This window comes from Sphingobacterium sp. Ag1 (assembly GCF_000988325.1).
GTDB lineage: Bacteria > Bacteroidota > Bacteroidia > Sphingobacteriales > Sphingobacteriaceae > Sphingobacterium.
Genome location: NZ_LBGU01000043.1, coordinates 230,687 through 346,029, shown reverse-complemented (window position 1 = coordinate 346,029; position 115,343 = coordinate 230,687). Strand labels below are relative to the sequence as shown.

91 protein-coding genes, 2 pseudogenes and 1 riboswitch (2 of these 94 running past the window's edge) are annotated in these 115,343 nt (G+C 39.7%); of the genes and pseudogenes, 31 read left to right on the top strand and 62 right to left on the bottom strand.

Features of this window, described 5'->3' with window-relative positions; translation table 11 throughout:
* A protein-coding gene (locus AAW12_RS19055) for a hypothetical protein (RefSeq protein WP_046675209.1) crosses the window boundary here: on the top strand, window positions 1-233 show its 3' portion. The gene continues 109 nt to the left of window position 1, outside the view; 233 of the gene's 342 nt are visible here — the last part of the coding sequence; the start codon falls outside the window, past its left edge; the stop codon is at window positions 231-233.
* 68 nt (window positions 234-301) lie between these two features.
* Here AAW12_RS19055 and AAW12_RS19050 read toward each other — a convergent pair whose 3' ends face one another.
* The 4 genes from AAW12_RS19050 to AAW12_RS19035 all read right to left on the bottom strand — a co-directional run bounded on the left by AAW12_RS19050 (window position 302) and on the right by AAW12_RS19035 (window position 6,767).
* A complete protein-coding gene (locus AAW12_RS19050; protein WP_046675208.1) occupies window positions 302-1,660 on the bottom strand; it encodes a RagB/SusD family nutrient uptake outer membrane protein in 1,359 nt (452 codons plus the stop codon).
* Between the two features lie 3 nt (window positions 1,661-1,663).
* Window positions 1,664-4,840, bottom strand: a complete 3,177-nt coding sequence (locus tag AAW12_RS19045; RefSeq protein ID WP_046675207.1) for a SusC/RagA family TonB-linked outer membrane protein — start codon at window positions 4,838-4,840, stop codon at window positions 1,664-1,666.
* Window positions 4,841-4,852: 12 nt separating this feature from the next.
* Window positions 4,853-6,223, bottom strand: a complete 1,371-nt coding sequence (locus tag AAW12_RS19040; protein ID WP_046675206.1) for a TlpA family protein disulfide reductase — start codon at window positions 6,221-6,223, stop codon at window positions 4,853-4,855.
* Window positions 6,224-6,398: 175 nt separating this feature from the next.
* Window positions 6,399-6,767 carry a hypothetical protein gene (locus tag AAW12_RS19035; protein ID WP_046675205.1) on the bottom strand — a complete coding sequence of 123 codons (369 nt, stop codon included), beginning with the start codon at window positions 6,765-6,767 and terminating at the stop codon, window positions 6,399-6,401.
* Window positions 6,768-7,380: 613 nt separating this feature from the next.
* Here AAW12_RS19035 and AAW12_RS19030 point away from each other — a divergent pair.
* From AAW12_RS19030 to AAW12_RS19000, 7 genes are all read left to right on the top strand, one after another.
* Window positions 7,381-7,896 carry a hypothetical protein gene (locus AAW12_RS19030; protein ID WP_046675204.1) on the top strand — a complete coding sequence of 172 codons (516 nt, stop codon included), beginning with the start codon at window positions 7,381-7,383 and terminating at the stop codon, window positions 7,894-7,896.
* Window positions 7,897-8,278: 382 nt separating this feature from the next.
* The gene (locus tag AAW12_RS19025) at window positions 8,279-8,881 is read left to right on the top strand and encodes a hypothetical protein (protein ID WP_046675203.1); all 603 of its coding nucleotides are present in this window, start codon (window positions 8,279-8,281) and stop codon (window positions 8,879-8,881) included.
* Between the two features lies 1 nt (window position 8,882).
* Window positions 8,883-9,563, top strand: coding sequence for a hypothetical protein (locus AAW12_RS19020; protein ID WP_046675202.1), 681 nt, complete (start codon window positions 8,883-8,885; stop codon window positions 9,561-9,563).
* Window positions 9,564-9,724: 161 nt separating this feature from the next.
* Entirely contained in the window at window positions 9,725-10,255 is a 531-nt protein-coding gene (locus AAW12_RS25705; RefSeq protein WP_053003822.1) for a hypothetical protein, read from the top strand.
* A 2-nt stretch (window positions 10,256-10,257) separates the two neighbouring features.
* Window positions 10,258-12,102 (top strand): hypothetical protein, encoded by a 1,845-nt coding sequence (locus AAW12_RS19010; RefSeq protein WP_046675201.1) that lies wholly within the window; start codon window positions 10,258-10,260, stop codon window positions 12,100-12,102.
* Window positions 12,103-12,452: 350 nt separating this feature from the next.
* Window positions 12,453-13,433 carry an AAA family ATPase gene (locus AAW12_RS19005; RefSeq protein ID WP_046675200.1) on the top strand — a complete coding sequence of 327 codons (981 nt, stop codon included), beginning with the start codon at window positions 12,453-12,455 and terminating at the stop codon, window positions 13,431-13,433.
* Between the two features lie 21 nt (window positions 13,434-13,454).
* Complete coding sequence (locus tag AAW12_RS19000) at window positions 13,455-15,956, top strand: S8 family peptidase (protein WP_053003821.1); 2,502 nt, start codon at window positions 13,455-13,457, stop codon at window positions 15,954-15,956.
* A 248-nt stretch (window positions 15,957-16,204) separates the two neighbouring features.
* On the opposite strand, the pseudogene AAW12_RS18995 reads toward AAW12_RS19000, so the two are convergent.
* The 6 genes and pseudogenes from AAW12_RS18995 to AAW12_RS18970 all read right to left on the bottom strand — a co-directional run bounded on the left by AAW12_RS18995 (window position 16,205) and on the right by AAW12_RS18970 (window position 29,023).
* Window positions 16,205-17,376: pseudogene (locus tag AAW12_RS18995) on the bottom strand (IS256 family transposase).
* A 237-nt stretch (window positions 17,377-17,613) separates the two neighbouring features.
* Window positions 17,614-18,012 (bottom strand): hypothetical protein, encoded by a 399-nt coding sequence (locus tag AAW12_RS18990; protein WP_046675199.1) that lies wholly within the window; start codon window positions 18,010-18,012, stop codon window positions 17,614-17,616.
* A 10-nt stretch (window positions 18,013-18,022) separates the two neighbouring features.
* Window positions 18,023-21,622 carry a DUF6443 domain-containing protein gene (locus tag AAW12_RS18985; protein ID WP_046675198.1) on the bottom strand — a complete coding sequence of 1,200 codons (3,600 nt, stop codon included), beginning with the start codon at window positions 21,620-21,622 and terminating at the stop codon, window positions 18,023-18,025.
* Between the two features lie 38 nt (window positions 21,623-21,660).
* Window positions 21,661-25,755, bottom strand: coding sequence for a DUF5977 domain-containing protein (locus AAW12_RS18980; protein WP_156167703.1), 4,095 nt, complete (start codon window positions 25,753-25,755; stop codon window positions 21,661-21,663).
* Window positions 25,756-25,826: 71 nt separating this feature from the next.
* A complete protein-coding gene (locus tag AAW12_RS25700) occupies window positions 25,827-26,876 on the bottom strand; it encodes a tail fiber protein (RefSeq protein WP_053003820.1) in 1,050 nt (349 codons plus the stop codon).
* 275 nt (window positions 26,877-27,151) lie between these two features.
* The gene (locus AAW12_RS18970; protein WP_046675196.1) at window positions 27,152-29,023 is read right to left on the bottom strand and encodes a hypothetical protein; all 1,872 of its coding nucleotides are present in this window, start codon (window positions 29,021-29,023) and stop codon (window positions 27,152-27,154) included.
* Window positions 29,024-29,432: 409 nt separating this feature from the next.
* Between AAW12_RS18970 and AAW12_RS18965 the strand changes: the two genes are divergently transcribed.
* On the top strand, window positions 29,433-30,230 hold the full coding sequence (locus AAW12_RS18965; protein ID WP_046675195.1) for a hypothetical protein: 798 nt from the start codon (window positions 29,433-29,435) through the stop codon (window positions 30,228-30,230).
* A 102-nt stretch (window positions 30,231-30,332) separates the two neighbouring features.
* Here the strand turns inward: AAW12_RS18965 and AAW12_RS18960 are convergent, their stop codons facing one another.
* The 5 genes from AAW12_RS18960 to AAW12_RS18940 all read right to left on the bottom strand — a co-directional run bounded on the left by AAW12_RS18960 (window position 30,333) and on the right by AAW12_RS18940 (window position 33,763).
* Complete coding sequence (locus AAW12_RS18960) at window positions 30,333-30,692, bottom strand: putative quinol monooxygenase (protein WP_084823237.1); 360 nt, start codon at window positions 30,690-30,692, stop codon at window positions 30,333-30,335.
* A gap of 104 nt (window positions 30,693-30,796) precedes the next feature.
* A complete protein-coding gene (locus AAW12_RS18955; RefSeq protein ID WP_197084095.1) occupies window positions 30,797-31,450 on the bottom strand; it encodes a carboxymuconolactone decarboxylase family protein in 654 nt (217 codons plus the stop codon).
* Window positions 31,451-31,534: 84 nt separating this feature from the next.
* Window positions 31,535-31,951, bottom strand: a complete 417-nt coding sequence (locus tag AAW12_RS18950; RefSeq protein ID WP_197084094.1) for a cupin domain-containing protein — start codon at window positions 31,949-31,951, stop codon at window positions 31,535-31,537.
* 187 nt (window positions 31,952-32,138) lie between these two features.
* Window positions 32,139-33,191 carry an alpha/beta hydrolase gene (locus AAW12_RS18945; protein ID WP_046675193.1) on the bottom strand — a complete coding sequence of 351 codons (1,053 nt, stop codon included), beginning with the start codon at window positions 33,189-33,191 and terminating at the stop codon, window positions 32,139-32,141.
* Window positions 33,188-33,763 (bottom strand): sugar O-acetyltransferase, encoded by a 576-nt coding sequence (locus AAW12_RS18940; RefSeq protein ID WP_046675541.1) that lies wholly within the window; start codon window positions 33,761-33,763, stop codon window positions 33,188-33,190. The genes AAW12_RS18945 and AAW12_RS18940 overlap by 4 nt, the downstream gene beginning before the upstream one ends.
* A 193-nt stretch (window positions 33,764-33,956) precedes the next feature.
* Here AAW12_RS18940 and AAW12_RS18935 point away from each other — a divergent pair, with 193 nt between their 5' ends.
* The 3 genes from AAW12_RS18935 to AAW12_RS18925 all read left to right on the top strand — a co-directional run bounded on the left by AAW12_RS18935 (window position 33,957) and on the right by AAW12_RS18925 (window position 36,356).
* On the top strand, window positions 33,957-34,853 hold the full coding sequence (locus tag AAW12_RS18935) for a helix-turn-helix domain-containing protein (protein ID WP_046675192.1): 897 nt from the start codon (window positions 33,957-33,959) through the stop codon (window positions 34,851-34,853).
* A gap of 477 nt (window positions 34,854-35,330) precedes the next feature.
* A complete protein-coding gene (locus AAW12_RS18930; RefSeq protein ID WP_046675191.1) occupies window positions 35,331-35,840 on the top strand; it encodes a GtrA family protein in 510 nt (169 codons plus the stop codon).
* Between the two features lie 219 nt (window positions 35,841-36,059).
* Entirely contained in the window at window positions 36,060-36,356 is a 297-nt protein-coding gene (locus tag AAW12_RS18925; RefSeq protein ID WP_046675190.1) for a hypothetical protein, read from the top strand.
* Window positions 36,357-36,457: 101 nt separating this feature from the next.
* Here AAW12_RS18925 and AAW12_RS18920 read toward each other — a convergent pair whose 3' ends face one another.
* Window positions 36,458-36,841 (bottom strand): hypothetical protein, encoded by a 384-nt coding sequence (locus AAW12_RS18920; RefSeq protein WP_046675189.1) that lies wholly within the window; start codon window positions 36,839-36,841, stop codon window positions 36,458-36,460.
* Window positions 36,842-36,904: 63 nt separating this feature from the next.
* Window positions 36,905-37,270 (bottom strand): hypothetical protein, encoded by a 366-nt coding sequence (locus tag AAW12_RS18915; RefSeq protein WP_046675188.1) that lies wholly within the window; start codon window positions 37,268-37,270, stop codon window positions 36,905-36,907.
* 444 nt (window positions 37,271-37,714) lie between these two features.
* Between AAW12_RS18915 and AAW12_RS18910 the strand changes: the two genes are divergently transcribed.
* Window positions 37,715-38,374: a hypothetical protein gene (locus tag AAW12_RS18910; protein WP_046675187.1), complete on the top strand. Its 660-nt coding sequence runs from the start codon at window positions 37,715-37,717 to the stop codon at window positions 38,372-38,374.
* 204 nt (window positions 38,375-38,578) lie between these two features.
* Here the strand turns inward: AAW12_RS18910 and AAW12_RS18905 are convergent, their stop codons facing one another.
* From AAW12_RS18905 to AAW12_RS18895, 3 genes are all read right to left on the bottom strand, one after another.
* Window positions 38,579-38,974, bottom strand: a complete 396-nt coding sequence (locus AAW12_RS18905) for a response regulator transcription factor (protein WP_053003818.1) — start codon at window positions 38,972-38,974, stop codon at window positions 38,579-38,581.
* Between the two features lie 28 nt (window positions 38,975-39,002).
* Complete coding sequence (locus AAW12_RS25695; protein WP_053003817.1) at window positions 39,003-44,198, bottom strand: CheR family methyltransferase; 5,196 nt, start codon at window positions 44,196-44,198, stop codon at window positions 39,003-39,005.
* Window positions 44,199-44,317: 119 nt separating this feature from the next.
* The gene (locus AAW12_RS18895) at window positions 44,318-45,346 is read right to left on the bottom strand and encodes a chemotaxis protein CheB (RefSeq protein WP_046675186.1); all 1,029 of its coding nucleotides are present in this window, start codon (window positions 45,344-45,346) and stop codon (window positions 44,318-44,320) included.
* Window positions 45,347-45,611: 265 nt separating this feature from the next.
* On the opposite strand from AAW12_RS18895, the gene AAW12_RS18890 reads away from it, so the two are divergent.
* Window positions 45,612-46,373 carry an OBAP family protein gene (locus tag AAW12_RS18890; RefSeq protein WP_046675538.1) on the top strand — a complete coding sequence of 254 codons (762 nt, stop codon included), beginning with the start codon at window positions 45,612-45,614 and terminating at the stop codon, window positions 46,371-46,373.
* Between the two features lie 62 nt (window positions 46,374-46,435).
* On the opposite strand, the gene AAW12_RS26525 is transcribed toward AAW12_RS18890, so the two are convergent.
* The 8 genes from AAW12_RS26525 to AAW12_RS18855 form a co-directional block, all read right to left on the bottom strand.
* Window positions 46,436-46,612, bottom strand: a complete 177-nt coding sequence (locus AAW12_RS26525; RefSeq protein ID WP_197084093.1) for a hypothetical protein — start codon at window positions 46,610-46,612, stop codon at window positions 46,436-46,438.
* Between the two features lie 117 nt (window positions 46,613-46,729).
* On the bottom strand, window positions 46,730-47,092 hold the full coding sequence (locus AAW12_RS18885; RefSeq protein WP_046675185.1) for a hypothetical protein: 363 nt from the start codon (window positions 47,090-47,092) through the stop codon (window positions 46,730-46,732).
* Between the two features lie 105 nt (window positions 47,093-47,197).
* Window positions 47,198-48,100, bottom strand: a complete 903-nt coding sequence (locus tag AAW12_RS18880) for an isoaspartyl peptidase/L-asparaginase family protein (protein ID WP_046675184.1) — start codon at window positions 48,098-48,100, stop codon at window positions 47,198-47,200.
* 10 nt (window positions 48,101-48,110) lie between these two features.
* Window positions 48,111-48,956: a cyanophycinase gene (locus AAW12_RS18875; RefSeq protein ID WP_046675183.1), complete on the bottom strand. Its 846-nt coding sequence runs from the start codon at window positions 48,954-48,956 to the stop codon at window positions 48,111-48,113.
* Window positions 48,946-51,579 (bottom strand): cyanophycin synthetase, encoded by a 2,634-nt coding sequence (cphA, locus tag AAW12_RS18870; RefSeq protein ID WP_046675537.1) that lies wholly within the window; start codon window positions 51,577-51,579, stop codon window positions 48,946-48,948. The genes AAW12_RS18875 and cphA overlap by 11 nt, the downstream gene beginning before the upstream one ends.
* Window positions 51,580-52,078: 499 nt before the next feature.
* On the bottom strand, window positions 52,079-52,576 hold the full coding sequence (locus AAW12_RS18865; protein ID WP_046675182.1) for an RNA polymerase sigma factor: 498 nt from the start codon (window positions 52,574-52,576) through the stop codon (window positions 52,079-52,081).
* 353 nt (window positions 52,577-52,929) lie between these two features.
* Window positions 52,930-53,247: a hypothetical protein gene (locus AAW12_RS18860; RefSeq protein WP_156167701.1), complete on the bottom strand. Its 318-nt coding sequence runs from the start codon at window positions 53,245-53,247 to the stop codon at window positions 52,930-52,932.
* A 340-nt stretch (window positions 53,248-53,587) separates the two neighbouring features.
* A complete protein-coding gene (locus tag AAW12_RS18855; RefSeq protein WP_053003816.1) occupies window positions 53,588-53,881 on the bottom strand; it encodes a hypothetical protein in 294 nt (97 codons plus the stop codon).
* A gap of 161 nt (window positions 53,882-54,042) precedes the next feature.
* Between AAW12_RS18855 and AAW12_RS18850 the strand changes: the two genes are divergently transcribed.
* A complete protein-coding gene (locus tag AAW12_RS18850; RefSeq protein ID WP_046675179.1) occupies window positions 54,043-54,762 on the top strand; it encodes a hypothetical protein in 720 nt (239 codons plus the stop codon).
* A gap of 209 nt (window positions 54,763-54,971) precedes the next feature.
* Here the strand turns inward: AAW12_RS18850 and AAW12_RS18845 are convergent, their stop codons facing one another.
* The 3 genes from AAW12_RS18845 to AAW12_RS18835 all read right to left on the bottom strand — a co-directional run bounded on the left by AAW12_RS18845 (window position 54,972) and on the right by AAW12_RS18835 (window position 56,784).
* On the bottom strand, window positions 54,972-55,400 hold the full coding sequence (locus AAW12_RS18845; RefSeq protein WP_046675178.1) for a hypothetical protein: 429 nt from the start codon (window positions 55,398-55,400) through the stop codon (window positions 54,972-54,974).
* 218 nt (window positions 55,401-55,618) lie between these two features.
* On the bottom strand, window positions 55,619-56,134 hold the full coding sequence (locus tag AAW12_RS18840; RefSeq protein WP_053003815.1) for a YegJ family protein: 516 nt from the start codon (window positions 56,132-56,134) through the stop codon (window positions 55,619-55,621).
* Window positions 56,135-56,343: 209 nt separating this feature from the next.
* On the bottom strand, window positions 56,344-56,784 hold the full coding sequence (locus AAW12_RS18835) for a lipoprotein (protein ID WP_046675177.1): 441 nt from the start codon (window positions 56,782-56,784) through the stop codon (window positions 56,344-56,346).
* Window positions 56,785-57,776: 992 nt separating this feature from the next.
* Between AAW12_RS18835 and AAW12_RS18825 the strand changes: the two genes are divergently transcribed.
* The 3 genes from AAW12_RS18825 (at window position 57,777) to AAW12_RS18815 (ending at window position 60,273) form a co-directional block, all read left to right on the top strand.
* Window positions 57,777-58,826 carry a hypothetical protein gene (locus tag AAW12_RS18825; RefSeq protein WP_053003814.1) on the top strand — a complete coding sequence of 350 codons (1,050 nt, stop codon included), beginning with the start codon at window positions 57,777-57,779 and terminating at the stop codon, window positions 58,824-58,826.
* A 142-nt stretch (window positions 58,827-58,968) separates the two neighbouring features.
* Window positions 58,969-59,790: a DUF6896 domain-containing protein gene (locus tag AAW12_RS18820; protein WP_046675175.1), complete on the top strand. Its 822-nt coding sequence runs from the start codon at window positions 58,969-58,971 to the stop codon at window positions 59,788-59,790.
* A gap of 78 nt (window positions 59,791-59,868) precedes the next feature.
* Window positions 59,869-60,273, top strand: coding sequence for a hypothetical protein (locus tag AAW12_RS18815; RefSeq protein WP_046675174.1), 405 nt, complete (start codon window positions 59,869-59,871; stop codon window positions 60,271-60,273).
* Window positions 60,274-60,320: 47 nt separating this feature from the next.
* On the opposite strand, the gene AAW12_RS18810 is transcribed toward AAW12_RS18815, so the two are convergent.
* From AAW12_RS18810 to AAW12_RS18710, 20 genes are all read right to left on the bottom strand, one after another.
* Window positions 60,321-61,727, bottom strand: coding sequence for a sialate O-acetylesterase (locus AAW12_RS18810; RefSeq protein WP_046675173.1), 1,407 nt, complete (start codon window positions 61,725-61,727; stop codon window positions 60,321-60,323).
* Window positions 61,728-62,016: 289 nt separating this feature from the next.
* A complete protein-coding gene (gene epsC / locus AAW12_RS18805; RefSeq protein WP_046675172.1) occupies window positions 62,017-62,826 on the bottom strand; it encodes a serine O-acetyltransferase EpsC in 810 nt (269 codons plus the stop codon).
* 79 nt (window positions 62,827-62,905) lie between these two features.
* Window positions 62,906-64,624, bottom strand: coding sequence for a family 2A encapsulin nanocompartment cargo protein cysteine desulfurase (locus AAW12_RS18800; RefSeq protein WP_046675171.1), 1,719 nt, complete (start codon window positions 64,622-64,624; stop codon window positions 62,906-62,908).
* A 23-nt stretch (window positions 64,625-64,647) separates the two neighbouring features.
* Window positions 64,648-65,571, bottom strand: coding sequence for a family 2A encapsulin nanocompartment shell protein (locus AAW12_RS18795; protein WP_046675170.1), 924 nt, complete (start codon window positions 65,569-65,571; stop codon window positions 64,648-64,650).
* Between the two features lie 186 nt (window positions 65,572-65,757).
* Entirely contained in the window at window positions 65,758-66,021 is a 264-nt protein-coding gene (locus AAW12_RS18790; protein WP_046675169.1) for a hypothetical protein, read from the bottom strand.
* Window positions 66,022-66,055: 34 nt separating this feature from the next.
* A riboswitch (SAM-I-IV-variant riboswitch) is annotated at window positions 66,056-66,149 on the bottom strand.
* A gap of 155 nt (window positions 66,150-66,304) precedes the next feature.
* Window positions 66,305-67,213 (bottom strand): epimerase, encoded by a 909-nt coding sequence (locus AAW12_RS18785; protein ID WP_046675168.1) that lies wholly within the window; start codon window positions 67,211-67,213, stop codon window positions 66,305-66,307.
* A 45-nt stretch (window positions 67,214-67,258) separates the two neighbouring features.
* The gene (gene soxC / locus AAW12_RS18780) at window positions 67,259-68,515 is read right to left on the bottom strand and encodes a sulfite dehydrogenase (protein ID WP_053003813.1); all 1,257 of its coding nucleotides are present in this window, start codon (window positions 68,513-68,515) and stop codon (window positions 67,259-67,261) included.
* 6 nt (window positions 68,516-68,521) lie between these two features.
* On the bottom strand, window positions 68,522-69,133 hold the full coding sequence (locus AAW12_RS18775; RefSeq protein WP_084823236.1) for a c-type cytochrome: 612 nt from the start codon (window positions 69,131-69,133) through the stop codon (window positions 68,522-68,524).
* Window positions 69,126-70,733 (bottom strand): hypothetical protein, encoded by a 1,608-nt coding sequence (locus AAW12_RS18770; protein WP_046675167.1) that lies wholly within the window; start codon window positions 70,731-70,733, stop codon window positions 69,126-69,128. Before AAW12_RS18770 ends, AAW12_RS18775 begins: the two co-directional genes overlap by 8 nt.
* Window positions 70,734-70,753: 20 nt before the next feature.
* Window positions 70,754-72,091, bottom strand: a complete 1,338-nt coding sequence (locus AAW12_RS18765) for a hypothetical protein (protein ID WP_053003812.1) — start codon at window positions 72,089-72,091, stop codon at window positions 70,754-70,756.
* A gap of 13 nt (window positions 72,092-72,104) precedes the next feature.
* Window positions 72,105-73,442, bottom strand: a complete 1,338-nt coding sequence (locus AAW12_RS18760; protein WP_046675166.1) for a RagB/SusD family nutrient uptake outer membrane protein — start codon at window positions 73,440-73,442, stop codon at window positions 72,105-72,107.
* A gap of 5 nt (window positions 73,443-73,447) precedes the next feature.
* A complete protein-coding gene (locus AAW12_RS18755; RefSeq protein WP_046675165.1) occupies window positions 73,448-76,477 on the bottom strand; it encodes a SusC/RagA family TonB-linked outer membrane protein in 3,030 nt (1,009 codons plus the stop codon).
* Between the two features lie 476 nt (window positions 76,478-76,953).
* Window positions 76,954-77,292: a hypothetical protein gene (locus AAW12_RS18750; protein WP_046675164.1), complete on the bottom strand. Its 339-nt coding sequence runs from the start codon at window positions 77,290-77,292 to the stop codon at window positions 76,954-76,956.
* Between the two features lie 142 nt (window positions 77,293-77,434).
* Complete coding sequence (locus AAW12_RS25690) at window positions 77,435-77,986, bottom strand: putative glycolipid-binding domain-containing protein (protein WP_053003811.1); 552 nt, start codon at window positions 77,984-77,986, stop codon at window positions 77,435-77,437.
* A gap of 446 nt (window positions 77,987-78,432) precedes the next feature.
* Window positions 78,433-82,014, bottom strand: coding sequence for a glycoside hydrolase family 2 TIM barrel-domain containing protein (locus AAW12_RS18735; RefSeq protein WP_084823235.1), 3,582 nt, complete (start codon window positions 82,012-82,014; stop codon window positions 78,433-78,435).
* Between the two features lie 86 nt (window positions 82,015-82,100).
* A complete protein-coding gene (locus AAW12_RS18730) occupies window positions 82,101-83,549 on the bottom strand; it encodes an alpha-L-fucosidase (RefSeq protein WP_053003810.1) in 1,449 nt (482 codons plus the stop codon).
* A gap of 18 nt (window positions 83,550-83,567) precedes the next feature.
* A complete protein-coding gene (locus tag AAW12_RS18725; RefSeq protein ID WP_053003809.1) occupies window positions 83,568-84,512 on the bottom strand; it encodes a BT_3987 domain-containing protein in 945 nt (314 codons plus the stop codon).
* A gap of 16 nt (window positions 84,513-84,528) precedes the next feature.
* On the bottom strand, window positions 84,529-86,199 hold the full coding sequence (locus AAW12_RS18720) for a RagB/SusD family nutrient uptake outer membrane protein (RefSeq protein ID WP_046675163.1): 1,671 nt from the start codon (window positions 86,197-86,199) through the stop codon (window positions 84,529-84,531).
* 11 nt (window positions 86,200-86,210) lie between these two features.
* Complete coding sequence (locus AAW12_RS18715; protein WP_084823264.1) at window positions 86,211-89,324, bottom strand: SusC/RagA family TonB-linked outer membrane protein; 3,114 nt, start codon at window positions 89,322-89,324, stop codon at window positions 86,211-86,213.
* 248 nt (window positions 89,325-89,572) lie between these two features.
* Window positions 89,573-92,071, bottom strand: coding sequence for a hypothetical protein (locus AAW12_RS18710; RefSeq protein WP_046675162.1), 2,499 nt, complete (start codon window positions 92,069-92,071; stop codon window positions 89,573-89,575).
* A 305-nt stretch (window positions 92,072-92,376) separates the two neighbouring features.
* Here AAW12_RS18710 and AAW12_RS18705 point away from each other — a divergent pair, with 305 nt between their 5' ends.
* Both AAW12_RS18705 and AAW12_RS18700 read left to right on the top strand, forming a co-directional pair.
* Complete coding sequence (locus AAW12_RS18705) at window positions 92,377-92,895, top strand: ferritin-like domain-containing protein (RefSeq protein ID WP_112375903.1); 519 nt, start codon at window positions 92,377-92,379, stop codon at window positions 92,893-92,895.
* 263 nt (window positions 92,896-93,158) lie between these two features.
* Window positions 93,159-95,357 carry a hypothetical protein gene (locus AAW12_RS18700; protein WP_156167700.1) on the top strand — a complete coding sequence of 733 codons (2,199 nt, stop codon included), beginning with the start codon at window positions 93,159-93,161 and terminating at the stop codon, window positions 95,355-95,357.
* A 94-nt stretch (window positions 95,358-95,451) separates the two neighbouring features.
* Here AAW12_RS18700 and AAW12_RS18695 read toward each other — a convergent pair whose 3' ends face one another.
* The 4 genes from AAW12_RS18695 to AAW12_RS18680 form a co-directional block, all read right to left on the bottom strand.
* The gene (locus AAW12_RS18695; protein WP_046675161.1) at window positions 95,452-96,033 is read right to left on the bottom strand and encodes an NAD(P)H-dependent oxidoreductase; all 582 of its coding nucleotides are present in this window, start codon (window positions 96,031-96,033) and stop codon (window positions 95,452-95,454) included.
* Window positions 96,034-96,109: 76 nt separating this feature from the next.
* The gene (locus AAW12_RS18690) at window positions 96,110-96,949 is read right to left on the bottom strand and encodes a helix-turn-helix domain-containing protein (RefSeq protein WP_231585303.1); all 840 of its coding nucleotides are present in this window, start codon (window positions 96,947-96,949) and stop codon (window positions 96,110-96,112) included.
* Between the two features lie 104 nt (window positions 96,950-97,053).
* Window positions 97,054-98,127, bottom strand: coding sequence for an ATP-binding protein (locus AAW12_RS18685; protein ID WP_046675160.1), 1,074 nt, complete (start codon window positions 98,125-98,127; stop codon window positions 97,054-97,056).
* A gap of 168 nt (window positions 98,128-98,295) precedes the next feature.
* Entirely contained in the window at window positions 98,296-99,327 is a 1,032-nt protein-coding gene (locus tag AAW12_RS18680; RefSeq protein ID WP_156167699.1) for a hypothetical protein, read from the bottom strand.
* A 397-nt stretch (window positions 99,328-99,724) separates the two neighbouring features.
* On the opposite strand from AAW12_RS18680, the gene AAW12_RS18675 reads away from it, so the two are divergent.
* Window positions 99,725-100,972: a hypothetical protein gene (locus tag AAW12_RS18675; RefSeq protein WP_046675158.1), complete on the top strand. Its 1,248-nt coding sequence runs from the start codon at window positions 99,725-99,727 to the stop codon at window positions 100,970-100,972.
* Window positions 100,973-101,049: 77 nt separating this feature from the next.
* Here AAW12_RS18675 and AAW12_RS18670 read toward each other — a convergent pair whose 3' ends face one another.
* Both AAW12_RS18670 and AAW12_RS26840 read right to left on the bottom strand, forming a co-directional pair.
* Window positions 101,050-101,517, bottom strand: a complete 468-nt coding sequence (locus AAW12_RS18670) for an SMI1/KNR4 family protein (protein ID WP_046675157.1) — start codon at window positions 101,515-101,517, stop codon at window positions 101,050-101,052.
* A gap of 69 nt (window positions 101,518-101,586) precedes the next feature.
* Window positions 101,587-101,816: pseudogene (locus tag AAW12_RS26840) on the bottom strand (DUF6984 family protein).
* Window positions 101,817-101,953: 137 nt separating this feature from the next.
* On the opposite strand from AAW12_RS26840, the gene AAW12_RS18665 reads away from it, so the two are divergent.
* The 7 genes from AAW12_RS18665 (at window position 101,954) to AAW12_RS18635 (ending at window position 109,674) form a co-directional block, all read left to right on the top strand.
* The gene (locus AAW12_RS18665; RefSeq protein ID WP_197084092.1) at window positions 101,954-102,478 is read left to right on the top strand and encodes a Crp/Fnr family transcriptional regulator; all 525 of its coding nucleotides are present in this window, start codon (window positions 101,954-101,956) and stop codon (window positions 102,476-102,478) included.
* 343 nt (window positions 102,479-102,821) lie between these two features.
* Window positions 102,822-103,577 (top strand): glycosyltransferase, encoded by a 756-nt coding sequence (locus tag AAW12_RS18660; protein WP_046675155.1) that lies wholly within the window; start codon window positions 102,822-102,824, stop codon window positions 103,575-103,577.
* 26 nt (window positions 103,578-103,603) lie between these two features.
* Complete coding sequence (locus tag AAW12_RS18655) at window positions 103,604-106,624, top strand: integral membrane protein (RefSeq protein ID WP_046675154.1); 3,021 nt, start codon at window positions 103,604-103,606, stop codon at window positions 106,622-106,624.
* Window positions 106,621-107,445 carry a hypothetical protein gene (locus tag AAW12_RS18650; protein WP_046675153.1) on the top strand — a complete coding sequence of 275 codons (825 nt, stop codon included), beginning with the start codon at window positions 106,621-106,623 and terminating at the stop codon, window positions 107,443-107,445. Before AAW12_RS18655 ends, AAW12_RS18650 begins: the two co-directional genes overlap by 4 nt.
* The gene (locus AAW12_RS18645; RefSeq protein WP_046675152.1) at window positions 107,442-108,008 is read left to right on the top strand and encodes a hypothetical protein; all 567 of its coding nucleotides are present in this window, start codon (window positions 107,442-107,444) and stop codon (window positions 108,006-108,008) included. Before AAW12_RS18650 ends, AAW12_RS18645 begins: the two co-directional genes overlap by 4 nt.
* Complete coding sequence (locus AAW12_RS18640) at window positions 108,005-109,189, top strand: glycosyltransferase (protein WP_046675151.1); 1,185 nt, start codon at window positions 108,005-108,007, stop codon at window positions 109,187-109,189. Before AAW12_RS18645 ends, AAW12_RS18640 begins: the two co-directional genes overlap by 4 nt.
* A 2-nt stretch (window positions 109,190-109,191) precedes the next feature.
* Window positions 109,192-109,674 (top strand): GtrA family protein, encoded by a 483-nt coding sequence (locus AAW12_RS18635; protein WP_046675522.1) that lies wholly within the window; start codon window positions 109,192-109,194, stop codon window positions 109,672-109,674.
* A 1-nt stretch (window position 109,675) separates the two neighbouring features.
* Here the strand turns inward: AAW12_RS18635 and AAW12_RS18630 are convergent, their stop codons facing one another.
* Window positions 109,676-111,292: a tetratricopeptide repeat protein gene (locus tag AAW12_RS18630; protein WP_046675150.1), complete on the bottom strand. Its 1,617-nt coding sequence runs from the start codon at window positions 111,290-111,292 to the stop codon at window positions 109,676-109,678.
* 32 nt (window positions 111,293-111,324) lie between these two features.
* Here AAW12_RS18630 and AAW12_RS26325 point away from each other — a divergent pair, with 32 nt between their 5' ends.
* Complete coding sequence (locus AAW12_RS26325; protein ID WP_156167698.1) at window positions 111,325-111,651, top strand: hypothetical protein; 327 nt, start codon at window positions 111,325-111,327, stop codon at window positions 111,649-111,651.
* Here AAW12_RS26325 and AAW12_RS18620 read toward each other — a convergent pair.
* Complete coding sequence (locus tag AAW12_RS18620) at window positions 111,619-112,374, bottom strand: DUF4184 family protein (protein WP_046675148.1); 756 nt, start codon at window positions 112,372-112,374, stop codon at window positions 111,619-111,621. The two genes, AAW12_RS26325 and AAW12_RS18620, sit on opposite strands and share 33 nt — an antisense overlap.
* Window positions 112,375-112,389: 15 nt before the next feature.
* Complete coding sequence (locus tag AAW12_RS18615; RefSeq protein ID WP_046675147.1) at window positions 112,390-112,746, bottom strand: response regulator; 357 nt, start codon at window positions 112,744-112,746, stop codon at window positions 112,390-112,392.
* 444 nt (window positions 112,747-113,190) lie between these two features.
* Between AAW12_RS18615 and AAW12_RS18610 the strand changes: the two genes are divergently transcribed.
* Both AAW12_RS18610 and AAW12_RS18605 read left to right on the top strand, forming a co-directional pair.
* Window positions 113,191-113,523 carry a hypothetical protein gene (locus AAW12_RS18610; protein ID WP_046675146.1) on the top strand — a complete coding sequence of 111 codons (333 nt, stop codon included), beginning with the start codon at window positions 113,191-113,193 and terminating at the stop codon, window positions 113,521-113,523.
* A gap of 50 nt (window positions 113,524-113,573) precedes the next feature.
* Entirely contained in the window at window positions 113,574-114,512 is a 939-nt protein-coding gene (locus tag AAW12_RS18605) for a proline dehydrogenase family protein (protein ID WP_046675145.1), read from the top strand.
* A gap of 68 nt (window positions 114,513-114,580) precedes the next feature.
* On the opposite strand, the gene AAW12_RS18600 is transcribed toward AAW12_RS18605, so the two are convergent.
* Together AAW12_RS18600 and AAW12_RS18595 are read right to left on the bottom strand one after the other, a co-directional pair.
* Complete coding sequence (locus AAW12_RS18600) at window positions 114,581-115,282, bottom strand: lycopene cyclase domain-containing protein (protein ID WP_046675144.1); 702 nt, start codon at window positions 115,280-115,282, stop codon at window positions 114,581-114,583.
* Window positions 115,279-115,343 carry the final stretch of a sterol desaturase family protein gene (locus AAW12_RS18595; protein WP_046675143.1) on the bottom strand. 394 nt of this gene lie beyond the right edge of the window, so 65 of the gene's 459 nt are visible here — the last part of the coding sequence; its start codon lies beyond the right edge, outside the window; the stop codon is at window positions 115,279-115,281. Before AAW12_RS18595 ends, AAW12_RS18600 begins: the two co-directional genes overlap by 4 nt.

Here is a 115,343-nt window from a genome sequence, read left to right as displayed (position 1 = left end):
CTTGGTATCAGATTACAACAAATGCATCCAATCCAAGTGATGATGTATTAGGAAGTGCCATTACAGATCCAACCTTGTCGGGTCAATGTAATACAACTCCCGATGACATGCGCTGTGCACGCTTTATTGAAAACCCCGATAATCACGATCTATCAGGGTTAACTGTAGATGAGGCATCACAATTGTCGAACGTTCAGATCACAAGTGATCTGACCTACAAACCAGAACAATAGATAGATCATAATTTTGTTTATCATGTTTTGATTATTGGCTCCTTCAAATTTATGATGGAGCCTATTTTTTACCGTTCAAACTGCAATACATCAGATTTGATAACGACTTCATCAGGAACAGGAAAAGTGTATCTCCTATCCCTTGCCGGAAGAAGGTATTCTATCCCATTCACCGTCCGCTTTAGATCCGTCTTAAGATGATCTTCCCGATTGAGCCTTCTTAGATCGTACCAGCGATGTCCTCTTAGATACAATTCTTTCCGCCGTTCCAACAGCACGAGTTCCAAAGCCTTCTCCTGCGTCATATCTTTATATTCGGGTGCTGTACCTGGTTTATATCGGTATTTAAGCAACTCACCAAGGGCCTTTAATCCATCATTGACTTTCCCCAAACGCACTAAGCACTCTGCCTTGATCAGATAAGCTTCGTCGAGCGCTATTCCTGTAAAGAGTGAAGCAGAACCAAGATACGATCCCTTATATTGATACAGGTTTCCAACCTTAGTAAAGAAATAGCTTTTGCGCAGATCATTACCATCGAACATATCCACAAAAGAGGTCGGAACGGTCAATTTTGTTTTGGAAAAATATTCAACTTGATTAGCATTTTCAAAAAGTAAAAACTCCTTATTACCTATTCCACTTGCCGGGAAAGTATAGCTGGCGCCAGGTTTAATACTATTATAGTCCAATAATGAATACCCTTCGTTTAACGCCATGCCCGCATAGGTCAAGGCTTTCTCAAAATCACTTTTGACCAGATATAGGCGAGCAAGCATGATCATTGCACATGCCCGACCGGGCAGGTACAATACGGGCACCTGTTTAGGCAATTGATCCAGTGCTTGCAACAAATCACGTTCAATCTGTGCATAAGTCTGCGTTACGGTCGCCCTTTTAGAAATTAAAGTCGGATCATAATCCAGTCGCAAGGGGATTCCAAATGTTTCATTGTCGGTATCGCCCCAAGGAGCAGCAAAATGCATTGCCAAAGTAAAAAATGATTTCGCTCTAAAAAACAGGGCGTAGCCTTCGAGTTTAAGTCGTGTGCTTTCATCCTGCTCTTTGCCTTTCAATTTTTGCAATCCATCGAGTACGAGGTTAGCATATAAAACCGTCTGATATGGATTGTTCCAATCGGGCACATCCTCACCTTCAAAAAGATCCTTGCTCCAGACATAGGCATTTTTATCCTGTAGCTTTTTCAGTGCCAGCCAAATATTATCATCCACAGCGATTTCATCACTACTGGCAATACCGAGACCATTTCCCGTGGATGTATTCATAACCGGGTACTTATTGAGCAGCATTTCGAAATCGGTCAAAGTCGATGGTACTAGCTGCGATTTGTTGTTCTTTACATCCAAAAAACTGGGGTTACAGCCCCATAAAAATAATAGACAAAGTAAACTCAAAAGTCTTTTCATGATTTAATAATTAAAGTGAATACCTATCGAATATGCATTAGGAATGGGATAACTTGAATTGACAGCATCCGGATCGATGCCAAATTTATTGGAACGGTATAGGATCAACCCACCATTGTACTGCACAAATAACCCCATATTGGCACCCCTCACGCTTTTGAATGCGAAGTTATAGTCCAACCGAATATCAGAGAGCTTGATAAAGTCGCCTTTGACCACCAATGGACTTACATTTGCATAATAACTATCCCGATTGGCATTTACATCAATCGGTAAAGCTGGCACTATCGTTATGTTTTCATCTCCCGGTTTTTGCCAACGATCGAGGTAGTCGATATTGCCAATGCTATTCTGAAACAACTTTGCATAATCAATGGATTTCCTTCTAAAGTAAAAGCCATTTTTCCATTGGACCAGAAAGCTCAGACCAAAGTTTTTATAAGTAAATGTATTGCGTATACTCCCCTGATATGGCGGAAAACTCCGCCCTACTAAAATGAGGTCGTCTATCGAGATGCTATTAAAATAACCCGTATAATCCTTGTCTCCACGCGGTGTAAGTGACATTCCAGTAGCCGGGTCCAGCCCGCCAAAAGGGTACGCGTATATTTCATCCAACGAATGCCCCTCCCGCGGTCTCGGAGACGATACAAAGCTGCTCGTTTTGACAGCACTGTTTGCCATGTAATTGGTCACCTTGTTGGTCGTATAGCTCCACAATAGATTAGCATCCCATCTAAAATTGCCCTGTAGGATGTTTACGTTCAGATTCAGATCTAGCCCCTTGGTAATCATATTGGCATAGTTAATCCGATTGTCAACATTTGACACACCATTTGACGTAAAGATTCCAGTCGTTGGGTCCAAAAAAGATTCGCCGATCAGATCATTTCCATCTTTGGAATAATAATCAATCGTTCCGCGCACTCTTCCGTTCAGTACAGCAAAGTCAAGTCCAAGATTAAGGATATTAATCCGCTCCCACTTTAAACTGGGGTTTCCTGCACTGGATAAAGTAGCGCTCGGCAATGAATTTGGGAATACGAAAGTCGCTACATAAGCCGTTGGCAAAGCACTAATTTTGTTGACTACATTTCCTGTCACCCCATAACTAGCCCGCAGGTTGAGCCTAGAGATCCAGTTTGGCGTTAACTTCAGGGAATTCTTGAGGTCCTCATTGATGCCGATAGACCACAGCGGTACACCTTTTTGGTTTGTTTTAACTCCAAATAAATTGGAGGCATCCCATCGGGTACTAAGGCTAAGGGTGTGCATCTTATCAAATACATAATTCAGATTGCCATAATAAGAGATATATCGATTTGTCAACTCCAATGTTGTTGCCGTATTGGTTGGGATCAATCCGCTTCCTTCGGGGCGGACAGGATAGTATTTTGTATAATCGAAGCTTGTCTGATAGCTCAGGTTATCGCTGTTATAACCATAGAGACGGCTTCCAGCTTCGGCAATGGTCTTATTCTCGGAGAGCTCTGCTCCTACCAACGCGTTGATCTGATGTCTTTTCAGAAAATTACGGCTGTAATTTAGCTGGCCACGCCAGTTGTACGACTGGTCGCTCCCATTGTTCTGATCCAATATGGCACCTAAGGGAATGACATAAGTACCATCCGCTTGCGTGAATCTGTTTACCAGATCACGCACCAAATAACTGTCCTTTTTGTATAGGTTACGAGTTGTGTTAATTCCTTGCTGAAATTGATATTTGAGCGATAAGTTCAATCCCGAGATAATCTCATAAGAAAGGCCTGTCCCTAACAATAGATTCCGGTTTATCGAATTCAACTCCTGTTGGTTTCGATCCTTTATAGGACTAAAAGACCAGTCAAGCAAGCCATTCTTCTCGGCACTTTCAACATAGGAGGAGAGGTAGCGGTAATTAATGGGAAGCGCTGTCCCATCACCATCCACAAAGGCCGTATAACCATCCAAATTGCGGGTATAATTTAGATCACTCAACGAGTAACCATTATGGATGGACTGGTTCATATTTAACCGGATATTGGTATTGAGCACCAGTTTTTTGAGCAGGTTATATTCCGTATTCAACGACAATGTGTAGCGTCTGTCCCGATCCCCTACGATATTAAGATTGTTTTGATCGAAGCCCGCAGAAAGCAGATAATTGAAATTTGATCCACCAGCCTTGAGTTGGAGGTTATAGCGCTGCAGCCCGGACATCCGGTAAAGGTGTTCTTGAGCCTGCTCGCGTACATCCCTATTCCGCAGGATCTCTTTCTGTTGTTCCAGTGTGGTCAGATCAATCAGACCATCCTTATATTTAAAATTGAGCGCGGCTACACCAGGCAGTAAAGTCGGATTAGCCCGGTTGTAAAAACCCCGATCAAACAGCGTTTGTTCAAGCTCAACACGATCCGCGGAGGGGATATAGTTTCTATTGTAAAATAAATCAGGCCTATCCTTTAAGATACTGCTTGCCGAAAAGGTTAGCTTCAAAGGTGTATTATTAATCCCCTTTTTGGATGTCAGTACGATCACCCCATTTCCAGCTTTAGCTCCCCAGATTGCTGCTGCAGAAGCATCTTTGAGCACCGTTATACTTTCAATATCATCGGGGTTGATCTGGTTTAGATCCCCTGTATAAGGAAAATTATCCAAAATAATCAAAGGCTCCGAACTAGATTCAATTGAGACTACACCCCGCAGTCGCAGTGAAGGCTTATTGGTGTTTTCATTAAAATTTGTCCTTCGGTCAAATTGAAGCCCACTGGTAATACCCTCCAACCGCTCTATAATGTTTGGAGAGGGATTGCGCTGCAGCAGCTTTTGATCGATCTGTACAAAGGAGCCCGGCAAATTTCGCTTTTCCGAACGATAATATCCTGTGCTGACGATGGCTTCATCAAGCTGTACCGACGTGGCTTTCAGGCGTATCACGGCAATTGCGGGATCTGACAGCAGAGAGACTACTTGCCTACTATATCCAATTGCAGAGGCTTCAATCTGCTTTTGCCCATCCTGTACAAAAGAAAAATAACCAAGGTCATCAGTTTTTAACATCTTATTTTGGGGAATTAACCGAATATTGACATTTGGGATAGGCCTATCGTTGCTGTCGATGACCCTAATCTTTCGGGTTTGCTGTGCACTCGCTAGCAATGGAAGCGATAGCAGTATAAAAAAATAGAAAATAGTTTTCATTTGTTTTAAAGGTTAATTGGCTTGTTTTTTAACTTCCTTGAGCATGAGGATCGGAACTTTTTCATAACCGACTTCAAGTTTTAGGTTGTACCGTTTCAGTTCCCTTTGTACATATTCCATCGATCCTTTACCGATAAGATCCGTCGGGAATTGCATATGGATCAGCAGCTCTTTGGGCAAATCAGTTTGATCGACTATGCTATTATCATCAAACAGTCCATTGGGGAGCCTTGGCAATCCCGTTCTCACAAAATCTAACCATTTAAGCGCTCCATATTGGCCACTGAAATAACGATAAGCAGGTTCAGAAGACTTAACTCTCTTTGTTAGCAGTGCTATTGTCTCCTTCGGTTTACCGATACATTTTAACACTGGGACTTTATATTGTTTTGATTGATCAATACTGATTTCGAGCTGATATTCGGCTAGCACATAATCAGCTAAGTACTGCCGGAACAGATTTAAACCTTCCTTCGCTTCTATCCCCTTTGGTGCGCGAAATTCAACGGTTCTACTGTTTTTCCTAAGCCAGTCACCATAGATCGAATCTTTAGCAAAGTCATTATTATACATTTTGGGGCGTCCGATTTTAAGCTTACTTTTCAGATCAGGTCCAACCTCATATTTTATCGCTTTTAATAGATCCATTCTGTCAGTCAACAGATCCTGATAGGCAAATACAAGCAATTGATCGATGGGAATATTGATACCATAGTAGAGCCAACCATTAGGCGTTTCTATCATTTTTAAAGTTACCTGCGCATAGCCCTCGGTATAACCACCAACTTTAAAGCTATCCTTTTGATAGCGCACGACCGCTGGAGCATTATGCTCCTGAAAGAAAGGCTGATTAGGATCTATTACCTTGATATCAGCCTCGTTATAGACGGAAGGCATTTTTCCAGCAAGCAACATATTGATATTTTCCAACGTGGCGTAATTTGCTCGCGGCATTGCTATTACCTTTCCCTTATAGATCCAGACCATATGTGGGATAGCCTGATGTGGAAAGTAGCGGGACAAGATTGAGTCGTTGATCACAGACTGATGTTTCCAATCAAAACGGTTAAGAACAGCTTGAATTTCGGCAGTACCCTCATAGGTGACGGGTATGATGGCAACCTTCGTGGTATCTATTTTACCGAGCAGCTCCTCATTCATATTTTTTAAGGAACCAAGACATGGCATACACCAGTGTGCCCAGAAGTCCAGTATAATGAGTTTGTTTCTATCCTTATCTAAGGACCTTTTATAGGTCTTTCCGGTAGACCAGTCGATCATCTGGTGCACCTCACTGTAAAAGGCTTCGGGAATCTGGTCATTGATATAAAGCCCATCGGCCCCGCTGTTCTTGCGGGGCGTCTGAGCTGATAAACTAAACATATGAAACATAAGAGCTAATACAATAAAAGCTCTTATGTTCTTCAATGCCTTTAAAAAACAAATTAAATAGGATTGAAAAACTAAGAAGTATAAGATCACAAGTACCGTGATCTTTAGTATTTGGATATATAGCAGTGCGCTGCTATTGAATTGTAGTTTTAATTTTTTCATCATTTTAGGAATTGGTATTGGATGGGGATACCCGCTGAAAGAAATCGGAGATCGCTTTAGAAGTATCTATCGCTTCTTTGTTTACCTCTAGTGAAATAGATACCTTACCAAGGTCCAATTGAGTCGTATGGATCATAAAATAAGCTATCAGGACGCGGAAAAGTTCGACGGAAAATTCAGACAATTGGGGGTTGACCTTCAAATTCTCCTTATCGCTCGTGTCGGGATGTAAAACAACGATATAGTCTTGGATTGTACTTAAAGGATACTTATCCCAAAAGTCTTGAACATTTTTCACAGGATCATATCCTGATCTATGAGTTTCATAAATTACCAAATCCAGTAGAATTAGGTGAGCATAATCAGATCTCATTCTTTAGATTTCTAATGGCGATCCTAGTACATAGCTATTCCAGTCCGATTGAATCGGTTACTTTTTAGGCCATAAACCGCCCGTGATAAAATTGATTAATTAGATGAGCTAGAATTCTTTTGAATGAGTATCACTAGGTAAATAATTGGGCATCTCGAATTCCATAGCTGGTGTTACCAGATCATTGCTGGCTAAATCAGATCGAGCTACTCGGGAGATTTGAAGATGTTTTTTGTAGTTTGTTTTTTCTGTTTCATTTCTCACTTAAATTAAATTTTATAAAGTGAGCTCCATTGGTTATTAGAAAGGATCTATAACAGGCTCCTACATACCGCGCTGCAGGCTTCCGACGGCCAAACGGAACGGATTTACAGTAGGAGCCCAAGAAGTTATAGAGTACCAAAGGTACACAAAATATCCACTTGGGCATTAAACCTACCTCTTCGTCCGTTGCAATTTGTCGGAATTTGCAGCCGAAGCTCTTAAGTCTAACGCTCAACATATCAGCAGATCATTTCTTACTGATAATCAACAATACAAATATAATAAAATGAATTAAAAAAAAGAAAACACTTTCACTTTTATAATTCATTTTAAAAATTCTTTTGTGTATATGAAAATATACGATGCACAAATCGCAAAAAAGAATATTCTAAACTTCTTTAAAAAAAGCGGTATTACTATAGAGGATTTTGCGAATATTCTTGGAACTTCGGATAGATGGATTAAATACATCCAATCCAACGAAAAATATGTCTTCGATGTAGAGATAGTAAAAAAAGCTAGCTCTTTCTTTAGCGTAGAATATAGTAATATGTCCTCTACTGTACTCAATCCACCGAATAACTTACGTCAGGTTCTCCAGAAAAAACATTCCAAAAATTTAGAATATAGTAAGATATTGAATGACACTCCTACCGTCTCATTTATTATCGAAAATATTTTAGCTATCGATGAAGACTTTAAGAATTCAAATGGACTTGAATTGAAATACGTTAAAAAAATTATCAAGAAATATTATCCTAATATGAAGCTTACAACTCTTTCTTCTGAATTGCAAAAATCAACATTGATAGAATCGTCGAAGAGTTTAATTAAAATCAACACAAATATTTATAAACTTAAATAAAAACTGCCGTCCTAATAATACTGAATAGATAGCATTGATTCTTCCTTTTTGCATCGATGAAAAAAATGAATCTGACATCCTAGAACTATTAGGTCTTAAACGTAGAAGTTCCAAATTAATTACTTCTCTGAAAGCATGCGTTGAAGCTGATTTATTGACTATACATAAGAAAATGTTGAAGGAATCATTGTATCTGAATACATATTAACTGATTTGGGAAAACAGATTATTGAGGTTGGTTGAAAGTAGCCACCAATCAGTTCGCAAATTTAGATCTCATCTTATCAATAATTAAATAGGTGTTCAAAACTATGATATATTTGTTGTCAACCAATTAAAATGACAGGTAAAATTTAGTATTTTGCAAAAAAGTATTTTAGCCATGAAACAGTCAGAAAAACTCGACCTGATATTAAAAACTCTATATAACTCTCGAAGCAATGAAGAATATTCAGACCTAACTGAGACAATTGATAAAAGTGGAATTACCACCGTAGGAGAAATTGAAAATGATACTTTGATATCAAGGTTAATAACAGACAAGCTAGTAGAGGGTAATCTATTTGAAGAAGGTGGTGGTTTTATTAAAATAACTTCACGAGGTATTGACTATGTAGAGGAGGATTCATATAGCCTAAAAGGATCACCAATTACCAATAATAATTATTATAATACAAATATATCAAATAGTTCAGGTGGTGTCTCAGTTGTCAATTCATCAAACAACGTACACGTAAATATTTCCAACATTGGTGATATTAGAAACAAGATTGAGGATCTTGTTAAAGCAATTCAAGTAAGCTCAATAATCGCCGAGGAACAGAAAACAGAAATGATCGAATGCATTGATGAAATCAGAACATCTTTGGATCGGAATAAGAAACCAAAATATGCTTTCGACGCACTCTTAGCTATGGCAAATAATTTTGCTGGGATTAGCACACTTGCAATTGAAGTTGGAAAATTAATTTTTGATGTAAAGTAAAATGAACTATACTGAAATAATCGCACTAGGCGGAATTCAAGTGGTAGCTACTACTTTACTTGGCTTTTGGTTCAAAAATTACTATCCCTCTTACTTTACTCAAAAGGGGAAAAATTTAGCAGATAAAGAAGATATTAGTGAGCTAACTGGAAAAATTGAATCTGTAAAAAAAGAATTTACAAAGGATCTTGAAAGTTTCAAAACGAAGCTCAGTTATGACCGTGAGTATAAGTTAAAACAGAAAATAGAAGAAAGAGATGCTATCTACAAATTCTGGGAATCTATTTGTTCCTGGAATTTTAGCCTTACCGTTTTCAATGGCAATTTTAAAACAACCAAAGAAGCTCTGACATATAGGGGGTATATGAAAGACCTTAGCGAAAATTTAAGTAGTTCAATTTCTTCATTAAGCATTCTTCAATTGAAAGTAGATGATGAGAAATTATTAAAAATTGGCAACTTAATATACCAACTCTACAACCACATGGCAAGAGATATCTCTGACTGGATATCAGCTTTAGAAAAATTAGAAGCAGCATATCATAATCTAGATGATTTTATTGATCTAAAAAAGAAGTTAGAAGCAAAATATGATAAGTTCTTTGAAAGTAATAAAATTGTAAAAGACTCATATATTAAAAGGGCAAAAGAATTGCTCATACTCCCAATTTCTGACGATTAATGCTCATTTAATCAACCATTAAGTGTATGCCAAATATTGGATCCAATTAAGATAAAAAGAATAATGTAATTTAAATTCGTTTTGAAACTTTTTAACAAAAAAATTGTTACTGCTATAAAACTTAATTAATATCTTTGCAGAGATAGCCTTAATTTCAAGACATGCAAACTGACGTAAAAGTTTTATTGACCAAATTTATGCTTTTAGAATTTTCTAAATGGTTTTCCGAATTTAAACCAATTGAAAGTAACGATTTGAGTATATTAAAAGCTTTGAAATTAATATTCTTTGCTTGTTCAATTACATCTAGTAAAGATAATTCCTTATTAAAAAATGGCTTTAACTTTGTTGCAATGCCATTAGGTCATGTTGAGACGGACATTTATGATGCCTATAAAGGTAAACAATTTGGTGGAGTTATTGATGTTACTGGAGTTAGCAACATTGATCTTTTGCATACAGACTTCGGGTCGTTATCTGATGCTCTTAAGGCTGCCGCTATATCGGCTATTTTAGCCCTTAAAGCAGAAAACAAGAAGTTAATCTTAGAATCTCCGTCCAATCTAGTTGAATTATCTCACAAATATTCCTCTTGGATTAATAATTTTAGAAAAGCTAAAAATATTGGTCAATTGAGTTGGCCTATTCCATCCAATGAAATAATCGATGAAGAAAAATACTATTTTGTCTAACCGTGATAAAATTTTTTGAAAATTTCAGCAATAAGCTGACGCCTTTTATCGATAACAATCTAAGTAACCATAGTGCAGTTAAATCTAAATTTGAAGAATTATATTCAAGCTTATTAAGTCAAATTTTACTGTACCTTATAGAGGGAAAATTTGAAGCTCTGCTAACAAAGGATCTTGATAGCCTTCAAGAGCGAATGAGTCAGCTTAAAGCTGGTATTATTAACAATGTTTCTATAGGAAGTTTAGACGTCCAACAAGTATACTTTGATTTAATCGACCCAAAAATTTCCGAAACTTTCCAACTTTTACTATCCTTTTCTAAATACATCAAAAATCTTGTAACCGTATCTCATCATATAACTTACAAAAGATTTATATTTTACGAAACGGATTATTCAGAATTAAAAGAAATATGTGAATTTCTAAATTTAACAATTGAAGAATATCTAATAAGTGATAGTACGAGTTTTATTCACGCAATTTTAAAGCTTGAGAAACGAATTGAAGAAAGTCATGCAAAATATCCATTTACTAGACTCAGGATTTTTAATGCAAAACTGGCATTTATTAAATATAAATGGAAAAAACGTCAAAAATATAATAGAGAGATTCAGCAAACCAAATATGGCCAAGAATTTAGTGAGAAGTATATTTTTGGAAATGGCATAGTTATCGACCTTGATGAAAAGGTTTTAATTGGTGACCCCTACTTTAATATTTTTGAACCTTGGATAGAGAAAATCGAATTCCATTATTTTAATGAGAACTCTCATGGATACTATAATATAGACATTAATTTGTCGGGTTCTCAAACTTTTGATTCTTATGAAATATTTTATAAAATAAAATATTTTAAAGATATAGATGAAAATCTTTCATTTTTCACTGAGACAGACAAAAATTTCATTTCATCAAATACACAGATTAAATATAAGGAGGATTTTAAAAAAAATTATTTATACTTTAAAAACAACCACTTTTCTTTTTTAGTAAGGTCAAATATTGAATATAACTCCAAAAATGATAAGGAAATTTTACGCGAATACAAAAATATAAGAAAGATAAGTGAAAAGCTATCTAACAATAATTATTTTATAATATATAAGTTCATATGTTATAAACTATGCAAAATCGAAAAATTACTTAATGATAAAAAAGAAACTTCACTAGATAAAGTGGTATCTGAAATAGCCGAAATTCGTGTTTTAATTAACGACTGTAAAAGTAAATTTAAATGGTCCAAGAACAGTTATAATGTCATTTTCCAACATGATAAGAAAAATTCAAAAATAAAAATTGATGGGATTGAGGTCTATTTTCCGACGAGTTTTCTTTTACCATTTAGTATTGTAGAGTATGATTTAGCTATTAAAGGATTAGAAAAAAAATGTAATACTATTTTACGTGATAGACAAGAGGCCACAATTAATAAATCTTTAAATTCTTTTAAAGATGAGCTTAAAACAAATGAACGAAGATCAATTGAAGTCATTTCTCTTTTCTCTGCGGTGATTTCTTTTATTGTAGGATCAATTTCATCATACGCTTTTATAGAGTCCCTAACTCAAGCAATTATGTTTCTTATGATATTCGGTTTATCAATCTCAGTATTTGTTTTATTAATCTTTTCAGGCACACGAGGCTGGAAATTTATTCTGAAACAGATTCCATTTTTGTCCATTCCTTATCTCATAATTGGCTATTTCCTCCACCTTTTTATACCCGAACATCTTAATGATTCAAAAAATAAATTGTCACCTAAGACGGAAATATTAGTAAATCGAAAAATAGATAGTTTAGAAAGAAAACTTAAAATTCGAATTGACAGCATAAGAAAACCTAAGTAATATTGAGCTTTTTCAGCGAAGGTAAGATGGCAGAAATAAGCCAGTTGGTTTTCCAGAAAAACTACTGAATATTGTTTTGTTTCAATGTTATCAAACAAACCAATATTCAGATGCAACTTATTCAGCAAGAAGTTATAATATCTTGAAGATGAGATCAACGAGCAACGTTTCATTATCTGTTTACTCGTAGTAAAGAAAATGAGTTGGTACGTCTTCCATTATAAAACTTAGGGTTATTCAGATTTTGAAATTAAATAAATTTTCAATAAATTGGAGACAGAGTATTAAAAAATTCGGCACCTCTTTTGATTATATAACCTTATATTTGCAAAAATTTTGAGCATACAGTAATGGCAGCATTGGAACAAATAAAGAGCTTGATTCGTTCGTTTGGCGAAGGAGACGACAGTCGTTTCTATGCCACTGCTATGCAAATAGCTGCCGCCGAAGCACGGCAAGGACACACTGCTTTGGCCGAAGAGCTCAAAAAAATGATCGACAAGGCTAAGCTCTCAAAAAGTAAAGAGTCTGTTCTGATCAAAAAGCTTCCTATCAATAGTGCTCAAAAAGAATTAGACGATTTACTGGAATTAGTACGTCCTGAAGTAAAACTCAAGGACATGGTACTTTCAAAAAGCGTTCGAACCTCAATACAACGTGTACTCGACGAACAACGCAAAATAGATATTCTCGAAAGTCATGGTTTGACAGCGCGTAGAAAGCTACTTTTTACTGGTGCTCCAGGCTGTGGTAAGACAATGAGTGCGCATGTATTGGCGAGCGAACTGGGCCTACCCCTATTCATCATCCGACTCGATGGGTTGATTAGTCGCTATATGGGTGAATCCATTGCCAAACTTCGTCTAGTATTTGACGCAATGCGAGATTTTAGAGCTGTATATCTTTTCGACGAGTTTGATAGTATTGGTACTTCACGCTCCGCTGGAAATGAAGTTGGCGAAATAAAACGTGTACTCAATAGTTTCTTACTACAGATTGAAAAAGATGATTCAAGAAGTTTGATAATCGCTGCAACTAATCTCCCTGAATCTTTAGATGTGGCGCTATTCAGACGCTTTGATGATATTATCCAATTTCCTCTCCCTACTGAGGAAGATATATACCAATTATTTGATTTAGAATTCACTGGGTTTGACCTCCCCTCTACTATAGATCTAAGAAAAGTTACTCATAAAGCCATCGGATTAAGCTTTGCAGACATTCACCGTATTGTAAGTGATGTATGGAAAGATTATCTAGTTTATGGTGATAAAAATGTGAGTGAAGAAAAAATACTACATTATGTAGAAGGAAGGAAAAGACCTTTTTAAGGGACTTATTCTTTTTTCAATATGCTAGAAAATGACCTGCCCCATCTAGTGATAGATGGAAATTTTTATGATGCCAAAAATTATACCTCTAATATTCAAGGTGGTCCTACTATATTAGCTCGTAGCGGTATTAATCGCCAACAACAAGGAGATTTCGTTAAAGTCAGATTCGATGAAGCTTTAAAAGACTTTTGGAATGGTAAACAGATTCAAGACTTTGTTTATATAGTTTTTAAATCCGCGCCGGACTTCCCACTTGATATCGATAAATTTGATGATAAATCAAGTTTCCGCATTGCATTTACAAGGATACTTAAGGGCAGAGATAATGATGGGAATGCTTTTGAGTACCAAGAAGCTGGAATATACTTAGACAAAACAGCAATCACTAACTTTCTAAATAAAGTAGATGAATTTCTTACTAAGAATACACCGCAAAGTGAAAAGGCGGGCAATCCTAAACCTAGAAATTATTCTTTGATAGCAAATATAGAGGATATTCGTGCTGCCACTCTAGCAGCATTTTGGCAGGAGCCTGAAAATGAATTCCCTAATGTGGACGAAAGTATTTGGTGGGAAGTATGGTTAGATTATGATAATAACAATGACTACATTGAACAGTGCAAAGATTTTCTACAGCAACAAGGAATCCAAATTGGCCAACAGTGGATCTGCTTTCCTGAGCACACTGTAGGATACATTAAAGGTACTCCGCGGCAAATGGAAAACTTACTTTATTTAGAATGTCTAAGTGAGTTACGCAAACCTCGTGATTTAACAGATTTTTTCACATACGCTACGCGTATCGAACAAGATGATTGGATTAATAATTTGTTACAACGAGTATCCAATAGCTCTGACCAAAATAAAATATCTGTATGTCTTTTGGACACCGGAGTTAATCGTGGTAATCCATTATTAACTCCTCATATTAAGGAACACTATCTCTCTACAGTCTTTGCGGATGGCCATGTTGCCGACAGAACTAATATGCATAGTGGCCATGGGACTCCCATGGCTGGGCTAATTCTGTACGGAGATTTATCTGAAGTATTTGGCAACAAACATCCTGTAAACATTCCCTTTAAATTCGAGAGTGTAAGAGTCATAGATCATACCAAACCACATGATCCACTGAATTATGGTTTCGTAACGATCGATGCTGTCTCTAATGCCGAAATCATGAATCCAGATCATAAACGCGCAATTTGTATGGCGGTAACATCTAATGATAATCAGCACTTAGGGAAACCGTCACTTTGGTCCGCCACTATTGATATGCTTTCATTTGGAACAGAAGATATTAATGAAAGAAACTTGTTTATCATTTCTTCTGGAAATTTATCAGACGAAATTCGCAATGAATATCCACTAATAAATGATGACCATAGTATTAATGATCCCGCACAAGCATTTAATGCTATAACGGTGGGAGCATATACATTGAAAGATCAGCTAGATTTTAATCTATTTCCCGAAGCCGAAATTCTAGCAAATAGAGGCGCTATGTCACCATGTAATACGACATCTTCTATTTGGGCAAATGAATGGCCTAGAAAACCCGACATTGTAATGGAAGGTGGTAATCAAGCGATACAACAGGGTGCTGTATTGAGCCCGGATTCACTTCAATTATTAAGTACCTCCTGTGGAAAAACTTATAACATGCTTACAGCGTTTGGAGATACCAGTGCAGCCACAGCCCTAGCTAGCCGATTTGCTGCACAACTATATATTCAATATCCACATTTTAGGCCAGAAACCATAAGAGCTTTGATGGTTCATTCCGCTAATTGGACACCAGCCATGTTGGGAAACCGGAACTTGGGGGATTTATCTTTTGCGCAAAAAGTCAAACTCATACAAACCGTAGGATACGGTGTTCCAAATCTCCAACGAGCCATGCATAGTGCATCAAATTCACTTACTTTAATATGTGAAGCTGAATTAAAACCATATAAATATGAAGAGTCGCGGGTTAAAACGGACCAATTTCATTTATACAACTTACCCTGGCCGATAGATGCATTAGCAGAATTATATAATACACCAGTACAATTAACAGTTACCCTGTCTTATTTTGTCGAACCTAATCCCGGCAATAAAAGGTATGCAAAGGCCAACAATTATATGTCGCATGCATTAAGATTTAAAATGAACGACACGAATGAATCTCCGGATGCATTTGCAGGAAGAATTAGTGCTGAAATGCGGGAAGATGATTATCAAAATGAGGGTCGCGAGCGAAACTGGAAATTGGGTGAAGACCTACGGAATAAAGGATCTATTCATAAAGATATATGGGAAGGCAATGCTGCTGATTTAGCAACTCGGAACATTTTGGCAATATATCCGACAACAGGATGGTGGAAAACTCGGAGAAAATTAGAACGCTATAATAATACTATCCGTTATAGTCTAATAATTAGCATTTCGTCTCCTAATAGTGATATTGATATCTACACACCTGTCAAAAATTTGATTGAGGCTAAAGTAGCTATTCCAGTTGAAATTAAAGTTTAACCATGTTGAGGTAAGTGGATGGTGAAAGTTCAATAAGAGATCATTTAGGTTTTCCTCCAAAGTGTGCATTTATTTCTGAGAAGCAAAATGGTATACCCGACAGAAGACAATGGGTTACTCCTGAAACGAAACCCAAACACCCGGAGCTGAAACCGCACAAGCACAAACCTGGAGATTCGAAGTAAAAGAAGAGGGGATTCGGGAGTGTAACACCAACTGTGTCATAGGGTTAAAACTTAAAAACCTCTTTAGAGCTTGAGCCTATCCCCAAATCTAATATAAAGTTGGGATATGGTCAAGCCCCAGTTATGCATTGGCATCGTCCATTTTTTTGCAATATCTTTAATAATTAAATACATCAATTTCATTAGCGCCTGTTCAGAGCTGAAAGCTCCTTTAGACTTAATAATTTTTCGTATCTGACGGTGCATTCCCTCGATCGGATTTGTGGTGTATATAATCTTGCCAACCTGATCCTCGTACTCAAAGAAAGTAGAAAGATTGGTCCAATTATCCATCCAGGATTTGGCAGCAAGAGGATATTTCTTGCCCCATTTTTCTTCGAAAGACAAGAGGTTCTCATAACCTATTTCTTCGTTCACAGCCTTATAGACCGATTTTAGATCCTCCATGACAAGCTTCTTATCTTTTTCGGTTACGTAACGCATACTTGTTCTGATCTGGTGAACAATACACAACTGGATCTTTGTTTTTGGAAAAATAGCTTCTATGGCCTCTGGAAACCCTTTTAGACCATCAATACAAGCAATAAGGATGTCTTCAACGCCACGTTGCTTTAGATCTGTAAGAACTGAAAGCCAGAACTTAGCTCCCTCATTTCTGAGCTATAAAGACCGATCAGATCTTTTCTACCATCCATACCAACTCCCAGGATATTATAGATAGCCCTCGATTCAACAGTTCCATTATGGCGAACTTTGATGTGCATACAGTCTAGGAATACAAAGGGATAAACAGCTTCAAGAGGCCTGCTACCCCACTGATTTACCGCTGGAAGCACACTTTCTATAATACGTGATATTTCTGTGGCAGAGATCTCCATTGCATACATTTCGCGTATAAACTCGCTTATCGCCCGTGTGCTCATTGCTTTGGCATACATGCTCAACACGTGTCCCTCAAGCTGTTCAGTGATGATTAATTGTCTCTTAGGTACTACTTTAGGCTCGAACGTTCCCGATCTATCCCGGCCTGTTTCCAGCTCAAATGTTCCAGTGTTAAGGCCACGTACAGTCTTTTTAGTCTTGCCATTTCGACGATTGCTATTGCCCGAAGCTTTCTCTTCGTTCAAGTGGTTTTCGAGTTCTCCATCCATCATTGATTCCAACAGATGCTTCATTAACGGCGCTAGGACGCCATCATTGGGAGACAAACTTTTACCTTCGTAAAGACCTTGCATGACTTCTGCCTTGAAGCGCTCAAAACGGCGAAGCCCTCTTGAGTTCCTTTAAAAACAGACACTAACGAAAAATCGAATGGGTCTTTTTCTTTCATGACCGTGTCGTTTGAATAATTGAATATAAATAATCTTATTGAATTATTCCTCTGACACAGTTCAGGTTAACGTCTCCCCAATGCTCGAAATTTTCAAATAAAGCGCTAATAAAAAGCCCAATCTTTGGGATTGGGCTCATGGTTATTTTTTCTTTTTTTTATCAATTTCTTGCTGGATTAACTTCCTATAAAATGGTGCAATCTCAATACTAATTATTTTCCCTCCTCTAAACACTTGAATTATTGAATCTCCTTTAACCTTGCTTATTGAATCTCCTTCTTGCATTTGTCCCCAAAATTTCCCATTAATACCAGTGCTCCCACCATCAGCAAAAACTATTTTTGGACTATTATGATTCTCATGGTCATAAAATTTCTTTATTATAATACCACTATAGCTCCTATTTAGCTCATATTCATAGTTTTCTAAGATCATTTCCTCTCCTCTTTTTTGCGTAACAACAAAATAAATTATCCAAATAAATATTGCCACGATAACAATAGACAAAACTGGATTTTTAATTTGACTTTTATTCTCCATTTTTACTAATTTAAAACTTTACAACCCAAGTCCTTGTAGCATCTATCGTCGCTCCAACGGAGACCTTTCCTGTTATATTCACTCCTATACCAGGATATTGAGAAGATTGCCCTCCACCATAAGTTCTATAAGACCTACTTGTTTCATCTGCAGGTTTTCCCATATTGAAAAAACTATTTCCTTGTGTTCCACCATACGATCCACCAACAGCTACTGGGCCAATTCCCAAACCTGCTGTAACTGAATTACCCATTCCTGCGAAATCACTAACGTTAAATGTCTGTCCATTTGTAGGATTTACAACACCCGAGGATATACCCACTCCTCCCCCAAATCCAGCATGTCCTCCAAAAGTGAAGTACGCTCCTTTATCGCCAAAATTGTCCGTGACAATCCCTACCTGTAAACTAATTCCTCCCCCAACTGCTCCCCCAATTGAAAATCCCGAATATGTTCCAGCGGTATTATTCGGATCCATTACTGTCGATCCTAATGGTGTCGTAAGATTTCCTGTTAAATCGAGATTATTACCATCTTGATCAACTCCGGATTTACCCGTAAAGGTATACTTATAAGAGCCATCTTCAACACCATTTGTGTGACTAGCCAATGTAAAATTCTCTCCTAAATATGTTTTTCCCGAATTAGGTAAAGCTGTATCCAATTCTTTTTGACTATTAATTGTCGCATCGTAGGTAAATGTTGATGATCCATTTGAATGTTTTGATTTAATCCAACCAGTTGATTCCTTACCATCTGGATCAATAAATCGTATTGGATTATCGAAAGCGTAATTATATGGAGAGTGCCTTCTCATTTTATCAGATAGAGGATCAACCACGTTCCACCGACCTATCTCCGCATCGTAGAACCTTGCCCCGTAATCCAGCTCTCCCTCCAGCACATAAGAACTTCCCAAGGTATGCGTACCGCCATTCAGGTCGCTCTGCATCTCCTTGCCATTATAAAGATACTTATTATTGATACTCGTTGCAATGCTTTTCGTCTTTCCGAATGGATAATAGTCCTGTTTCTGCATCACTGTAGCAATTGGGGCCGATGCCGTGCCATCCTTCTTGAGCACTACCCTCACGTTGCCCAGATGATCTGTCAGATTGTAGTAATAGCTGTATGTACCCGAACTGTTCAGCAGAAAACCATCCTCCGTGGCAATACGCTCGATCACGGGACTTGCCACACCTGTCCTGGCATATTCGATCCCACCCATGTAGTCCTGTTCGGTAGTAATGCCTCCAACGGTAGACTTGCGGTTCAGCTTGCCGCCTGTTGCATCATAGGTATAGGCGATATTCTTACCTGACCCGATCACTGTTTTTGGAAGGTTCAGATAATTGTATGTTAAAGCCATCCCAGTACGGTCGGTTGTGGCATTACCGTTCAGGTCATAGGTGAACGTTCCTGTCAGACCACCCGACAGACTGGCCAGCCGACTGCTTTTATTTGTATTGTTGTAGTTGTAGGCAATTGCTGTCCCATTGTCACGGATAAGTGTCCTGATGTTGCCCATATCATCATAGGTCAGCGCCTCGCTCATCACCGTGCCCGTGCTCAATCCGCTCTTCAATCGGTTCAATGCGTCATAGCTGTAATCAAATGTGCTATTTGTCGTGGCCGCATAGCCCCACAACTGCTGCGCAACATTACCATTATACTGTGCACCCGACAATACGGTCGTACCGTTTACATTATAATTCAATTGTGAGGTAAACTGTGCCGAACTCGCCTTGGTCTGCCAGCCCCGTTCGTTGTAGGTATAGCCAATGCTGGTCATAAAGTTAATGCCACTGTTCTCACTGTGTAAGGACTTGGTCTTCAATTGGCCGATCTCATTATATGCCAGTTTGCTCTGGATAATTTCATCCTGCGCATTGACCTTTTTCTTGGTCTGTACCAGCCTCCCCACATGATCATATTCATTGGTCGTGACTAGCGTCACCGCCGCTCCGCTTGATGGCGTATGAACTCTCGTGCTCTTAACAACCTGTCCAGGAAAATTGTACTCGTTGGTCAACCGGTCTGTACCGTTCAGGTGATTGCGGCCAACGACCTGTGCTACCCGCCCGTAATCATCGTAGTAACTGATGGTCAGCAATGAATCTGACCGGTCGTCTTTCCATACCAGGCTCCCTGTCAGGAGTCCCTTGATCTTGGCGCTTTTGCTGATACCCGAAGGCTGCAGGTTGGCCGTGGATGCTCCACCGAATGTGTAGTCATCATAGTAGTTGACCAACAGCAGGGACTGCCCGGTCTTGGGATAGGCCTGATTACTGTATGTAGCTGTACCGGTACGTTCCTCCCAATATTTGGTCACTGTATTCACATCGGCCTGCGCTGCAGATTGGCTCGCAAATGTCTTGCTGTAACGACCGGTCTGGACAATCCGCCCAAAACCATCGTATTTCGTATAACTCCATTGACCAAGGCCCCGCTGTACCGCATCCTGTGAGAGCACAACCTGATCGTTGGTATTGTATACAAGCCACTCCCAGCCCTTACCGGGAACTTTCTTCTCAACAAGACGCTGACGCCCGTCATATCTGTAGGCATACACAAGTTCGTTAAAGTCTGCATCGTTATCTGTTATGGTGGTCGCAGTCGACGGATAGCCCGGTGGGATCACATAGCGCAGGTTCCCAAGATCGTCATACACATACTGCGTTTCGAGTTTTTTGGTATCTGTTTCCCATACACGCCTGAGTACAACATGTCCGTCAAAGTCTTTGTATTCTTCTATCGTTCCGGCTTTCCCGTTTGCGGATACCCAGTTCTCATCTTTAATAACCGTCTTATTGAGCGTGCTCTTTCCATAATAGGTGGACGTAGCTCCATTGTTGCCGCTATTTACCGTCCATAACCGCACATCATTGATCCCATTGGTACCGTATTCGGTCACTACCGTACGTCCGGCATTGGTCCCGGCAGTGACCGTGCCACGGTTTGCTGCCGGCTGCCAGGCGACTCCGGCAGCCCCCTGTTCCTTTACCCGGTTGAGCGGACTGTTTTCAAAAACCGTGACCGCATAGGGATTAACTGTTTTTACTACTGATGGGTCCCAGGTATTGGTGCTCGCATAATAGGCCAGCTGGTCCGCTTTGGCTGTCGTCTTGAAGCTGCCGTCTCCCGCCACATTCTTCACGTGGGGAAGATATTTGATACTCTCTCTTCCATAGCCGTCATACTCCGTGTACTGCACAATATCTTTGTAGCCCGGGCTGGCCATCAGCTGTACTGCCTGGATGGGTCTACCCAGTCCGTCAAAATACTGGATTGCCTGGTTCTCATCAGCTATACTCCGTGATGCATTGACCGTAGCGGCCGTTACTCCACGGATGCGAAAGGTCTTGGTCAGGATGTAATTCTGGCCAGCTGTGGGAAGACTTACCAAAGTGGGAAATGCCGCTATGGACAAGGTGACCGTATTGCCCATCGGGATATAAAAGCCGTTGGTCAGCGTAATGCTCTTGAGTGCCTGTATACTGCTCTGGTTACTGTAAACATTTAAAGTGAGGTCGTCGACCAGAGATTGGCCTTGTGCCAATCCTAGGATTAAAAGAGCCGGTATCGTTAGAATATTCTTTTTCATCATCATTGATTTCCTGTGGTTATCAAAAAATTTTCTCCAGAAATTTATAGTATTTCCTCACCTACTATCTCCAGATTATAAGCAGCTTGCGTCAGGCTTATTGCCTCAGCAGCTCCTGTATTGACAAGTTTTTCCGTCGACGAATTTAATTTCACATAATAGGCACTATCGCTATCCTTTTTACCCAAGATCAAACCATATCCTCCTCTCTTGAGATAGAGTGTCATTGTATTTGCTGTCATATAGGTCTTCACGATAACTGAATTGTTCGATGAGATGAATTTTAAAGACAGATCTTCCATAGACATTCCCGAGCTGTTTGTGATCGTGACCGTCGTTACATTGCTTGAAGCCAAGCACTCCCCATTCAGCGCAAAATATAACGTCCCGTTCTTATCAAAATCCTGCTGTGCTTTCAGGTCTGCATCTGCCTGACTGACCGTTGATGTGTAAGTTCCTTTTGGGATCTCATAGGTTACCGATGTACCCAGATACCCTGAAGAACAACCATTTCTATTCACGGTTCGTAAAAACTCGGCATTTTTGTATTCAATCAAACAGCTACCATTTTGATTGGCATAATTCTGAAGATTTTGGTTTACATAATTTCTGGCCTGCAGATCTGCATCGGCCTGGCTGCTATTGGAAGTAAACTGTCCCGGGGAAGCAACAAAAGTCACATAACTACCCACTGTGCCCACTGCACAGTTATTTCTCCTAACCGAGTCCCTGGTCAATATGCTGAAATAAACTTCCTTATAGGTACGACTACCAATATTATACTCATTTGCGCCCATCATATCCAGGTCATCATTCAGAGAGTATTTAAGTTGTTGGAGGTTATTATAAACAAATTGTTTTGTCTGATTTCCCACCAACTTCGTTACAGCTTGAAATCTATCGAATTCAAAAAGAGCATAATTTGCATTCTCTGGTAACAAAAGCAATTCGTCAATAGCAGCTGATCCCTGCAAGGTCAGTGTCGAAGTATTCTTAACCAGATGTTTGTATCGATTCCAGCCATTCCGGCTTTCTGTCAAAGTGCTCTCTGTACTACCTGTTATGGTTAATGGTGCTGCCGCTGTTGTCCAATAATAGAGATTATAGTTCATGCCGCTATTCAGTCCTGATTTAACAATAGCTCCATTGGCTAAATTATAAGATCTGCCACTGAGGTAGCCGCCAGCAGCACGATTTGAGCTGGCTATATTGAATCCAAATTCCTTAGGTAATTCGAAGTTAGCCAAAGCAACATTAGCTTGAACTGAATTTTGAATTTTTGCCACTGGAGCTCGCAGGTTATCATTCCATATGTAAGACATATCTACCCCTTTATTCAGTTTTTGGCCTATAATTCTAATTTTGCTATCATATTCAAATGCTCTACGTTCTTCCCATATGGCTGCATTGTAATTTGCAAACTGGCCGTTAGTCAACTGAAATAATTGTGCTTTACTTCCATCTAGTGTCTGAAAATTCTTCATCTGCACAATATGATTTGTTGTGGTTCCCAGATTGATAAAATTGTTCAAAACAGCACTGATCACATTGCCCTTTCTTATATTATATTCCATGATTAAAGGGTTAAAACCGGTCTGCCTGAATTTGTTATAATGGACGTAGTTTGTTATAGTTTCAGGAAGGTCAAGTCCATAGATGGATTTTGTCGTGCTACTATCACTGCCGCTCAACAGCTTTACCGTCTTCGTTAATTGATTGTGATAACTACTTTCGTAATAATATTTTTCAACATTGCTGATCTTGTCTGCGCCAAAATAGGTATTGTTGATCTTTTCTTTTAAATACACATGTTTTGGGAATAAGGCGTATACCGAAATATAGACGAGTGTTAATTTGGGCGGAATCGCTCCCGGCGAATAGCCTCCAACATTGCACAGCATAGCGACATCTTCAGTAACCGTCTTAAAAAATTCCATGCGGTTTTCCATTCCACCGACATTTTTCGTTTCATAGTTATTGATCTCTTCCGAAAGTAGTACATTCTGTCTGTCAAAAATCTTTTTTGATTTTAGTTTGCCGTTCAGGGGGTTAAGATAATCCACAGGTAAATATCTGTCTGACGGGAAGTTAGTCCCTAAATATTGCTGATTGTAAACGCTGTCATAATGCGAATAAAAGCGCTTAGGTGTCTCGTAATCCGAATAGAATACATATTGTGTATAACCATTGTTTACGCCAGACTCCTGCACGGTTTCTCTAACGTTTCGGTAAGTCACAATCGGCAGTTCCTTAGTCGAATTAAACTGATTAACATGACTTCTCCAATAGACATTATAACTTGAATAACCCGAACAATAACTACTGAGAAGACGTCCATGCCTAGCAGGAAACATATTGAGCACGCCGGAGGAACTGCTGCTACCTTCCTCTGTATAGCTCAAATTTCTTTCCCAAAGATATTTATTGCTCTTAATATCGAACATTTTTAGATTCTTGATCCGTATACCACCAACAACATTTCCATCAAGAGGATTATAAAGACTATTATAACTATCATAACCATCTTTCTCCGTAATATAACTATAGGTATTGGGTTCATATTCAAATTCCTGCCTTCTACCTTCCGAATACTCTATCCCCGTCAGTGACCACATCATGGCATAAGGCCATTGTGGTTTAAAATCCGGGTAAGACTGATCAATATTAAGCCCACTCGCCTCTCTGTTATTATAATACTCCCAATAGTCATGCTTTTCGTAGCTATATTGAACGCTTTGACCAGCAACAGTGGTAGGCTCATAATAGGAAAACTTATAGGAATTGGCAACTGTCTTACTGTCATGGGAAATGATAGCCACGGAATCCAATCTTAATCTTCCGGAAAACGTAAATTTGCTGTAGTAGAACCTAACCTTTTTCTCGCGATTTCCGAGATTGTCAAATACCACTATTGAATCGAGCTGATCGGTATAAAACAGCTTGATCTTTTGAAAATTTGTCTTGATCATATCACAGAAAGCGGCCATTTTACCCCCGGTTCCTGATGGTCGATCAATTAAAAATAACCGATCACTGCCACTATATCCTATAGCTCTACTATTTCTACTTTCATAATCAAGAGGATGTAAAGTATATTTATAAGTATAATCGAAACTTATGGTATCCAGCGTATTTTCATCGATGATTTTGTTGAGATACCAAGAGGTTATTGGTCCATTTTTCCAATCGTATTTTGGTAGTTTCTTTTTATCATAATCTGAAAAAATATATTTCATTCCATTCTCTAGTCTCATTTCCCAAGGTTGAAATTTTCGGATCATCATACTATCCGTATACATTCCTAAGGGGTAGAGATTACTAAAAGTTTGATTGGTCTGATATAAGGTATCAATCAATAAGGTATCGATAACACTAGTCTGTATACTTGCCTTTGATTCATTGCCCGAGATGAAAGAAAATTTGTTGTTCACACCCAGAGAGAACTTCGCAGAATATCCTGGCACCGACACATTGTAAATATCTGGTTCAAGATCTCGATAACCATTATCAATAAGGCTAAAAAAATCATTATTCTGAGGTGCAAGATTCTTGTCGTTCACAAAATTGACCAGACTACCCGCATTTGTTTGCGGAATATTTAACAACAATGGTTTCCCATCACTAAAATATCCGCCCTTTATCCCCAATTCTACAAGTTTTAAGCGGGTTGCATCTTTCTGTTCACCCTGATAGCTGTAACCAGCCCGAACACCAGATTTATTATAGGGATAACTTATCTCCAAGATGGGTTCATTATTCTTAAAATATCTGGCTTTTACATCCTGCCTTACATCAAGTCCTTCATCCGGGAGTGACCTGATACTTCTATTAATGGCTCCGCCGATATCAAGAAACCAGCCTACACCGACTTTGTTGGACAGGTCGGAAACTTTAATTCCCCCGCCGTTGTATTTGAGCTGGATGGGAAAATTGATCGATTTACCCGCAATATCCAATAACGGAATTGAAATATCGACAGTTCCCGTTGAATAATTAATTGGCAATTCAGAAAACTTGTTCATCTGAGCCGATGTAGGCTCAATCGGAACAAATTTCTCTTCTAAATTCACTGTATTATTTTGCTGTCCCAACACAACACTAGTGAATAGGACAAAACAAATGCTCCATAGCAATCTCATAATTTACTTAGGTTAGGATTTTAATTAGGCTATAAATTGGTTTTAAATTTATTTGAATAGAAATTTTATTATTAGCTCTTGTTTTTGACTGACTTAATTTTCTGTTGTTGCTGCCTGACAGTTTTATTTAGTTGAATAACCTGAAGTGTTAACTCTTCTATTTTTTTCAAGAGAATCTTGTTCATCTCTCCCAAAGACACTCCATTTGTTTCAACCTCACTTGCTTTAGGTACATCGGGCAAATGGCCGTTCTTTTGAATAAATTTTTCAGTTTCTTCCAGTGTAGGCAGCTTATAATCTTCTTCGAAAACATAGTCTGCCCAGCCCGAGGTCTCCACTTTAATTTCTTGGCTACGGATCTTTCCCTTGACGGCCAGATCATAATCTCCTGGTATTTCGGTCTTAATACCTACCTTTCCGGCAAAGTAAGAATCACCCGCACCAACCGGATTATCCAAAAGGGAACTCAACGTAGGTTCATTACCATTAACTTCTTCCAGTCTCGGCCCATAGAAATACTGCCTATCGCTTACGTTTGTATCATAAAACAAGTAGGAGCGGTGACGAGTGACTGTCGCTGTCGCGGCAAACTTGAAATCAACAGCTGAAAGCACTTTATTCCCTGTTACTCCATCATACACCCCGCCAGAACTAACTGTCGATGGATCATTTGAACCATGCACATAACCAACCAATAAATACCAACGGTCTAGTTCCGGAAGATTACCTGTCCAGAAATAGGCATTATTATTAGCAACTCCGGCTAGTGAATTAACCGCTCCGCCACAGCCCAAATAAGTTGTCCCTGTTTTCGAATTCGTTTTCTTAATCCATACCGTATATCGATAGGTTTTCTGATGATTTATAGTAATATCGGTAGTATTCCATCCACCGTCTCCATTTTGGTCTCCACTCGGAGTTCCCTTCCAAACGATGACTTGTCGGCCTTGGGGGCCAATTCCCCATTCGCGTTCATTTTCCGTCGTAAGACCATTGGCAGTAAACCCGGTAATCCCGCCGGAACCTGCTATCCAGTCATTTAGATTTAATAGATTTTGTGCATGGCTTCCCAGAGCACATGCGCTAAAGGCAAACAGAAATGCCGACTTTAATTTATTCATGGTTAAAAAACTGGTTAATAAAATATGTCAGAAACAAAAAACAATAATAGGGTTTATTTTAGCCGCAATTTTATCGCTGCTTTAGTCCTGGCTAGCTTTCTATTTATGGTTATTTGAATTTAAAAATTTTTAATATTTATTTGCTGTATTATTTAAAAATATTTTCACACGGTTAGATATGGAGAATTTTTAACTCTCCTCATAATAATCAATGTTGCTTCACATTTTATTCGTCAACAATTTATAGTTGATTTTTACGGTGCAGAAGCGCTACTCTACCCTTCTAACCAAGCCGTTCCACTCCATGTGATAACCTTATTTAAGGTGGTGTCGATAAATCTTAGTCCCGTACTCCTCGCGTCCAATCCTGCTGGCCTATTTGCTGTTGTGTTAGATTCTATCGGCGAGACCCCTGCTTCATAAAGCTTGGTCGCATTGCTGATTCTTAAGCGGCGTCCTGTATAACTGTTTACGATCGAATAACTTAGATTCGATCCCACTGTTCCAATTATAAAATAATTATATTGAGCAACTAAATCAGCATTTATTCTAATACCATCTATAGATACATTTGCAGCAGTGGAACTGGACAAGCTAATCGTATCGCTGAAATAGGGGTCCGAAAAAACAACCTGATCAAGTGTAACCTTTTCAAAACTGCAGTAGAAAAGCTGCTTAGTATTTACAATCGTATTTCTTACATCAATGTTTTTCAAGGTAACTCCTGCATTTCGCACGATATTATCTCGATCATCTTGACCTTTTACTATCGTACAATTATCCAATATAAAATGATTGATTACTCCCCCCTCTTGTGTAGGGAAGCTTAAGTTTCTGACGACACTATTCCTAAAGCTAACAGATTCCATCTGAGGATTTCTATTATTTACAATGGGATACTCTCCGCAGAAACTTATATTTGAATTAACACATTCCAAACTATTTACATTGACCGTAATGTAAAATAGCGGTACGACAGGTGAATAATTACTACTATCGATATAAATGCGGTCAATTGTAGTATGTCCCGGAACCAGCGATGGTGTATATACCTGAAAATTAGCATTAAAATGATCAACTTTCACCTCATTGATTGTAAGTGGAGCTAACGAATGGTGTTTAAACCCTATTGAAGCAGCTCCTAAATTATCCACACATTTTATCTCGCTAAGCAAAATTGAATCGAGTGCTAACGCAGGAGGATTGGCGTTTCCCATTACTGCAATTTCGGGTTCTTGATGAATAAGCGATGTGACCAATACTCTTCCGCTGTTTGCTTGTAAATCTTTCCTAAAAAGACCGGTCGCCTTTTTAACATAAATATTTTTAGCAAACACATGGACATATAATCCCCAATATTCACCTGCTATATTAGTAATTTTATTCTCTTGCATAAATAGACCTGCAAAAGATAGATTATAGCTTATCGCGGGTGAAATAAAATTAATATTATTGACTTCAACCCGATAGTCCGTCAAAGTTCGGTTAGAAAAACCACTCCAAGAGGGGTCAGCATAACACAGGAAACCTAACATCAAACCATCATATTCTCCATTATTAATTTGAAAATCTGCTACGTAAGCATCGAAAACAACATTTTCAAGAGCAAACGTTGCTTTTTTATTATCATTAGGATGGAATACAATACAATTATCACCTTGATGCAAGGTTGTACTTTTGTCATTAATTATGAACAGGTTTTTTATCTTATGCGCATTTTTAAACCCCAGCCCTCTAACCGGATTCTGTCGAGCGGTAGTAAATAGTAAGGTCTTCGGAGCTACTATAGAATAATTACAAAAATCTATTTCATAGATATTGGTTCGATCCAAATAATTGCTAAATTTTTCCAATCTATCGTCTTGTCTAATTGTAGCAGAGTCGACTATACCATAATATGCCGGATGGACGCTGCCAACAAATCGATGTTCTAATTTAATTGCCTGTACCTGGACAATGCTCCCCCCATCATCAGTGTTCACAGTATTGGACAGAAAATATTTAATTGGACATGGGGTATCTCCTTTCTCATAATATCCCAATAATTCGATCCCTGGAAAGCATCCACTTTCCAATGCTACAATTTCACAGGCAGATAGGTTGCGCATATCTGCCATCGTATTCTTAATTAAAAATTGATTTGCCATAATTCTTTTCTTTTAAAGTATATAGCAAAAGTAGGCTGGCTTGTACTGCAATCTGAGGAAAAGAAGTAGTATGTAAGCGGTAGTGAAGAGATACCGAAAAGTCTGAATATTTGCCATACTAATGAATTTGACGATAGTTGAATAGGACACTATTCCCCCATCTGACAACGTGCATAAGCCATACAATATTGATTTTTCCGAAAAGGTAGAAGGAGTTGCTGAGCGCCACCAAAAGTAGGTCAACGGGCAAGCATATTCGGAAAATCCCTCCTGGTAGGATGGATTGATTCTTGCATTCATGATAAAAGGTTCCATGATATTCGCGCTATTTGACGCTGCACTAGAAAAGTTTTTGTGTACTTTTAGTATGGAGAATGGCACAGGAGATAAGCAATAATTTATTCAAAAAATGGGTTATAGAAGTTATTTATATTTAAGAAAAAACAACAGAAATTTATACATCTTTGAGGCAAACAATTCTTTGCCATTTTTTTGGATTGCACTTATAAATAAAACAATATTAAAAAAATACTTTCAGGATTGGCAAAAGACTCTAGCGGATCAAGAAGCCCGCAATCAACAAAAATTTGAACAATTTTCAGAATACAATCCCAACAGTATTACTATAAGCGAACAGGCTTTAAATATAAACTCGTCGAAAAACAGGATATTTTTAAAAAAGCATTTTCCAGAAACACTTCCATTATTTGATGATTTTATCACTTATATCAAAACGCAATTTGAAACCGACGACAAGCTTGAAATTGACATCACTCAATTGTCCGCATTTTACAATTCGCTAAACAATTTCTATCACGTACTAGAAAATGAATTGAACGCAATAGAAACAGATAATCCCGCCGACATAAATTTTTTGGTAACTGAAGATTTAATAGGACAAGGAACGGGATTTGTGATGAGTGACAACAAAGAATTTTCATCATTTCCGTCTTATCAGAAAGAACTCAAAAACAGAAAAACCGCGGTTATTGTAGAAGAACAAAAATTGAACAAGAAATCTCTGGTAATTGCCGTTATCTTATTTCTGTTATGCCCTGTTTTTTCAATAATTGCATACAAAATGTATAAAGACGAAGGGCTTACAGGAATGATCGCATTAATAGGAATTTTAAATTTAGGGTTTTATTGTTTTTCGATTTGGTCTCTAAAAAAAGAGCTCAATACCTTTCTTGGAAAGAGGACTTGACTTAGCCTAATCATGATTGACCATAGCGGGAGTAGACATTATACTGGAAACTATAATTATTGACTAAAGCACTGATACGCACCCCTACCTCATCATTAAGATCTATTCTTTCAGTTTGCTAAATAGCTGTGTTGCGGTTTTCAAATCCAATGCCTCCATGTCCACAAGCTTTAATGCTTTGACCATGTGAAGCGTACCGGTCTTGTACTTTTGAAAGTGTTCGGTTTTCAAATGGGACTGATAGGCTTGCTGATCTTTGTACATTTCCAGTATTCTTACCTGTGTTGGATTATCTTTTTGGAACATGGGGAAGATGGCAATTACGCCCGGTTCAAGCCTTACGGATGCTTCCGCTTCTTCTTTCAGTATGATCTTGTAGTGTTCTACATGCTGGGGATGTATTTCGATTTCTGAAATGCGCACCATCATTCCCTGCTGCTGGGCATGAGCATTGTTGGTCATGCAGAAAATTATTGCTGTTGCCAGTACAACCTGCAACGAACATCTAACCCAAACAGGGTACTCAAAAATATTTTTATACATATCATTTAAATGTTTTATAGTGCTTACTTTTCCATTGTAGAAATAACAGTTCTTGCGGTTTCGGCCCGCTCCTTGCCTACTGTTTTTTCAATAACTTCGAACAGTGTCATTATCTGTCCTACTGTAATGCCTGTATTTGATCCCATTCCGATATGCGCCAGCAACTGTCCCTCTGTTCCCGCCATTGCCGCTAAAGCAGAAATTGTAACCAGTTCCCTTTGCTGATAGCTAAGCACATCACTATTGAAAATATCGGCAAAAAGATGTTCTTTCAGGAAGGCATCTATACGTGGTGCAAACTCTCCGAAACCGGGAGCAGGTTTTGCCTGTGCTGTCTTCGTCAATGTCTCCAGCACTTTTCGCCCCTGTTCGTATCTGTCGGCTGTGCTGTTCTCCGCTACGATTTCCTTTCCAATATTATCCGTTATGCCTTTTGCTTTTCTTTCTTCCAAAACGGTTTTGAATATATTGAGGGCATTGAGGCTTCTTGGAAAACCACAGTAGGCATATAGTTGGACCAAAGCTTCTTTGATTTCATTAATGGAAACTCCCGCATCGAGAGCAGCGTTTAACTGTACTTTCAGGTTTTCGAGACCTCCTGTAGCGGTAAGTGCTGAAATAGCAACTAAGCTTTGCTGCATTGCATTCAACCTATCCGCACTATTTTGTGCATTCATTTTATTTATTTTTAAGAGGATAATAGCAAAAAACAATATCCATTTTAGGAATTTAAATTTGTGCATAATATCGAATTCTAACTGCTACTTAACCGCTACCTTATATTCTCCATCAGTAACAGGTTCAAGCCAGATGTTCTCGTTTATTTGCGGATTACATGCCACACCGATATGTGAAAACCAGCTATCGGGTGCAGCTCCATGCCAATGCTCTACATTTGGCGCTATCTCAACTACATCTCCGGGATTTAACCGGCGGGCTTTTTTTCCACGCTCCTGATAATACCCTACCCCTCCTATACAAATAAGTATCTGACCTCCTGTGTGCTTATGCCAATTATTACGGCAACCGGGTGCAAAGGTGATGTTATTCATCGGTACATTGAGGTCTTTGTTGGATGTGAGCGGTGCATTCCAGGATTTTCCGCTAAAATATTGTGCAAAGCCTGTGTTTTCATCTCCCGTTGGGAAATCACTGATTTTTGGTACTGTTGTCTCCATTTTATTTGATTTAATCTGACTGAATGACTGTGTACAAGTAAACAGTACAACAATTGTTAGGATAAGAAGTTTCATTTTGTCCATTCAAAGTAACTGTTACATTCTCCGTTCCCCATGCAGAGGCCAAAGCTGCTACACAGAACGGAAATCCACCCTAGGATTGTCAAAAGGCATCTTCTCACATCTTTTACTTTAAATATTCCCTAAAGAATGTTTCCAACTTGCCGAAAGGAATTACATCAGTCCTGTCGTATAGGTCAACATGGACAGCATTCGGGATAATAAGTAGTTCCTTTGGTTCAGATGCAGCTTTAAAAGCATCTTCGCTAAAATAACGGGAGTGCGCTTTTTCCCCTGCAATGATCAAAAGCGGCCTTGGCGATATCTCTTTGATATAGGTTAATATGGGCATATTCATAAACGATAATGCATTCGTTGCATTCCATGCTCCCGTTGAATTAAGTGAACGTTCATGAAACCCTCTTGCTGTGCGATAGTAATCGTAATAATCTTTCACAAACGGTGGTTCATCGCCTTTCAGTTTTTCGGGATTTAATAGTGGTCCGGCGTGAAAGCTTCCTGCTTCCGCATCTTTCCAGCGTTGCTCGCCCAATTGTTCCAATGTTTTTGTACGATCTTCTCGTGTAACAGCATCATTATAACCTTTCGACATGACCCTCGTCATATCGTACATGCTGGTCGTCGCTACCGCTTTTACCCTTTTGTCGATTGCAGTCGCATTTAATGCGAAGCCTCCAAATCCACAGATACCAATGATCCCAATTTTGCTTCGATCAATATTTCTCTGTATCCCGAGGAAATCTACTGCCGCACTGAAATCTTCCGTGTTGATATCGGGCGAAGCAACGGCGCGAGGTTCCCCGCCACTCTCTCCCGTAAAAGAGGGGTCAAATGCTAAAGCTGCAAAGCCACGTTCTGCCATTTGGTTGGCATACAATCCTGAAGACTGCTCTTTTACCGCTCCGAATGGGCCGCTAATGGCAATTGCGGCTAATGGCTCAATCCCCTGTTTTTTGGGAAGGTAAAGATCTCCGCTCAATATAATCCCATAACGGTTTTTAAAACTCACTTTCTCACGGACTACTTTATTACTTAACTCGAAGGTATAGTGTTCTGTTGCTGTGTTCATTTTGCTCAATTTATTACCTGATTTGGTCTGGCTGAATGCCTGTGTAAAAACGGCCATGATCATAAGTATAGTTAGGGTTCTCTGTTTCATTTATCTTCGATTGATTTAATAATTTTTGCCGGTACGCCTCCCACTATCGTATTATCGGGAACATCTTTTGTTACGACCGCACCTGCAGCCACTATAGCATTTACACCGATGGTGACGCCCGGAAGAATACTTGCATTTGCACCGATCCAGACATTCTTTTTAATATGGACACGCCCGGGGACCAGAGACTGCCGATCTGCTGCGGCTATAGGGTGCCCTTCTGATAAGATACTGACCTTCGGAGCAATGAGTACATTATCTTCAATTGTAATGCCTCCTAAATCCAGTAACGTACAGTCAAAATTGATAAACACATTTTTTCCTATATGGGTATTTTTACCATAGTTGATATAAAGCGGAGTAAAAACAGTAACACTTTCATCGATCTCGCGGCCTGTTATCTGGCTTAGAAAGCTTCTAACTTCTGTAGGATCCACACTGTTGTTCATCTGAACGAGGAGCTCTTTTGTCGCGTGTGCGGCATCAAGCATCTTATAGGCTTGCGGATCATTGGACGATATCATCTCTCCATTTCGTAACCGCTGAAAAATGTCTGTGGGGTTTGATTCCATATTTAAAGTAATTTTAAGAAACACCATCATATGGAGTATAGTTTACCTCCACCATGGTTATACAAATTTCTTCTTTTAACCAGGTTGATTGTTTATACAGGATACGGATTTATTTACCAGTTTTACAGATTACGCCCGATCATGGGAAAAACAGATTGAGGTTTAGTAGATTTGAATTCAAATTTATTATGTTATGGAGCAGGTCGAAAGATATGATACGGTCAATCAGTACAATGACAGCATGGGGGTAGACACCTTGCATCCGCTAGTCAGTGTCGTCAATTTCAATGAAATACCAACTGTTCAAAATTTCCGGCGTTATATGGGCATTTATGCTGTATTTCTGAAAAATATTAAATGTGGCGATATGCGGTATGGGTGTCAGCCTTATGACTATGAAGATGGAACATTGGTATTTGTATCGCCCGGACAGATTTATGGAATTGACAGTAAAGGTGTTGCCATAAAGCCATCCGGGTATGGACTTGTCTTTCATCCCGACTTTATAAAAGGAACCAATCTGGGAAAGCATATAAAAGATTATACCTTTCTTTCTTATGAGGTGAACGAAGCACTGCATTTATCCAAAAAGGAGCGCAAAACCATTGTGCATTGCTTTGAAAAAATAGCAGAAGAAATTGATCAAAATATCGACAAGCATAGCAAAACATTGATCGTTTCCAATATTGAGCTTTTGTTAAATTATTGCCAGCGTTTTTATGACCGGCAGTTTATAACAAGAAGCAATGTCAATAGTGATATTCTGGTACGGTTTGAGAAGTTGTTGAATGACTATTTCAAATCAGACAAAACACTTTTACTGGGACTTCCCTCGGTCAGTTATTGCGCTGATCAGCTACATCTTTCTCCGAATTACTTCGGAGACCTTATCAAAAAGGAAACAGGAAGCACAGCATTGGATTACATACAAGCTAAATTGATAGATGAAGCGAAAGAAAGAATCTTTGATCATTCCAAAAGCATTAACGAAATCGCCAGTGAACTAGGCTTTAAATATCAGCAGCATTTTACCCGCCTTTTTAAACAAAAAACGGGAGTTACACCGAATGAGTATAGGAATTTAAATTGATAAATCCAAAAACTGTAATGCAAGAGGATCTGGGGCCTACGGCTTCTACAAAAATACAGACACCAACAACGGTGGAAATACTGGTGGAAGAAATGGTTCCATCGTGAGAAAGAGCTAAATCAATGTCGGAATTAACAGGGACCGGATCCGACCACTAAACAGGTTAATCGAAAATTGCATAAGCCTACTGTAATGAAGATTTCCTCCAACATAATTTGGCTGGTGTAGCTTTCATATCCGCACTCTGTCATTGCAGTTCCATCATTAATATAAATTCCTGCGTGAATTACGTAGTGCGAAATACCTAAAGCGCTACTATTGTTTGCTTTAAAGCTAGTTAATGTTAGAATAGTTGCTAGACAACCGAAGCTATTCCAATAAGTTTTAAAAATTTAGCTTCACTTTGGTATAAAAGGAAAATTATTAAAATAAAACGCTAGTATTGCATCTGTCTAAAAAGACAGCTCGAAATAATATATGATTTTGTTAAGAAAACTTCATTTAGTCGCTAAAGATCTAATAATAACAATATTGGATTACATCCATAAAATTTTATTTCATTTTATACCAATCAAAACATTTAGGTATGCAAGTTGTGGTGGTGGAGTGGCTGCCCTAAACATCTTCATTTATTTCATATCGTATAATTTTATTTTTAGAAAGAAAATTATACAATTTACTGAAACATTAGAGGTAACTCCACATATTGCAGCTTTTATAGTGGCTTTCCTGATTACCTTTCCCTTGGGATTTTATTTAAATATGTATGTTGTCTTTAGTCAACAAGCAAATCGTAAAAGGAGGATACATCTGTTCAGATATTTTCTCGTTGTATTGCTATGTATTGTCTTGAATTATATCTGTATCAAATTCTTTGTTGAAAAACTTCATTTCTATCCGACTCCTTCCGCGTTACTTACGACGGTATTAGTTTCTGTTTTCAGCTATGTATTGCAACAGGTTTTTTCATTTAGAAAAAAAATATAGTCAATTAAATATCAGGTTAGCATTATAAAAACGCATTGCCAAGATGAGAGATAAAATACAACCGATTTTTTGCTTACACTCTTTAGCTCTTCCGCAAAGAAGAATTATAACGTATGGGTTAATACCAGAAAAAGTTGAGGAAAGAAGTTGAAAAAGTAAATGAAAAACATAGATAGGTGCTATAATTTGATCTGGGCTATTAAAATTTCAGTCTTTTTAATGACGATTTGTTTCTCATCCTGTTCTGTCATCAAACCCAAAACAGAAAACAATAAAGTATTGGGCTGGTACGAAGCTTCTAGCTATTTAGACGAGAACGGTTCGCAAGACTCGGTAACGATTTCAGGTATTATCACTGAAGCTAAGACAAAAAGAAAGGTACCCAATGCCGAGATACGATTTTTAGACTCTGAAGGAAATACGCTCAAAAAAGTATCTTCAGTCGCAGATGGATCATTCAATACCAAACTGGCAAAACTCACAAAATTTGGAAGTATCGAAATTGATGGAGTATAAGGCAACGATAACTTCTTACTGAGTGTTGCGATGGTTTCTTTTTTGGGTATCATTTACATCTTTCAAGTGCCTACTTCAAATATTTACCTATAGCAAGAACATCAAAATTTATTCAAGAAGTTCTTTACCTTATCACGAGCTGGAGAATTATTATAATTTTCTATATCAGTATAGGCTTTACCTAATTGCTGCCTTAAGGGTTTTCTTAAACCGGGGTTTTCAGAAAAATCTAATTTACCCAAAAAATTTAGATAAATGGCATTTTGAACCCGCTTATCGACTAAAGGTAAATTCTTAGTTAAATAGTCTACCATAGCATCAAACTTATCTCCTTCATTTTTTACGATCACTTCCTGCATAAACGATTTGAAACACCCCATTTGAAAGGTAATAGACGTCCTGTAATCTTCATCTAAAAGCCCCTCTTTCAAATTCGGAAACAACTCGATCAACTCGTTAACAAATAAATCTTGGTCTTTCATCATTATTATATTGGAACAACTTCTTTATTCCTTTCTCCCTCAGGTCGAAAGAATACTACGATGAAATTAGCGTTTAATATAATCCCGATACTCTTCTTGAATCATTCCAGCGGAAATATATCTATGAGAAGATGCTTTATAAGTGAATGTAGCAAATTCTAAAGCATCAACGATTGAAGGAAAAGTATGAATTACGCCAAAAGGTTCATCAGGATCAATCAATGAAAACGCATAGATATCCATGAAATTTTCATTACCCTCATCAAAGCACTCAAAATAGGCGACAGAAAAACTTTCATCGTTTTCCTTATCAATACTTAACCATTTAAGAATGGTATAATCATCTTCCTGGACATCATCCAGCCACTGCTCTACAGACTTTCCTAGTCTAAGCCTTGTTCTGATTTGATCGTCTGTTAAATACTGTAGCATAAATAAAAACGTGATGTATGAATTTACTAAATTGTACTATGGAAAAAAAATCATTTTGGCATCATCTTTTAAACCATTTGATAGATTTATGAACGTATGCATTTTAATACCATTTTTGTTTTTCATCGTAGCATGTCAAAGCAATGAACAAAAACAGGTACCAGTCAAAATCTAAAGACAACCATTGGACAATACAATTGTTGAAGATAATTATGCTGAAATTTTGGATGCTATAATTGCCTATAACTCCATTTCAATTGAAGTGGCTAAAACTAACAAACCAATAGAAAAGCTGTTTGCTTTTCCTTTTATTATATTTACTCAAAAGGGTTCGCAACCTTGACTTAGTTTCGGTCGGTTTAGAGCACAGCATCTGGACATGCCGTAACTTCTGAGAAGAATTTAATTATTTTAGAAAACTGATTAAATGCCCATAAAATAATTGTGAAAAAAGAAAAACTAAATCACGGAGATATATTCTACTTTCAATTAGAAGGATTTAAAAAATTTATTTTTGGACAAATTTTGTTTGATGTAGAAAAACAGTATTTTTCAAAATCTATAGAGCAAGATGAGGAATCATACTTTGATGTTTATGAAGAATGTCATCTAGTTAAAATGTTTAAAGGAATTTATGATACTCATCAACTGCCTCAGCATCTTGAATCATTGATAGAGAGTGTTTTTATTTATCGGATAGATTCAAAAAATAACCGGTTAAATTGGGGCAAAGCCGGACATATTGATATTGATTATAAGAGCATTGAATTTCCTGAAATAATAGGTGAATCAGATGGTAAGGTAAAGTTATTAAGAGGTGAACTAAACCTGGATACATCATATAAAGACGCTGATGAATTTGGTGTAAGCTGGAGTGCTGAATACGCTGAGGTATTAGCGAATGAATGCGTTTACCTGCAAGATCGCAAAGATTTAATTGCCGGTGAGCATTATAGTGACAGTTTTAAAGAATTGAATTTGAGAAACTTTCCAGAACAAAGAAGTAAGGTATACAAGGACCTTCAAATAGATTCAGAAAAAAGTTATTATGGTTTATCAAAAGAAATGGGTTTTGATTTGGCTAGATTTTATAAAAACGATTAGGAAATACGCATCATTTAGAGGCCAGGTCCGCTTTTAGACTATCTATAACGACTTATTTTCCAGAAATTTAAACATTTACAAATCACACTAGAAGTTATGTAGCAAAAAGGCTGGAGACAACACCATACAATTATCAAGAATACGAACTATTAAGAGGAAGACATACATAATCTTTTTTAGTTGAAACATTCGGATATAGCTGGTCTATAACCCTACGGTGACGAATTTTTCGCCCCTATACACCCTCCTGATCCCAACAAAGAGCTCGTTAAAATTTCCATCTTTAAGCATATATCCGGATGCTCCGGCCGCACGCGCCCGATCGACAAATTCAGCTCGCTGGTGCATCGTCAATATGATAATTTTTAGTTTTGGGGATATGTGGAGGATCTTTTCCGCTAGCGTCGCCCCGTCCATTCCGGGCATATTAAAATCAGTTAATACAATATCTGACTCCAGTCCCCTCTCGAGCAATTCCACTGCCTTAAATCCGTTATCCGCCTCCCCAACCACCAGGAGGTCTTCTTGTTCATTAAGAAGACCTATTACACCTTGTCTAACCAGATCATTATCATCAACTACGATTAGCCCTATCTTCATAATCAATTTATAAATAGCAGTCTTTGGACTACAGAGCGCCAATTGGGATTTCTATAATCACCTCAGTACCGGTGTCAATTACTGAATTAATCTTCACAGTACCATTAAGCAGCTTCACTTTACTCCGTATGGAACTTAGTCCAATGCCTGTCTTTGTTTCCTCTTTTTCATTTATCCCATTTCCATTATCACTTACCAAAATATAGATTGCGTCATTATCGATCGAAACATTTACCCGAGCAAAGGTAGCTCCAGCATGTTTTACAACATTAAGCATAAGTTCCTGTACAGTCCTGAAAACAGCAAGCTCCAGATATTTCTCCAGCCTAATTCCTAAATCGCTATATTCACAATGAAAGCTTACACTTCCATTCAGTTGTTCGGCGATATCGTTTATCGCAGACCGCAAACCAAATTGTTCCAGCGTCGAAGGCATAAGCTCGTGTGAAATATTGCGACTCTCTTTGATTGCCTGGGTAATCAATTCTTCGGTAAACGCCTTCGAACGGTCATACTCCGCGGGATCTTCAAGCGCCTTTTTCCGGTTAATATAGGTCACGTTAATCTTTATTCCGTACAGCAGTTGTCCTAACCCGTTATGAAGGCTTTCTGATATTCGGCGCCTCTCTTCCTCCTGCGCCCGCAAGGTGACTCTAAAAATCTCCAGTTGCTGTTCGGCTTCTATCCGCCGTAGCTTTTCTTCCGCCTGCCGGCTTACCGTTATATCAACATCGACTCCGAGTACCCGCAATGGATTTCTCTTTTGATCTCTTATTACAGTAGCTTTCAATTTAAGCACTTTGGATAAGTCGCCAACTTTGATTGCCAGCACTTCTTCAAAATCGGAATCCCCCTGCTCAATATATGCCGCGACGCGCTCAGCCGCCGCATAGTAGCCTTCCTGGACATATTCACGGTAGATAGTTGGCGAAATCGGCGTGCCTTTTTCCAAATTGAATAAACGATACATGCCATTCGACCAGGTGAAAGTCTTTGTCAACAAATCATAATCCCATGTACCGGTATTGGCGACCTCCTCAGCCTGTTGTAAGAGCAGATAATTTTTATCTCTTTCATCTTCTGATGACTTACGTGCTGTAATATCGCTGGCAACACCAAACCATTCCAAAATCTCGCCATTTTTGTCCAATAGCGGAACGGCACGGGAATTGGCCCAGCCAACACTGCCGTCTGACAACAAAATCTGATGTTCAAGTTCAAAGAGTTTTTTCGCCGAAACAGCAGCGTCGATTGCCTTTTGTACTTTGCTTCGCTCACCGGCCGGAAGGTAGTGATCCATCCATCGGGTGGCCGGTACACCCATTTCCTGTAGAAAATTATTGCTCTCAACCACATACATTTCATTACAGTCGGCGCTCATCTTATAGATAAGATCTGAACTCGCCGTCACGAACATTCTTAATTGTTCTTCCGACTTCCGGACATATTCTTCTGCCATTTTTCGTTCGCTGATGTCCATATTTGTCGCTACCAGCCCATCATCCATCTTAACAAACATACAGGAATACCACTTATCAAACCCCTCGTAGGTATAATGATATTCTAATCCTTCGGCTTGTCCAGTTTCCATAACACGTAGCATCACGTCAAAAACGCCGGCGGCGCGAATGCCAGGGAACTCTTTTGCATATAGCTTACCACTTAAGTCAGTCCGCCCGGTTTCCCGGTCCAATTCTTTGTTGGTGAGTCGAATTTCAAAATCCAAGATGTCGCCTGACTCGTTGCGTACAGCTTTGAGTACCGACATCGCAATAAAGCTGTTGTCTAAAATTGATTGTAGCAGATCGCGGCTTTCTTTCAACGCAATCTCGGCATTTTTTATTTCTGTAATATCCCTTGCGATGGCCAATACAGTTTCGACCTCACCAGCGGCATTTTTTTCAGGGGTTAAACGGTAGTAAAAATAGTTCTCGCCGCCTACATGATGTGAAGTACTAAAATGCTCGACAGTTTCACCTGTTTCGAATGCTTTCCGCAAGCTGACAAGATATGGTACAACAAATTCATCAGGCAAGCCCATTTCACTGTTTGTTTTATCAAGCACACTCGCTATACTCACACCCAACTTTCGCTCAAAGGCTTTGTTTGCAAATACCAGCCGCAGTTGTCTGTCCCACCGCGTTATAATATCGGGGGTATTATCGACCAATGTCGTATATTGTTCTTTGCTATCGGTTAATTCAGCAGTCCGGAGTTCAACCTCTTTTTCAAGCTGCAGGCGATACTTCTCTTCCGATTCACGTAATGCGTCCTGCAATCGTCGTTGCTCGGTAAGATCACGCATTATTTTTACGAAGCCAATAATTACGCCCTGTTCGTCTTTTAATGGGCGGGTAATCCCAGATCCCCAAAATAATGAACCATCTTTGCGCAGGTGCCAACGTTCATCCTCTGCCCGGCCTTCTTTTTCAGCTTTCTGAATTTCCTGCTCGGGCACCTTCGATTTGCGGTCTTCCGGTACAAAAACAATATCGCCAGCCCTTCCCATCATCTCCGACTCAGAATAGCCCAACATTAATTGTGCACCACTGCTCCAACTCACTACACGTCTCTGAGTATCCAATGTAAAGATAGCGTAGTCTTTTGCGCTTTCGATTAAAAGACGTGTACGCTCTTCAGACTGCCGTAGCGCTTCCTCCGATTCCCGACGTTTGGTAATGTCAAAAAAGGTGATCACAACGCCATTTATTCGATCTTCAGAAGTACGATACGGTAGGAGTCGCATCATAAAAGAACGGTTGTCTGTCGTCATGACTTCCCGTTCGACAATGGTGAGCTTTTCCAATACAGTTTCAGCGTCCTGTAAAAGTCCATTGTATTGCAATTTATTGGTGATGTCCGTAACCGGACGGCCATAGTCGCCGGATTTTAAGTTAAAAATATCCAGTATGGCCGGTGTAAATAAGCGTATGGAGAAACTCCGATCCAGGAAGATTGTGCCTACGTTAGCTGAATTGATAAGATTCTGAAGATTATTGCTCGTGACACTAGTCTCGTCGATTTTCACCTTGAGCTCCTGATTTACCGTGCGCAATTCCTCATTGATGGATTGCAGCTCCTCTTTACTCGTCTCTAATTCTTCCGCTGCTGAACGTAGCTCCTCGTTCATCGCCTGCAACTCTTCGTTGGAAGCTTTGAGTTCTTCGGCCTGATATTCGTGATGTTCTATGGAATTTCGAAGCTGTGCTTTTAATGCAACAAGTTCCTCCTCCAGTTGCCTTGCCATAGGTTCATCCGAGGCCACCATAAGGGTCTCTCCTTCCTCCGTGCTCTCCTCAGAAGGTTTGAAGATAACCAAGATAAACCCTTTTGCAGAGTCGCCTTCTTCGAAAACAGGGCGAATTTGGATATCAAGCGATTGAGCCTGCCCGTTCATGGAGAATCTGATGTTTCGGGCTTCAATAGCTGTTTTATTTTGTACAGATTGGTAAAGAGCTGCCCGCAGTTCCAGCCGAATTTGGGGCACAACAAGTTTTAGCAAATTTTGGGTAGGTTCACCTCCGGCAAATTCAAAGTATTTTCCCGCCCGTTCACTCATATGTACAATGTCATACTCTTCATTGACTACAACGGACGGAGGGGCATACTGCTCCAACATTTTTTGATGTAGTTCACCGAAGGATCCGCGTCGGGTGCGGCTTTCCCTTTCCTCGGGCTTCTGCAATAAATCGGCTTTCGAAAATTGAAATTGCGGCACCGAGTCCGGAACAGGATAACTGCGTAAGGTAATCTCTCTGGTCTGAAAAATATGGTGGTCGCGATTGTACGCGGTATAAAGGTCACTTGCACTATCGACAGATTCGGAAGTGCCCAAAAAAAGAAATTTCTTTGGTCGCAACGCAAAGTGAAAGGTCTCAATTACCCTTTCCTGAGCTGTGCTATTTAAGTAAATCAAGACATTGCGACAGGAAATCAGGTCAAGTTTGGAAAAAGGCGGATCATTCAAAAAGTTATGATTGGCAAAAAGAATCATTTCGCGAATTTCCCTTCTTACCCTATAACCGTCGCCGTCACGGGTAAAGAAACGTCTAAGACGATCTGCAGAGACGTCTGCTGCGTCGTTTAATGTGTAAAAACCCTCTCTAGCGGCTGCAATAGCAGATTCATCAATATCGGTAGCAAATATCTGCACTTTTGGTGCATCCACGATACTGAGTGCCTGCTCCGCACAAATGATTGCCAATGAATAAGCCTCCTCACCCGTGGCACAACCAGCTACCCATATGCGTACTTGGTCTGCCGATGTCTTCCCGGCAAAAAGTTTGGGTATTACGTCCTCCTCCAACACTTTGAATGCTTTGCTATCCCGAAAGAAGTTGGTAACAGAAATCAGCAGGTCTTTAAGCAGCGCATGGGTTTCATCCAAATGCTCATGTAAATAAGTCGAGTAGGCGGGAAGGTCGGGTAGACTGTGGACATTAATACGGCGTTCTATCCGGCGCAAAAGTGTAGGTCTTTTGTAGTTTGAGAAATCATGTCCCGTGCGCACCCTAAGCTGTGTAAAAATATCGCGAAGCGCCTGCTGCTGAAGCTCAGGGCGCCGCTGCACTTCTTCGATAATCTGAACTGACCCGATGCTATTTCGATAGGCCACAATCCGCGCTGGAATGTCTTCGACATTAAGCACCTCATCGACCAATTCGGTAGCGATAGCATTGCGTGGCATCTCATTAAATTCAGCTTGTCGTGGATTTTGAACAAAGGTGGCGCCCCCCCTTTCTTTAATCCTTTTGAGCCCCATGGATCCGTTGGCACCTGTCCCGGATAGAATAACACTTATGGCGCGTGGCCCATAGTGATCTGCCAATGTTCGAAGAAAAATATCAACCGGTGCCCGCCGATCTTCAAAATCTTGATTGGCTGTTACTGAAATGTAGCTTCCGTCCATCGTGAGATGACAGCTTGGCGATACCACATAAATATGATCAGGAGCAATCTTAGTTCTTTCTAGCACCTGTACAACTGGCATTTCGGTTTCCAGCTGCAAGATGCTCGTAAGTTCACTGTCATGATCGGGTGAAAGGTGTAAAATGACGACAAAGGCCATGAACGAATTGCTAGGGACCTGCCTAAAAAAATCCCGCAAAGCATGCACGCCACCGGCCGATGCGCCAATACCGACTACTAAAAAATCCGTTGGTATTTGCTGCAATTGCTCCGCTGCGCTTAATTTCCCCTTATTATCTTTCCCTTTTTTCTTCATTTATTTTTTACTTTTTAGGCTATTAACCATCCTGATCACCCCTATCCTTTCGCCAACTTTACGAAGTCAGTCGGCATCCTATGTTCTGGTTATGAAATCAGTTTTTCAATAAATAATTATTAAGTTCCCTTCTCCGCTTCTTCCATTATCTTTCCCCGACTCAGCTGCTCATGGTGGTATAGGATTGACTTCAACAACTTCACCCGTTGTTCAGTTTCTTTTGCTTTTTTAAAATAGATAGCCGCCAGTTTAGGCTGGTTGACCTCGGCATAGTGATCGCCAGTATGGTTCATCAAAAAAACACTTTCGTCCATACCACGCATGGCACTGTACAGGCTATCTTCAATTTTCTGCGTAAGCGCGGCAATAAGCGTATCCGGCGAATAGGCATGTCCTGTATGACAACGAAAGCGTGTAAGCTTTCCATCCACAATTTTCGAAAGTATTCCATGGCATTCTGGACAGGTATACGGCGACAAGATACCTAAATCCAATGAATTTCGGTCAAAAGGACTCGCTCCTGCTGCGATATCAATTTCAATTTTTGTTTTTTTATCCTTTAGGACAGTATCATCAGTAAGCTCCTCAGACGAAAGCTTTACAATTAAGTCGGCTATTTCGTCAACCGGCAGGCAATAATCGACTTTTACAATGCGAAGCGCATTTTCGGGCATTGAAGACACCTCTGCATCTTGAGGATCTTGGACCACCGCGATACCGCCAGTGTTTTTTATACGCCAAAGCCCAGCTGTCCCATCATCCAAACCTCCGGACAAAATAATGCCCGTTACACGATTTCCATACGTATATGCTGCAGAACGAAAAAGTGGATCAATAGCGGGTCGAAATCGATTTTCTTTCGGTCCTTTAGTCACGCGTACAAGCCCGTCTTCTATCAACAAGTGGTGATCGGGCGGAGCCACATAAATGCGGTTGGATTTGATAGGTTCGTTATCGTAAGCATTTGCAGCATAAATTGTATCAAGCTTATTTAAAACCTCAGGTAATATCCCACGTGTGTCAGTCCCCATATGCCAGACAATGAAAATTGAAGCATCCAAATCAGGCGGCAGACCTTTTATAATCGTTTTCAGTGCATCGAAGCCGCCTGCAGATGCGCCAATTACTACAATGTTACGTTTTCCCATGGTATAAATTCACTTTTTGCATAAACGATAGCAATAAATACTGTTTTTATCCTGAAAGACAAAACGAATATACTCAAACATCTATTAGTGGAACCACTTAATTTGATATTTTGTTTCCCGAAATATTGGACAGCAGTCAAATAGAGGGGCTTGTAAAAAAGTTTATCGATATGTAAAAAGCTAGTTGGAAACATGCAGATAAGAGCGACCCAACGATATCTCTTTTATTATTGTTCAGTTAATGAATACTTTTAAATTAAAAATTATGAAGGGAAATATTAGTTCTTTATTGATTATGTTGTCGGCAGCAATGCTTAATGGGGCCTGCGGCGGCAATAATACAGCCTCTAATGTCGATACTCCGGGAACAGAAAAATCAGGAAAAGATAAGGCGCTGGAAACGGCTGCCGACCTCATTCAAGATAAAAGTCCATTGAAAGCTTTCAATGTTTACTTAGACGGCTTTCATTTTTATAATGGCAATATCAATGCACAGATGGAGGCGCATCATTACGTGCAGCAGCTAAGTGATGATCTGTATCAGGCGATTATATTTGACGGAAATGGCAAGGATGCCAAAATCATGGGCGTTGAATATATCGTAACCGAGAAACTGTTCCGAACATTGCCTGCAGAAGAGAAAATGCTGTGGCATTCCCATCATCATGAAGTGAAATCAGGAACACTGATCGCACCCGGAATACCCGAAAAGGCAGAATACCAGTTGATGGAAAAACTGGTCAAGACCTATGGTAAAACGATACACACTTGGCATACCGACCAAGAACGCAGCTTGCCAGTAGGCGCTCCAATGGTCATGATGGGGTTTACGAAAGATGGCCAACTCAAACCAGGTTTGATAGAAGATCGGGACAAAAGATTTCATATCTCTACTGCTGAGAAAAAGGAAAGCCGCAAATCAATACCCAACTATGTTGTCGATCCTTTGGCAAATGCATGGGAGCAAGGGCATATTCGGCAATTTGTCATTGGGCATAAAGCCGATAGTGCGCGTCATAAGCATTAGATAGGCTTCAGATAATCAAAAGTATTGGTACAATTTTAAGTTGCTCTGTCGCTCACGTCTAATTAGACGTCGTCAATGGCATCATCATTTCCCGGTCGCGAATAGGAGGGCGGATCACTGGCGGGAAAGGACTGCTCGAGCTGTTCATCTATTTTACGTTCGCGCTCTTCTACTTTTTCTTCTTGTCCTTTATCGGCTTTTTTATCTTCTTCGTCAGAATATTTTTCTGGATCTCTCATAATTATTTTTTTGATTACTTTTTCTTGGGAACAAAAGTAAATCGCATTTGGTTTCGAACAGATTTGCTCAAACTCTAATAGTCGCGCACTCCGAACGCTTCACATTATCGGAGAAACTTATTGGTTGTTCGGAGTTCGATCTGAATTCTTTGCATGAATTAAGCAGGATAACATTATCCATAATACAATAATAAACTGTAATAATGCGTCAAGTAAATAAATACGAGAAATGGTATCGGTAATATTGTAATAAATATCGATCGACATAAATGCGAATGCGGCTGGGATACCTAAAAGGATTTTAGCAGGCTTATTTTTCCCGAATAACAGACCAATGGCTACCGCCATTGAAAGGAGACCCACCATTTTGACAAGCCATAGATCTATTTTTTCACCCGTCAGCATCATAAAGCTGTTTATGTGAACGATTGGCCAGAGTCCAGTAATCAGATAATATAATCCTTGTATTTTAAAAACCATTTTAAGCGTATTTATAGTAGAACCCAGGTGGTCAAACAATGGTTCTACTTCGACAATTTACTGTTTCCTATACAACAAAGTATAGAGGTTACATTACCGTATTTTTTAACTTAATGGGTCCTGATAAATTGCGATGTGCGGCTTCTTACTTTCGTCCATCCAAGCCCGTATCATCCTTTCGCTATTGAAAGCCACCCCCATCTGTCCATCGCTTGACACTGCAATCAGACCGACGTCCCCTTTACTTTTTTCGACATTCATAACGACAGATTCACAGACATCCTGCAGGTCAAGATCGGTCGCTTGGAACGTATTTGCTACTTGATAAGCGATAAGTTCGCCCATTAAAATTTCACCATCTCCTGTACCTGAAACCGCACAAGAACGATTATCAGCATAGCAGCCAGCACCAATAATACAACTATCACCGATGCGTCCAATACGTTTACCGGTAATACCTCCAGTGGATGTAGCTGCAGCAATATCGCCGTTGCCATCTACCGCTACAGCTCCTACGGTTCCCTTTAGTTGATTATTTATTTCCATTGACGCCTTTTGCTCCTGCCAAAGCTCTTTCTGATGAGGAACTACAAAATATGCGCAATCCTCAGTCGCAAGCCCCTGTTCAACTGCAAATAAATCTGCCCCCACTCCCCCCAAAAGCATATGTGGCGTATGAGAACGGACCGCATCAGCCAATCGAATCGGATTTAGCGCTTTGGTAACCAATGCTACGGCTCCGGCTGAAGACGTTTTCCCGTCCATTATTGCCGCATCCATCTCCACATTCCCATCGCTGTTGAGCGCCGATCCTCTGCCAGCGTTGAACAAGTAAATGTCCTCCAACATAGCCACAGTCTCTTTCACCACATCGATGGCCGAGTCACCTTGCATCAATAATTGGTAGCCCTTACAAATAATGTCCTGTAATGTATCATAGTATTCACGCTGATGTTGGCGAAGAAACTGACTATCAGCTCCTGCTCCGCCATGGATAATTAACTTCATAATTGTTCCTCTAATTCGATTTTGGAAATGATAATTTCTTTTCCTCCAAATTGATTTTACAACCTTCTACTAAAAGATGGACTTTTAAATTTTCCACATATATGGGCGATCCGGATTCGGCATCACTAATATTAGTGTTCAGAATTGCTGCACCGTCAATGACAGTGACCATTCCCGAACCTACACAAGTTGCCGATCGACCTTCACTGATCAGAAGTGCTGTGTCTTCGCCCAGACCAATTCCAAGGTTGACTGTATTTAGGATGATCGCATGTGCCAAGCGGCTAAACCGCCCGCGGCGAATAAAGTGGGTATCGACAATACAACCATGCAAAAAGCCGAGCCCTGATGCAGTTTGAATATCAGCGCCGATCAGCGCTTCATTCATTCCACCGCCAATAATCATCGTATCAGAAAGCGCCATCGCGCCGGCGCTGGTACCTGCAACCAGAAAGTCTTTATCACGCTCATATCTTTCTTTGATCAATGCCCATGACTCCGTTCCAGCAAATATCGTCGACAATTTAAGCTGATCGCCGCCTGTGAAGAAGACAGCGTCAGCTTTTTTGACCCTTTCGCAGATCTCCCCTGCCCTCGCATCCTGCTTTGAACGGGGGGCCATAAATCCATAATTCTGATAGCCAATCTTTCTAAATGTCTGTCTATAAATCTCAGCTATCTCATTGCCTACGGAAGATGCGCTTGTCACAACTTCTATCCGCCCTTTTTCTTTTCCTTCGGGAAGAAGTTTTTTCAAAATATCAAAATGCTCGCTTATTTGCAGCTCCTTATCGGGATGCTGCCCCTTACGTTCTTCTGCCCCACCAATAATCAATAGTTTCCCCTTAGGTACCATAATATTTTAATTTTTGATCTTCAACTTGCTTTATTTCCATTGCATAACGTAACGAGGTTCGGCTGTCGTCACTGCACAGTAATATTAAGGCTCCGCTTTCCGAATGCTCAAGTGCATAGTTGAGGGCTTCTCTTTCATCAGAGATATAAGTGACCGGTACCATTTTGTCCACAGAATGAATTCCCTCCGTGAGGAGTTTGCTGATTGCTTCCGGTGAACGGCCTCTGCAATCTTTATCGTGCCTGATAATCAGCCGATCAAAGATTTGAGCGGATAACCTTCCGATTTCCATAATATCTTGATCCCGCCGATCACCTGTCGCAGTGATAATGCCGATTTTTTCTGTTGCGGTTATTTTATCAATGAATTTTTTCAGTTCGGCAAACCCATGTGGATTGTGAACATAATCGACAAGCAGATGGCGTTCAGCGATCCAAAACTCGTTCATTCGGCCTAAATTCATTTCCGGTGTAGGTAAGAAGGTTTTCAATCCCTGCCGAATAATGTCGAGGGTAAAGCCAGACTCAAGCGCCGCTAAGGTTGCAGCCATTACATTTTGGATCATACAGCTATATTTGCCCCCTACGGTTAAAGGGATATCAGCTGCTTCGATTAGCCGGGTTTTTATCCCTTGAACGCCAATATAAATCCATCCGCCTTCCAAATAACAGACCATACCACCATTGGAAAAATGAGCTAACAGCTCCTGCTGATCTGAATCCAAAGAAAAGAGGGCCACCCTTCCTCTTACCTTATTCTGCATGTGGTATACGTTTGAATCTTGAGCGTTCAAAATAGCTAGTCCAGTAGGCGAAGTTGCTTCTGGCAATATAGCTTTCACTTTAGTCAAATCTTGCAGCGTATGAATGTGGTTAATTCCAAGATGATCTTCGGCGACATTTGTTACAATACTAATATCGCAGCGATCAAATCCCAGCCCCCTTCGAAGCATTCCACCGCGGGCACATTCTAATACTGCATATTCCACGATGGGGTCAGCTAGCACGAGCTGCGCGCTTTTGGGCCCACTGCAGTCCCCCATTTCGATACAATGACCATTTATATAGATGCCCTCCGTAGTTGTGCAACCAACCTTCAGTCCGTTGACAGACGCTAAATGCGCAAGGAGGCGTGTGGTTGTGGTCTTACCGTTGGTGCCAGTAATGCCGACAACCGGTATTCGTCCCGTATGCCCTTTGGGAAACAGCATATCAATAACTGCCTGCCCGACAGGTCGAGCTTGACCGATCGATGGGTGGCTATGCATTCGGAATCCCGGGGCGGCGTTAATTTCTAAGATAGCGGCTGTCTCCTGACGAAATTCCTGGCGAATATCCGTTGATATCACGTCAATACCGCAGATGTCCAGTTGTATTAATCGCGCTACGCGTTCCATCAGCAGTCGGGTTTCCGTAGGTACGGAGGCTGTGACATCCTCAGCAGTGCCACCCGTAGAAAGATTTGCGGTTTTCTTGAGCTGTAAAATGGTTCCCTGCGGCAGCACCGTATCTAAAGTAAACTGGTGTTCTTGCAAAATAGCGTTAACTTGTTCGTCGATAATGATCTGTGTTAAGATGTTCTGGTGCCCGACACCGCGTTCAGGCCGAGCATTCTCCGCTTCGATAAGCTGCGCAATGCCAGATGTTCCATCGCCGATCACAGTAGCGGGTGTACGCTTTGCAACGGCAACTAATTGATAATTGATCAACAAGAACCGATAGTCATCCCCTTGTATATAACGTTCTACGATCACATCATTCGCGTGGAGCTTCGCCTTGATAAAAGCCTCTTTCGCTGTCTGATAGTCGAGGATTCTCGTCGTTACACCACGCCCATGATTTCCATCGTTTGGTTTAATGACCAATGGAAAGCCGATTTCAGCTATCACTCCATAGAGCTCGTCAAGTTCATTGACCAACTTTCCCTCTGGCACTGGTATGCCATTATCAGCCAGCAACGTTTTAACAAAATGCTTTTCCTGAACACATTCAACAGCAATATTACTCGTCGCGTCAGTCACAGTAGCGCGGATACGTCGTTGATTTTTGCCCTGTCCAAATTGAATATAAGATTCGTTATCGAGCCGACGCCATGGGATGCCTTTTTCGATGGCAGCGTCAACAATGCATTGTGTGCTTGGTCCAAGTTTTTCCTGGTGGTACAGTTCAGCTAATCGACCAATAACCGGCCTTAAGTCAACTGATTTACCTTCTGCTAGGGCCTGTACAATATCCACCGCAGCCTGAATGGCGTAGTTGCCTGCTTCTTCGGTCAGATAAGATACAACCACAAAATATTCGGCATGCTCTCCGGTAGATCTTGTACGGCCAAATCCACAATCCATACCTGCTAAGGTCTGGATTTCGAGCGCAACATGTTCGACCACGTGGCCGAGCCAGGTCCCTTCTTTCATGCGGCTTATAAATCCACCTTCAACCCCTTCCGAACAACGATGGGTATGTAAAGAAGGTATCAGATCCACGAGTCGGTCAGTAAACTCCGCAAGAGTGTTGGTGGGCTGATGTTCGTATGCTCCGATATCAAGTATCATCTGTACAAGCTGCTGCCTTCTGGTAGACCATATATTTGGCCCACGAAGAACTTTTAGTTCTTTTATTTTCATATCATGAAACATTATTTAATTAACAAGAATTCCCTTTTGATCATAGAACTCGACTAGGAAATAAAAGGTTCTGACACTTTGTACGCGATCGCAACGTAGTAAATCAAAAAAACGGGTACTCTTACGTGATTTACCCAAATTTTTTATTTAATTTCTGTCATTGTGTAAATTTAGTTCGAGATCACCACAGGCATGTTTCCGATAAAAAAAATTAACTATGAAGATCATTCAACGTGAAAAACGCATTGCTGTCATAGAAGCTGGTATAGCAGGGCATGGTATTCCCTCTATGATGCACCGAATCGCATTGGAGGTAGAATAAAGGAATATCAGTTCGATCATATCACCGTCGATCTCGGAGGCCAAATGGTTACATCAATTCAACGATCCCCCCAGTTCATTGACCAAAATTATCCAGGAAGCTTGCCAAAGATATGGAATCAAAGAACAAAGCTGGTTCGGCTAACTAAAAGTTATCGTGTATTAGACAGCTAAACTTTCAGCTTTGGTATACTTTGAGCTGCCTTTTTAATTTCTTTCGAATCGTATGAACTCTTGTCTTAACTGTACCCTCTGGCATGTTAAAATAACTACCTATTTCCTGATATTTATAACCTTCTGTATAAAGACGGAAAATTTCATAATTTTCTTCTGTGAGGCTACGCATTGCGGTTTGTATATCGTCTGCCACAAATCTATCGACGCAACTATTGTAGGTAATTCTGTTGGTAGATTCCAAATCAACATAGATCTCTTCAATATCATTGATGCGTTTTGTTTTACGGTACTTATTAATATAAGCATGTTTCATAATCACGTATAACCAACTCATCAATTTAGGTTGGTTAATAAATTCATCAAGGGATTTTAATGCTCGGATCCAAGTCTCCTGGATTAGGTCTTCCCTTTCGTCAGGGTCAGTTGTAAATTTTGTAGAAAAGTGGTATAGTAAACTTCTTTTTTCTTCGATCAGTACACTTAAATCGTAATTAGTCATAACTTATCTCCTTTGTTTAAATTGATACTTATATCAGTGATTCAATCTTCATACAAAAGAGGCACAAGAAGGATGCTAAGTTTGGAAGACAATATTGGGTATGATAGATCCTACAACCGCAATCGTATTACTACTTTTTACAGGCCTATCAATGTCAAAAGAAATAAAAAATTCAATAATATATTTTTACACGAATAAAATAAAGAGTAAGCGAGAGTTAATTTTAAGTATTTAGCTTTTAAAAAATGTATCAATTACTTTTTTAAAGTATCTACTCGGAAAATTTTTGCAGTGTAAAGTATACAATCACAAAAACGTGCAAAGTGTGCGACGGCAGACCTACCTATCAAATTTTACGGTTTTATTTCTTTGTATACCGGCTGGAATTCGCGATGCCATTTCTCCAATTTATTATTCTTAAACCTAAATAAATAGAATTCCTCATCAAAAGGAACATTCCTGTAGGAAATAACTTCTATAGTATCCGTAGCGTTTGCTTCCTTTTGCGCAATTGAATAGGATGATCCAAGAATATTAACAACTTGCAATTTAGACATACCCAATTCAAGCTGCTCCATTTTCGATTTTCTCATAGTGGCAATTCGTGTACCAGAACAGGACGATAATACCACAATTAAAAGACTTAAAATGGCTATTAAATAATTCTTCATAATATCTAATTTAAGAAATAATTTCGTTAAGTTCATCTATTGGCTCACAACCTCGGCTAAATTCCGGTCGGTTTAGAGCACGACATTCAATAGACAGACAATGACACTAGAATTAATACCTGTAATAGAAATTGGATATAACAATTAGGACATATCAACACCAGATAAATATCCTTATTGGGAATACCTATATTATGGGATAAATATAATGCTGAATGCTGCAAAAAAGCAGGTTTTAAAGACCCGACGAATTTTATCAGGGTTGGTTCATATTGGATGACATTTATATCATCAGAATTGTTAACCAAAATCTAGTGGGTAAATTAAAAGTTATTGAAACCTATTGATCGCTAGATCGAATTAACCTCTTATTCTCGTTACCGTCATTTGGGGAAGCATTTTCCCACTTCATTTCCTTCGTATTCATTTTTTTTATAAGATACTGTTCTGTATATATTTTACGTTCATCGTAGAGCGTCGCCAAAGTCTTATCATTGCTCAATACATAGGTCCGGGAAATAGTCGTGTCTCGATTTGAAAGCGCATCATAGATATTTTTAACACAGGTCATATCTGAATTGAATTTGTAGGTAACGGAACCATCAACGGCCATTCTAGGATCATCATTTGCCACGGTCCATTTACCGATCAGGTTATCAATGGCTATCTTTTCATCTTTTTTACAAGAGCTAAGAATGACAATGATGATGGCTGGAAGTAGGATTTGTTAATGAGTTATATATTTTGCCTTTTTACCTCCTGTTTTGTAAATTCAAAAACCATTAAAGCCATATTATGAAGCTAGTTGTAAAAATATCTCAGATCTGTATTATTATATTACTACTATGGGGATATAAAAACGGAACCTTGGCACAAGCTGCTGCAATATCACGGTCAACAGATTCATTAATCGTACTGCATTTTCAAACGAATGACTCGCTGGTTTACAGTCGGGAGGATTTTGACAATATTTTAAGTAATCATCCTGAATTTCTATTTGAAGAGGCTTTTGATCCTACATTGAGCTATCACCTCCAACACGATGTGGAGTTCACCAGCGAGGCTGGACAGGATAATTATTGTATGCTCTATTCCTACTTCTTAATGCAGGTAAATGGTGAGCAGAAATATACTACACAGCGCAAAAGATTATTTCAGCTATTTTCAAAAATAAATGAATTATTTGCATTAATTGAACAAGGAGGTACGTACTTTGGCCATCAGCATAAAAGACTACTCGCGGAAGTAGAATATTCAATTTACCTAATGCCAAAAGATAAGAGCGGGCTTCGGAAAACATATGCTATCAACAAACAAAAACAGCTGTATATTCAGGGCCTACGGCAGCTTGTAGCTGATGAAACAGCGAATAATGGGGGAATTGAACCTAAGCGGAAATTAAATCAAATCAAACGGCTTAACGCAATAATAGACGACATAAATCAACTCATTACGGATAATTCCGCTCTAAGGAGGGCGCAATATTTTCAAAGCAATTATTACGAATATTACTAAACACCAGGCAAGTGTCGTATATAAACTATCAAAAAACTTGCAGATGAATTCAGTTACTAAGTGGAATGTGAAAAGGTGTGGAAATTTCTTTTGTCAAATGATTTTCCAATTGGTTTTAAATAGCCTTCGGAAAACAAGACTATCGAATTTGAGAAAATTTACTGCACATTTACTGCTTCTTAAATTGGGTGTATTTAGGAAAAGTTATTCTATAACTCAACTTCTAATGCTCTTGCAAATACCTTTAATTCTAATCCGCTATAAAAACTTATATAGTATAATGATCGTCCAGAACTATCAAACTCAGCTCGCTCATTGCCCTCTTCAAACCGACCACGGTACAACAGATCAATAGTCTTAATTTCAGCAAAGAAATCTTCGTCAAAAACAAGCAAGCAAGTCTCCATAACAGTATCTATGAACACTAACTCAACTAGATCATAATTAAGATCAGTTTCGAGGTCGATACGTTTAAAATTAAGACGAAATTCACTGGATGCTGCGTTATATGCTAATCTAACACAGTCGTAATCATTATGTAGATCAAGATAAATACCATCCAAATCTATCGCTGCATCGTTTTTAAATAATTCAGATTGAGGTAAACTAAACTTTCTCTTTATTTTTCCGCTAGTCATTTCTTAGTTCTTTAAATGTAGACTCGCATTTAACGACATATTATGCTATACTTTAACTCATATTAATAATTCCGATCAATAACAGCGAAGGTATCATGCCGTAGCTCATAGGGTCTAAAACTCCTCACTTGCACTTCTATAATTAATAAGGCTCTCATTTATGAAACAATATTGCAAAGTTTTGGATATTGAAATGCTTTTAACCAATAAAAATATTCCTAGTCTTCTATAACAAAATCGATCGATTTATTAAATTCTTCCTTTTCCGATCCTGACAGTTGATCACGCATGGCTCGGATCGTGTAACCTCCCCGTAATATTCCCTTATCTAAATACATCCAATCTGATATGTTCTGTTTATTAATCACCACGGTATCGCCAAGAGCGACCTCTTTTGTAGAGACCGGACTGTTAGAGACAACGCCGGTAAATTGACCATTTTGATAGCTGATATCGCCGACCCAAATATGCTCTAAACTTTTATCAGGAGTATCATATGCTATTTTAAGTGCAAATGCTTCATACCCTTCTTGCGGTTTTTCAACAGCCTGTACAAACTGGTTGAGTGAGTTTTTCGCCTTTACTATAGCTGCGTTCATTGCCTCATCATCAGAACGGAAACCGATAACCTCATCATTTTCAATTTTATCTTTTATGGAGGGAGACTGGCATGCCAGCAGCAGCGCACTACTGACGGCAACAAATAAAATAGGTCTTAAAATCTTTGATCTCATCTTTTAATATTTTGCATATACAATCTTTACTGAGCGATTTAAATAGCGCAAAAGAATTCGGCTTTAGCATTTCGAATTTCGTCGACAACGTTTACCTTCTTTTTACGGGCATTTTTTTTAAACAGCATATCCTAAAAATAGGAAAAATTGTGGTATTCGGAGATGGCGCACTTTTTTCGGCACAACATCAGGACATCCAAAGTAAAAAACTAATCAAATTGATGTGTTTTAAATGGATTAAATTCATTGGGTATTTCGTCAGAAATTATGGAATATAACTTCCAAAAATTCGAAGTATACATATTAGTATCATAACACAAAGAGTCACCTAGAAATATTTGGGTTCGACTATAACCATTCCCCGATTCAACCACAGGTTTATTAAATTTTTTCAACCTACTTATAAACTCACCGCCGGTTTTAACAGTAAACTTTGTACTATCTAAAATACGACCAATGAAAAAGCTTTTATCATCCCTTTCAATTAATCGTCCAGATTGAGCAGTAGCCTGACCTATATTATCAATATACAGCCGAATAAAACAATTTCCTATTCTATAGTCAATTCGTGATTTTTCAACGGCAGGTTTTTGAAAACAACCACTAAGAAAAAACACCAGTATGATAAATAAAATAATCTTTTTCATCATCCTGTTTGATAATATTTATAATAATCTACATTAGCTTTCAAACCTTTTTTTAAAGTTATTGACATACACAAATTTCAGCCTGTAATATATAAAAAGTTAATCCTATTTTTTCCTAAAGAATTTCAAGAAAAGCAGGTACATAATAATTATAAAACTCAAGGATATAATAATCTCGAATAGAGACATGTTTAGTAATAATAAATTTTTCATAATATTAATGTTTACAGAGTAAAAACAAAATTTCATAAGCGTGGCTTTTGGAGCTTATACTAGGGTAAACGAGCTAAGCGGGCAATTGTCCCTGATAAATTAATATTCATCACCAGAGAAGTTTACTAAAAAAATAATAATATTCCTGTTTTAGCAAGACTTTCGATTTGTTAATGTTTAAAATTTAATTAAACACAACTTAACTTTAAATTAAACCATCTTTCATAATATTACCCTAGTTAACTGTTTTATTGTAATTGAGGATATATAAATTTAAAAAAATACGCTTTAAATCGAAAAACTATATATTGTATATTAAATTTCATGAAGGTAAATTTAGAAATGACGAACAATATTCATTTTTTTTATTTGTTCGTCGGTATATCCGCAGGATTGACAACTTTAAACCTAAGTAACTTTGGGAGGCAAATTAGTTATGTCCACCTCCTAATTCTTGTCGTAAATGTTGTGTTTTTATCTACACCGTTATGGAGAAAAATAATTGTAATCCATATGGAAGGAAGCGCAAGAATCAATAGGCGACAATCAATTTTAATGTATTTGGCAGTATATATAACTATGGGAGTTTCACTAATAAGTCAAATTCTAGCGATAATGAAATCACTTTTATAAGCTCAATTGTAGACTACACTGAAAAAGGAAAAAATGAAAAAGATTAATATTGCTGATTTCTAAACGAGGCAAAGATCACTAGGGTACTATGTAAACTAAAACAGTTTATATTCAACAATTTTTTGCTATGTTTAGTTGTCAAACCTTTTATGATGAGCATACACAGTATAAATAGAGATTCAGGACATTACAGTATTTCAACAGGTTTTGAAGAGGCAGATTTAAAGGCTCTTGCAAAGGATATCAATACAAAATCCATCCAATTTTCCGATCCTTTATCGAATAAGGAAATAGATTTATTGGAAAGGATCTTCTTCTCCCAAAGGCCAGATATTGCATTACGGATTTTTGGACATTATACTACAGCTTGTGACTTAACTTTTCTGAAGCGTATCCCTTCTCTAAGAAGGGTTTCAATAGATTGTCTGATCGACGCTACAGGAATTAATACTATCGCCCAGCTCAAAAACTTAGAAATGCTAGCTGTGGGTATTTTAAATTTGGATAATTTTGATTTTTTAGAAAAGATCAATCCCCATCTAAAAGAATTATCCTTATATCGCACCAGATCCAAGAAACCGCAAATTGACTGTATTGAAAGATTCAAAAACCTAGAATACCTCTATCTTGAAGGACACCAAAAGGGAATCAATGCAATCAACAAACTAAAGGACCTCAAAAAAATTGTTCTCCGCTCGATCTCGACTCCCAACATTGATTATCTTAATGGCTTAAAATACCTGTGGTCCGTCGATATTAAGTTGGGGGGAATAAAAAGCTTTGAGGCACTAAAAACCTTACCATCTATTAAATACCTAGAACTTTGGCAAGTACGTGGACTTTCGGATCTATCATTCATTTCAGCGTTACCCACACTCCAAAATCTGTTTATCCAATCGCTGAAACAGATAACTGTCTTCCCAGATCTATCTAGCAATAAATCACTGAGACGGATTTCACTCGAAGATATGAAAGGATTATCTGACATATCTTCCTTAAAAAATGCTCCAAATCTACAAGAATTCATTATTTGGAACGGAAATCAAAATGCCGAAAATTTCATACCTGTATTTGAAAATACTAATGTAAAAAGTGTCGGTGGCTTTTTGGACAGTGATAAAAGAAATAACCGCTTTGCCGAACTAGCTCGGCAGTATCACAAAAAGACCTTTAAGAATGATGATTTTGTTTACGAATAACCTCAAAAAAATCTACTTAAAACGCTTGGCATTCGAGATGAATGACCGTATTTTCTCAACAAGGTGAATAGCAACAATGGGCAGTAGACATGGAAAAACGAATAAAAAATAGCCATAACTGATCGATTTAAAACGAATTGCATTGGACAGAACAACAGATATAATCACGATTAAGTCAATTGACCAAATTCCGACAGTAGATGAAATTAAATCCATTTCAAGGGAAATAGCTTTAAAGATTATTTTTGAAGGAAAGACGAATAAACAGCGGGAACAAGTCGGACACTACCTCGAACATGCACTTTCAGGTTTCCAAGTTTTGACCCATACGATCGAACCTGAACTAAACATTGTAAAGCTTATTACAGATCAGGAGATTGAAGACCAACAGGACTTTTTCGAACAATGTGCGAAAGATTACAGGAAACTAGGTGAGCAATTAGTATTTACATTGGTCGACAAACTTGAATTAAACTTAAACAAGGATTTTCCACTTGATACATTTAACGAGTTAAAACGAGACGATCGACAGATAGGAACAGTTGCTGAATGGAGATATTTCATCCATGGTTTTCACTGCGGTTTTCAACATTTGACAACGGGACAATGTATTGAGGTTCCTCTTGCCTTCGGACTCGAGTTTGGCGATTTAGATCCATATTTTTTTATGAAATTTATCCTGTCGTCACCAGGCTATAGGCCTCTTCCAATTCCCCTATTTGTAGAATATGCCGACGGTTTAAGAATAATAAATAAAATGACCGCACTAGGAAAATTTGAAGAGATCCCTTATACTGTTCCTGGCCACACTGGCACTGTTGTCGCAGATAGAGAGAAAGTTGAGATTAAATACGACCCGAATTTAGAAAAAATATTCGGAAAGCATATTGAGGGAATTAAGAAGAAATCCAAATTCAACCTTTGGAAGTTTCTTGGTGATAGAATAAACCAACACGATCGATAAAGTTCCTAAAGCTGGGATATATGGTGAAACTTTTCGATTGGCGGATATTGGGACTCTTCCAAATTAAAAAGAAAATATATGAAAATGAAATATTACAGTCTGTTACTAATAATGATTATTCCGCTATTATCTTTGGCACAAGATACTGAAATAATCGGTATAGCTAGAAAAGTTTACCAGCAACCACAATTTCAGGAGATGTATAGAGACTATATTGAGCCCAAGGTAAAATTGAATAAAGCTCTGCCACTTCCTCCAAATCGGAAAACAGAAATTAAAAATGATCCAACTAATCTTTGGAAGGAAACCGAAGACAATAGAGAATACTATATTGTTACATTTCCCATTAACCCAGACATTGACACTGGATTTACAATGAACTATGCCGCGCAAGTATATATTTGGAAAGATAACAAAAAACCTTTTATCATCTTTTTAGGGCAAAATGGAATGGGATATCCACCAAATTGGGTGCAACAATAAATGGAAACAAACAAATTAACTGCACTCATATTTATCATACCAAAACGCTATTTTATTTTGCTCGTATCAACAGGCCAAGTATCCGTTCTAAAAGGAGCGACAGGTAAGCCTTCTTTACTAAATAAATTGCCAATCCCCGTATTACTAAATTGGTACCGAACAGCCACTGGATTTTTTACCTGCTTATTTGAAACAATCATCTGCTGACCCTTTACTTTTACAATGGCAGGATAAAATATCTTATCGGCTCCCGAAATAAAAATTTCCTTACCTTCGTTTCCTTTTATTGTCAGACCGGATTCGGCATGGTCAAAATCAATCACAATTTGATTATTCTGAACGACAAATGACTTGTACATTGGGCTTTTATAATTACCTCTACTTAGGCCATAAGTCTCCGACAAAGCATAGTTTGCAAGACGTAAACCAACGTCTTTTTTATTTGTCGGATGGATATTCAATGTATCGTTGACCAAATCTGAAATGACAACCATACCTGTATTTTCTGTTGCGAGAGTCTTAGTCTGTGCTTCTCGGAGTAGGGCTCCTACATGATGGTTGGAATACCTATTTGGCGCAATCTGTACATAATAGAAAGGGAAATTTTTATGCCAAGACTTACGCCAGGATGCAATCATGGTCTCCATTAATTGGGTATAACTCGAAGCTGTTTCAACATTGCTTTCTCCTTGATACCATATCGCGCCAGCAATATTAAAATTAGTAAACGGTGCGATCATTGCATTATAGGCATAGCCTGGTGCAATGGGCCACCATGATGTAGATTTCTTTTGAGATGCCGCATCTTTTAAAATGCTATTATTTTCAATCAGTTCTGCAGGGGTCCATACCTCGGCTGGGGTACCGCCCCAGTTGCTACTAATCAAACCAATCGGAACATTCAATTCTTTGTTGAGGACTTTTCCAAAATAATAGGCAACTGCACTGAAATTTTTCAGGGCATTGCTGTCACAAACCATCCAATTTCCTTCATTATTATCTTGTACCGTTTGTGCAGTTGTCTTAGTCACTTGAAATAATCTGATATTAAGCTTGTCAAGTTGTGAAAACTCATCTTTAATACTGGAAATACCATTGTAATAGTTCCATTCCATATTGGACTGCCCACTGCAAACCCACACTTCACCAATAAATACACTGTCAAGAACAATTTTATTTTCTCCTTCAAATACAATCATATAGGGTCCTCCAGCTTTCGGAGTATGAACTGACGTTTGCCATTTAGCATTTCCATCTGCTGTTACCTCCACGGTCTTATTGTCCCATGATGTGGTAATTCGGACTTTTTCACCCGGCTTGGACCACCCCCATATTTGGGCCAACGATTGTTGCTGTAGCACCATATTGTTGGCCAGAATACTCGGTAACCGAATGTTCGCACGCGATGATAACGCAAAAAAACATAGAATTAGAAAGAAAAGAAATTTGTTCATAATATTGATTTATAGTGTAAGCTATCCACAAAAGACCTCTTCGAATAATAGTACAATTCGAAGAGGTCTTTTTATTTTGGTATATTAACTATCGCGATTCTAATATACGCACCTGTTTTTTAAAAATGCCTAAAAAGGGATACTTTTATAACTCTCCAATATTGATCCCCAATTATATTCGCTAAGAAGCCGAAAACCTTTTTTGTTTTAAAAGTACATTAATCAATGGTATACCCTATCGCTGCAAATCCATATCGACGATAACATCGGATAGATTTACAAAAAAGTCTCAGCGATCAACTTTTGAATGGATAAATTGTATTTGTGGTTTATGGAATACTGTTGTGTCTGGCGGTACGCTGCTTGTTATCCAGACGTTTCCCCCGATCACTGAATGATGTCCTATACGCGTATTCCCGCCCAATATTGTTGCTCCCGCGTAAATAATCACGTGATCTTCAATAATCGGATGTCTTCGCTGACCAGCCAATACCTTGTCAACACTAAGGGCTCCTAATGTGACCCCCTGATACAACTTAACGTGGTCGCCGATAACCGCTGTTTCGCCAATAACCAGGCCAGTTCCATGATCAATATGAAAGTGACGTCCAATGGTCGCTCCCGGATGGATATCTATGCCTGTACGTTCATGCGCATACTCGGTCAAAATACGAGGAAATAAGGGTACCCGATCTAACCAGAGCTGATGGGCCATGCGATACATGCAAATCGCAAGAAACCCCGGATAAGTGCGTATGACCTCACTTAGATTGTTGGCCGCGGGATCGCCATCCAGCATAGCCTGAGCATCTTCAAGCATCAGATGATAGATGTGCGGGAGGTTTTCAAAAAAACGTTGGACAATTTCGCGATGATCACAGCCTATACAGTCTTTGCTGTTCAGCAAAAGATCATATAGCTCATTTTCCAAAATTGTAAAAGTTGCTTTAACGGCTTCTACCGTAAGCAGCTTTTTCGAATTGCGTTCTGGAAACATAAGTCGAAATACATCTCTTGCCCATTCCCAGATACGAACGTTACTGGGCATATCATGCGCAGCCTGTTGTCTGGCAAATAAAGTGCTATAAAATTTTTCCATTTCTTCTTTTTTATACTGATATCCTGAAAAAAGCCGGCAGCTTAACAATCCCCTCAACCGCCAGCAGCCATACTTTTAATTAGTAAAATCGTTTGTTTCGACTAGCCAATCTCTCCACCGTCAACGCGAGGAGATCGATCTCCTGATGTGTATTGTAGAAGGCAAGGGAGGGCCTTACCGACGACTCATACCCCAGTCTCCTCAGGATCGGCTGTGCACAGTGATGACCTGTCCGAACGGCTATGCCGACTTCATTCAATGCCTGGCCAACTTCGTTGTTGCTGTATCCAGAAAGGGTAAAGGAAAGTACACTGGTTTTTTCTTTCGCTGTACCGATCAAAATAACACCAGCAATCTGTTTCAACAACCGGGTCGCATAATCCAATAGATCATGCTCGTAGTGATAGATGTTATCAATGCCGATAGCCTGCACATATCGGATTGCAGCACCCAGGCCAACAGCATCGGCAATATTGCCCGTACCAGCTTCAAAACGATTGGGGGCAGCATGAAATTCTGTTTTTTCAAAAGAGACATCACGGATCATGTTTCCTCCGCTTTGGTAAGGCTGCGTATTGTTTAGGATGTCTTCTTTACCATAGAGCACGCCAATGCCTGTCGGGCCAAATATTTTATGTCCAGAAAACACAAAGAAATCGGGATTTAGGTATTGAAGATCGATTGCAATATGGGAAACCGACTGCGCCCCGTCCAACAGGACTTTGGCGCCTACCCGATGTGCTGCGTCAATAATGGCTTTTGCCGGTGTTATTGTACCGAGCGCATTACTGACATGGGTAAAAGAGACTAATTTCGTTCGGGAACTGAGCAGTTTGCTATACTCATCAAAATGCAGATTACCCTGCTCGTCAACCGGGATTACCCGGATCTTAAAACCTTTCTTTTGACTCAATTGCTGCCAGGGAACTATATTGGCGTGATGTTCCAAATAGCTAATTATAATCTCATCATCTGGACCTAAATGCTGATCTCCCCAACTATTGGCAACAAGGTTGATGGATTCGGTCGTGCCACGCGTAAATATAATCTCATTGGGTGAACTGGCATTTAGAAAGTTCTTAATGATATTTCGCGATTCTTCGTAGGCATCTGTAGCACGGGCAGCAAGTTCATGTGCAGCGCGGTGTATATTGGAATTTTCAGTCTGATAAAAGCGCGATATCCGGTCGATAACCACTTGTGGTTTCTGAGTCGTCGCGGCATTGTCCAACCAAACAAGTGGTCTTCCACGAACATTTTCCTGCAGAACAGGAAAATCGCGACGAATTGACTGAACGTCAAAATGGGATTTCAACGTATCGTAAGGCAATGGAGACGTATTTTCAACTTTAGCCCCTGACTGTATGAAATAGAATGAATTTATACTATCGCCCCGTGGTATCTGGGCACCATGTTGAAAACTGGTTAGTTGCTGCAATGTCCCTCGTAGTGTGCCAAGTGGATTCTCAGCCGTTTCCGCAAAGGGTAATTTATTGACCTGTGGCTCTATACCAATGCCCGTAGCAGGAGGAAGAACTGGATTGTAAATACCAGGTTGCCTGCCATTCCCTGCTAGGGGGATAGTTGCATTTTCTCTATGAAAATTTGGATCATGAAAACCGATTGCGGGATCTTCCAAATTGAATGTATTCAGTTTAGGATCAGGAGCCGGTTTATCAGGATAGATTGCCTCTCGGGGAAGATCCCCAGACAGGAGGTTTTCCGTCGGAACTGCCTTAAAATACTTATTTGCTTCTTCCGTTAGAAATCTTTCGAAATCAATATCTAAATGAGACATAGTAAAATCTTTTAAGGAATGATCTACTTATAATTGTAGCTGTGGTACTGTGTGATGTCCACATCGTCCAATACAGCCACAGCATCGTCTACGAGAATGACCAGCGAACAATATAAAGATATCAGGTAAGAAGCTATAGCTTTATCATTAATTCCGGTAAACTTGATGGATAGGCCCGGTGTCTGTTCGCCCGGCAAATTAGGTTGATAAAGACCAATTACCCCCTGACGTGCTTCTCCTGTACGGATCAACAGAATTTTGGTCTTCCCATTTACAATAGGAACTTTATCACTCGGAATCAATGGGATGCCGCGCCAGGTTAAAAACTGTGAACCGAAAAGTGATACCGTGGGTGGTGGGACGCCACGGCGTGTGCATTCGCGTCCAAAGGCCGCAATGGTGAGTGGATGAAGCAGAAAAAAACCAGGCTGCTTCCAAACCTTTGTGATCAATTCGTCCAGGTCATCGGGTGTAGGAGCTCCAGATCTGGTCTTAATAATCTGTTTGGCCGCCACATTGCTCAAGATTCCGTAATCGGCATTGTTGATGAGCTCACTCTCCTGCCTTTCTTTAATTTTCTCAATTGCCAATCGTAACTGTTCACTGATCTGGTTATAGGGCTTGCTGTAGAGATCAGAAACCCGTGTATGTACATCTATCAGTGTATTGACTGCATTTAGATTATACTCCCGGGGACTTTCGTCATAATCAACAAATGTATGTGGCAAAACGCTCTCATCTCGTCTGGAACAATCTACCTGAATACTGTCTTCGCCGACGACTTTGTTTAATCGAAACACACCCGATTCAACAGGTGTCCATTGCAATAAATGAACCAGCCATCGGGGTGAGATACTTTCAAGCTGTGGAACGGTTCTGGTGGCAATCGCCAGGTGTCGTGCAGCGACATCGCCCAAGGCGGTCTGTTGTGTTGGTTTTTCACTCATATTGTAAAAGTTTAATAAAATTTGGAATAGATTAAGAACACCTGAAAAAGAGTGGAAATTCGATCGTGGACTCTTTTTAAAAGAAGGATAGAAACTCTATCTTAATTTAGAGCAGACTTTTCAGTCTGCCCCTCATTATTTAGTTTAATAAATTAATTAGAAAGGTCGTAATAACTACTTTAATTTTTATACGATCGGCACAAGCCTATTGTCCTCCAATCGCACGGCAACTTGTTTTACCGAGGTAAAACCGTCTTCTCTCGAAACAATATGTGATAGATCAAGGCCCTTTTTGGAAAGGGTGCTTAACAGAGCGGCTCGAAAAATCGTTTTGGATGATCCCCACCCCCGGCCTGACACCGTATCGTTATTAAACTGGATTAATTCATTAATCGAATAATGAATAAGCGTTTCAGATAAGTGTTCATAAAGACTTTTTGTTGTTGCCATACAATTTAAAAATTTAAAGGGTTAAACTATAAATTGTATTCAGTTTTTTTGGCCGAAACCCATATTAATTAACCACCGTGGTAAGTCTACTCGGTTGGTATCGCGCGATGCAATTCTGAATACTCTATAAAGTTAGTAGATTTTATTTAAATTCCCTTATCTTTTTGAAAATAAAAGTTTTATTTATTTTTACCGGGTCAATTATTGTTTCTATCCCTCCTATTTTGTTAACTGATTTACCCTGATCATTCATCAGGGGCTATTAATGCCAACACAAGTCTTGTTATTTTACCAAATCGTTCAATGCGCATTCAATTTCCCCAAATTCAAAATCAAATCCATCTTCCAAGGTAAACTTAGTTGTCCCAGGAACAGGCTGGAGAAGGATACTTGAATTTACCGCTTTAAAAAACGACCCGATACGGGCAAAAGTCCTTGGAATAGGCAAGCCAAAAGATGCTCCCGAACTCGCTCTGAGCGCTTTCATGAATATTGCATTGGTAACGGGACGGGGGCTACATGCATGATAAATAAGCCGTGGTTGTCTCTGCTCAATTATCCACAACACTAATCTCACAAGGTCGCGCTCATGGATCCAGCTCATACATTGGCGTCCGTTAGAAATTTTACCGCCCAGCCCCCATCTAGCCAGCGGAAGTAATTCAGCCAGCATGCCCCGCTGTTTTGATAACACTGGACTGACGCGGAGTATCACTTTAAGTGTCTCAGGCAGGTCAAATGCTGAAAAAGCAGCTTCCCATCTAGTGGTGAGTTGAGCTAGATACCCCTCTCCAACCGCTATACTTGTCTCATCCTGCAATTCATTTAATCCAGAAAAAAGAGAGATACCGGAAAAGTTTATCCAAAGCCTCGGGGGTTTATCACAAGCTGCTATTGCTTTTCCTATAGCATTCGTCGGTAAAAGACGGGATTCCTCCAAAATTGCCCTATTTTTTCGCGTGAAGCGGCATCGTATACTTTCGCCACTCAAGTTGATCACGGTATCTGCACTTTCCAGTACATTACCCCATGTACCCAAATGCTCTCCGTCCCAAAATAGATAACCCGCGCCGTCCTCTTTCTTAGGCTGTTTTCGGGACAAAATCAAAACTTCCCATCCCATTTCCAGAAACTTCTCTTTTAGGGCTGTTCCAAGATGACCAGTCCCTCCAGCAAGTACAACTTTTCTCATATCGTCAAATACACTTTAAAATAGCCCTTGAATTTAATGCTCAGATCAAATGCCCTCGACATCCGCAAGGTAGACTTCCCCTGTTTTCTCAATATCCCATCCAACAACGGGATTGAAATGATAGCCCGACTTCGATTCCCGCGCCTTGACCAGTTGATGATATGTAGGTTGCACATACCCTGTCTCATCAATTGCTTTACTGAGCACACGTGTCGGCTTTCCATCCCAGTTCCACATGAATTTAAAGGCAGTATGTGCTTTTTCCAATACCGGTCCCTGTAAATGTGCTTCATTCCATGTCTTACCATTATCTGTACTCACCAATACTTTTGCCACCTTTCCACGGCCGCTCCACGCTATGCCCCGTAGTTCTTGCCAACCTTCTTCAATTTTTTTCGGATAGGCAGGAAAGGTAATAATAGATCTGGCATCCATTACTAAACTAAACATCCGAATTTTTCCACCTTTAATTTTCTCGGTGTATTTTGATGTTTCTTCCCTAGTCATCACAGGTTTATCTGTGACCTCAATCCGCCGCAACCATTTGATTTGTGTATTTCCTTCAAATCCTGGAATGACCAGGCGCATTGGATAACCTTGCTGTGGTCGAATAGCCTCTCCATTCTGGCCATAGGCAATGATCGCTTCGGTCAATGCTTCTTGCAAGGGTACACTACGCGCCATCAAAGCACCGTCAGCACCTTCCGCCAGCAGCCATTTGGCTTCAGGCTTAACCCCTAAGTCACGCAGTACGGTCGATAGCAATACACCTGTCCACTCACTCTGGCTTGTTAAACCGCAGACTTCTCCAGGCGTCATTTCCCGTTTTCCATAACGAAAATTGCCAGAACATTCAATAAAACAGATTCGCGATACGGAAGGATATTTCTTGAGGCCCGAAAGTTTTAATCGGATAGGCTTTTCTACTAATCCGTGGATAAGTAACTCATGCTGCTCGGGATCGATGTCGGGTATACCGGCGTGATGTCTCTCAAAATGGAGATCGGAGGGCGTAATTGTGCCTTGCAGATCTTCCAAAGGCGTACGGGAAGCCGTGGCGTAAGTAGCTATACGCTTAGGGCTATCGAATTTAGAACGATAGCCTACTTCAGATGATGGCCTTCCCTGTACTTTGCTGGGATCGACCTTAATTTTGGAATCGAAATCAGGCTCTACAACCCGATTGGATAGATGCTGATAGGTCACAAGACCTACCGCAATTGCTAAAAAGAAAGCTACTGTCACCGTCAACAAACGGACAAGCTTTCGTAGCTGTTTTAAATATTCTTTTCCTTCAGACATATTCTTTTATCTAACCTGCGGACCTCCGTGGCGATCATCTAACACGTATCTTTTCCGCGCGGGCATCTCTATTTGAGGTAAAGTTGTTGCTGTAATTTTATTCTCCTCTTTTATGACTCCGTTCAAGTACAACAGATAAGCTGTAATATCATAAACCTCTTGATCTGTTAGTGAACCCGGGGCGTTAAATGGCATGGCACGACGCACATAATCAAAGATTGTTGTCGCATAGGGCCAGTAATTACCAATGGTATTGCTCCCCGTTGAATCTGTGACCAGCTTATCTTCAGGCCCTTCATATCCATGGGCGCCATGGCAACTGGCACATTTTTGTCGGTATACTACAGCACCATTTTTAGCAGTTCCCTCACCATTGGGCAAGCCTTTCCCGTCGGGGCGGACATCGATATCCCATTTGGCTATAAAACTTTTATCTGCGGGACTTCCTATCCCAAACTTATCCGGCCATGTTGCCTGGTACGCATCAAGTCCTTCCGACCAATCTGTTTCACGCTGCCGCAAGCTCGTGGCAGATGGGACGCTATCACTCGTTTCGCAACATACGAGGAAAGCTACTGCGCCGCCAATCGAAAGATATACAGCTCCATGTTTAGTCATACTGTCCAGCAACCAATTTACCCGCGGTAAGCTTATAATCTTTTATAACTTTATCTAGCACCACATAAAGCGAATCACGATTTTCGTCAATTCCGCTCAATATGATCCTATTGCCCTGATTAGAGACCGTATAATGAAGAACGAAACGCTGTCTCATTTCTTTTCTCGCTAATTCATCTGCTTTAGCAAATTCCCGAATGCGGCGTGTCGTCCGCGCTTTTGGATGCACATCATTTACCTCATGGGCAAATTTATATTTCACCGAATCGGGAATCCATTCTGCCAAGGAAATTGCTGGAGTGTCGGCAGATAGCTTTTGCTCTTTCAGATAGTTTCGAACGCCGCCATCGCCACCTTCGCCCGCTGTTACATTCCGCTCATCGGGAATCAACTTAAATTTATCCTCCAGGTACAATGTTTTGTTATCCTTATCGGCGTAATAATGAAAAACACGCTGACCTCCGGCCACACCTGAAATTTCAAAACTTCGGTTTACATCCCGCTTCGGGTCGCCGCCCCCATTTGAAAGGTCCAATCGCAAAGGCCGATTGACCCGAAAGGTCAGCGTGGACCATTTTTCAAACGTTGCAGACTGCCAACGGATGCTATCGTACGGATTAAAAAGTCTTGTTTCTCCATTTAACTTAAATTCCGTTACATTATAGGTTCCCCGCAACTCGTTTACTCCAGGCGATGAGGGCTGTTTGTAAGGATCATACCGAAAATCGATGTATTGCAGATAGAAAAAGACGCCAACAAAAACAAATAAGACGAGAGCTTTGAGGCCGATTCTAACCAAGTTAATACGGGGTTTAAAATTAGGCAAATACAGTTCGATCTTCGCGGCAATTTCTTTGACAAATAAGGTATAGAAAGGTTTGTAATATGGCACAAGTAAAAATAAGCTCAGTAATACGAAATACGAACTGTAAACATGTACCCCGCCATCGTAAGCAAAATTCACAACAACAATTGCGCCCAGAGCACCTACCAGCAATGCCGCGCCAATAGGTACCGTTTTCCGAAAGAAAAGCATCGTACCTGCACTCACTTCGAGTATACCCGCAAAAACCTGATACCAGGGCACGATTCCAAACGAAAGCCAAAAGATCTTCTGTGCAGTTAAATCACCGTAGTCGGTATCCAAAATCCCCAAAGAGGGATAGGGCATCTGTACAGGAAAAAGTTTTGTAAATCCAAAGCCGATAATACCCAGACCAGCTCTATAGCGTACCACAACATTGAGCCAATAAAACAGCCTGTTGTATTCCGATCGCTCTCTTTTGAGTAATCGTAGCACAAATGTCCAGATCAATGCGGCTACGATGGAAAAAAATAAGGTATTCACCCAAATACTATACCCCTCTAACCGGTAGCCAAATGTAGTTCTGCCAAACCAATTTACACCCGAACCGAACCGACAGATATCATACAGGTCGCGATAATCCAAATTAAACCAGTCTATTGAAAATACTTGTTTGTACCATAGCGGATTATTAGGTATAGATATTATAATAAAGAAAATAAAGCTGACGCGAAATGCAATGAGCTGAAAGGCAGTCCACCGGGCACTACCTAACGACGGATTATTTATTGACATCTTCAAAATAGTTTAAACGTTTATAATTTGTATCCAAGTCCTTGGCGTCCGATCTTCTTTACTTCGTATAGTAAGTATTTTTTATCTACCTTACGGAGATTGACCTTCACCGTATTTCCGTGTGCATTAACTCCGACCAAATTCACATGGAGGCTGTCCGGCCGCTCTACTTTAAAGCGATAGGTATCATTCGGATAATTATTATTTGGATTTTTAAGCGCGATCGTGTCGCCGCTAATCGTATACCGATAATAGAGGCGGTCTCCGGTCTGGGTGAATTCATAATCTTTTTGCTGATCTTCCCGTTTGAGAAAGGCGGCGGGGGCTATATCCTTGAAAACTGTATTTACTTTTCGTACACTTATTGTATTCCATCGCTCAAATACGACGTCCTTCCACCTTACGCTGTCAGTTGGTGAAAACGCCAATGTATCTCCATTAAAAATAAAAGTATCCACTAGATATTTACCTTCGATAGCTGGCAGACCATCTTGGTTTGGATAATGTAGCGATTGATCCGGATGCTGGTATACCGAATAAGACCTTACTGCCACCAATAACACAAACACGAACACGAAGCTTACTTTGAGTGCTATCCGCCATTTTGACCAGCTTATTGTTTTCCAATCCAATTTCCACCCGGCGGGAAATGTTTCTTTAAGAGAGACAATCAGTGATCCCAAACGTTGTACATCATACAGAAAAATGGGCAAAGTCAATAAGATAATATAAATAGAAACAAAATAGCTGGGCCCTTGATACGCCAAATCGGCCAAAAATGCATTTCCATAGAAGGGTATAACAAAAATGACAGACAGAAAAGCTGTTTTCCGAAAAAGCAAAAGTGTCGCGGCAACAAGTTCAACAATACCCAAAAAAACCAGATATGCTGGAGCTGCCGATAAACTTAACAGTAGGTGCTTCCAATCCGCAAAATAACCATATGCTGTGTTTAAATGACTCAAGGATAGCTCAGGAACAAATATGGGAAACAGTTTGAGAAAGCCGGCTACAAACAATATAGCAGCTAGCTTAAAGCGCACAAATATTCTTAGATAATAATAGTATAACTGCTCCCTAACATCATTGTCGGTATTGTCTCTTTTCAGCCAAATAACAGCTCCTACTAATGCAATAATCAAGATCAATATCCAATCTTGTATACTATTCTGTTCACCGAAATAGTGCGGCAAAAATGTCACTAACTTGAATACGTCCGCAATAAAATATTGCCAGCTGATCGTAAATAACGTTTTATAGAATTCTGGCTGCAAGGGCAGACTGAGCAATAAAATAAAGAGTATGCTCACACGAAGAAGATACTTCTCCGGTTTGTGTTTTTTAAAATATAATGCCATCTGACGTCAATATTTAGGATGAATAACCTGGATTTTGTTTCAGTGCCGGATCGGCGAGAATCTGACTATAGGGGATGGGCAACAACAATCGGAATGATTCGCCTATTCCCAATACCTGCTGTGCTCGACCTGTCCGAACCAAATCAAACCACCGATGCGCCTCAAAAGCGAATTCAAGACGGCGTTCATTCTCAATCCACAACAAAAGCTCACTTTTACTGGTTGTGAATGAACTATCTGAAAGCAAAGCTCGTTTTCTAACTTTATTGAGATCTGCCAAGGCTAGATTATAGTCGTTTAATTCAGCATAGGCTTCAGCTCGAATAAGATAGAGCTCAGCAATTCGGATGACATAAGTCGGATCGGCACCTGAACTTCTGTAATATAAATCACCGTACCAACGATTTTGGTTATCCTTAGCAATTAATACACTCCTCGCACCCGCAGTACTCGCATTTGTCAATAACGTAACCAGGGGGTTACTAGGAGCCCATTGCCTTGTCCCTCCATTCGTTTGCGGTTGCCATTGAGCCCGGTGCGGATTTGGTTCGTTAGTACTATAAAATAATTCGAATACCGATTCTCTGGTTCCGGTAACGTCATTTTTAAAAAAGGCATAATAAGGAGCGATGAGTTCATAATTGGATTGGTCATCGATCAATAATGTTGCATAATCTCTCGCTTTCTCCCAATTCTTCTGATAGAGATAGTAACGGGCCTTCAAAGCCCATACGGTTTTCTTGGTAAAAGCAAATCGATCTGTTGTGCTGCTTAAAAGACCTTCGGCCAAGTTGAGGTCATCAAGAACTTGCTGATACGTCTGTTCAACTGTACTACGTGCGATGCCGATATTATCGCCTACTTTGTCTGTTGGCTCCTTAATTAATGGAACTCCACCCCAGACGCGCACCAAATCAAAATAGGCCAATCCCCGAATGGCATACGCTTGTCCTAAAACCTTATCCTTCACGGCTGTCGGTATTCCATCGCCTTGATCATTCGTAATTGCGCGAATGACGTTGTTCGCACGATTTATCGTTGTGTAAATCCCATTCCACGTAGATGCTATCGTTCCATTCTCTGGATTGACTTTGTGGTTGATAAACTCCTGTATTTGTGACTGTGACCCTGTCCATTGAACATTATCGCCCGATAAATAGGCAATAGACTGATAATTTACACTGTAGTAACTTCTCAATGCATCATACACGCCACTAATGGCCGCATTGGCGGATGTTTCGTCTTTGATGATACCATCTCCTGAAATAGAGGACTTGGGGTCAACCTCTAAGAACGAAGAGCAGTTTGTAAATAAGAGGAGGTAAAATATATAGATAAATTTTGTTCTCATGACGTTTATAAAGTTAAATTAACACCTAGCTGGAAACTTCTGGGCTGGGGCGGGGTTCCCAAATCAATTCCTTGTTGATTTGCTGCGCTGTTCGCCGCCGATTCGGGGTCAAGCCCTGTGTATTTCGTAATCGTGAATAAATTGGTTGCCTGCACATATATTCTCAACTTTGAAAATGGCGATTTTCCTAAGCTCTTCGAGGTGAAATTATACCCTAAGCTTAAAGTCCTAAATCTCAGATAGGACCCGTTTTCCAGCCATCTGCCACCACCATCTTTGTAATTATTATTATTTACGCCATCAGAACGCGGAACATCGGTAATATCTCCAGGCTGTTGCCAGCGGTCGAGATTAGATTTAAAAATGACCCGCGCAGCATCTCTAGCGCCGCCAGCCTCTCCAAAAAATCTATTGTGATTGTATATTTCGTTACCTATAGAGAATGTAAAGAATGTAGTCAGATCAAAATTTTTATAGGAAAAATCATTACTTAATCCCCCGAAATAATCTGGCCAGATGCTACCCAAAATCTGCCTGTCTCCAGTTGTTATACGACCATCACCGTCAACATCTTCGTACACCGCATCACCTGTTTGTGGATCGACATATAATTGTTTGTATAGCCAAAAAGAATACATAGGATATCCTTCCCTGAATTGAATAAGATCTCTACTACCATAATTTTGAGGCGTCGCTAATTTCTCGATCTTGTTTATATTTCGAGCAATATTAAAGGAGGTACTCCAAGAAAAAACATCGTTTCGGATATTGAGCGAGCTCATGCTCAACTCAAAACCCTTATTACTGATCTCCACAGCATTGTTTGTAAAACTGCCAAAACCTGTGGTCCCAGGTAAAACTTCCGTCAATAATCCGTCTTTGGTATATTTGTAATAGTAGTTTAGTGCCGCAGTTAATCTATTGTTCAATAAAGCCGCATCCAGACCGATGTTAAACTGGGATGTCGTCTCCCAGCTAAGCTGTTGGTTGGCTAATTGTTGAGGAAAAACTCCAGCAACTCCTCGGTATGAGGACCCCACACCCGACCACAATTGCCTTGAAGCAAAGGAATTGATGCCATTTTGATTTCCTGTGAGACCATAACTGGTTTTTAGCTTCAGGTCATCTAAGAAAGCAACATCTTGTAAAAAGCTTTCTTTACTTAAGCGCCAAGCAGCACCGATTGCCGGAAAATAACCCCATTGATATCCTTTATTAAACTTTGAAGACCCATCTGCGCGTAAGGAGAGATCCACTAAATATTTGTCATCAAAGGCATAATCTACCCTTCCGAAAAAGGATGCCAGCTTATATTGATTCCAGTCTTGGTTGCCTGTTGTTGTAGCAGCGGTATTGATTAGTTTAAAGTCATTTGTTGCAAAGCCCCGACCTTCTGCAGAGGTGAGCGAAAAATAACTACCCTGTAAGGTATTTCCCAACAATGCGCCAATGGTATGGCGGGAGCCTAATCTTTTCCGGTAGGTCAATGTTTGTTCATTGATCCAGGTTGTTGCTTGTGAAATTGCAGAAGTGGCCAATCCATTTACACCACTTCCAGCAATTAGCAATTTATTCCAGTACTCGTGTTCATTGTAATTGTTATAATCCACACTAAATGTCGAACGAAACTTCAATGCTGGTGTAATCTGATACTCACCATAAACATTTCCGATATAGCGCAAACTTGTTGATCCCACATCATAATTATCCAATAACAATGTTAGATTGTCAAATCCGGCTCTACCCACCAGAACACCTTGGTCATTGTAGGGCGATAGATAGGTCGGCGTATGTAAAGCTGCCTGTAAAATACCTCCTTGAGGACCATCCCCTGCACGACCTTGGTTGCGTCCCGTCCTCGAGATACCATTACTCGATCCTATTTTAAGTTTATTATTTATTTTCTGGTCTATGTTAAAGCGAAAATTAGCCCGATCAAACGATATTGGTTTTAAGATGGATTCCTGTTTGTTATACCCAGCGCTCAAATAGTAAGCGGTATTATCACTACCACCATAGACAGATAGATCTGCATTATATACTCCTGCTGTCCGAAAAGCTTCCGAAAGCCTATCGTACGTCTGTTGTTCAGCAGGTAATCCTCTCCCCCCGTCTGCAATAGGCCTAAATGGTTGCGCCTGACCAATATTTTTAAAATACTCGTTTACCAGTTCAGCGTGTTCGGGCCCCGAGGTCAATTCCCATAGTTTAGCGGCTTTTGCCTTTCCTGCGTAAAGGTTGATATCAATCTTTGCCGATTGTGCATTTTTCCCCCGTTTGGTTGTAATCAAAATCACCCCGTTAGCACCCCGTGATCCATAAAGAGCGGTTGCTTCAGCGTCTTTCAGCACTTCAACATGTTCGATGTCCGAAGGGCTCAGATCTGCAATAGGAGACGTTGCCTTCCCGCCTGTATTGATCGTTTGCAGGCTCTCTGAATTTAGAAACACACCATCGATGACATACAAAGGATTATTGTCTGCATTGATAGAGGTTGCTCCCCGCAAACGGACGTGCAATGCATCTCCTGGTATTCCGGAACTGGCCGCAACCTGCATGCCAGCCACCTTTCCTTGGAGCTGTGCATCAAAACTACCTGTTGGGATGTCTTTTACAGCTTGTTGAGATACCCGATCCACGGCACCAATAAGATTTTTTTTCGCTATAGTTGTATACCCAACAACGACGACTTCATCCAGACTTTCAGTAGATCTATTTAATTCGATAATTGCCGGAGACGTTTCAATGACAAGGTTTTGAGTTGTATACCCAACCGAAGTAACGGTTAGCTTAAAAGGCAATTTTTGTCCTGTTACAAAGGAAAATTTTCCTTTTCGATCGGTTTTCACGTTATGTGTTACTGCTTCCAGCTGAACGGTAGCACCTTCTATAGGCTCTTTTGTCGTGGCATCAATTACCGTTCCCGAAAGAGAAGCATTGATAATCGGTTTTGTTTCTTGTGCCAATACTGCTGCGATAGAGGCCCAGATAAAAAAAATAGAAAGCGAGTACGAAAATACTCTACGATATTTCATAGTTTTGGGTGTTTGATAGTGAATACTGCAAGTGCCAACGCCAATTGAACTTGATATTTGCTTATTAAATCAAAGGGAGGTGTAAACTTCCCTTTGTCGTTTTAGGTACGCATTCGGTGGGAAATACAATAGAGATTAACACAATCAAATCGTGCTCGAAGAGAAGAAAATCGGGTTTGATGTAAATTTTTCATACGTTTTATTAATGGTTTAGATTTTATCGTTGCCAACGCCAATTGAAACAAACGATGCTAATATAAAAATATTTTTCATAAAGACTACTATTTTAATAGACTTTATTTACATCGTTGAGCCTATGCAGTTCCACCACATTGACTATCATTACCTATGTCGCAGCTTTCGAGGCAAAATGTAGATTATTCAGTTAGAGATAAAAGAGCTCTTAGAAGCTACTAAAAAACGTATAAAGGTTAATAAAAACTGCCTCAACAGTTGAGCAGTTTTTTTATAGGGTATTAATCCAACTTTTGATTATTGTGCGAGAAATCATCTACTTTCTTTTCGCCGATGACTACATCACCGCGGATGGATCTTAAGTAGCCTTCAAAAGCGATATTCAATCCTTCAATAATCACTTTATCATGTGCATCAATGTCGCCAAGTATTTTCTTGTCGTCATAGCTATCGCCAACGATTGCCAAAACGCAGCTCGAGCTTTGTTTTGGAAAAAGTCCAACACCTATTATTTCCTCGCCAAATTTCACAAACCAAGTTTCTTCGTGATGGTCTTCCGTCGTGTTTGGTATATGTATGGCCTGGCCGAGGTCTTCACACTTAATCATATCAAAATTCATAGTGCTCTGTTTATGTTACATAACTAAGACAGCACTAAAAGGAATATTGTTTTTAGAAACTTCATCACGATTTCATCTTTTCCTTTGAGTGCAAACGCCGGGACCATAAATGGAAGTTCTTCGGAGCTCCGGAAGATGCTTGCTAAATTTCGGCTGTCATGGTAAATAATCCCGGATAATCGACCACTAAACCCAAATGATCTACTTCAAGGTCGGCCTCAAAATCTTTCGGAACATTCTTGTATTGAAAGGTTAACATGTTCGTTTTCGAATAGTTCTGATGAACTGGTTTTATGCCGTCGTTTAGAATATCAAAATAGAGCACTTTGATATCCGTACTCTCACCGACTTCGAGATTCAAACTATTGATCGGAAGTGTATTGGTAAATGGTGTGAGGGAGATATCAATATAATCAATACCCTGAAAATCGTTATTAATCGATCCATTTATTTCCCAGTCATTTTTAACTTTATTTCCTTTTATTCTTTTATTAACGCCATTCACTTCATATTCCAAATCAAGACGTTGAACATTCCAATGCTCGTCAATCTTCAAATGATATTTGAGGGTATAGATTTTATCTTCATAATACCCAATAATGTTGGAATCGACCATAAAAAAGCCTCCCTGTTGTGTCAGTTTAAAATATTCGAGGGAATTGTAGATAATGCCCTTCCAAATTAATGTTTTCATCTTTAAAATTTATTTATTGCTAATTTACGCAGAGACCTTATCAAAATTTGTGGCGCGTTAAGGCATTTTAAAAAAACTTTTTATTTGGCAAAGCAATAAAGAAGAAAAGGGCGCTATACAACTCCATGTAAAATTTGATATCGAAGAAATTACCGTGGTGGGCGATATTGCGTTTGTTCGCACACAATCACATGGCACGCAGCTGATCCACGCCACGGGACAAAAAACAGAAGAAATTAATCGCGAGTTTTTCTTAATGAAACGGGAAAATGGCGCGTGGAAAATAGCGCGTTATATGTTCAATCAACCAAAATAGAGGGACTAAAACCTTACACTTAAAACCCTCTCCTGTTGGCATATTATTCACAGGAGAGGGTTTTAAGTATTCTCATAAAAGCTGAGCGTAGCCAATGCCCAATCTCAGCCATTGCTTTTCCACGCCAATTTTAAGGCAATTTAAGAGGTTCGATTCTAAACGAAAAACCTAAAGTTGCGCTATTGGGTAGTCGATATCTCTCCAGCGGCAAAGGACCACAGCTCGCATTGCCCAATCCTTGCTGAAAACAATCCAAGCTCAAGTAGACTTTGTTTTGCCGGATCTCTTTTAACCTAAAATCATGCTTCGACTCCCAAAGTTGCTGGTCAGTAAAAGGCAAAAGCGAAAACGATAAATCCCCAAAACTTCTGACCCGAAAGCCGTGTCCAGCTCCGTCATGAACTTCCAGCCATCGCAGATCCTCGCGGTTGCCCGTGCTCTGGCTACGTACATAATGTTCGGCGAGAAAATCATCGACATCGGCATGATAAAGACCTATAAACGAAGCGTCTTTTCGGTCACGGTAATTCTCAAATGGCCCTCTTCCATACCAGTTTGCACGGTTCAGGCTCGGTGTTAACTGCATACGCAAACCAAGTCGCCGAATAAGCTGCTCATCTATAGGTTTAGAAAATTGGGTTTCGATATCCAATACACCATTACCGTAGAGGGTATACCTTGTTACAGTAGAAATTTCAAACGTGGACTCTGCCCGAACAGTAAATTTATTACCCAATTCAAAACGGATAGAACGCTTTGCTGAATCAAAAGCAAAGCTAAACTTCGTTTTCTCCCACTCGGTTGTATAATAATTGAGATCCGTATATTTATCATTATTGATCGCACGGTACCAATTGAGCGCAGGCCCTTGTTGATCTTCAATCATTTCAACACCATCGTATTGAAATGAGGTCATTGTACCACGCTCCGAACTAAAAATAACATGGAATCTGTTCCCCATGACATGGATATTGTTGCCATGCGCTTCGTAACGAATTGGTTCGACAGCAGTCAGTGCAATCGTCTTGGGATAAGTACGCGCCCGTAATTGAATCTGCTCCGCGGCAAGCACTGCTCCTTTCGTGGCCCAAGACTTGTCGGCGGCCAGCTCAAGACTGAAATTTACCAGATATTCTTTGCCTTGCTGCACATATTTTGCCAGTGGCAGGGTTATCTTCGCAGAATCACCTGGCTTGAGGTTGAGTGCTGGAACCTGACCTGATGCAATCACTTTTCCCTCCTCCAGCAGTTGCCAGATTAAATGAAAAGCATTCAAATTGGTAAAATTATATTTATTATGGATACTGAAGGTACCTTGCTCAGGGGCTATTCCCTTAATAGCTACGTTTTGGTAGATCTTTTTAACTTCCAATAATTTGGCCGTTACACGCCGATCGGGTGTGGTCAAACCATTATTGGAAAAATCGCCATCGTTTGGCTTATCTCCAAAGTCACCGCCATAGTAATATTCATCGGCCGGTCTGCCCGGTTTGTTCAGTCCTTGATCTACCCAATCCCAAATACAGCCCCCGATCAGACGTTGGGAATTATTTTCGATGTAATCCCAATATTCTTTCAAATTTCCTACAGCATTGCCCATAGCATGTGCGTATTCGCATAGAAAGTAGGGTTTCTGTGGATCGCCTTCTTTATCAAACTGCTCCATACGTTCGAGCGACGGGTACATGTGGGAATCAATATCCGCAATTTCGTTTTTACCCTCATAGTGGATCACACGTCCGGGATCAAGTTCCCGAGCAACTTTGGCTGCCGCACGAAAGTTTTCGCCATCACTACCTTCATTGCCCAGCGACCAAAAAATAACAGCAGGGTGATTACGATCGCGTTGTATCATGCGTCTTATTCTATCATTGAATGCTGGAATCCAATCAGGATTGTTCGCAATACCATGGTTACCGTGATTCTCCAGATCTGCTTCATCCATCACGTACAAACCAAAATAATCGTACATCGCATACATTTTGGAACTATTGGGATAATGACTGGTACGTATGGTATTGATATTGTTCTGCTTCATCATCCTGACATCTTGCAACATGGTTTCGACAGGCACAGCTTTGCCAAACCTGGGATGGATATCATGTCGATTGACACCTTTAAAGAATACTTTCTTCCCATTGATAAGAACACGTCCGCCCGCAATCTGTATCGACCTAAAGCCATATTTCTGCATGAGGACTTCCTGCTCATTGCCTTTGGCATCCAGGGTACTTAACAGCAAGGTATACAGATAGGGATCTTCCGCCGACCACAGGTGGGGATTGTCGACAACTAGGACTTTGCTATCTGCATCGCCCTTAGGGCCTGCCTGAGCACGTGCAACAAGTTTACCTGACGCATCCAACATCGTGAGAACAAGCTGCTGGTCAGCTGGGGCAATGGACGAATCTCGGGCAAAGATGGCTTGACTACTGAGTTCGACGCGGCTGAGATCTGTCGTTAAAAACCTTGAAGAAAGCCGCCAATCCCGGATATGCTCCTCCGGACGGGCAACTAAATAGACATCACGGTGTATACCGCTGAGCCGAAACATATCCTGATCTTCGATATAACTGGCATCGGTCCAACGAAAAACCTGCACGGCAATCGTATTGGTGCCTTTACGGACATACTTGCTGATCTCAAACTCCGCATCATTATTTGCTCCCTCACTATAGCCCACCTTATGCCCATTAACCCAAACATACATACCACTATATACGCCGTCAAAATGAACATAAATACGCTTTCCTTCCCAGTTTTCATCCAAGGTAAACTGCCGTTTATAAGACCCCACCGGGTTGATCTCCTGCTCATTGGTATAGCCTTTTTGCGGCAGAATAAATGGAGGTTCGTTTTTAAATGGATAGGTGATATTGGTATAAATCGGGGTGCCATATCCCTCCATCTCCCAATTGGAAGGTACGGTGATTTCCTGCCACGCTGCTGTCGAAAAACCTTCTTTGTAGAAACTCATGGGTCTCAGGTTCGGTTCTTTCACCCAATTGAACTTCCACTTGCCATTTAGACTTTGTACCCGTGAGCTTTTAGGAAAAATCCACGGAAACTCAAAATAGGGATCTTCTTTCAGTTTTCCGATTGAAGGAAAAGGATAAAATGTGACGTGTCCTTCTTCCTTGTTGACGGCAAACAACTGTTCATTTTCCCATTCCAGCATGCTTTTTTCACGTACAATTTTCTGCGGCACCACCGTTTCAACAGCGACCAGCTTCCAGACTTGGTACGCATTTTTGCGTTGCCCTATCTTTGAGCCATCGGCATCCTTAGTACGTACGGCAATTTCCATTTTTGTTGCTGGATGCGAAATAACCACGCCACCTGTTCCTGTTACCTGAAAACGCCATTGTTGATTGAGGTTACTCCCATTGTAATCCCATTGGATAAGCTCAGCTTTTGTTTCATCGCTGCTCCCATTATTATCGATGGCTTTCCCTACAAAAGGGTTGGTGATGGTATACAGTCCATTGTCCGTCAGACTGATCTTCCAGATCTGTCCTTCATCTTTGTCCTTGGGTGTGTTGAGGTAAATTGGGCTATTATTCTCGGCACTTTGCTTATTGTCCCAAGCCAAACCAAGGGGACTGATTATTTTATAATACTTACTTGTATCCAATTGTTGCCCATAGCTTATCGCAAGATAGTGCGTGCATAGAAAAAGAAAGATGATTTTTTGTATCTGATGGAATGTCATTACTGTTCAATTAGCATGAACAAGACAGGGCCCGATCATGAGAATAGTCCAATGATCGGTAGACCCTATGCTTGCGAATATAACACCTATTTAAATATTTGCGACTGTTTGTAGACACCGAAGGTATGGAGAGCGGCAGGAGCTACGCCTTTCGTAATGCGCAGGCGAACGTACTTGGCCTCAACAGGCGAAAAACGCACGATCCATTTATGGCCGATCGATTGCTTTCCCTTGGTTTCTTTGATGGTATTCCAACGTTTTCCATCTTGGGAGTAATCCACTTCCCAACCGGTCGTACGATGGCCTAGCTCGATGACTTCCTGGATCATCAAGCAATCAAACGCTTTCTTCTCCCCCATTTGAAATGTGATTTCGTCGGTTGTACTTCCCTCATTGGAAGCATAAAATGTCTCTTTTGATCCATCTGTCAGATGCTGAGCTGTATATTTTTCACTGCGTGGATTTTTTGCTTTTATGTTTGCCCCGGCTAAAAGGTTATGTGCAAATGTCTCATCCAATCCTTGTCTCAAACGCACAATGTTGGTCGAGTCAATCGGGGAAAGCTGTCCCCTACGGTCGGGCGGAAGATTGAGCAACAGTACGCTGTTCCTACCCACGGAACTGCAATAAATATCCCAAAGTTCTTTGGTCGTCTTGACCAGCTTATCTTCTTCCTGATGGTAGAACCAGCTCGGACGGATGGATACATCCGTTTCGGCAGGTATGTAAGCATCTCCGCCGAGCTGTCCCTCGTTTAACTGCTTAATATGTGCGGACTCATCGCGGATGCTGAGCGAATCGATGGTAGACCAGCATGGGTCACCGGCATTTCCCGATTCATTGCCTACCCACCTCACATCAGCAAAACGGTAGGAGTTTTTTGTACCAAAGATCACACAGTTTGGCTGCAACTTTCTTACTGTCGCCGCCCAATGGCTATAGACCGGGGTAGTAAGTTCATCAGCCCCCGCACCATCCCACCATGTCTCCCAAATGGGTCCATAATTGCCCATAAGTTCGCCCAATTGATTGGCATAATACTGTTTATATTTTTCAATCGAATATTCGGGATGAAGATGTTCGTGCCTGTCATGTGGCCCGAGGTAGATACTGGATTTAAGTCCCTGGCGGCTGAATGCTTCCGTGAATTCCCGTATCACATCTCCCTTTCCATTTTTCCAGGGACTATTTTTAAGACTATAGTCGGTATAAGCACTTGGCCATAGGCAGAAACCGTCGGCGTGCTTTGCTGTTAATATACCATTGGTGATTCCGGCTGCTTTCAATGTACTGGCCCACTGCCCGCAGTCCAGTGCTGTCGGATTAAATAATGCGGTACTTGCTTTACCATCACCTTCATTGACAAACTCCTCAAAGGTGTTGAGACCGAAATGGAAAAATACAATAATCTCCTGATTGTACCAGTCGACCTGTCTCTTGTTGGGTGTTAATCCATGGGGTTTGATTTCTTGTGCCTGCACGGCTGAATTGCACAACTGCAATCCGAGTAACATACTACCTAATAGCTTCTTCATAAACGATTGTAACTAAATTTAAAAAAGGTTAATTTCTGCGACGTGTGTGGAGGTGCCACCATACACGTCTTTTATATTGACTTTAACGTACCTAACCTGCTGTTCCTTGGCAAAAAAAGAGCGGAACTCGGTCGCACCCTTCGCTGGCAAATTATCGAAGACAGCTGCTTTGGACCAGCTGATATTATCGTCACTGACCTCAATCTCCATTACTTTAGGCCAGCTGGCGCCAAAATCCCGAGTCACATAAGAAAAGCCCTTGATTGTGGTATTTTCTCCCAAATCGAGCGTAATAAAATGCGGGGGGTGAGGTTCGTTACCCTGCCATTGCGTATGCCAAAAGGTACCTCGATCGCCATCCAGGGCGTGAATAGCATGTCCGTTGTTTGCACCTTCACCATGAAGTTCCTCCGATGAGACCGCCTTTACAGTCCATTTAGCCCTTGATAATAATGGCATCGCCTGCGCATCCAGAGAGCCGGTCACAACATAGACCAGCGTTTGATGGCTGTTATCCTTTACACTACCTGTTACACCGGCAATATGAACAGGCAGAAGATAGGTTTCAAAGGGTTGCATCTTGCCCAGCCCAGTGATACGAAGTGGAATTTTATCGGACACATATTTATTGGCCGGGATCATCACCTTGCTGGGCAATTGATAACTGCTGCTCGGCAAGAGTTTATAATTTTTTCCATTTTTTGTATTGTAATCTTGGACTGCTGACTCGTCGATACTCAGGTCTACCTGAATGTCATTGTTTATTCCACTTTGTGTAGGAATGGGATATGGACTTACCATAGATAGCGTGAAATAGGCTATTACAGGGTTCTCGTTAAGAATTATTTTAAGATCAACGGGATTTGCTGCTCCTGTAATATAGACTTCATTTCCCTTATTTTCCTCCTTTTTGCAGGAAAAAAGAAGAAAAGACAGACATGCGAATAAGATAATCGTTTTCATTGCTGTTATTTTAATTTTACCAACCGGGATTTTGTTTTAGTTTATCGTTTAATGTCAACTGGTCAATTGGCAGTGGCCTTAGATACATCTTGTCGTTCCACTTCCGTTGCGCCAATTGGGGATATACTTTTATCAGGCCATTGGCATCAAGTTCTTTATTAAAACTTGCGTATTGACTTTTCAGCGCATCTGTCACTCGGATCCCCAACACTGTTTTCGGACTCTCGATAAGTTTACCTGCTTTCCAACGCACCAAGTCATCCCAACGGAACCCTTCTCCGAGCAATTCTACCGCACGCTCTCTTCTGATCTCTTGAAGTAGAGCTCCTAAACCATAGCCGTAAACGGGCCAGTTTGGATCCTGAAAACCCACATTTTCATTCAGATGGGCCAGAGCTACGCGATCCCGAATCGGATTTATGGTCTGATCCAAGACAGCCTGTGTGCATTGACCAAGTTCGGCTTTGGCCTCAGCATGATTGAGGAGAACCTCCGCATAGCGAAAAATAAAAACATCCAATGTGGACAGCCCCAAATTCCACTGCGCAGGATCTGGTGAGTGGTATTTCATCACATAATACCCTGTAGTACAATATTGCGGATCGATCATGGGTAATTTTCGGTATTGTATGGTACCGTTCTCGAGGTTTTTAAAAGGTAGTTTCGGATTATCAATGGTCTGTAACAATCTTGGGTCTCGATTTTCCAGTTCTGTAACGGGTAGCTGATCACCTTTATATTGCGGACTTAAAGCGATCGGGAATCCATCTTTACATAGGTAAGATTCCACTGCGCTCTTACTCAAGCCTGTGAAACTCTCCTCCAGCTGGCGTGTATTGTTGTGCATCAAAAGTTCGGGCACATAAATTCTTGGCATAATACACTCGGCATTTTTGCTCAGGTCTTCCTGCAAAAAAAGATTGGTATAATCGGTCGCAGGCTGTCCATTATTCCATATTGCATAATTTTTGGAATCGATGATCTGTTGTGATGCAGCGGCAGACTTTTGCAAAAGCTGCTCCCAGCCTGCTATATTCCGGTATTTACGATAGGTTCCTTCGTATAGGCAAACGCGTGACTTAAATGCTAGGGCAGCATACTTATGCAGTTCGCCCGACTTAACCTCTTTGGCAGCAGGTAGATTGGCAATAGCAAAATCCAGGTCTGCTACGATGGAATCGGCAATCACCTGACGCGAGTCTCGCGCCGAAAAGAGTTGTTCTGCATCTATCTGCAAGTCCGTATTCACCCAGGGCAGCTCCCCGAAATTTTTAAGCTTGCCGAAATATTCCCATGCGCGGAAAAATCGCACCATGGCGACACTTTTGTTGATCTTCGCCTGATTGCCCTTGGCTCTATTGTAATTCCTCAAAAAATAATTGCAGGCCCTGATGTTGTACCAATCGCCATTGGACCAACCGCCACCTGAGGTCGGTACGACAGTAGTACCAAAGAGATAACCATTTGGTGAGTTGCTCACATACCAGTCGGACTGGTTGTCTGCCCCTGGGCCCATAGCTCCCGGCAGATTGGTGTAAAATCTGGAAGCATACAGTTCCAGATCCTGATCAGTTTTCCAGAACGAAGGGTCTGAAAGTGCATCCTCAGGATATAACTCCAGTTCATTCTTACATGAACCCATCAGAAAAATGATGGAAAAATAAAGTATCAAATTATTGAATTTCATGATTTTTCGATTTACAAGGTTAAGTTAATACCGAATGAGAAAGATTTAAATAAGGGTGGTTTGCCAAAGTCGACCAGTTCGGGATCATATATATTCAATAGACTGGTCACCGTAAACAAGTTTTCGGCCGTAACATAAACTCTCACCCGTTCAATTTTGGCTTTGGCCAGCAGTTGTTTGGGTAGCGAATACCCTATACTGATCGTTTTAAGCCTGAGATAGGCTGCGTTTTGAAGATAGCGGGTCTGTGTTTTTCTATTACCATTGGCATTATCATAGCTTGACCGGGGAAAGTATGCATCGGTATTGTCTTCGCGCCAGGCGTCCAACGCGTGTTTAAATGGCACACTCCATTCGCTTGTAAAACCCCAAAATTGATTTCCCCCAGGCATAACATCTCGCTTTCCAATACCTTGAAAAAAGAAATCAAAATCAAAATTTTTCCAGGCCATGTCACCACGAAAGCCAAAAGCATAGCGAGGCTCATTATAGCCGATTATTTTTAGGTCACCATGGTCCGCCTGTGTGCCTTTGCCTTCTGAGATCTCACCATCGCCATTCAAGTCTTTATATTTGACATCTCCCGGATGCCATGTCCCGCCGTACACCTTCGATTGATCGGCATGTGCTTTGATCTCTGCTTCGCTCTGGAAAAGTCCTTCGGTTTGGTAGCCCCAGATCTCACCCCAAACCTTGCCAGGATAATGTGACCAAATGCTTCCTTGTGGATTATTGTATCGTGTAATCGTACCCTTATTATCCGATAAGATAGCACTCAGACCATAGGAAAAATCTCCTTTCCGATCCCGCCAGCCTAAGGATAGTTCCCAGCCGATCGTCTTTAGATCTGCGGCATTCGATTGGGGCACGCCGGTACCAAGGATAGCCGGAACAGGCGTACCACTCGTAATCATATCAAGTGTATTGCGGCGGTACCAGTCAAAGCTACCGGTTAAACGATTGTTAAGGATTGCCAAGTCCAATCCAAAGTTAAACTGTCTGATGGTTTCCCAAGTGAGGTTTGGACTGACCAGATCGGGTGGATTCACGCTCGTTATCCGCTTACCATCAACGATATAACCCATTTCACCATTGGTAGACATAACAGGTATATACGGATAATCGCCACCTTGACTTTGTGAGCCTAGGTCACCATAGGAAGCTCTGATTTTCAATTCATTCACGGTAGCTTTCAATCCTTTGAAAAACGCTTCATTGGAAATACGCCAGCCACCGGATATGGATGGGAAAAACACAAAACGCTTATTGGTTGGAAAGCGTGACGAACCGTCGTATCGGCCATTTAATTCAATCAGATAGCGGTCGTCGTAGTTGTAGTTGATCCGGCCAAAATATCCCATTGTCGCATTGGCTCTTTCACCACTGTTGTTATATTTCTCACCGATGGCCTGTCCGAGCGAAGCCAGATCGTTACTGATCAGATTGAGACGCTCCGCATTAAACCAGCGGTAAGTCTTCTTTTCATAGTCGTAACCTGCCAAAAATTTGAACTGATGCTTGTCCAGCTTGAGTGCATAATCTGTAAAGGCGCGCACATTTTGATAATAGTTATCGTCATTGGTATATTGAACCCGACTGGGCGTGGTATGCGGATAGACAGTGACGATATCCGGATTTGCCGTCGATTCCAGGATTTCCTTGCCATGATACTTTTTGTTAATGGAATACATATTGAAATTGTAGTCCATATTAACCGTCCAATTTTTCAAGGGTGTCAATGTAAATCCACCGCCAGCCCAGACATCATTTTCCTTATGCTTACGCGTACCGGAAACTTCCTGAAGCGCGACCATGTTTGTCCAGCTGCCTTGTCCTGAAAACGTTCCATCCGGGTGGTAAACGGGCATCAATGGCCGCAAATCTGCCCCATAAAAGCCTTCCTCTAGTCCAAAGGAATTCATCCCGTAGGGGGTATTTCGAAAAGCATGATTATATTTGGTTTTCAGACGGACTTCAAGCCAATTGTTTAGCTGCGCGCTTAGGTTGAGATTGAGATTATAGCGTTGGTACCGATCATCATAATGTTTTAGAAAACCGCCCTGATCCAGTACTCCTGCAGAACCATAATAATTTACCTTATCCGATTTTCCACTCAGCGATACACTATGGTTTTGCATCAGCGCAGTTTTCTTGCGTGTCTCCGCAATCCAATCTGTATTGCCGGCATAAAGGTATTTATTGGGATTACCGGGATCAAGAAAGGCGGGTAGATTATGCCTTGGGTCTGTAAAGTAGGCATATACGTGATCCATATAGTTTTGATCGTAATAGTCGCCCCCCCCAGAATTTTTATTGGTCTCGTTGTGGAAGTTGACAAATTCCCAGGAATTTACATATTGCGGAACACGAAGTGGGCTGTTAACGGACACGTTCGATTGGACCGAAACTTTTGCAGGTCCATCTTTTCCTTTTTTCGTTGTGATCAAAATCACCCCATAAGCAGCCTGCGTACCATAGATGGAAGCAGATGCGGCGTCCTTAAGTACCGTTACACTTTCGACATCTGCAGGGTTAATCATATTTGGATTGACCTGTGCACCGTCCACCAGTACTAAAGGACCACCGCCGTTTACGGAAGTCAATCCACGGACATTAAAGCTACTACCATTGCCGGGAGCACCATTGCCCACACCGACGGTAAGGTTTCCGATAGCGCCCTGAAGACCGCGCCCCAGATTGGTCAATGGGCGATCTTCCAGGACTTTCGCATCTACAGATGCTACCGCTCCGGTCAGATTGATTTTCTTTTCCCTTGCATAACCTACCGTCACAATCTCGTCGAGGACTTTAGTTTCCGGTTCCAGTTGAACGGTGTAAACTTCTTGGCCATTCAAGTTAAGCCGTGTCTCCTTATAGCCTATTAAAGTAAAACGCAAAGCACCGGTGGTCTTAGTATTGACCTGAATCTGAAAATTTCCATTAGCATCGCTTTTGGTAGCATTTCTGCTTCCTTCATAATAGATACTAACTCCTTCAAGGCTATTATGCTGCATGTCGGTAATTTTACCACGAATAACAACCTGCTGCATGTTATTAACATAATTCTTTAGTTCGGTGGCGCTGCTTTGCTGACCATGAAAACTTCCGAGAAGAATTGCTGCCATAAAACAGACTTTTCTTCTGGAAAATGAGAACCGATTAAAATGGCTAATCGAGTAATCCAAAAAAGGTAAATTTTTGATCATTGTTTGTCATATTAGAATGTATAATTGGTAAATCTTGCAGCGTTGCAAATCGCTGGTTTGATAGCACCGAAATTAAGTGCATTCTACTATTTTGACGATTAATGATGGGTTAATAGTGGGTTAATGCCACAAAAAAAAGCATTAACCGCCACAGAAATGAAGATTAGCTAACTCAAATTACCGGCATAGGGTTGATGGTAAGTTGCCAGGTAAAGTTCTTTAAATCGGTTCAGCGTTTTTTGGTATTCCGAGAAAAGGTTATGGGCCGCCAATGATTTTAGGTACAACCTAATAATCGTCTCGTCCAATGGGAAAAGCTCGTGAAAAGTCTTCAAAGCGGTCATGTGATTCGTGCTTTCGTTTTTAATTTCTGCTGCCCAATAAGGCACCCAATGCTGCAGGACATTTTCTTTCCAATCATTGAGCAAGATCTTTGTATACTCCTCAGAGAATTCCAAAAGGAATTCTCCCCGATGCAATAGCTGTAAAAGCAAAATTTCGTTACTGCTATTTCCCTCTTGCCTTAGCAACTGATCTATTTCCAAAAGATCGCAGAAAAAATTGTCTTGACACTGGACCTTAAAAAGCCCCTCTTCAAAAATAATTTGTATACCGTCTATTCCCGAAATTGCTTTTCGCAATTGATTTAGCGTAACGCCGCGTAAGTTCTTCACGGAATACTCGTCCCGTCCGGGCCAAAGAATTTGACTTAATTGTGTGGATGAAATCCCCTGTCGGCCTTTAAAGGCAGCCAAAATCAAGAAAATATTTTTGAGACGCTGGCTAAATAAGTGTGTAATTACACGTCCTTTGGAATCGTAGGCTGCAAAATGTCCAATAAAATAGATACTATTTGCTGTTCGCTCAGTCACAACAGGTAAAGAAGTTAATGGCACTTCCGCCGCGAAGGCCTTTGCCTCGTTTGCAGTCTTTACTTTCACCGCTGATGCGCCCTTCTTTTTAGACCAGAATTTAAGATACAACAGGATAGCGATAGCTCCAAATAAACTGAGAAGGATAATCCATTTCTTATAATGGCCTGTAGAATTTATGGAACCTAAAAGCTGTTCTAGACTGTAGGCTGGATAATTTAATGAATAAACGGAAATCTTTGCTCCCCCACTATCCTCGAAGACCTGAGTCGTGACAATAAACTTCTTTTGTTCCGGATTGTAGAAGAGATTGAGATTCGTGGTAATCATATCGGAACGAAATGGAATGCTATCACCGACCATCTTGTAGGTCATTTGTTTCAGGTCAAACTGCACCAGCTGCGCAAAGCTGTTTGGTTCATATTCGGGATAGCAAAGGCCATAAACATTGCTATCATTCATGTAGATCAGGTTTCTGGCAAAGACCATATCCTTGTTTTTCCATGCTATCTTTCCGAGTGACCGAATCTTCTTATTGGCTAAATCAACTTTAAAAAAGTCGTAATAATAGGTACGCCCAAGTGTCTGGTCGCCCGAAGCATTTCCTATCCCTCCAAAGAGCAGCATCTCTTTGCTTCCTGGTATCTTCCCCCAGGAAGAATAAAATCTGGGTGTAGGAAGCTCTCCAGTAAAATCAAGTTTTTCCCAACCTTGACTCTTCAACCGGTAGAATTCGTTAAAATACTGCTGATTGCCATAACCACCAAATGTATACAGCGAAGAATCGGCACTGTCGGCCCAATGTGTATGCTGGTGCATCTGCCGTCCAATCCCACCAACAAGAGCAGGAGACCATCTTTTTGTGTTTAGATGGAGATATGTGAGGGTCGGTTCCTTACTGGAGGAGGCTATTTCATAAGCCGCAAGCGTATTGCCTTGCATTGGGAGTATCATTCCCAGACTCCAATTATTAAGTGGAAAAGTATTGGCATACGCTTCGGCAATCAAAGTTTCGTCTTCTAGACTGAATCTACGGAGCGAATCCTTTGCAATGAAATACAAAGCATTGGATGGATGATATGCGATACCTGCGGTGTTGGGAGTTTGAAACTGCAGTAGTTTTTTCCAATGATAGGCATCTTTTATCAGCCAGACTGGATTTTTAATGGCACCTACTTTTTCCGATTTTTGATCATGGACAATTGTACCCTCGTGTTCATCAAATCCAAAGAAAAAGGCTTTTTTTGTATTATAAATTTTAAGGTCCCGGAGCGAAAAGGAAGGAACATCAACGGAACTGGGATTCAGTCCGAAAATCGGTTTGGGCGAGAACGTTCGTTCTGAAAAATTATAATTAGATTCACCCCGAACCTTCCCTATTGTCAAAGATATCTTCTTCCGGAGTGCATCGAACTTTAAATTGAATGGAATCCACACATTTTTTTTGAGCTGGTTCTGATCCAATTCCAAACTTATCAGATTTAGGGCTCCTTCTTTATTGAGTGTAAACCGGCTCCGTCCATTCCCTAAATTATTATAAATAAGACTTATGGGCATCCGCTCGTTTTCATCCTGATAATAGCATATATACCCAAAATGTCTGAGATCCTGAAACGATAGTTCAAAATCAATGGATAAATCCCCTGAAAACTGAGGTGCGGTATATTCAAAAACATGAAGAGATGGCCTTTTTTCTATTAAGATACCACTGCCCTGAAATTTTAAACCTTGACCTGAAAGTTGATAACAACATAACCACAGTAGGTTGATAAAAAAAATCAAAATTGACTTCATGCAGAAATTCAGTATTGTTAAATAGCTATTGGTTATCTGTTAATACCGTAAATGTACATATATTTCTTATTTTAGGGAAAACAGGCAACAGAATATTAACGGTTGAAGTGGGTCAAACTTAATAATCAACAATAATTACATCGGATGATCCAGCACACTGAAAAAAATTAGGAATAGTTGATCCCCGGCAAAACGTTCTAGACCTTTTCCAATAATTGTACTCCCGAATTGACAAAACGGAAATCAAAATTAAGAATTTTTAAAAACGATCTTCTTCTGACTCATGTCCATCTCTAAAAAGAATTATGGCAAAATCGAATCAAAATCAGCAACAAATGCCAAACGAGCATTTACATGAGTTATTTGTAGACGAATTAAAAGATATTTTAGGCGCGGAGAAACAGCTCTTAAAAGGTTTAAAGAAAATGAGCAAAGCCGCAGAAGACGAACAATTAAAACAAGCATTTGAGGAGCACCACAGCCAAACTGAAGGACAGATCGAGCGGCTTAAAGAAGTATTTGGAGCGTTGGGCATTGCTGCCCGCGGGAAAAAATGTAAAGCTATGGAAGGTCTGCTGGAGGAAGCTGATGAAATCATCGAAAATTTTGAAGGCGATCCAGCACTAGATGCCGCACTCATTTCTGCAGCCCAAAAAGTTGAACATTATGAAATCGCCAGCTATGGTTGCCTTGTCACATTTGCAAAATTAATGAACCATACTGAAGCCGAGCAATTGCTTCAACAAACACTTGATGAGGAAAAGCAAACCGATACATTACTCACAGAAATAGCCGTCTCGTCAGTAAACGAGTCAGCGTCATAAGTTAATAAATGCCCGGCAATCCGGGCATTTATTATACCTGTGCAATCGTCCATTGAGGTATCTTTGGCAAAAAACATCCTATCCCTAGCCACAATCACTTTATTTTCTTCAAAGCTTAGTTATTCCTTTCATCAGCCTAATTGAAAAACAGGACAAACACGTTTTCACCGTAGTTGTACCATAAACATCAATTGTTAAAACGATTGTTACCTTGCTTCTCTTCCTATAAGGAGACAAGCACATTATACAGTTAAGAAATTAGCATGATGATAAATCCCGTCACTCCTTGGACAGCAACGGTCCAGGCTGATATAGCAGATTCTACGTCTATTTTTGAAATAGACCTAAAAACATACAGACTCAAAATTCATAATGCAGGCGATTCGATTTGGCTCGTGGTTATTTGGCCAACGGGCGCTAGCATAGCCTTTAGACTCGCCTTTGGGATGAATAGCAGATTTGAAAAGGTGACGATCTCCGAAGCTCCCGATGAGATCCTTATCACTGCTTCTACTAGGTTAGCCTATTATCGAATCATTGTCTTCTTTCCCGAAAGTCTGCGCGCCACCTTTCGTTATACCACGACCTTGCGAACGAAATTACCGCTTCTTATCCCGTTTTGGCCCCGCGATATTGTTCCCTTGACTAAAGGTGGAAATACTGAAAATACAGTGGGAAAAATACATGCCAAACAGGTAGGATCCCGGTCAGGACAGCTTTATTTTAGTATGACAAAGCCAAAAGCCGGTTCGGTGTTCTATTTTCAGAATCTCACAGCCATGTCTCCCTATTGCCAAGAAACAGAAGTATCACTCCGGGAAACTGTCGGCGGTGAATGGCCAGAACTGGGGTTCCAGTTTCCTGTAAACGCTGAAAAACCATTGCCTGCCAATAAAGAATATATCATTTCGGATGCTTTTGTACAGCTCGATGAAAAGATTCCCGAAAGTGACGTCGAGGTCGTTGAAAGTTACCTCGATTCACTGGCATCAATATACCTCCTTCTTTCTAAGCCTGAAGCCAGCCAACATAATTGGCTGCAGTCGGCTGAAAAGATCCTGGATAATATTTCGAACAACAAAGGTTGCTGGACACAAACAGACGGCAGTCCTTATCTGAATGCTTATGTGGGCGACTACAAAACGCCTGCAGAAATCATGGTGCAGCTTGCCGTCATACTCCCATTGCATGAGTATCTTACCTGGACCGGTGAGCAGCACCCTTTGTTGCAGGAACTCTCTGATGGACTCACCTCATTTTATGATAAGTCTATAAAGAGTTTAGTCAGGTGGCACCCTTCGTTAAAAGATGACTTGGATCATTCCGAAGAGCAAAAGAGTGAGATGGTAATGGACTCCTGGTATCTACATCACCCTTTGTTAAACCTCGCCAGGCTTGCATTGCGGGGCGACAAGATGGCTGAAAAACTATTTTTGGATTCGATAGATTATGCGATAAAGGTTGCCAAACATTTTAACTATCAATGGCCTGTCTTTTATAAGATGACCACCTTGGAGGTATTAAAAGCCGAAACGGCTCCGGGTAAAGGCGGTGAAAAAGATGTCCCAGGGTCATATGCACACGTTATGCTCCTGGCCTGGCAGCTGACCAAAGAAAAACGATTTTTTCTGGAAGCAAGCAGGGCACTTAAAAGTTTAGACGGTCTGGCCTTTGATATATTTTATCAGGCCAACAATACGGCATTTGCTGCGGGGGCCTTTTTGGAGATGTATAAGGTGACCGACGATGAGCATTACCTAAAACTAAGCTATTGCTGCCTTGCCGGCATATTTAAAAACTGTCAATTGTGGGACTGCAATTATGGTTACGGCAAAAATTTTCCTTATTTTTTTTCTGTTTTTCCCTTGAAAGATGCCCCCTATACCGCGGCATACGAAGAGCTGGAAGTATTTGCTGCCCTGCATCATTATCTTGAGGTGGCAGCAGGAATGGCTATTCTTCCATCGCTAAAAATATTGATCCCTGAATTTATCAAGTATGCTGCGGGCCGACTCGCCTACTATTACCCTCCGCTACTTCCGGCAGAGATGATTGCCGAAAAAACCAAAACGGGTGAGCTACAAAAAGACCTATGGATTCCACTTGAAGACATACATGATGGCTGGGAGAAAAGCGGTGAAGTCGGCCAGGAAGTATATGGCGCCGGACTGGCCTTTGGTATCATACCACGACAGTATTTTAAAGTGGGCAATTGGGGTGGAATAGTTTTTATAAATTACCCAATTTTAAACTTTCGAGCCGGCAAAGATTCAGTCACTTTCCGATTGGAGGGCAGTGATCTGCTCCGGGCACAAATGAGGCTTTTAGGCTTTTCTAGGGAAGTATTAACCAAAATAAGCGTAGAACAAAAAGTTAAATCATCATATAAACCTGTGCATTCAAGTCGTATTGGTTTTTACGAATTAGCCGGAGCTGGGATGGTTAGAATAACAAGAAAATAGATGAACAAAAAAGTTGATAGCATATCCGACCAAGATCACTTCCGTCCTCCCAAGAAGTTAATATAGCTGAAATTAACTTCTTGGTAAAAGGACTTTATCGAACCAAGGAATAAGCATCAACGATTTCCATTTTCCATGCTTCTATTGTTTCTGCTGCTGCACGGTCGGCACGGTCAAAGAATAAATGGCACTTCACATCGAAGCCACAATAGGTATAGATACCTCTGTCGGAGGTCAGTATTAGCGCCTTATCCATTTCTATTTCCTGATATTCAGCCTTGGATTTTCCATGTGAATTGATAATGTAGGCGGTCTTACCGGCCAACAGTCCTTTTTGTACTCCATTATCGTACCTATAGGCAAATCCGTAGCTGAATACCCTATCGATATACCCTTTCATCATAGCCGGCATACCTGTCCACCATATCGGATAAATAAAGGTAACAGCTTCAGCCCAGGCAATATGTTGCTGTTCCTTTCTAATTGCTTCGCTTACGATGCCCCTGCGTTGTCCGTCCATATCTTCAAGGGACAGCACAGGTTCGAAATTAAGCTGATACAGATCCCTGACTACAACTTCGTTCTTTTGTTGCAGGAGTGTTTCTTCAATGGTTTGCTTGAATAAGTGATTTAAACTTGCCGTATTTGGATGGGCATAAATAATAAGATGTTTCATTTTTTTTGTTTTAAGTAATTGAATAAAACAAAAGTAGCCTGAAAGCAAACGGAAAAATTGTAAGAAAACGAAAAGGCTATTCTCCTGAAGCCCGGCAGATATCTTGCTGAAATCGCACAAAATTTCTTGGGGAAAGATTGATAAAATGCTTAAAATCCCGGATAAGCTGGCTTTGGTCGTAATATCCACATTCAGCTATAATTTCAAACCAGTCCACTTTTTTCGATGATAAAAGAACATGCTGTATCAGTTCAATTGCTTTTACAAAACGCTGGTATCGACTAAGCTCTTTGGAGCTATAGCCAAAATGCTTTTTTTGCGTCAATTGCACATTTCTTTCAGTTTGCCCGGTTTCTTCGGCAATGGTCTTGACTGGATTGCGTGAACTGTCTTTAAAATTAGCCAATAAAGCCGCGGTGCTATGCTGTGATTTTAAATAGGGTCTGCAAAAATCGAGAATGCAGTTTACTCGGTCTGATACACTTGTCATACCGTTCAGCTGATGCCACAGGTAGCTAAAACAATTTTCACCCATAACTTCATCTGGGTTTATTGGCAAATGGTCTGAAAGAAATGCCTTTCCAAAAAAACGATAAAACGCATCGCCCTTGAAATTAACCACTAAAACTTGTGATCCGGGGAGAAGTGTATATTCAAAGGCAGATTTTAAGGGACCTAGTACGATGCATTTGTCCACCTCGATTTCATTTTTGGCATCAGAAACCAATCGGACTATCGTACCAAAGTTGAACACCATAATAGTCTGAAAAGACGGCAACAATGTTTTCGTTAGGGCAGTTGCTGAATTGTTCTCTGCAAAATAAAAATGAGAAAACACCGTTTCAAATTCGCTTGCAATGGAAAGCCTGTAACTACGATATGTCTGTTCGTCTGCTTTCATGATTGTGGCATCCATATTAAAACTGTTGATCTTTTGCTACTGCTATTTTGGTGTTTCTCCTCTAATCTACGAACAAATTCAACATGATCAATTAAATCAATCATTTCCGAAGCTCAAACCTAATCTTGCTTCAAAAAGATCTTTATTTCTGTTCCATGCCCAGGCTCACTTATTAAGTCGATCTTCCCACCAGCTTGTGTCACAATCGTATTGACCAAATATAGACCTACGCCAGATCCATCGACCATTTTGGTTGCGCGTTTAAATTTCTCAAAAATCGTCTGCTGCACTTCTGGCCCCATGCCTATCCCATTATCCTTTACAGAAATAACGACATAGCCATCTTCCTTGAAAGATCGCACTTGAATTTCTGGAGACTGCGACTCTGGTGTATATTTAATCGCATTATTCATCAGATTATAGAGCACACTACGCAACTTACGCCGTACGAAAGTAAATTCCGAAACTTTTAAATCCTGTCGGATGATTGCATCGGTCTCTATCAGCTGCGGTGCTAAACTCAACCGCACGTCTTCTAGAATATTTGGAAGATCGATCAGTTCAGTTGATGCCTGATACTTCTGCTTTTCCCAACGACTTTCGGTCAGATCATCTATTATTTTTTTTATTTCTACCAAACTTTTCTCATGGTTTTGCATTAAGGGCAAGAATTTCGCTGAATTTTTATCCTTAAATTCCTTCATTAACCCAAATGTTAGTTTGAGCACCAATAATGGATTTTTGATATCATGGGCTATTGTATCGAGCAGCAACTCATGTTCCAGAACAAGCCGTTCTTGTTCTTTAAGATCCTTTACTCTTGGCGTAATATCCACAAATGTAATAATGACTCCATTCGTCCGGTTCTCATTACGAACATGATAAGGGAGTATATTCATCTGGTACCACTTAAAATCTGTAGTCTGTATTTCTTTCTCCAAGATTTTACCTGTCGCTATCACCGTGTTTATATTACTGATAAAGGTCGGAAATCTAAAATTTTCTCTTATATCCTCTAGCGGCATTCCGATGAATTCAGATTTAAGATCAAACTGCTTCATTGCTGGTGGAGTGAACTTTCTTAAAATTAAGTTCGCATCAACGAATAACTGCGGGATAATGGTATTGCTAAAATAGTTTTCCAGGTCTTCGTTGAGTTGAGTTAAGTCACTAATTTTCTTGTTTTTATTCATAGAATATCAAATATCTTATGAATAAAAACAAGAAAAAAACAGATATTGTTTTGCGGTATTAAAGCTCAAAACCGTAATTTGGGTCCATCTAAAAATTTTTAAATTCATTTTAAACAGCAATAGGCTCGAGGGGAGATTTACATCCATTATAGAAATGCAACCATTACGTTAGTAAAAACTATAGGTTACCTTTAAAGTGCGATCTTCAAAATAATCGGCCTTTGCAGCATCCGACTTCCGCCGTATGGAGATCAAAAAACCTTTTTCATCATAGTTCATTTCCAGCTCGCTTACTTTTCGTCCATTCCAAATATCTTCCATCAGTTTCAGGTTTCGGTTTTGGTCATAAACATACTTTTCGGTTTTTGGATCAAGGGAAGCCGGTGCATCGCTGAGTTGTAATAAAAGTCCGTCCTTGAATTGATATAATTCCGATGGTGTTTTCTTGACCGCACAGCCATGATGTATAAACAGCACTGCCGGATGTCCTTTTAGATAGTAATATGTCTTTTTTTGATAACAAGTATCTGAATTGCCACTATTTTTACTAAAATTGAAATATTCGGTACGTTCTTCCGCCTCGAATTCATTTTCGGTATAGTAACGATATTGCAAAGATGAAAAATCATTATTCGTCGTCATTTTCTTCCAAAGGCTTTCGTCCGGGAACGTACCCTTTAAAATCATGTTGTCCACTCCACGAACCTGCTCTCCCTGCCAGTCATTGTTGTGTGACCTATTTGGCATTTGGGCATTCAATGTGAAGGTTCGGATGATATCAACTTTGTTATTCTTATTGTATTGATAACTACTGACTTTTACAATGCTATTGGAATAATCTATTCTTGCTTTTTTATCGGTGAGACCATGTAAATTATAAGAGTATCTGGTATAGAAAGCGGTATCAACGTTTTCGTTATTATATCGTATGCTTGTCATACTTACGATCATACCGTCCGGATTAAAATTGTAAATATATTTCATCCCAATCTTCTCTTCGCTCTGAAGCAGAATACGCATTACTTTATTGCTTTTCATAAAAGTAGGATTGAATGAAAAAACAGTTTTTGTAAAATAATCGTCGTCCTCCAAGGGTGCAACGTTATAGAATGGTAGTACCTGAGCCTTTCCTACAGTCCCAATACCCATAAACAACATAAGGGTTAAGCAATAGCAAAGATTATGTTTCGTGTATATCATAAAGAAGAATTTTTGTTCCTTTAAAATCGGAGGGGCGGAAAGATGTCTTTTCCGACCACAGCCAATCCCAAATTAGCTCATCACTTTTATTTATCACTTAAGTTAGTCAATCAATTCATCATTTTTTGAAAACCGAGTTTTTTCTTCTCTCAGCCAAATATATAGACCATCATTAAAGGGAAAGGACTTGGGAATCTTCCCAGATTTGCCCAGCAAGCTTCAATTGGTACCGATGTTCTAATATAGCAGCAGAATATTCATATTAAAAAAACTGCAGTCTGAATTTTGTCAACGAAATAATTGAATAAAATTAATTATATTAAATTATCCAAACGACACTGAAAAAAAGACCTTATTCCATTTTTCGTTAGTAACAGTTAAGCGTATTGAAGAACTTATGAAACGATTGGATATAGACAAGCTACATCCCGTATCAAAAACGGAGAATATCAATAGACAAAACATCTTAAGAACTGATTTTGAAACTCTTACTAAGTTCTATGAGATCTGTAAAAAGAAAAAAATATCTGAACGAGAAGTTTCGTTCTTAATGGGTAAGACCGACAAATATTTCCAAGGGTGCCTCAACCTGTTTTTTAAAAGTGCTATTAAACCTGAATTTCTAGCTATTCTTCCTGCCATTACTTCAAACGACATTCAAAAAATTATATCAAATGACATCGCCCTAAAAGAAACGATCGATATTCATGGTGCTTATAAACAACAGAAAAACGAATTTTCGGTCTCCGATTATTATAAATTCACTGTAACTTATAAAGATGGAACCACTAAAAACTATCGGTGGAAAATAAAAATTACGAGGGGATCAGGGTCTAAAGTAAATCCAGAACTATTTGAGATATTGAAAAAATTAATCTCGCGCCATTACTTTCACAAGCCAAAATTTGCATTCAATATCTATATGACACTCAAATCGAGGTTTAAAAATGCTTTCAGTCCATTAGAGCTACAAATTGCGCTTTCGAAATTAACCAATAAAAGGACCAATCCAGCATTTTCTTTGCAAGAGGGTATCGATAATACGAGGACTACCTATAGCAAGATATTGACCCAAAGCGAAAAGTTTCTGGAACATTGTCAAGACTACATGATCTGGATTTTGAGCTATGTGCCATTAGATTCAACCTCGAGCAAATATTTCATCTGGTATGAAGATACCGACGAAAATGATAAGCTGCTAACCTCGCAGGATGGAAAAGTGCTACTCTCCTCTTCTATAGAAGAATTGCTGACTTTGTTGAAGAGTAATGAAGATAGCTTTAAAGCACCTGCTAATTTAGAAGCATGGTTGTCCGGTATGGAAGACTTACCTCCTATCAAGTCGACCACATATTCTCCCAAGGAAATTATTGACGGCTTTGAGGTAGATGCTGTTTCTGTAGATACGCTCGGTTATTTTGTAGACTTTTACAATTTAGCTGGTGATCTGGGCTATCAAGATGAACGATTCGACGCTCTTCTCGAATTTCGGAAGGTTGGAGAACTTACAAAAGTCTGGGATTATTTTTGCAACAACCACCTTTTCAAGGCCAGGAGACATAAGGAACTCTCTTTCGATAAGGCAAAGTTTATTGTTGATTTTAAGAAATTGGTGGGAAAATTTGAGAGATTACTGCTTGGATAAAAGATTGTGCAACTACAGGCAGGCTTCACACTCACTTAGCTTCTTTTTAACATCAGACCAAAACTCTTACAATGCTTTTAAATCCTTATCAGGTCAGAATCATTGATATATTCTTCCAAAAATTTCGAAAATGTATTACCTATGATTTTATAGTCCCCTCCACAGAATACGTAGACCTCGTTTTCTTTTTTTAATTCCGTATAAAGTCTTATTGCATAAACATATAAATTAAACTGATAATTTGCAAAAACATACAACTCTCCTGGAGAAGAAATTATATTTAATAGTTCTCTATAATTTGGTATTCCCTTCCAGTTCTCAAATTCTTCATTTATAGTTTTAACCTTATTCAATGCATAAAATTCATAAAGGGTATCCGTATATTCAGATCCAGTTCCATTTAAAACATTAAAGTATTTAATCAAGTCAGGTGGTAGTACAATATTATTGGTCTTCTGAAAGGATATCAATTCGTTATTCCTAACTGGTATAAATGTTTTTATACCTTCTCTTTTCCATTTATTTTGTAATAATTCGAGCAACATCGTTATTTTTCTAACACTTTATTAATTAATGCACCAAACTAATATTTCTTACTATTGAAAATATAGACGTCAGACTGGAGGAACTTCGGGCAGTTTGATCAATAGCGAAAAATCCCCTTTGAAAATATCCAGTTCATAAAAATTATCATCGGTATCTAGTATAACTGAGATAAGAAGATACATACCTGAAGGCTTCCCATACCACTATCATCCATTTTCTCAACAAATATATCTTCTAAGGTAGTTATAATCTTTTCACCCTCGGGTGTATCCCGCACCAGAAATGAAATCAGATTGATTTCAGCGAGGTTTTTACTACCTGATGGGCTTGGAAAGTATTCGAATTAAATTTGAAAAGGAAATATGGGTAGCCTATTGCATTTTTCTATATTTGAATTAAATGGAACTCTTATCTTATCTACTTAGACACATAAAATTGAACAGCGCCGAATGTGATGCTATCGACAGAGCCTTTAGTAAACAAATATTTGCGAAAGGTACTGTACTAGCACATCCTGACAATCACCACCAAAATGTTTATTTTATTGAAAAAGGATTATTACGCGCTTTTTATAATTTAGATGGAAAGGATATCACTCATTATTTTTTCGACGAGAATAATTTCCTGGTATCTTTTGAAAGTGTTTTTTTTGACCGCCCCCACCCCTATGGTAAACAGGTATTGGAAGAAGCTTGTTTGCGCGTTATCCCCTATAGCAAACTCGACGAACTTTGTAATAGCATCCCTGCTTTTAAGGACTTCCGGCTGCAGGTATCGCTGCAAGTGATTAGTATGCTGTCCGAAAAAACTCTTGCATTACAATTTCAAACTGCCGAGCAACGCTATAAAAATATGCTCGACAAATTTCCTGGCATATTGCTAAGAGCCTCCTTGGGACATATTGCCTCCTATCTGGGTATTACCCAACAAACACTAAGCGTGATACGCGCGGGCAGGTAAGCCCGTAAAATTTTCTTGTCCCCGCCCCAAAAACCGACAGCTCTCCTCAGGTGCATCAGGTATTCCTTGTAATTTCATATGCAGTAAAATTTAACGACATACATACTAATTGCTGTCCGTTGACGGATCATTTCGAAATACGTTAGTGATAACATAAGTTAAATCAAGAATTAGCTAAACAGTTATGAAAACAAAAAAGTTTTAAATAAAAAAATATTTAATTATCTGATAATATACACACCGAATTAGTTGCCAAAATAAAATAAATTATTTATTTTCAAGTACTTTATAATTAACAAAATCTATTTTTTGAAACAATTATAACTAATATTAAGCTTTGGCCATGAAGAATTATGGAATCGTCATCCCCTGCTATAACGAAGAAAAAAGATTACCTTATCAGGAATTTGTAGACTTCGCGCAAAATCACCCAGAGGTATTATTGTGTTTTGTAAACGATGGTAGTAAGGACAATACACTCGCGCTGTTAAAAACATTGAAAACTGCTCAGCCCGAAGGCATAGATGTACTTGACCTAGAACAGAATGGAGGAAAAGCTGAAGCTGTACGACAAGGAATGCTTCATGTCTTCAGAAATTCAAATGCTAAATTAATAGGTTTTTTGGACGCAGATCTCGCCACCTCTGCCGAAGAGTGGCTTGAAATGGCAGAATACAAAGAAAAATTTCCACAATATGGTGCAATAGTTGGAAGCAGGATACAACGATTAGGAGCTAGTATTTTACGGGATGATAACCGGTCTATGTTTAGCAAAATGGTCAAGACCTTTATCCGTGTTATTTTAAAAACACCTTTTCAAGACACTCAATGCGGCGCAAAGATATTCGCGCGGGATTTAGTTCCTTTCTTATTTAAAACACCCTTTATGACTCCCTGGCTTTTTGATATTGAGATTTTTCTCAGACTTCAGAAAAAATTCGGGAAAACGACACTACAGAAAGGTGTACTCGAATATCCGCTCATGAACTGGAAAGAAGTAGGCGACTCAAAATTGAAAATGAAACATGCTGTAAAAATCCCGATGCAATTGGCCAAGCTCTATTATCAATATCATTTAAACGGAGAGAAAAAAATTTAAAGTATTTATTATCACAATCTGTAGCAATGACATTGGATAGAACTATCTGGGATGATTTCAGAGGTAAAAAACTCTTACTCTCCGCAATGTCACTTGCGCTGCTTACCCATGGGATAATCATTTATTACACATTACCCCAGACTTACGATGCTTTTGTACATATATTTTTTGCCGACCACTATAGTAGATTTTGGTTTGAACCCTGGGACTACCGCTGGTACACAGGATTTCCAACCATTAGTTATCCGCCACTGGTCCATCAGCTGATTGCCCTAATCAGTAAAATTTTCCCCCTAAAAGTTGCATTTTGTATTTATGCCATTTTAATATTGGAAATTTTAATGGTAGGGGTATATCGCTTTAGTAAATTGTTTTTCGATAAGACTACAGCAGGTGTCGCTGCTCTTCTTACCGTGGTATTAAGCTCTATTGCAGAAACTCTCCATGTGTTTGGGCAAATGCCTACGCTCACAGGCCTTGCATTTTTACTGAATGCACTCCCATTTCTCTATATGTATCTAGTCAAGAGCCGCCCTATATTTTTAATCATGTCACTCGGATTCTTTGCAGTGGTCATCAGCTCCCATCATGTCACAGCAATTTTTGGAATGGTCTTTTTTGTCGCCCCTACAGTGTTCATGGCACTTACAGATATATTACCCGCAAAAAAATCCAAAACTAATTTTTTCTATTTTATCATTAACATTGCACAAGCAGCCTTAAAAAAATACAAAAGCCTTATACTTTTTGGAGCTTGTATACTGATATTAGCGATAGGACTGATCTTCCCTTATTGGTATTGGAGCAAAACTGATCCTATAACGCAGGTATCCATACCCCATGGCTCAAGGGATAATTTTTTTAAAAAAACATCTTCAGGGCTCGTCTTTTACATCATCCCCTTAACATTAATTTTTGCTTTTCTGCCTGCTATTACCTATTCCTTATTGCGAAATAAAAGGTTTCTGGGATGGCTAGTATCCTTCTTTCTCTGCTTATTATTGGGAAGCGGTGGAACCACCCCTCTTCCGAAAATGATATTAGGTAAAAACGCATTTGAAATACTTACATTAGATCGCTTCGGTTTTTGGGCATCAATTATTGCCATACCTTTTGTAGCACGCTATATCTATTCTTTTATGATCGGAAGATCAAGATTATGGTGGATTGATCGGTTTGGATCGAGTACCCATTTCGTACTTGCAGGCATCACGGGATTTACCTACTTTTTATTTCTGATATTTATTTTTCATCTCGCCAGTTTTAGACCCTTACAGCCACAGACAATTGCGATAGATCCGATCAAAAACTTTTTAAATAGGGACGAACATATGCGATGGCGGTATTTAACATTGGGTTTTGGTGACCAAATGGCATGGCTAAGTGCCAATTCATTGGCGGCGACGGTAGACGGAAACTACCACTCTGCAAGGCGGCTACCAGAATTGACAAGCCGCCCGGTGGAACGGCTAGAAAATGCAAAATTTTCCGGTGGGTTTGGAATTGCATCCCTCGAAGATTTTCTAACCGAAGCCCCTAAATATAGCTTAAAATATATCTTCTGCAACGACAGGTATTATGACCCACTCTTATATTACACAGGTTGGAACAGAACAATCAGGCTTGAAAATGGGATAATGGTATGGGAAAAAGGTAATATCCCGACCATTAAAATGACGCCACATAAGGAGCTCTCCAAAAAGTTGAAGTATATGTGGGGAACAGTACCCATATGCAGTCTGATAATTACCTTTATCCTTACACTTAGGTACCTCCGAAAACACAAAGAAGCAAATTACTTTGTCTTAAAAACAGAGACGGCTGATTATTATCCCAATTCAATTATTTTTATAACGGCCGTACTTCCCTTCTCTTTCTTTTCGTTTTACATGATTAAACAAGTATCAGAGCTCCTGTTTGTCAACGAACAGGGTACTCCAGAAGCGACAGTATTGAATTATTACAATCACCTGGATTTTCAACAATTCGAAGCGGCACATCGACTTTTTTTGCCAAGCCCCACCTATTCTCTGGATCAGTATTTACTGGAAAAATCAGTAAATGACGGCGGACTTTTACCTTCTTACGCGAAACTGGATAGCATTTCCATAGAAAGGGAACACGCTACTTCTGATCGTGGAAAATACAATGTCAATACACGATGGATGACTTCTCTTGGCTACCAATATAAATCTGAAAAACTTCATGTGGTCAAAAAAGATCGAAACTGGTATATCGAGCCTCGCCCGGCAAGACTAACAATTTCTGAAACTCAACTCTATGAACACAACTACCTGCTCTTTAAAAAGGCCGGTAAGAGGTTAATCACGAGTTTCCCTTCCATACGAGAGGATCGCATGGCAAAACCCTTGGTTAATGTAAATCAAATCAATGTAATCAAATCATCTCAAAAAACTTTTCTGACTGGAGAACTCATGAATATAGATGATGTACCTGCCAATGTATCATTAAAACTAACTGTAAAATATAACAACGGGATCGAAAAAATATATTTTCCAAAGGAACTTTTTCAATATAATTTAGCACCAAAAGCTTCAAGCCCATTTCAGATTGACCTGGAGAAAAACAAAAGCATGGATTCTTTGGTATTGCAATCTGTAGTGCTAAATGTAGAAACGGATGTGAGTGAAAAAGGGTATATACACGGCGGCGAGCTTTCTTATGAAGTCAAAGAAATCGATTCGAATAACATTGAGCTAGAAACGCGTTACCAAAATAACCTAACTACACCACTGACTATCCCTGGTTTTTTAGTGGTGGAAAAGGACAAAAATGGTCTTATTTGGCAGACTCAACTGATTACACACCCAACGGCTTTACGCAGTGGAAATGAAGTATTCATCAGTACCAATATTCGAAAATTGCAGCATATGGCAAAAAAAATTGACGTAAAAGTAATTTCAGTCCATATAAATGGTAAACAACAGATCAACCTTTTGCCACAGATTGCAACAAATTATAGGATTAATAAGGGAATACAAGCCATTCCACACAGTTTTATTGCCGAAGAATTTTATTTGCAATGAGAAAATTTAGCCCATACATCGTATTGTTTTCTCTTTTTTCCGCTTGTACAAAAGAAATTAGCGCACCACAGTGGCCTTTAAATAATTACGACTTGGTACTGCCTGCAAATGATATATCGTTTGACTGGAGTCCGAACGAAAATTATCGTGCTATATTGTATTCCTTTTCTCAGCCCATTGAATTATCAACTGCTATTGAAAATGGAAAACTCAATGTTAGCCTGCATCAAGTTACCGGTGTCACCGAAGGACCTGCTGAATTGTTGCTTTTGGGAAAGAATGTGTATCATTTTCCCCTAAGCATAAAGAATAAGGGACATAATCAACCTAACGCCAAGACATTCTATTCCCCGCGGACATTTAATCCAGATTCTAGTTTAATCCAACAACGCTTATCTATACTTATTGACAAAGACAGAAATTTACACCCGATCAGTTCCACTGAATTCTTTGGCGAACAGAGTTATACGGTATCGGCAAAAGCCGGAATCTATTGTCCAGAGCAAAACAATCCGCTCTCCTGTTATTACGTCAATCCTGGCACCTGTTCATCCATACCAATCAACATCAACAGGGTATCAGATAGCTTGCTTCAAGTGGAGGCGGGGCCACTTGTTGATCAGTTTAATAATCTTATCGCGAATGGAACCTTAGCGCAATTTATTTTGACGGAAGAAGAAAAAACCACCATTAGCGAAGTTTTGGTGCAGAAAGGTTATGCCAAAATAAAACTTACAATTGGGAACAAGGGTAGCAAAAAATTGCGTGTAAAAATTGGAGACCGCAGCTCAAAAGCAGCAGAAATAAAATCAACTTTATGAAACTGGCATTTTATCTGATTGTAGTAATCATAGCAGTATTTGCTTACCTGCAAATAAGAGTTGCTCCTAAGGCTGAAATTCTCCCCAGTTTTATGACTAAAGACGATGTTGTTGAAAACCGGAATAAACCGACCATAAACATGATAATTCGATCTCGGATCGCACCACCAAAAGCTTCACTGAGCAAGTTAGCATTAGATTACAGCAAAATATGGGCTCATCTAAATTATCTTTTTGAAACAAACGACGTGACAACGGGAAAAGAATTTTATACCGAAGATTGGTTTAAGTTTCTTTCAAGACGCCATACCCCCCTGTCTAAAAGCGTGCTATCAAGAGAAGACCTTAGTCACAACCTTATTATAAGTAGTTGGTCGAACGACAATCTGATCTGTATAGCGACAGACAGCGCAGTGCTGCTAAACTATCATATAGAAGAAAACAAGGTAAAATCCGAACTCGTCACTGTGGCTGTCGTCCTTTTGTTTCAAGGTGACAACTGGCGCCTTGATGGGCTAAAAGTAATTGATAGCAAAATTGTTAATCCCAAAATAGTTTTATGAATATAGCCTTTATATCACCTTATCCTCCAAGTCAAGTAACGCTTAACGAATATGGTTATCACTTGATCAGAAGCTTTATTGGAAAATTCCCAGTAGAGAAAATTTACGTTCTGACGGATCATCTGGAAAATGACCGCGATTATCAACGTTATAAAACGGAAGGAATTGACATTATACCTTGTTGGAAATTTAACAGCTTGTTATCATCCTGGCATATCTATAAGCGGCTGAAATCATTAAAAGTTGACGCGATCATTTTCAACATGCAATTTATGACTTTCGGCGACCGTAAAATTCCAGCAGCACTTGGACTTTTCACACCCTGGCTATGTAGAAAACTTCAAATTCCTTCGATTGTACTGCTTCATAATATAACAGAGACCGTAAAGCTTGATACGATAGGGATGGCCAAGGCCAAATGGAAAGAAAATATCTTACTGAAAATTGGAGAAATGCTTACCAAAATTATATTAAAGGCTGACCTTGTGGGTGTAACGATATCACAGTATGTAGATATTCTAAGAAAAAAATATCATGCTGACCACGTCGTCCTTCTTCCACATGGTAATTTCGAACTTCCGGAAAGGACCTATTTAAATGAACCTCTAAGGGTCATAAACTTAATGGCCTTTGGTAAATTTGGCACTTACAAGAAAGTGGAAGTGCTTATTGAGGCTACACAAATACTTCGAGCAAAATATCCTGAATACAAATTTGTGGCGACCATTGCGGGGACCGACAATCCCAATGTGAAAGGATATTTAAACGCTGTACAGCAAAAATACAATGAGGTCGAAGATCTTGTGTTTACAGGGTACATCGCCGAAGAAGACGTAGCTAAAATTTTTCAAGATAGCACTTTTATTATTTTTCCATACACAACAACAACCGGCAGTTCGGGAATACTTCATCAGGCTGGGAGCTATGCGCGAGCCTGTATATTACCCAAAATCGATGACCTCGAACGCGTAGTTGAAGAAGAAGGCTACAGCGGCGCATTCTTTGAAACTGATAATGCTGCTAGCATGGCTGAAGCTGTTGCCTATCTACTCCAGAACCCAGAAGAACGTCGAAAAATTGAAGATCAAAATTATGCAGCAGCCAAAGGCTTACCGATGAATGAACTTGCTGAATGGTATATTTCCCATTTACAAGTATTGATAACGAAAAAAAGGAATTGATCATGGCTAAAATTATCACGTTGTTTTTAAATCTTTTCTATAGACTGTTCAAAAAGTTTATTCCTTATCAGTTATACGCTTATCTGGCTGTAGGTGCCTTAAACACTATTTTAAATATCCTGATTTTTGTACTAAGCTATCATTTTATACTGCCAAAAGCTGGTCTCGCAGTCGCTGGTGTCCATTTTGAGTCTTATACAATCAGCTTAGTTATCGCCTTTTTAATAACCGTTCCAACTGGTTTTTGGCTTGCGCGGACCTTTGCATTTGAGGCGGGGATTACAGAAAAAACAGAGGGTGCAAAAAAACTTATTAAATATTTCATAGTTGTCTTACAAGGCCTAGGAACAGATTACCTAATCATGAAAACGCTCATCGTCGTATTTCGGGCCGAACCTACTCTAGCAAAAATTATATCGACTGCGATTACATTATCAATCAATTATATATTGCAAAAATATTTCACGTTTGTGAAAAAGAAATAAGCTACCATCGCCAGGCAAGTCGCAAAGTAAACCAATTAAAACGATATCCTGTTCCGGTACTGGAAGCAACGTTGCTTGTCTGATATTTGAAAGAAGATTCGAAATGACGTAAGCGGAATCCAATCTCTGGCTGTACCCGGAAAGCACTTTCCCAGGACTGCTTTTCTATCTGTTGCATGCCGGCAGCTCCCTGAACTTGAAAGTAGAAACTTGATATAAGTGGCAAAGGGGTTGTATAGTCCAAAAACACTTCCGTACTTAAATATCTATTGGGCGAAAAATAGTATTGAATACTGTTATCTTTAAAATGCAGTGCCGAAAAGTTAATACCGGCTTTAAAAGTAGGTTCAGTTCTGAAAAGGTGATAGAACGAGCCAAAGAACTGTTGACTCGTATTATCATCCGTCAAGAAACCAATGTTACCTTGCGAATAAAAGCCATATTTACCTCCTAACATGATATGGGCGACATAACCAAGATTTGTACTTCTGATTTTTTGTCCAAGCAACGAAGCCGTGTAATTTAAAATATCTGATCCAATAAACAAACCGATCATTCTGCGGTCATGCGGTTGATATTGTATGGTTTGTTTTCCTGTAATGCCGAAGTATCGTTCGCGGCCAGCTGGATCGATCCATTGTAAGTGCACATCGGTAGTCCCTGACCAAGCTTTACTCCATCTTTCAATCATATTGAGATGTGCAAATTGTAGTTTGGTCTTTTCTACATTTGGCGATTCGACGGATCCCAAGCCTGCTCGCAGGCTTAACCTGTAAGTGCGCCCCTCACCTTGTTGCCACCACACAGAATTTTCTAACCTTATATTATCCCCTACATCCTTAAAGTAACTAAATTCAGTACCTGCATTCTGCCTACGCCATGCATGATATTTATCCATAAATTCCTGAAGCTCCTTTGGCGAAAACTTCGTTGTGTCACGTCTCATATAGTGAAGTGCTTCCTTGAATTCTTTTTTACCTAAAAGTACCTCTGCATATTCTTTGATATAGTATTTATTTGGAAATTTTACGGAGAGCGAATCGTAATATGCTAAGCCGTTTCTATAATCACCCGACGTCGTTAACAGGCGGGCCCGGAGCAGCAACCGCTGTTCTGGATTGAGTTTTGTTTGCTGTTCCGCAAGAAAGGCAGCTGCTTGCTTCGTCCGAATATTCCATAACATGGCATTAAAGTAATTGACAATCGCATTTTGGTTGTCTTTATCCAACTCCCAGGCCATCTTTGCATACTTGATAGCTTTTGTAGGATGATGTTGCATAAATAGTGCATAGGAAAGATTAATTCGGGTGGTAATGGGCTCATAATTTAATTCCAATAATGACTCAAATGTTTTCACGGCATCACCAAAAGCTCTTTTTTGTAATTGCATATCACCTTTAAGAAGCAGCGCGCCGGCATCTTTGGGTTGTACGGCAAGGATACTATCCACTACACGAATAGCCGCCTCAAACGCTTCGTTTTTTCTAAAAATCAATGCACGTTGTATATACCCTTCGCGCTGTTCATTGCTTAATTCAGTAGTCGTCACTACATTTTGGGCAATAGACAATCTTGTAGAGCTAAGCAAAAACAAAACAAAGAGTAGCAGATTTTTCATAATTGTTTATTAACTTAATAAAAAATAAGGCAATGGACAATAACACAATTCTTACAACTAATTCAAATGCAGAATCATGCTTAATTGTGCTGGATAACCGATTTACATCATTCGAGACCTCGGCATTGCGGTCTAAAATTTTGGAAATATTAAATTCATCCATACCATTAGTTCATATTGATGCTTCCAATGTTAGCGAAATAGATTTATCGGGTGTCAATGAAATTATTCATTCAAATTATGCCCTTTCACTTGTCTCCAAAAAGATGAATCTGATTTATCACAAGACTTCACCTTTACAAAACTGGGCTAGCATTACAGGTTTTTCACGATTTATCAGCAGTACGATAACGATCTGATTTTTTGTATCCCCCGAGTATCGATACCAAGATCATTGCGTAAATCAAACTGCCCATAAGCCCCATAAAGAGATCCCAAAAGGTGTTATAATGCGATAAGATTAATGATCTCATCACAAAAAACAATAGTGTAAACAATGCTATCAAAGACCAGTATTTAATATAACCTTCAGCCATTTGATTTTCATCTTTTGGTATTTTCCTGATACAATTGCATACAACAACTAAACCGAAAAGACTAAAAATAACCTGCAAAATTGCGTAGACGGGGAATTTAGCATTTAAAAAAAATATTGTGGCATTAAGAACATGAAAACGTTCGACGAAAAATCCATCGTCGTGTGTAAACGCGTCCCAGAACACATGTGTTGCGATACCCAACGTAACAGAAAACAGCACCACAAATGGGTTCTCCACAGCATAATTCCCCCATTTAAATGAAGCATATTTTTTCAGACGTTTTTGCAAAAAAAGAGGTACATTGGAATACAGAGGTCCTTTGACAAACTCGTGAAAAATAAAACATAAGATTAAAGCCAACGGTATATCGAGAAAAAAGAATCCAGGGAAATGATGACCAATATTAGGTCCTGTCCTCATTTTAAAGAAGAATTCAAAATCAGGGACCATACTTCCCACAACTAAACCTGTAAATGAAAGATAACGACGATTTATTTTTCGAAAAGGTAAAATCAAAGCCGGATGTGCAAATGTAAATGGCATAATATCCCTTTCTTTTTAATCTATTTCAGCTAAAATCTTCTGAATTTCCTTTTTCGTAATATTTCTTTTCAGTAAAAATTCAACGGATCCTTGCGCAATGGATTGCATAGCTACGCTGAGGTCTTCCAATGCGGTGGTGAAAATAACAGCACTTTCTGATGTGATTTTTCTTAATTCCTGCAATACTTCCAAACCATTCATTTTTTCCATTTGATAATCCAAAAAGATAATGTCTGGTTTTTGATCAAGTTGATTTAGACAAGATTCGCCGTTCGTAAAAACAGCAATATCACTAAATTCAAGATCCCTTAAAATCTTGGATAACATCGCTGTTACCACAGGATCATCATCTACAATAAATATTTTTTTCATACTAGGTATTTAGGTTAAGAAACTCTATTAACAGCTTTTTGTTTTAATAAATTTAATGATTTTAACATAAAAAAAATCATTAAATTAAAATTGAAATTAAAAAAAATGGATCTAATTAACTTTAATGCATGGTTATTCAACACATCTTCAGTTATTTTTCAAACAATTTGATCGAAGTGGGAACTGCTGCGCTTGCCGAGATTTAGAATACGATCATCTAATGTTCAAGTAATATAATCGACAACAGAATGTCTATTATTGAAAAAGAATTATTACGCGACCTTTATAATTTAACCTCGCTGGGACATCTTGCCTCCTATCTGGGTATTACCCAACAAACACTAAGCGTGATACGCGCGAACAGGTAACTGATTTCATTTTTTAAGATATATTAAAAACACTGCAGATTATTTTAATTTGCTTTGCAGTATGAAATCATTACATATGAAAAAAATACTGTCATCCCTTGTCATCATCTTCATGGCAATAATGAGTGTTGCTCAATCCTCCAATGATAATTTTGCAGGTAAATGGAAAACCGAGGAAGGCTTCATTATCACCATCACTTACAGCAACGGAAAATTTTCTGGTCTCGATCCCAAAGGACGTCCAACCCTCTACAATGTGCATTTTGAAAAAAATGAATGGAAGGGGACTGTGCAAAACCATGATACTGGCCAAAAAGGCAATTGCGAAATGTACCTGCAGGGAAAAAAGTTGAAAATTGTGGCCCATAAAGGAATCTTTTCAAAAACTTTTTATTGGGTAAAACAATAAGCAAAAAATTTAATTTACGTATTTTGTGTTGCTAATTTTAAAATTGCAAAATGGAACAGTTACTAATAGCTGGTGCTGCAGCACTAAGGAAAGCTGCATTAAATGAAGATGCTAAAGCATATGTTTTGAATAATGAGGTACTTTATCGATTCATGAAGAAAGCCGCCGAACGTTATATCGGCGGTGAAAACCTTACCGAAACCGTAGAAAAGGTACGAATTTCAACGAATGAAGGTTTTAAGTGTTCGATGGAGTATATGGGGGAAAGTACGCGATCTATTGAGGAAGCGGATAAAGCCACAGATGAATTTCTAAAGATCTGTCATGTAATAAATCAAAAGGACCTCAATTCAACAGTCTCGCTCGACCTTTCACATATTGGACTAGAGATCTCAGAAGGCCTATGTTATGAAAACCTTTCCAAAATATGCGAAATAGCAAAGGGAAAGGAAGTAATCATCAGTGCCGAAGGGACAGAAAGAACAGATAGAATCTTAAAACTCTATCAGAAAGCGTCAAAAGAATTCTCCAATCTTTCCATTACGCTACAGGCATATCTCTATCGAACGGCAGATGACTTTGAGGCCATGTGCAAAGAAAGGGGGCGTATTAGGATAGTAAAAGGAGCTTTTGAAACAGCCAAAGGTTTATCCATACCACGGGGAGAGGCGCTTAATGAACAGTATCTATATTATGTTGAAAGGTTATTTTCGAAAGGCCACTTATGTTCCATTGCAACACACCATCATGAAATTCAGCAGGAAGTAAAAAAACTAATTGAACAACTAAATCCTAAAAAGGAATCTTATGAGTTTGAAAGTTTATTTGGCATCCAAACAGAGCAGTTGGTCAAATTAAAAGCTGAGGGTTATCCTACGAAGCTGTATTTTGTATATGGTCATGAATGGTATCTCTACCTTTGCAACAGATTAGCCGAATATCCATTAAATTTATTTAGAGCCTTACAAGATATTGTTGATTCAAAGTGAGAATCGATAAAGTAAATAATAAAGCAGCGGATTTCTGAGCTTATTTGAGCTGTCCAAATGCATCCACTTTATAGATTGGATTTTAGGGGCATACTTTGAAACTTTTTGAAAAAGTAAAGAACCCACAAAAACTGAGTGTATCCGTACACTGCATCTTCAACCGGAATCGTAAGTACCCTGATCCCCATAAATTCCATTGGATTGTAATTGACAATAGGGGACTCCAATCCTGTTCCGGTTAGTATGCCGTTGACAGGTAAAAAGCCCAGCATCAGCAAAGTGAAGACTAAAGAGGCCTGCGTAATCCATTGTATCCGAAATACAAAGTGAAAAAGCACCAATGTCACCATAGTCACAGCAGCGGTAACTACGGTATAGATTCTGTCAGCATATCGAAGGGCAACAACAGCACATATAATGAAACTTACAAAGACAACAATATTATTAAAAGCCGATAGCGATTGTAATCTAAAAAATTTATCGATGCAGAAATAGGTAAAAATACATGAAAAAGGGATGAAGATAAAGAATAGCCATTCTTCCAATGGTAGTCCTGCTATAGCGAGTCCCAAGGTATATCTTGTATCAAACCACCACACTCCCTTACTGGTAAACCAGACATCCCAAGCTATAAAAAATACAGCAACAAGCGCTGATGCCTTTAAAAATGGGATGAACTCACGATCGAATCGAAGCCGCTTGTCGAAGGATGCGACAAAACAGATTATGACCGTAAAAAATAAGATAAGCGAATAAGTATATTGCATCATATTTTTTCATTGTTAGTATACATTTTAAAGTATTTCATTGGAACATATAAAAAGCCAAAAC

Bases quoted from the DNA above. Each gene is read 5' to 3' on its own strand.
- AAW12_RS19050 (WP_046675208.1), bottom strand. From the start codon at position 1,660: ATGAAAAGACTTTTGAGTTTACTTTGTCTATTATTTTTATGGGGCTGT.
- AAW12_RS19045 (WP_046675207.1), bottom strand. From the start codon at position 4,840: ATGAAAACTATTTTCTATTTTTTTATACTGCTATCGCTTCCATTGCTA.
- AAW12_RS19040 (WP_046675206.1), bottom strand. From the start codon at position 6,223: ATGTTTAGTTTATCAGCTCAGACGCCCCGCAAGAACAGCGGGGCCGAT.
- AAW12_RS19035 (WP_046675205.1), bottom strand. From the start codon at position 6,767: ATGAGATCTGATTATGCTCACCTAATTCTACTGGATTTGGTAATTTAT.
- AAW12_RS19030 (WP_046675204.1), top strand. From the start codon at position 7,381: ATGAAAATATACGATGCACAAATCGCAAAAAAGAATATTCTAAACTTC.
- AAW12_RS19025 (WP_046675203.1), top strand. From the start codon at position 8,279: ATGAAACAGTCAGAAAAACTCGACCTGATATTAAAAACTCTATATAAC.
- AAW12_RS19020 (WP_046675202.1), top strand. From the start codon at position 8,883: ATGAACTATACTGAAATAATCGCACTAGGCGGAATTCAAGTGGTAGCT.
- AAW12_RS25705 (WP_053003822.1), top strand. From the start codon at position 9,725: ATGCAAACTGACGTAAAAGTTTTATTGACCAAATTTATGCTTTTAGAA.
- AAW12_RS19005 (WP_046675200.1), top strand. From the start codon at position 12,453: ATGGCAGCATTGGAACAAATAAAGAGCTTGATTCGTTCGTTTGGCGAA.
- AAW12_RS19000 (WP_053003821.1), top strand. From the start codon at position 13,455: ATGCTAGAAAATGACCTGCCCCATCTAGTGATAGATGGAAATTTTTAT.
- AAW12_RS18990 (WP_046675199.1), bottom strand. From the start codon at position 18,012: ATGGAGAATAAAAGTCAAATTAAAAATCCAGTTTTGTCTATTGTTATC.
- AAW12_RS18985 (WP_046675198.1), bottom strand. From the start codon at position 21,622: ATGATGATGAAAAAGAATATTCTAACGATACCGGCTCTTTTAATCCTA.
- AAW12_RS18980 (WP_156167703.1), bottom strand. From the start codon at position 25,755: ATGAGATTGCTATGGAGCATTTGTTTTGTCCTATTCACTAGTGTTGTG.
- AAW12_RS25700 (WP_053003820.1), bottom strand. From the start codon at position 26,876: ATGAATAAATTAAAGTCGGCATTTCTGTTTGCCTTTAGCGCATGTGCT.
- AAW12_RS18970 (WP_046675196.1), bottom strand. From the start codon at position 29,023: ATGGCAAATCAATTTTTAATTAAGAATACGATGGCAGATATGCGCAAC.
- AAW12_RS18965 (WP_046675195.1), top strand. From the start codon at position 29,433: ATGGGTTATAGAAGTTATTTATATTTAAGAAAAAACAACAGAAATTTA.
- AAW12_RS18960 (WP_084823237.1), bottom strand. From the start codon at position 30,692: ATGACCAACAATGCTCATGCCCAGCAGCAGGGAATGATGGTGCGCATT.
- AAW12_RS18955 (WP_197084095.1), bottom strand. From the start codon at position 31,450: ATGAATGCACAAAATAGTGCGGATAGGTTGAATGCAATGCAGCAAAGC.
- AAW12_RS18950 (WP_197084094.1), bottom strand. From the start codon at position 31,951: ATGGAGACAACAGTACCAAAAATCAGTGATTTCCCAACGGGAGATGAA.
- AAW12_RS18945 (WP_046675193.1), bottom strand. From the start codon at position 33,191: ATGAAACAGAGAACCCTAACTATACTTATGATCATGGCCGTTTTTACA.
- AAW12_RS18940 (WP_046675541.1), bottom strand. From the start codon at position 33,763: ATGGAATCAAACCCCACAGACATTTTTCAGCGGTTACGAAATGGAGAG.
- AAW12_RS18935 (WP_046675192.1), top strand. From the start codon at position 33,957: ATGGAGCAGGTCGAAAGATATGATACGGTCAATCAGTACAATGACAGC.
- AAW12_RS18930 (WP_046675191.1), top strand. From the start codon at position 35,331: ATGATTTTGTTAAGAAAACTTCATTTAGTCGCTAAAGATCTAATAATA.
- AAW12_RS18925 (WP_046675190.1), top strand. From the start codon at position 36,060: ATGACGATTTGTTTCTCATCCTGTTCTGTCATCAAACCCAAAACAGAA.
- AAW12_RS18920 (WP_046675189.1), bottom strand. From the start codon at position 36,841: ATGATGAAAGACCAAGATTTATTTGTTAACGAGTTGATCGAGTTGTTT.
- AAW12_RS18915 (WP_046675188.1), bottom strand. From the start codon at position 37,270: ATGCTACAGTATTTAACAGACGATCAAATCAGAACAAGGCTTAGACTA.
- AAW12_RS18905 (WP_053003818.1), bottom strand. From the start codon at position 38,974: ATGAAGATAGGGCTAATCGTAGTTGATGATAATGATCTGGTTAGACAA.
- AAW12_RS25695 (WP_053003817.1), bottom strand. From the start codon at position 44,198: ATGAAGAAAAAAGGGAAAGATAATAAGGGGAAATTAAGCGCAGCGGAG.
- AAW12_RS18895 (WP_046675186.1), bottom strand. From the start codon at position 45,346: ATGGGAAAACGTAACATTGTAGTAATTGGCGCATCTGCAGGCGGCTTC.
- AAW12_RS18890 (WP_046675538.1), top strand. From the start codon at position 45,612: ATGAAGGGAAATATTAGTTCTTTATTGATTATGTTGTCGGCAGCAATG.
- AAW12_RS26525 (WP_197084093.1), bottom strand. From the start codon at position 46,612: ATGAGAGATCCAGAAAAATATTCTGACGAAGAAGATAAAAAAGCCGAT.
- AAW12_RS18885 (WP_046675185.1), bottom strand. From the start codon at position 47,092: ATGGTTTTTAAAATACAAGGATTATATTATCTGATTACTGGACTCTGG.
- AAW12_RS18880 (WP_046675184.1), bottom strand. From the start codon at position 48,100: ATGAAGTTAATTATCCATGGCGGAGCAGGAGCTGATAGTCAGTTTCTT.
- AAW12_RS18875 (WP_046675183.1), bottom strand. From the start codon at position 48,956: ATGGTACCTAAGGGGAAACTATTGATTATTGGTGGGGCAGAAGAACGT.
- cphA (WP_046675537.1), bottom strand. From the start codon at position 51,579: ATGAAAATAAAAGAACTAAAAGTTCTTCGTGGGCCAAATATATGGTCT.
- AAW12_RS18865 (WP_046675182.1), bottom strand. From the start codon at position 52,576: ATGACTAATTACGATTTAAGTGTACTGATCGAAGAAAAAAGAAGTTTA.
- AAW12_RS18860 (WP_156167701.1), bottom strand. From the start codon at position 53,247: ATGAAGAATTATTTAATAGCCATTTTAAGTCTTTTAATTGTGGTATTA.
- AAW12_RS18850 (WP_046675179.1), top strand. From the start codon at position 54,043: ATGAAGCTAGTTGTAAAAATATCTCAGATCTGTATTATTATATTACTA.
- AAW12_RS18845 (WP_046675178.1), bottom strand. From the start codon at position 55,400: ATGACTAGCGGAAAAATAAAGAGAAAGTTTAGTTTACCTCAATCTGAA.
- AAW12_RS18840 (WP_053003815.1), bottom strand. From the start codon at position 56,134: ATGAGATCAAAGATTTTAAGACCTATTTTATTTGTTGCCGTCAGTAGT.
- AAW12_RS18835 (WP_046675177.1), bottom strand. From the start codon at position 56,784: ATGATGAAAAAGATTATTTTATTTATCATACTGGTGTTTTTTCTTAGT.
- AAW12_RS18825 (WP_053003814.1), top strand. From the start codon at position 57,777: ATGATGAGCATACACAGTATAAATAGAGATTCAGGACATTACAGTATT.
- AAW12_RS18815 (WP_046675174.1), top strand. From the start codon at position 59,869: ATGAAAATGAAATATTACAGTCTGTTACTAATAATGATTATTCCGCTA.
- AAW12_RS18810 (WP_046675173.1), bottom strand. From the start codon at position 61,727: ATGAACAAATTTCTTTTCTTTCTAATTCTATGTTTTTTTGCGTTATCA.
- epsC (WP_046675172.1), bottom strand. From the start codon at position 62,826: ATGGAAAAATTTTATAGCACTTTATTTGCCAGACAACAGGCTGCGCAT.
- AAW12_RS18800 (WP_046675171.1), bottom strand. From the start codon at position 64,624: ATGTCTCATTTAGATATTGATTTCGAAAGATTTCTAACGGAAGAAGCA.
- AAW12_RS18795 (WP_046675170.1), bottom strand. From the start codon at position 65,571: ATGAGTGAAAAACCAACACAACAGACCGCCTTGGGCGATGTCGCTGCA.
- AAW12_RS18790 (WP_046675169.1), bottom strand. From the start codon at position 66,021: ATGGCAACAACAAAAAGTCTTTATGAACACTTATCTGAAACGCTTATT.
- AAW12_RS18785 (WP_046675168.1), bottom strand. From the start codon at position 67,213: ATGAGAAAAGTTGTACTTGCTGGAGGGACTGGTCATCTTGGAACAGCC.
- soxC (WP_053003813.1), bottom strand. From the start codon at position 68,515: ATGTCTGAAGGAAAAGAATATTTAAAACAGCTACGAAAGCTTGTCCGT.
- AAW12_RS18775 (WP_084823236.1), bottom strand. From the start codon at position 69,133: ATGACTAAACATGGAGCTGTATATCTTTCGATTGGCGGCGCAGTAGCT.
- AAW12_RS18770 (WP_046675167.1), bottom strand. From the start codon at position 70,733: ATGTCAATAAATAATCCGTCGTTAGGTAGTGCCCGGTGGACTGCCTTT.
- AAW12_RS18765 (WP_053003812.1), bottom strand. From the start codon at position 72,091: ATGGCATTATATTTTAAAAAACACAAACCGGAGAAGTATCTTCTTCGT.
- AAW12_RS18760 (WP_046675166.1), bottom strand. From the start codon at position 73,442: ATGAGAACAAAATTTATCTATATATTTTACCTCCTCTTATTTACAAAC.
- AAW12_RS18755 (WP_046675165.1), bottom strand. From the start codon at position 76,477: ATGAAATATCGTAGAGTATTTTCGTACTCGCTTTCTATTTTTTTTATC.
- AAW12_RS18750 (WP_046675164.1), bottom strand. From the start codon at position 77,292: ATGAATTTTGATATGATTAAGTGTGAAGACCTCGGCCAGGCCATACAT.
- AAW12_RS25690 (WP_053003811.1), bottom strand. From the start codon at position 77,986: ATGAAAACATTAATTTGGAAGGGCATTATCTACAATTCCCTCGAATAT.
- AAW12_RS18735 (WP_084823235.1), bottom strand. From the start codon at position 82,014: ATGACATTCCATCAGATACAAAAAATCATCTTTCTTTTTCTATGCACG.
- AAW12_RS18730 (WP_053003810.1), bottom strand. From the start codon at position 83,549: ATGAAGAAGCTATTAGGTAGTATGTTACTCGGATTGCAGTTGTGCAAT.
- AAW12_RS18725 (WP_053003809.1), bottom strand. From the start codon at position 84,512: ATGAAAACGATTATCTTATTCGCATGTCTGTCTTTTCTTCTTTTTTCC.
- AAW12_RS18720 (WP_046675163.1), bottom strand. From the start codon at position 86,199: ATGAAATTCAATAATTTGATACTTTATTTTTCCATCATTTTTCTGATG.
- AAW12_RS18715 (WP_084823264.1), bottom strand. From the start codon at position 89,324: ATGGCAGCAATTCTTCTCGGAAGTTTTCATGGTCAGCAAAGCAGCGCC.
- AAW12_RS18710 (WP_046675162.1), bottom strand. From the start codon at position 92,071: ATGAAGTCAATTTTGATTTTTTTTATCAACCTACTGTGGTTATGTTGT.
- AAW12_RS18705 (WP_112375903.1), top strand. From the start codon at position 92,377: ATGGCAAAATCGAATCAAAATCAGCAACAAATGCCAAACGAGCATTTA.
- AAW12_RS18700 (WP_156167700.1), top strand. From the start codon at position 93,159: ATGATGATAAATCCCGTCACTCCTTGGACAGCAACGGTCCAGGCTGAT.
- AAW12_RS18695 (WP_046675161.1), bottom strand. From the start codon at position 96,033: ATGAAACATCTTATTATTTATGCCCATCCAAATACGGCAAGTTTAAAT.
- AAW12_RS18690 (WP_231585303.1), bottom strand. From the start codon at position 96,949: ATGGATGCCACAATCATGAAAGCAGACGAACAGACATATCGTAGTTAC.
- AAW12_RS18685 (WP_046675160.1), bottom strand. From the start codon at position 98,127: ATGAATAAAAACAAGAAAATTAGTGACTTAACTCAACTCAACGAAGAC.
- AAW12_RS18680 (WP_156167699.1), bottom strand. From the start codon at position 99,327: ATGATATACACGAAACATAATCTTTGCTATTGCTTAACCCTTATGTTG.
- AAW12_RS18675 (WP_046675158.1), top strand. From the start codon at position 99,725: ATGAAACGATTGGATATAGACAAGCTACATCCCGTATCAAAAACGGAG.
- AAW12_RS18670 (WP_046675157.1), bottom strand. From the start codon at position 101,517: ATGTTGCTCGAATTATTACAAAATAAATGGAAAAGAGAAGGTATAAAA.
- AAW12_RS18660 (WP_046675155.1), top strand. From the start codon at position 102,822: ATGAAGAATTATGGAATCGTCATCCCCTGCTATAACGAAGAAAAAAGA.
- AAW12_RS18655 (WP_046675154.1), top strand. From the start codon at position 103,604: ATGACATTGGATAGAACTATCTGGGATGATTTCAGAGGTAAAAAACTC.
- AAW12_RS18650 (WP_046675153.1), top strand. From the start codon at position 106,621: ATGAGAAAATTTAGCCCATACATCGTATTGTTTTCTCTTTTTTCCGCT.
- AAW12_RS18645 (WP_046675152.1), top strand. From the start codon at position 107,442: ATGAAACTGGCATTTTATCTGATTGTAGTAATCATAGCAGTATTTGCT.
- AAW12_RS18640 (WP_046675151.1), top strand. From the start codon at position 108,005: ATGAATATAGCCTTTATATCACCTTATCCTCCAAGTCAAGTAACGCTT.
- AAW12_RS18635 (WP_046675522.1), top strand. From the start codon at position 109,192: ATGGCTAAAATTATCACGTTGTTTTTAAATCTTTTCTATAGACTGTTC.
- AAW12_RS18630 (WP_046675150.1), bottom strand. From the start codon at position 111,292: ATGAAAAATCTGCTACTCTTTGTTTTGTTTTTGCTTAGCTCTACAAGA.
- AAW12_RS26325 (WP_156167698.1), top strand. From the start codon at position 111,325: ATGGACAATAACACAATTCTTACAACTAATTCAAATGCAGAATCATGC.
- AAW12_RS18620 (WP_046675148.1), bottom strand. From the start codon at position 112,374: ATGCCATTTACATTTGCACATCCGGCTTTGATTTTACCTTTTCGAAAA.
- AAW12_RS18615 (WP_046675147.1), bottom strand. From the start codon at position 112,746: ATGAAAAAAATATTTATTGTAGATGATGATCCTGTGGTAACAGCGATG.
- AAW12_RS18610 (WP_046675146.1), top strand. From the start codon at position 113,191: ATGAAAAAAATACTGTCATCCCTTGTCATCATCTTCATGGCAATAATG.
- AAW12_RS18605 (WP_046675145.1), top strand. From the start codon at position 113,574: ATGGAACAGTTACTAATAGCTGGTGCTGCAGCACTAAGGAAAGCTGCA.
- AAW12_RS18600 (WP_046675144.1), bottom strand. From the start codon at position 115,282: ATGATGCAATATACTTATTCGCTTATCTTATTTTTTACGGTCATAATC.